This is a genomic window from Schaalia turicensis ACS-279-V-Col4, from assembly GCF_000296505.1.
Taxonomy (GTDB): Bacteria; Actinomycetota; Actinomycetes; order Actinomycetales; family Actinomycetaceae; genus Pauljensenia; species Pauljensenia turicensis_A.
The window spans coordinates 173014-288356 of record NZ_JH815210.1; the positions used below are offsets into that span (position 1 = coordinate 173014).

The 115343-nt window shown below is 56.6% G+C and carries 99 protein-coding genes and 4 tRNA genes (2 of these 103 only partly in view); 36 read left to right on the plus strand and 67 right to left on the minus strand.

What is annotated here, in order from left to right; translation table 11 throughout:
• The 3 genes from HMPREF9241_RS07540 to HMPREF9241_RS07550 form a co-directional block, all read left to right on the plus strand.
• A protein-coding gene (locus tag HMPREF9241_RS07540; RefSeq protein ID WP_006681695.1) for a HelD family protein crosses the window boundary here: on the plus strand, window positions 1-1379 show its 3' portion. It extends 877 nt beyond the left edge of the window; 1379 of the gene's 2256 nt are visible here — the last part of the coding sequence; its start codon lies off the left edge, out of view; the stop codon is at window positions 1377-1379.
• A 65-nt stretch (window positions 1380-1444) separates the two neighbouring features.
• Window positions 1445-2650 (plus strand): phosphoglycerate dehydrogenase, encoded by a 1206-nt coding sequence (serA, locus tag HMPREF9241_RS07545; protein WP_040318683.1) that lies wholly within the window; start codon window positions 1445-1447, stop codon window positions 2648-2650.
• A gap of 81 nt (window positions 2651-2731) precedes the next feature.
• Window positions 2732-4453: an AMP-binding protein gene (locus tag HMPREF9241_RS07550; protein ID WP_006681697.1), complete on the plus strand. Its 1722-nt coding sequence runs from the start codon at window positions 2732-2734 to the stop codon at window positions 4451-4453.
• A 27-nt stretch (window positions 4454-4480) separates the two neighbouring features.
• Here HMPREF9241_RS07550 and nrdR read toward each other — a convergent pair whose 3' ends face one another.
• Together nrdR and HMPREF9241_RS09670 are read right to left on the minus strand one after the other, a co-directional pair.
• On the minus strand, window positions 4481-5026 hold the full coding sequence (nrdR, locus tag HMPREF9241_RS07555) for a transcriptional regulator NrdR (RefSeq protein ID WP_006681698.1): 546 nt from the start codon (window positions 5024-5026) through the stop codon (window positions 4481-4483).
• Between the two features lie 69 nt (window positions 5027-5095).
• Window positions 5096-5566 carry a LysM peptidoglycan-binding domain-containing protein gene (locus tag HMPREF9241_RS09670; protein ID WP_006681699.1) on the minus strand — a complete coding sequence of 157 codons (471 nt, stop codon included), beginning with the start codon at window positions 5564-5566 and terminating at the stop codon, window positions 5096-5098.
• Between the two features lie 189 nt (window positions 5567-5755).
• Between HMPREF9241_RS09670 and lexA the strand changes: the two genes are divergently transcribed.
• Entirely contained in the window at window positions 5756-6454 is a 699-nt protein-coding gene (lexA, locus tag HMPREF9241_RS07565) for a transcriptional repressor LexA (RefSeq protein WP_006681700.1), read from the plus strand.
• Between the two features lie 101 nt (window positions 6455-6555).
• On the opposite strand, the gene HMPREF9241_RS07570 is transcribed toward lexA, so the two are convergent.
• The 3 genes from HMPREF9241_RS07570 to hflX form a co-directional block, all read right to left on the minus strand.
• Entirely contained in the window at window positions 6556-7545 is a 990-nt protein-coding gene (locus HMPREF9241_RS07570) for an L-lactate dehydrogenase (RefSeq protein WP_006681701.1), read from the minus strand.
• A gap of 107 nt (window positions 7546-7652) precedes the next feature.
• Window positions 7653-9614 carry an ATP-dependent DNA helicase gene (locus HMPREF9241_RS07575; RefSeq protein ID WP_006681702.1) on the minus strand — a complete coding sequence of 654 codons (1962 nt, stop codon included), beginning with the start codon at window positions 9612-9614 and terminating at the stop codon, window positions 7653-7655.
• Complete coding sequence (hflX, locus tag HMPREF9241_RS07580) at window positions 9611-11149, minus strand: GTPase HflX (protein ID WP_006681703.1); 1539 nt, start codon at window positions 11147-11149, stop codon at window positions 9611-9613. Before hflX ends, HMPREF9241_RS07575 begins: the two co-directional genes overlap by 4 nt.
• Before the next feature lie 116 nt (window positions 11150-11265).
• Here hflX and HMPREF9241_RS07585 point away from each other — a divergent pair, with 116 nt between their 5' ends.
• Window positions 11266-11883, plus strand: coding sequence for a class I SAM-dependent methyltransferase (locus tag HMPREF9241_RS07585; RefSeq protein WP_006681704.1), 618 nt, complete (start codon window positions 11266-11268; stop codon window positions 11881-11883).
• A 55-nt stretch (window positions 11884-11938) separates the two neighbouring features.
• Here the strand turns inward: HMPREF9241_RS07585 and dapF are convergent, their stop codons facing one another.
• The gene (gene dapF / locus HMPREF9241_RS07590) at window positions 11939-12847 is read right to left on the minus strand and encodes a diaminopimelate epimerase (RefSeq protein ID WP_006681705.1); all 909 of its coding nucleotides are present in this window, start codon (window positions 12845-12847) and stop codon (window positions 11939-11941) included.
• 10 nt (window positions 12848-12857) lie between these two features.
• A complete protein-coding gene (gene miaA / locus HMPREF9241_RS07595) occupies window positions 12858-13844 on the minus strand; it encodes a tRNA (adenosine(37)-N6)-dimethylallyltransferase MiaA (protein WP_040318723.1) in 987 nt (328 codons plus the stop codon).
• 149 nt (window positions 13845-13993) lie between these two features.
• Between miaA and HMPREF9241_RS07600 the strand changes: the two genes are divergently transcribed.
• Both HMPREF9241_RS07600 and HMPREF9241_RS07605 read left to right on the plus strand, forming a co-directional pair.
• Entirely contained in the window at window positions 13994-14440 is a 447-nt protein-coding gene (locus HMPREF9241_RS07600; protein ID WP_006681707.1) for a YbjN domain-containing protein, read from the plus strand.
• The gene (locus tag HMPREF9241_RS07605) at window positions 14433-14987 is read left to right on the plus strand and encodes a type III secretion system chaperone family protein (RefSeq protein ID WP_006681708.1); all 555 of its coding nucleotides are present in this window, start codon (window positions 14433-14435) and stop codon (window positions 14985-14987) included. The genes HMPREF9241_RS07600 and HMPREF9241_RS07605 overlap by 8 nt, the downstream gene beginning before the upstream one ends.
• A gap of 113 nt (window positions 14988-15100) precedes the next feature.
• Here HMPREF9241_RS07605 and miaB read toward each other — a convergent pair whose 3' ends face one another.
• From miaB to HMPREF9241_RS07715, 23 genes are all read right to left on the minus strand, one after another.
• Entirely contained in the window at window positions 15101-16645 is a 1545-nt protein-coding gene (gene miaB, locus HMPREF9241_RS07610; protein ID WP_040318684.1) for a tRNA (N6-isopentenyl adenosine(37)-C2)-methylthiotransferase MiaB, read from the minus strand.
• Between the two features lie 10 nt (window positions 16646-16655).
• The gene (locus HMPREF9241_RS07615; protein ID WP_006681710.1) at window positions 16656-17150 is read right to left on the minus strand and encodes a CinA family protein; all 495 of its coding nucleotides are present in this window, start codon (window positions 17148-17150) and stop codon (window positions 16656-16658) included.
• A 41-nt stretch (window positions 17151-17191) separates the two neighbouring features.
• The gene (locus tag HMPREF9241_RS07620) at window positions 17192-17794 is read right to left on the minus strand and encodes a regulatory protein RecX (protein ID WP_006681711.1); all 603 of its coding nucleotides are present in this window, start codon (window positions 17792-17794) and stop codon (window positions 17192-17194) included.
• Between the two features lie 5 nt (window positions 17795-17799).
• Window positions 17800-18894 (minus strand): recombinase RecA, encoded by a 1095-nt coding sequence (recA, locus tag HMPREF9241_RS07625; RefSeq protein WP_006681712.1) that lies wholly within the window; start codon window positions 18892-18894, stop codon window positions 17800-17802.
• Window positions 18895-19111: 217 nt separating this feature from the next.
• Window positions 19112-19348, minus strand: coding sequence for a DUF3046 domain-containing protein (locus HMPREF9241_RS07630; protein ID WP_006681713.1), 237 nt, complete (start codon window positions 19346-19348; stop codon window positions 19112-19114).
• A gap of 3 nt (window positions 19349-19351) precedes the next feature.
• Window positions 19352-19666 carry a helix-turn-helix domain-containing protein gene (locus HMPREF9241_RS07635; RefSeq protein WP_006681714.1) on the minus strand — a complete coding sequence of 105 codons (315 nt, stop codon included), beginning with the start codon at window positions 19664-19666 and terminating at the stop codon, window positions 19352-19354.
• A gap of 158 nt (window positions 19667-19824) precedes the next feature.
• Window positions 19825-20463 (minus strand): CDP-diacylglycerol--glycerol-3-phosphate 3-phosphatidyltransferase, encoded by a 639-nt coding sequence (gene pgsA / locus HMPREF9241_RS07640; protein ID WP_006681715.1) that lies wholly within the window; start codon window positions 20461-20463, stop codon window positions 19825-19827.
• 18 nt (window positions 20464-20481) lie between these two features.
• Window positions 20482-23259 carry an FtsK/SpoIIIE family DNA translocase gene (locus HMPREF9241_RS07645; protein ID WP_006681716.1) on the minus strand — a complete coding sequence of 926 codons (2778 nt, stop codon included), beginning with the start codon at window positions 23257-23259 and terminating at the stop codon, window positions 20482-20484.
• 125 nt (window positions 23260-23384) lie between these two features.
• A complete protein-coding gene (locus tag HMPREF9241_RS07650; protein WP_006681717.1) occupies window positions 23385-24335 on the minus strand; it encodes a PfkB family carbohydrate kinase in 951 nt (316 codons plus the stop codon).
• A gap of 115 nt (window positions 24336-24450) precedes the next feature.
• Window positions 24451-26142, minus strand: coding sequence for a ribonuclease J (locus HMPREF9241_RS07655; RefSeq protein WP_006681718.1), 1692 nt, complete (start codon window positions 26140-26142; stop codon window positions 24451-24453).
• 53 nt (window positions 26143-26195) lie between these two features.
• On the minus strand, window positions 26196-27092 hold the full coding sequence (dapA, locus tag HMPREF9241_RS07660) for a 4-hydroxy-tetrahydrodipicolinate synthase (RefSeq protein ID WP_006681719.1): 897 nt from the start codon (window positions 27090-27092) through the stop codon (window positions 26196-26198).
• Window positions 27093-27152: 60 nt separating this feature from the next.
• On the minus strand, window positions 27153-27728 hold the full coding sequence (locus tag HMPREF9241_RS07665) for a GNAT family N-acetyltransferase (protein ID WP_006681720.1): 576 nt from the start codon (window positions 27726-27728) through the stop codon (window positions 27153-27155).
• A complete protein-coding gene (dapB, locus tag HMPREF9241_RS07670; protein ID WP_006681721.1) occupies window positions 27725-28477 on the minus strand; it encodes a 4-hydroxy-tetrahydrodipicolinate reductase in 753 nt (250 codons plus the stop codon). Before dapB ends, HMPREF9241_RS07665 begins: the two co-directional genes overlap by 4 nt.
• A 21-nt stretch (window positions 28478-28498) precedes the next feature.
• Window positions 28499-29818: a M16 family metallopeptidase gene (locus tag HMPREF9241_RS07675; protein WP_006681722.1), complete on the minus strand. Its 1320-nt coding sequence runs from the start codon at window positions 29816-29818 to the stop codon at window positions 28499-28501.
• Between the two features lie 200 nt (window positions 29819-30018).
• Window positions 30019-32391 (minus strand): polyribonucleotide nucleotidyltransferase, encoded by a 2373-nt coding sequence (locus tag HMPREF9241_RS07680; RefSeq protein WP_006681723.1) that lies wholly within the window; start codon window positions 32389-32391, stop codon window positions 30019-30021.
• A gap of 228 nt (window positions 32392-32619) precedes the next feature.
• Complete coding sequence (gene rpsO / locus HMPREF9241_RS07685) at window positions 32620-32889, minus strand: 30S ribosomal protein S15 (protein ID WP_006681724.1); 270 nt, start codon at window positions 32887-32889, stop codon at window positions 32620-32622.
• A 176-nt stretch (window positions 32890-33065) separates the two neighbouring features.
• The gene (locus HMPREF9241_RS07690) at window positions 33066-34055 is read right to left on the minus strand and encodes a bifunctional riboflavin kinase/FAD synthetase (RefSeq protein ID WP_006681725.1); all 990 of its coding nucleotides are present in this window, start codon (window positions 34053-34055) and stop codon (window positions 33066-33068) included.
• Window positions 34052-35080 carry a tRNA pseudouridine(55) synthase TruB gene (truB, locus tag HMPREF9241_RS07695; protein WP_006681726.1) on the minus strand — a complete coding sequence of 343 codons (1029 nt, stop codon included), beginning with the start codon at window positions 35078-35080 and terminating at the stop codon, window positions 34052-34054. Before truB ends, HMPREF9241_RS07690 begins: the two co-directional genes overlap by 4 nt.
• A gap of 1 nt (window position 35081) precedes the next feature.
• Entirely contained in the window at window positions 35082-35558 is a 477-nt protein-coding gene (gene rbfA / locus HMPREF9241_RS07700; RefSeq protein ID WP_006681727.1) for a 30S ribosome-binding factor RbfA, read from the minus strand.
• A gap of 238 nt (window positions 35559-35796) precedes the next feature.
• Window positions 35797-38610: a translation initiation factor IF-2 gene (gene infB / locus HMPREF9241_RS07705; RefSeq protein WP_006681728.1), complete on the minus strand. Its 2814-nt coding sequence runs from the start codon at window positions 38608-38610 to the stop codon at window positions 35797-35799.
• Between the two features lie 107 nt (window positions 38611-38717).
• On the minus strand, window positions 38718-38993 hold the full coding sequence (locus HMPREF9241_RS09125; RefSeq protein ID WP_083856965.1) for a YlxR family protein: 276 nt from the start codon (window positions 38991-38993) through the stop codon (window positions 38718-38720).
• Between the two features lie 72 nt (window positions 38994-39065).
• A complete protein-coding gene (gene nusA / locus HMPREF9241_RS07710; protein ID WP_006681729.1) occupies window positions 39066-40112 on the minus strand; it encodes a transcription termination factor NusA in 1047 nt (348 codons plus the stop codon).
• Window positions 40113-40117: 5 nt separating this feature from the next.
• Window positions 40118-40591 carry a ribosome maturation factor RimP gene (locus HMPREF9241_RS07715; protein ID WP_006681730.1) on the minus strand — a complete coding sequence of 158 codons (474 nt, stop codon included), beginning with the start codon at window positions 40589-40591 and terminating at the stop codon, window positions 40118-40120.
• Window positions 40592-40744: 153 nt separating this feature from the next.
• Between HMPREF9241_RS07715 and HMPREF9241_RS07720 the strand changes: the two genes are divergently transcribed.
• Window positions 40745-41833 (plus strand): hypothetical protein, encoded by a 1089-nt coding sequence (locus tag HMPREF9241_RS07720; RefSeq protein WP_207326484.1) that lies wholly within the window; start codon window positions 40745-40747, stop codon window positions 41831-41833.
• 79 nt (window positions 41834-41912) lie between these two features.
• The gene (locus HMPREF9241_RS07725) at window positions 41913-42398 is read left to right on the plus strand and encodes a hypothetical protein (protein ID WP_040318687.1); all 486 of its coding nucleotides are present in this window, start codon (window positions 41913-41915) and stop codon (window positions 42396-42398) included.
• Window positions 42399-42475: 77 nt separating this feature from the next.
• On the opposite strand, the gene HMPREF9241_RS07730 is transcribed toward HMPREF9241_RS07725, so the two are convergent.
• The 3 genes from HMPREF9241_RS07730 to HMPREF9241_RS07740 all read right to left on the minus strand — a co-directional run bounded on the left by HMPREF9241_RS07730 (window position 42476) and on the right by HMPREF9241_RS07740 (window position 46298).
• On the minus strand, window positions 42476-42955 hold the full coding sequence (locus tag HMPREF9241_RS07730; RefSeq protein ID WP_006681733.1) for an S-ribosylhomocysteine lyase: 480 nt from the start codon (window positions 42953-42955) through the stop codon (window positions 42476-42478).
• Between the two features lie 72 nt (window positions 42956-43027).
• Window positions 43028-44992 carry a DNA primase gene (gene dnaG / locus HMPREF9241_RS07735; protein ID WP_006681734.1) on the minus strand — a complete coding sequence of 655 codons (1965 nt, stop codon included), beginning with the start codon at window positions 44990-44992 and terminating at the stop codon, window positions 43028-43030.
• Between the two features lie 40 nt (window positions 44993-45032).
• Window positions 45033-46298 carry a deoxyguanosinetriphosphate triphosphohydrolase gene (locus HMPREF9241_RS07740; RefSeq protein WP_006681735.1) on the minus strand — a complete coding sequence of 422 codons (1266 nt, stop codon included), beginning with the start codon at window positions 46296-46298 and terminating at the stop codon, window positions 45033-45035.
• A gap of 96 nt (window positions 46299-46394) precedes the next feature.
• Here HMPREF9241_RS07740 and HMPREF9241_RS07745 point away from each other — a divergent pair, with 96 nt between their 5' ends.
• Window positions 46395-47522 carry a hypothetical protein gene (locus HMPREF9241_RS07745; protein WP_006681736.1) on the plus strand — a complete coding sequence of 376 codons (1128 nt, stop codon included), beginning with the start codon at window positions 46395-46397 and terminating at the stop codon, window positions 47520-47522.
• Between the two features lie 45 nt (window positions 47523-47567).
• Here the strand turns inward: HMPREF9241_RS07745 and aroD are convergent, their stop codons facing one another.
• From aroD to HMPREF9241_RS07760, 3 genes are all read right to left on the minus strand, one after another.
• Entirely contained in the window at window positions 47568-48368 is an 801-nt protein-coding gene (gene aroD / locus HMPREF9241_RS07750) for a type I 3-dehydroquinate dehydratase (protein WP_006681737.1), read from the minus strand.
• 1 nt (window position 48369) lies between these two features.
• Complete coding sequence (dusB, locus tag HMPREF9241_RS07755) at window positions 48370-49542, minus strand: tRNA dihydrouridine synthase DusB (RefSeq protein ID WP_040318728.1); 1173 nt, start codon at window positions 49540-49542, stop codon at window positions 48370-48372.
• An 88-nt stretch (window positions 49543-49630) separates the two neighbouring features.
• Complete coding sequence (locus tag HMPREF9241_RS07760) at window positions 49631-51022, minus strand: glycine--tRNA ligase (RefSeq protein ID WP_006681739.1); 1392 nt, start codon at window positions 51020-51022, stop codon at window positions 49631-49633.
• Window positions 51023-51179: 157 nt separating this feature from the next.
• On the opposite strand from HMPREF9241_RS07760, the gene HMPREF9241_RS07765 reads away from it, so the two are divergent.
• The 5 genes from HMPREF9241_RS07765 to HMPREF9241_RS07785 all read left to right on the plus strand — a co-directional run bounded on the left by HMPREF9241_RS07765 (window position 51180) and on the right by HMPREF9241_RS07785 (window position 55085).
• Window positions 51180-52244: a metal ABC transporter substrate-binding protein gene (locus HMPREF9241_RS07765; protein ID WP_006681740.1), complete on the plus strand. Its 1065-nt coding sequence runs from the start codon at window positions 51180-51182 to the stop codon at window positions 52242-52244.
• Entirely contained in the window at window positions 52241-53065 is an 825-nt protein-coding gene (locus tag HMPREF9241_RS07770; protein ID WP_006681741.1) for a metal ABC transporter ATP-binding protein, read from the plus strand. Before HMPREF9241_RS07765 ends, HMPREF9241_RS07770 begins: the two co-directional genes overlap by 4 nt.
• A complete protein-coding gene (locus tag HMPREF9241_RS07775) occupies window positions 53062-54024 on the plus strand; it encodes a metal ABC transporter permease (protein WP_006681742.1) in 963 nt (320 codons plus the stop codon). Before HMPREF9241_RS07770 ends, HMPREF9241_RS07775 begins: the two co-directional genes overlap by 4 nt.
• A gap of 117 nt (window positions 54025-54141) precedes the next feature.
• Window positions 54142-54579, plus strand: coding sequence for a Fur family transcriptional regulator (locus HMPREF9241_RS07780; RefSeq protein ID WP_006681743.1), 438 nt, complete (start codon window positions 54142-54144; stop codon window positions 54577-54579).
• On the plus strand, window positions 54576-55085 hold the full coding sequence (locus HMPREF9241_RS07785; protein ID WP_006681744.1) for an SNARE-associated domain-containing protein: 510 nt from the start codon (window positions 54576-54578) through the stop codon (window positions 55083-55085). Before HMPREF9241_RS07780 ends, HMPREF9241_RS07785 begins: the two co-directional genes overlap by 4 nt.
• A gap of 7 nt (window positions 55086-55092) precedes the next feature.
• On the opposite strand, the gene HMPREF9241_RS07790 is transcribed toward HMPREF9241_RS07785, so the two are convergent.
• The 8 genes from HMPREF9241_RS07790 to HMPREF9241_RS07825 form a co-directional block, all read right to left on the minus strand.
• Window positions 55093-55923, minus strand: a complete 831-nt coding sequence (locus HMPREF9241_RS07790) for an isoprenyl transferase (RefSeq protein ID WP_006681745.1) — start codon at window positions 55921-55923, stop codon at window positions 55093-55095.
• Complete coding sequence (gene recO / locus HMPREF9241_RS07795) at window positions 55923-56657, minus strand: DNA repair protein RecO (protein WP_040318689.1); 735 nt, start codon at window positions 56655-56657, stop codon at window positions 55923-55925. Before recO ends, HMPREF9241_RS07790 begins: the two co-directional genes overlap by 1 nt.
• A gap of 164 nt (window positions 56658-56821) precedes the next feature.
• The gene (gene leuA / locus HMPREF9241_RS07800) at window positions 56822-58576 is read right to left on the minus strand and encodes a 2-isopropylmalate synthase (RefSeq protein WP_006681747.1); all 1755 of its coding nucleotides are present in this window, start codon (window positions 58574-58576) and stop codon (window positions 56822-56824) included.
• A 473-nt stretch (window positions 58577-59049) separates the two neighbouring features.
• Window positions 59050-60015 (minus strand): amino acid kinase family protein, encoded by a 966-nt coding sequence (locus HMPREF9241_RS07805; RefSeq protein ID WP_006681748.1) that lies wholly within the window; start codon window positions 60013-60015, stop codon window positions 59050-59052.
• Entirely contained in the window at window positions 60016-61215 is a 1200-nt protein-coding gene (era, locus tag HMPREF9241_RS07810; RefSeq protein ID WP_006681749.1) for a GTPase Era, read from the minus strand.
• On the minus strand, window positions 61215-62534 hold the full coding sequence (locus HMPREF9241_RS07815; protein ID WP_006681750.1) for a hemolysin family protein: 1320 nt from the start codon (window positions 62532-62534) through the stop codon (window positions 61215-61217). Before HMPREF9241_RS07815 ends, era begins: the two co-directional genes overlap by 1 nt.
• Window positions 62531-62980: an rRNA maturation RNase YbeY gene (ybeY, locus tag HMPREF9241_RS07820; RefSeq protein WP_006681751.1), complete on the minus strand. Its 450-nt coding sequence runs from the start codon at window positions 62978-62980 to the stop codon at window positions 62531-62533. Before ybeY ends, HMPREF9241_RS07815 begins: the two co-directional genes overlap by 4 nt.
• The gene (locus HMPREF9241_RS07825; RefSeq protein WP_083856973.1) at window positions 62973-63998 is read right to left on the minus strand and encodes a PhoH family protein; all 1026 of its coding nucleotides are present in this window, start codon (window positions 63996-63998) and stop codon (window positions 62973-62975) included. The genes ybeY and HMPREF9241_RS07825 overlap by 8 nt, the downstream gene beginning before the upstream one ends.
• Window positions 63999-64133: 135 nt before the next feature.
• On the opposite strand from HMPREF9241_RS07825, the gene hrpB reads away from it, so the two are divergent.
• Window positions 64134-66680 carry an ATP-dependent helicase HrpB gene (hrpB, locus tag HMPREF9241_RS07830; RefSeq protein ID WP_006681753.1) on the plus strand — a complete coding sequence of 849 codons (2547 nt, stop codon included), beginning with the start codon at window positions 64134-64136 and terminating at the stop codon, window positions 66678-66680.
• A 203-nt stretch (window positions 66681-66883) separates the two neighbouring features.
• Here the strand turns inward: hrpB and lysA are convergent, their stop codons facing one another.
• Both lysA and argS read right to left on the minus strand, forming a co-directional pair.
• Complete coding sequence (lysA, locus tag HMPREF9241_RS07835) at window positions 66884-68257, minus strand: diaminopimelate decarboxylase (RefSeq protein WP_243440796.1); 1374 nt, start codon at window positions 68255-68257, stop codon at window positions 66884-66886.
• Between the two features lie 79 nt (window positions 68258-68336).
• Window positions 68337-70016 (minus strand): arginine--tRNA ligase, encoded by a 1680-nt coding sequence (gene argS, locus HMPREF9241_RS07840; RefSeq protein WP_006681755.1) that lies wholly within the window; start codon window positions 70014-70016, stop codon window positions 68337-68339.
• Between the two features lie 364 nt (window positions 70017-70380).
• Between argS and HMPREF9241_RS07845 the strand changes: the two genes are divergently transcribed.
• The 6 genes from HMPREF9241_RS07845 to HMPREF9241_RS07870 all read left to right on the plus strand — a co-directional run bounded on the left by HMPREF9241_RS07845 (window position 70381) and on the right by HMPREF9241_RS07870 (window position 76756).
• Window positions 70381-71715 (plus strand): ABC transporter substrate-binding protein, encoded by a 1335-nt coding sequence (locus tag HMPREF9241_RS07845; RefSeq protein WP_006681756.1) that lies wholly within the window; start codon window positions 70381-70383, stop codon window positions 71713-71715.
• Window positions 71716-71810: 95 nt separating this feature from the next.
• Window positions 71811-72656, plus strand: a complete 846-nt coding sequence (locus tag HMPREF9241_RS07850; RefSeq protein WP_006681757.1) for a carbohydrate ABC transporter permease — start codon at window positions 71811-71813, stop codon at window positions 72654-72656.
• The gene (locus HMPREF9241_RS07855) at window positions 72653-73528 is read left to right on the plus strand and encodes a carbohydrate ABC transporter permease (protein ID WP_006681758.1); all 876 of its coding nucleotides are present in this window, start codon (window positions 72653-72655) and stop codon (window positions 73526-73528) included. Before HMPREF9241_RS07850 ends, HMPREF9241_RS07855 begins: the two co-directional genes overlap by 4 nt.
• A gap of 126 nt (window positions 73529-73654) precedes the next feature.
• Window positions 73655-74719: a LacI family DNA-binding transcriptional regulator gene (locus HMPREF9241_RS07860; protein ID WP_006681759.1), complete on the plus strand. Its 1065-nt coding sequence runs from the start codon at window positions 73655-73657 to the stop codon at window positions 74717-74719.
• Entirely contained in the window at window positions 74716-75387 is a 672-nt protein-coding gene (locus tag HMPREF9241_RS07865) for a hypothetical protein (RefSeq protein WP_006681760.1), read from the plus strand. The genes HMPREF9241_RS07860 and HMPREF9241_RS07865 overlap by 4 nt, the downstream gene beginning before the upstream one ends.
• A 91-nt stretch (window positions 75388-75478) precedes the next feature.
• Complete coding sequence (locus tag HMPREF9241_RS07870) at window positions 75479-76756, plus strand: Nramp family divalent metal transporter (protein ID WP_006681761.1); 1278 nt, start codon at window positions 75479-75481, stop codon at window positions 76754-76756.
• 103 nt (window positions 76757-76859) lie between these two features.
• Here HMPREF9241_RS07870 and HMPREF9241_RS07875 read toward each other — a convergent pair whose 3' ends face one another.
• A complete protein-coding gene (locus HMPREF9241_RS07875) occupies window positions 76860-77315 on the minus strand; it encodes a ribose-5-phosphate isomerase (RefSeq protein WP_006681762.1) in 456 nt (151 codons plus the stop codon).
• Window positions 77316-77468: 153 nt separating this feature from the next.
• Here HMPREF9241_RS07875 and HMPREF9241_RS07880 point away from each other — a divergent pair.
• Window positions 77469-77541 (plus strand) — tRNA-Arg (locus tag HMPREF9241_RS07880).
• A gap of 157 nt (window positions 77542-77698) precedes the next feature.
• Window positions 77699-79138, plus strand: coding sequence for a sodium:proton antiporter (locus HMPREF9241_RS07885; RefSeq protein ID WP_006681763.1), 1440 nt, complete (start codon window positions 77699-77701; stop codon window positions 79136-79138).
• Between the two features lie 277 nt (window positions 79139-79415).
• On the opposite strand, the gene HMPREF9241_RS07890 is transcribed toward HMPREF9241_RS07885, so the two are convergent.
• The 4 genes from HMPREF9241_RS07890 to HMPREF9241_RS07905 form a co-directional block, all read right to left on the minus strand.
• Window positions 79416-80234 (minus strand): glycerophosphodiester phosphodiesterase family protein, encoded by an 819-nt coding sequence (locus HMPREF9241_RS07890; protein ID WP_006681764.1) that lies wholly within the window; start codon window positions 80232-80234, stop codon window positions 79416-79418.
• Window positions 80231-81079, minus strand: coding sequence for a M23 family metallopeptidase (locus HMPREF9241_RS07895; protein ID WP_006681765.1), 849 nt, complete (start codon window positions 81077-81079; stop codon window positions 80231-80233). The genes HMPREF9241_RS07890 and HMPREF9241_RS07895 overlap by 4 nt, the downstream gene beginning before the upstream one ends.
• A gap of 124 nt (window positions 81080-81203) precedes the next feature.
• Window positions 81204-82268: a hemolysin family protein gene (locus HMPREF9241_RS07900; protein ID WP_006681766.1), complete on the minus strand. Its 1065-nt coding sequence runs from the start codon at window positions 82266-82268 to the stop codon at window positions 81204-81206.
• Window positions 82265-83596, minus strand: a complete 1332-nt coding sequence (locus HMPREF9241_RS07905; protein WP_040318734.1) for a hemolysin family protein — start codon at window positions 83594-83596, stop codon at window positions 82265-82267. Before HMPREF9241_RS07905 ends, HMPREF9241_RS07900 begins: the two co-directional genes overlap by 4 nt.
• A gap of 236 nt (window positions 83597-83832) precedes the next feature.
• Here HMPREF9241_RS07905 and HMPREF9241_RS07910 point away from each other — a divergent pair, with 236 nt between their 5' ends.
• The gene (locus HMPREF9241_RS07910; RefSeq protein WP_006681768.1) at window positions 83833-87657 is read left to right on the plus strand and encodes a multifunctional oxoglutarate decarboxylase/oxoglutarate dehydrogenase thiamine pyrophosphate-binding subunit/dihydrolipoyllysine-residue succinyltransferase subunit; all 3825 of its coding nucleotides are present in this window, start codon (window positions 83833-83835) and stop codon (window positions 87655-87657) included.
• A gap of 14 nt (window positions 87658-87671) precedes the next feature.
• A complete protein-coding gene (locus HMPREF9241_RS07915; protein ID WP_006681769.1) occupies window positions 87672-88271 on the plus strand; it encodes a GDSL-type esterase/lipase family protein in 600 nt (199 codons plus the stop codon).
• A 67-nt stretch (window positions 88272-88338) separates the two neighbouring features.
• Here HMPREF9241_RS07915 and HMPREF9241_RS09810 read toward each other — a convergent pair whose 3' ends face one another.
• The 3 genes from HMPREF9241_RS09810 to HMPREF9241_RS07925 form a co-directional block, all read right to left on the minus strand.
• Window positions 88339-88413: a 50S ribosomal protein bL37 gene (locus HMPREF9241_RS09810; protein WP_373273797.1), complete on the minus strand. Its 75-nt coding sequence runs from the start codon at window positions 88411-88413 to the stop codon at window positions 88339-88341.
• A 90-nt stretch (window positions 88414-88503) separates the two neighbouring features.
• Window positions 88504-88830: an anti-sigma factor family protein gene (locus tag HMPREF9241_RS07920; protein ID WP_006681770.1), complete on the minus strand. Its 327-nt coding sequence runs from the start codon at window positions 88828-88830 to the stop codon at window positions 88504-88506.
• Entirely contained in the window at window positions 88823-89428 is a 606-nt protein-coding gene (locus tag HMPREF9241_RS07925) for a sigma-70 family RNA polymerase sigma factor (RefSeq protein ID WP_006681771.1), read from the minus strand. The genes HMPREF9241_RS07920 and HMPREF9241_RS07925 overlap by 8 nt, the downstream gene beginning before the upstream one ends.
• A 134-nt stretch (window positions 89429-89562) precedes the next feature.
• On the opposite strand from HMPREF9241_RS07925, the gene HMPREF9241_RS07930 reads away from it, so the two are divergent.
• From HMPREF9241_RS07930 to HMPREF9241_RS07955, 6 genes are read left to right on the plus strand one after another with little or no spacing between them, the layout of a single operon-like run.
• Window positions 89563-90057: a hypothetical protein gene (locus HMPREF9241_RS07930; protein WP_006681772.1), complete on the plus strand. Its 495-nt coding sequence runs from the start codon at window positions 89563-89565 to the stop codon at window positions 90055-90057.
• Window positions 90054-91388, plus strand: a complete 1335-nt coding sequence (gene aroA / locus HMPREF9241_RS07935) for a 3-phosphoshikimate 1-carboxyvinyltransferase (RefSeq protein ID WP_006681773.1) — start codon at window positions 90054-90056, stop codon at window positions 91386-91388. The genes HMPREF9241_RS07930 and aroA overlap by 4 nt, the downstream gene beginning before the upstream one ends.
• Window positions 91378-92448 (plus strand): ribosome small subunit-dependent GTPase A, encoded by a 1071-nt coding sequence (gene rsgA, locus HMPREF9241_RS07940; RefSeq protein WP_006681774.1) that lies wholly within the window; start codon window positions 91378-91380, stop codon window positions 92446-92448. Before aroA ends, rsgA begins: the two co-directional genes overlap by 11 nt.
• A gap of 9 nt (window positions 92449-92457) precedes the next feature.
• Window positions 92458-93255: a histidinol-phosphatase gene (gene hisN / locus HMPREF9241_RS07945; protein ID WP_006681775.1), complete on the plus strand. Its 798-nt coding sequence runs from the start codon at window positions 92458-92460 to the stop codon at window positions 93253-93255.
• Between the two features lie 51 nt (window positions 93256-93306).
• Window positions 93307-94527 (plus strand): metallophosphoesterase family protein, encoded by a 1221-nt coding sequence (locus HMPREF9241_RS07950; RefSeq protein ID WP_006681776.1) that lies wholly within the window; start codon window positions 93307-93309, stop codon window positions 94525-94527.
• A 1-nt stretch (window position 94528) separates the two neighbouring features.
• The gene (locus tag HMPREF9241_RS07955; RefSeq protein ID WP_006681777.1) at window positions 94529-97654 is read left to right on the plus strand and encodes an AAA family ATPase; all 3126 of its coding nucleotides are present in this window, start codon (window positions 94529-94531) and stop codon (window positions 97652-97654) included.
• A gap of 143 nt (window positions 97655-97797) precedes the next feature.
• Here HMPREF9241_RS07955 and HMPREF9241_RS07960 read toward each other — a convergent pair whose 3' ends face one another.
• Window positions 97798-98268, minus strand: a complete 471-nt coding sequence (locus HMPREF9241_RS07960; protein WP_165544438.1) for a DUF6912 family protein — start codon at window positions 98266-98268, stop codon at window positions 97798-97800.
• A 20-nt stretch (window positions 98269-98288) separates the two neighbouring features.
• Complete coding sequence (locus HMPREF9241_RS09310; RefSeq protein WP_131367666.1) at window positions 98289-98480, minus strand: hypothetical protein; 192 nt, start codon at window positions 98478-98480, stop codon at window positions 98289-98291.
• 260 nt (window positions 98481-98740) lie between these two features.
• Between HMPREF9241_RS09310 and HMPREF9241_RS07965 the strand changes: the two genes are divergently transcribed.
• Entirely contained in the window at window positions 98741-99211 is a 471-nt protein-coding gene (locus HMPREF9241_RS07965; protein WP_006681779.1) for an Rv3235 family protein, read from the plus strand.
• 126 nt (window positions 99212-99337) lie between these two features.
• Here HMPREF9241_RS07965 and secA read toward each other — a convergent pair whose 3' ends face one another.
• The 5 genes from secA to gltX form a co-directional block, all read right to left on the minus strand.
• On the minus strand, window positions 99338-102166 hold the full coding sequence (gene secA / locus HMPREF9241_RS07970) for a preprotein translocase subunit SecA (protein WP_006681780.1): 2829 nt from the start codon (window positions 102164-102166) through the stop codon (window positions 99338-99340).
• Window positions 102167-102410: 244 nt separating this feature from the next.
• A tRNA-Glu gene (locus tag HMPREF9241_RS07975) sits at window positions 102411-102486 on the minus strand.
• Window positions 102487-102535: 49 nt separating this feature from the next.
• Window positions 102536-102611: transfer RNA gene (locus HMPREF9241_RS07980), tRNA-Glu, on the minus strand.
• A 23-nt stretch (window positions 102612-102634) separates the two neighbouring features.
• Window positions 102635-102709 (minus strand) — tRNA-Gln (locus HMPREF9241_RS07985).
• A 304-nt stretch (window positions 102710-103013) separates the two neighbouring features.
• Window positions 103014-104519, minus strand: a complete 1506-nt coding sequence (gene gltX / locus HMPREF9241_RS07990; RefSeq protein WP_006681781.1) for a glutamate--tRNA ligase — start codon at window positions 104517-104519, stop codon at window positions 103014-103016.
• Window positions 104520-104651: 132 nt separating this feature from the next.
• Between gltX and HMPREF9241_RS07995 the strand changes: the two genes are divergently transcribed.
• The gene (locus HMPREF9241_RS07995; protein ID WP_006681782.1) at window positions 104652-105836 is read left to right on the plus strand and encodes a MalY/PatB family protein; all 1185 of its coding nucleotides are present in this window, start codon (window positions 104652-104654) and stop codon (window positions 105834-105836) included.
• A 114-nt stretch (window positions 105837-105950) separates the two neighbouring features.
• Here HMPREF9241_RS07995 and HMPREF9241_RS08000 read toward each other — a convergent pair whose 3' ends face one another.
• Window positions 105951-106730 (minus strand): fumarylacetoacetate hydrolase family protein, encoded by a 780-nt coding sequence (locus HMPREF9241_RS08000; RefSeq protein ID WP_006681783.1) that lies wholly within the window; start codon window positions 106728-106730, stop codon window positions 105951-105953.
• A gap of 382 nt (window positions 106731-107112) precedes the next feature.
• Complete coding sequence (locus HMPREF9241_RS08005) at window positions 107113-108582, minus strand: alanine/glycine:cation symporter family protein (RefSeq protein WP_006681784.1); 1470 nt, start codon at window positions 108580-108582, stop codon at window positions 107113-107115.
• A 266-nt stretch (window positions 108583-108848) separates the two neighbouring features.
• Between HMPREF9241_RS08005 and HMPREF9241_RS08010 the strand changes: the two genes are divergently transcribed.
• Window positions 108849-111509, plus strand: coding sequence for a DEAD/DEAH box helicase (locus HMPREF9241_RS08010; protein WP_040318690.1), 2661 nt, complete (start codon window positions 108849-108851; stop codon window positions 111507-111509).
• A gap of 202 nt (window positions 111510-111711) precedes the next feature.
• Here the strand turns inward: HMPREF9241_RS08010 and ybaK are convergent, their stop codons facing one another.
• The gene (ybaK, locus tag HMPREF9241_RS08015; protein ID WP_006681786.1) at window positions 111712-112224 is read right to left on the minus strand and encodes a Cys-tRNA(Pro) deacylase; all 513 of its coding nucleotides are present in this window, start codon (window positions 112222-112224) and stop codon (window positions 111712-111714) included.
• A 14-nt stretch (window positions 112225-112238) separates the two neighbouring features.
• Window positions 112239-112628, minus strand: a complete 390-nt coding sequence (locus tag HMPREF9241_RS08020) for a YccF domain-containing protein (RefSeq protein ID WP_006681787.1) — start codon at window positions 112626-112628, stop codon at window positions 112239-112241.
• 139 nt (window positions 112629-112767) lie between these two features.
• Between HMPREF9241_RS08020 and HMPREF9241_RS08025 the strand changes: the two genes are divergently transcribed.
• Window positions 112768-113463, plus strand: coding sequence for a YggS family pyridoxal phosphate-dependent enzyme (locus HMPREF9241_RS08025; protein ID WP_040318692.1), 696 nt, complete (start codon window positions 112768-112770; stop codon window positions 113461-113463).
• A gap of 179 nt (window positions 113464-113642) precedes the next feature.
• On the opposite strand, the gene lplAB is transcribed toward HMPREF9241_RS08025, so the two are convergent.
• Entirely contained in the window at window positions 113643-114692 is a 1050-nt protein-coding gene (lplAB, locus tag HMPREF9241_RS08030) for a lipoate-protein ligase LplAB (RefSeq protein ID WP_006681789.1), read from the minus strand.
• A 61-nt stretch (window positions 114693-114753) separates the two neighbouring features.
• Window positions 114754-115343 carry the end of a citramalate synthase gene (gene cimA / locus HMPREF9241_RS08035; RefSeq protein ID WP_006681790.1) on the minus strand. It continues 1027 nt past the right edge of the window, so only the last 590 of its 1617 coding nucleotides appear in the window; its start codon lies beyond the right edge, outside the window; it ends in the stop codon at window positions 114754-114756.

Genomic DNA, 115343 nt, shown 5'->3' on the forward strand with positions numbered 1-115343 from the left:
TGAAGCAAGCGGTCAAAATGTTGCCACGCGAATTATCGGCACCGACCACGTTGCAGGTGTGGAGTCGCACGGTGACACTGACGCCGGATGACGTGTCGAAAGCGATCCGCCATGCACGGCATACGCGTCGCACTCACAATCAGGCGCGCGAAGGTTTTGCTCTGGAGCTGATGGAGGTTCTGGCAGAGCGCCTAGCCTCCGATGCCTCGTCGGCCGGTGGAGTACTTGCTTCCAACGAGGATAAAGCGGAGTGGATCAGCGAAATCCGCGACTCCATTGATGCGCGTCGCGCGATCAATCTTGCGTGGATGCCAACGTCCGCCAAGACTCTTCTTCGTCGTCTCTATGCGCGTCCCCAACTGTTGGCGCATATTAACGATCGAGCAGGCCGCCCCGTTTCACCCCGCCTGTTGCCACTCGTTGAGCGTCATAGTGCTGAGTGGACCGATGCCGATATTCCCCTGTTAGACGAGCTCGAAGAATTGCTTGGACCGATGCCCACATCACGCATCGAATCCTCAGAATCAGAAAGTGCTGCAATTGAACGCGCACGAGCTGCGATCGAAGGCCAGGGGCTTGGCGGAGGCATCGTGAATGCTGAGCAGCTTGCCGAGTCCACATTGTCTCAGCGAATGTGGACTCCCCTTGCTGAGCAGGCAGCCAACGATCGCAAGTGGGCATACGGCCATATTGTCGTTGACGAAGCTCAGGATCTCTCCCCGATGGCGTGGCGTAGTTTGTTGCGTCGTTGTCCGTCGCGGTCGTTCACGATTGTTGGTGATTTGGATCAGCGACGCGGATCGAAGCGTCCGAAGACGTGGGTTGAAGCCTTGGGGCCGGCAAGCAGAGCCTACAGCGATGAATTTGTTCTGACGGTGTCCTACCGTACTCCGGCGACATTGACCGCCATCGCTGAGGCCGTGATGGCACGCGCAGGTAAGCCTGTCATTCACCCGATGAGCGCGGTCCGCGACGTTGAGGACTGCTACCGCGTCGTGACTGTTGAAGCAGATACGGATATGGTCGCACGCGAGGATTCGCCGGCGTGGGCGGCAGCAATTCAGGCGGCATCGCAGGCGTGTGAGCGACTTGATGCCACTTCGGGTGAAGGAAGCGGCAGGGTCGCGATTCTGGTTTCAGATTCACGAGGCCACGCATGGCATGCCGATTCCACAGGTGAGAGCGCACTTGATTCGCGGATTGCTTTGCTCAGTGCCTCGAGTTCCAAGGGGCTTGAGTTCGACACCGTTATCGTGGTTGAGCCCGGCGAGATCTTTGCTGAAGGTGTTGGTGACCTGTTCGTCGCCTTGACTCGTGCGACGCATGATTTGGTTGCTATCACTTCGAGCGATCTTCCCAGGGGAATGGATCAGTGGTAAGACGGTTCTATCCGTAGCACGAACACTTTTGCAATCGCTTGGTGTTTTTCTGGCACTATGGTGGCATGACACGCGCACTGTTGCTTGAGAATCCCCATAAGGTTGCTGACGAGGTTTTCGCAAAGAACGAGATTGATGTGTCTCGCCACGCGGGTGCCTTGGACGAAGATGAGCTGATTAAAGCCCTCGAGGGCGTGGAGTACTTGGGTCTTCGCTCGAAGACCCAAGTGACGCGACGCGTTCTCGAAGCCAACCCGCAGATCAAAGCGATTGGCGCTTTCTGCATTGGGACGAACCAGATCGACCTGGAAGCAGCCACCGAGCTGGGCATCTCGGTCTTTAATGCTCCGTATTCGAATACGCGTTCCGTTGTGGAACTGGCAATCGGCGAAATCATTGACCTGTCGCGTCGCGTCACCGTGAAGAATTCTCGCCTCCACCGTGGCATTTGGGACAAGAGCGCTGATGGTGCACACGAGGTTCGCGGTCACACGCTTGGCATTATTGGCTACGGCAATATCGGCACTCAGCTGTCCGTGCTTGCTGAAGCAATGGGCTTGAACGTTATCTTCTACGATATGGCCGAGCGCCTGTCTCTGGGCAACGCCACCCAGATGCCGACGATGGAATCCGTATTGCGCGAAGCGGATATCGTGTCGATCCACGTTGATGGTCAGGAAACAAATTCCAATCTGTTTGGCGCTCGTGAGTTCGCGATGATGAAGCCCGGTGCACTGTTCATCAATTTGTCGCGAGGTTTTATCGTCGACATTGATGCCCTGCATGATGCGCTGGTGTCGGGTCACTTGGCCGGCGCTGCCGTTGACGTGTTTCCCCAAGAACCGAAGAAGAATGGCGATCCTTTTGATTCACCTTTGATCAAGCTGGATAACGTTATTCTTACTCCACACATCGGTGGTTCAACGGAAGAGGCTCAGTACGATATTGGTCGTTTCGTCGCGGGGAAAATCAGTGACTACCAGGACACCGGCTCAACCGACATGTCGATCAACCTGCCGAACCTCAGCTTGAATGCTTCGCAAGAGTCTCGCTACAGGATTCGTCTGATCCACAAGAACACTCCCGGTGTTCTGGCGAATATCAACCACACCTTTGCCGAGATGGGCGCGAATGTTGGTGGTCAGATTCTGGGAACTGCAGGATCAACCGGCTATGTGCTGACCGACATTTCTTCCGAACTTCCGATCGATGCGATCGAGAAGATTCGCTCGATGAAGGACACTATTCGTCTGATTACGACGACCCTGTAGGAAAAACGCTTATGTGGTCTTTTCTCGGCCTGGTCCCAACTAACCTACGGTATCGTAGGTAGTAAAGAATCGGAGGACAACGTGACTCTTACTGACCAGCTTCGAGCCCAATACGCCCCCGGCGTCCCTGAAACTATTGAGGTGCCGGATCAGACCATTCCTGCGATGGTTGAAGAGGTAGCGAAACGTTATCCGCATCAGATTGCTCTGGACTTCTTCTCGCGCCCAACCACGTACGCGCAACTGATGACGCGCGTACGCAGGGCAGCAACTGTGCTGGCCAATGCAGGAGTTCGCCAGGGGGATCGAGTTGCCCTAGCGATGCCAAACTGTCCTCAGCACGTTGTTGCAATTCTTGCGACGATGCACCTTGGCGCAATCGTGGTTGAGCACAATCCTTTGGCTCCTGACCACGAAATTCACGAGGAGTTTAACCGCCACGGCGCACGCGTTGTCATTGCATGGGAAAAGACCCTGTCGAAGCTGACGTTCCTTGATCGTGCGACCACGGTTTTTGCTGTCAACCTGACGAAGGCTCTTCCCGGTCCGAGCCAGTTGCTTTTGAAGCTTCCGATCAAGTCTGCTCGCACGAAGCGTGACGCTTTGTCGACGCGTCCCCCATCATGGGCTCGTTCGTGGGACCAGGCTGTAGATCAAGCTCCACGCTGGACCACTTCTTGCCCTGCGAGTCCTGACGATCCGGCGCTACTGATTCATACGGGCGGTACGACAGGTGTTCCGAAGGCTGCCTGCATTACACACCGTAATTTGATGGCGAACATTGCCCAGTCGATCGCATGGGTGCCGATCCTGCACGAGAACGCTGAAGTGTTCTACTGCGTTCTTCCCCTGTTCCATGCGTTTGGCTTCACCATTGGCTTGTTGTCGGGCTTGCGTTTGGGTGCCACAATTGCGCTATTTCCGAAATTCGACACAACCATGATTCTGACCAGCCAGAAGCGTCTTCCCTGTACGTTCTTCCTTGGTGTTCCACCAATGTACGAACGTTTGCTGACTACGGCAGCCACCATGGATGTCGATCTGACGTCGATGACGTTCTCACTTTCGGGCGCTATGCCACTGTCTGCTGATTTGGCATCACGCTGGGAAGAAAAGACTGGCGGGTTGATGATTGAAGGCTATGGCATGACCGAAGCCTCACCGATCCTCCTAGGTTCCCCTCTAGCAAAGAACCGTCGCCCGGGCGCTCTTGGCGTTCCCTATCCGTCCACGCAAATCCGCATTGTCGACCAAGATAATCCGACGAAGGATGTCGAAGACGGTGAAATTGGCGAACTCATTGCACGAGGCCCCCAGGTGTTCTCCGGATACTGGGAGCAGCCGGAGGAAACAGCTGAGATCTTCACCGAAGAGGGCTGGCTTCGTACGGGCGACCTTGTCCAGGTGCGCGACGGCTTCATCTACATGGCCGATCGTCGTAAGGAAATGATTAACGCCTCTGGTTTTAACGTGTACCCCAGCCAGGTTGAGAACGCTGTTCGCTCTATGCCAGGAGTTCGCGACGTAGCGGTTATCGGTATTCCTGCCGGCTCGACCGGCGAAGATGTCGTCGCAGCAATTGTCCTTGAAGCCGGCGCTTCGATCACTCTTGCTGATGTTCGCCAGTGGGCCGAAAAGTCTATTGCTCACTATGCCCTACCACGCCAGCTCGTGGTGATGACGGAGCTTCCTCGCTCCCAGCTTGGAAAGGTCATGCGTAAGCGTGTTCGCGAACAGGTAATGGAGGTCGCCGACTCTGCGACAACTAAAATTCGCCAGTTTACGAATCGAAAGAACGACTAGCTGTCACGGTGACGCCGAAACGTTTAATCACGAGTCGAGTAGAGAATCCAGAATCTCTCGGTTCGATAGCGCCTTCTTCGTCTTGGATGAAGAGTGTGAGCCCGAAGTGGATGCGGAGGCATTGTCTTTATTACGCTCACGCAGGATGCGGATGGCTTCTTCGAAGTCTTCGAGGGTATTAAAGGCTCGATAGACGGAAGCAAAACGAAGGTAGGCGATTTCGTCGAGGTCACGGAGGAAGGGAAGAATCGCTTTTCCAACTTCATCGGAAGAGACGTTTGAAACTCCGGTTAAGCGGAGTTGTTCTTCAACCTGTTGCGCCAGGATTGCGAGATCGTCGTCAGAAACGGGGCGCCCTTGGCATGCTTTCTTCACACCGGAAACAACCTTGTTGCGCGAGAAAGGCTCGACGACACCGGCGCGCTTCACGACTTGGAACGAGGATGTTTCAAGCGTGGTGAAACGCCTCTTACATGATGTGCACGCGCGACGACGACGAATCGAGGCACCATCATCTGCGATGCGGGTATCGACGACTCGTGAATCTGGGTTATGACAGAAAGGGCAATGCACGCCTTTAACGCTACACGGCAAATAAGAAAGACGAAAAAGAAACGCGCATGAGGTGGGGGGACCTGAGTGTTAGTTCAGCGGAAGGATAACCTTCTGCCCCACCTGCAAGCCACCTTCGATGCCATTCAAACGCTGAATATCTGTCACAACATCTTCCAGGTTGCGATCGGTATCAACGCCTTGAGCCAGCGACCAGACCGATTCCCCACCGGTCACAGCATGTTCAATGGTCGGACCTGAATAGACATCGGGAGCCAGGGCGAATCCAGCCAGGCCCGCAACAACGCTGAGAGCGAGCGTCGCACACACGCCACGAACGACATGTCCGATCGACATGGTCGATTGAACCACGACCGATTGGTGGCGACAAGCCGGACGACGACGCGTTGCAGGATCATCTTGACGAAGAACGCCCTTGCGCCGACGAGCGGAAGGAGCAGACTCAATCGAGACCACATCGGCGCCATCAGCCATCCCCTGAACAAGGTGCAGGTGTGGATGAGCGTCGTGGGCAAGAGTAGCACCGGCACATGCATTCATGAGGATCTCCTTCACAACATATCGAACATATGTTCGTCGAACACTTGTACGATAACAGGTCTTCAAACAAAAGTCGAGACTTATTCGAACAAATGTTTCATTTTCGCGTCAGAATCAGATAATCTGACCTAACAAGTGCATCAGCAACCATGTAGAAACCGAATTGCACGCAACCTCACGGAGAACCTCATGACAGACAAAGCAACGCTGACTAGTCGCCAGCGAGAGATCCTTCTTGTCATTCACGAAGAGGTCAGCGCGCACGGTTTTCCTCCCTCTGTCAGAGAGATTGCCCAACGCGCACACCTTGCTTCCCCATCAACCGTGAAGTACCACTTGGACGCACTGGAACGCGCCGGCTACCTCCAACGAGTCCCCGGCTTACCGCGCGCCCTTGAACTCTCCGTAACAGCGAAACAGGAGCTCGGCGTGGACGCGCCAACTACTCCGGCACCTCAAACAGTCACGAACGTGGTCACCATTGACCTGCCAGCCGGACACGTTGACGAAGACAGTTCGTCAATCCCCCTGGTTGGCCGTATTGCCGCGGGCGCTCCGATCACAGCAGAGCAGTACGTGGAAGATGTTTTCGAGCTACCCACTCGACTTACCGGCCACGGGCAAATGTTCATGCTGGAGGTCAGCGGAGAGTCCATGGTGGACGCTGGCATTCTGGACGGCGACTTCGTCGTTGTTCGTTCCCAATCGAACGCATCCCAGGGAGAAATCGTTGCCGCCATGATCGACGGCGAAGCTACGGTCAAGGTGTTCTCAAAGACAGACGGCCATATTTGGCTCCTGCCATGCAACGAATCCTACGCCCCCATCCCAGGCGATGAAGCCACCATTTTGGGCAAGGTGGTCACCGTCCTGCGTTCCTTGGCATAGTCGCTTCCGGGGCGTAGCCCCGGCCTCGTACCCCTGCTCGCACAGCACACACGTGTGGGGAGCACCCAACGGGCACTCCCCACACTGGACAGATACAGAACTTAGAAGCCCAAGTCCCTTGCCACCTGACGCAGGCGCGTCGCAGAGGCAGTCAGACCATCGCGCTCATTCAGCGTCAACGGCGGATTCAGGACCCTGCCCGCACCCGAACGACCAACGATTGTCGGCGCAGCCATGCAGACATCCGAGATGCCTTCCCAGTCCTCCAGCAGGCTAGAGACGGTAAGAACACGATTTTCGTCTCTAAGGACGGCACTCGCAATATTCGATGCGGCAAGACCAATTGCGTAGTTTGTCGCACCCTTGCCTTCAATGATCTTGTAGGCAGACTCAACAACATCCTGAGCAATGCGTTTACGCAATCCAATATCGAACGGTTTACCCTCCAAGGTTGGCCCCCAGTGCTCAAGGGGAACATTACCAATCTCAGCGGAGGACCACAGTGCAACTTCTGAGTCACCATGTTCACCAGCAATGTAGGCGTGAATATTCTGGGTAGCCACGCCGGTTTCACGCGACACCAGGTAGCGCAGACGCGACGTATCAAGCACAGTGCCAGATCCAAATACCTGATTGCGTGGTAGACCGGTCAGCTTCAGCGCCACATAGGTAACAACATCCACGGGATTCGTGATGAACATGAAGATTGCGTCTGGCGCAACGTTTTGAAGGTTCGGAACAATCTTCTTCATCAGTTCAACAGTTGAACCAGCAAGTTCAAGGCGCGACTGCCCCGGCTTCTGCTTGGCACCAGCGGTCACAATCACAAGGTCAGACCCACGGACGATTTCAACATCATCTGAGCCTTCAACACTGCCACACGGAGTGAATTGAATACCGTGTGCCATGTCGAGAGCTTCGGCTTCAACCTTGGCCTTGTTAATGTCCTGAAGAACGATTGTTCGAGCATCACCGCGCATTGCGCACGCGTAGGCGACTGCCGTGCCAACGGCCCCAGCCCCCACGACAGCGATCTTTGACGGACGACCCGATGACTTCGGGGGATACAAGCTATTCACACGTCCAGGCACGATGCCTTCCTTCCTCGTTGAGTGGTCTCATAGTCTCAAATTTGAATCACATTATCTCGATTTCGCATTGCTTCAAGGTAACTACGTCACCCAATTTCAGGATATTGTTAACAATTAACCTTGGACAAGCGACTTAGGGCCCCTTTCACGACCTCCTGATCGCGTGTGACCCACATTCTCGGCAACGAATTCAGCAGGTATCCACCATAGGACTTCGTGTCCACACGACGATCAAGGATCGCCACCACTCCCCTGTCCGACGCCGATCGAATCAGACGCCCAGCCCCCTGCGCCATCAGAAGCGCGGCATGAGGAAGAGAAACACCCCAAAACCCTCCAATACCACGCGCATCGGCATCCTGGGACAGAGCCTTCGTCACCGGATTATCGGGGTGCGGGAATGGAATGCGGTCGATGACGACCAGTCGACACGAGTCGCCCACAACATCAACACCCTGCCACAACGACAAGGTGCCAACCAAACACGCATCGCGCTCCCTACGGAATCGGTCAACCAGCACGCTCAAGGTTTCATCTCCCTGGCGATACACGGTGAGTTCTGTCCGATCCTTCAGAGCCTCGTACCCCTGATTCGCTGCCTTCCACGAACTGAACAGCGCCAACATTCCCCCATCGGAGGCCTGGGCAAGGGCCACCAATTCATCCGTAGCAGCGTCAGACAACCCACCCGGCCCAGGATCTGGCAAGCCGGAAGCAATATAGAGAATCCCCTGGCGCGCCGGATCGAAAGGGGGGCCCACATCGCGCGACGTCCACGGCTGCTTCGACACCATGAATCCACAATCGCGTGCCATCTGGTCGAAAGAACCACCCAACGTCAGAGTCGCTGAGGTCAAGATTGCCGGCCTACCTGAGAACCCTTTGGACCCAACGGGAAGCGCAACGTCAAGGGGCGCTAGATTCAGCGACATATTCCCCGCGTCATCTTTCGTCACAAAAGTCGCCATCGATGCCGGGTCCTCACTCCATCCGGCGATAAAGTCCCGCAATTCGTCCAGGGACCCGCGCGCAAGTATCTTGTCTGCTTGATCAGCAGATGACGCCTGTAGCTGAGTTCCGAGTTCGCGTGAGACATTATCGAGCAGCGCTAATGCGCCGACAAGCGCCTGAGGACGAGAGCCCATCAGCCCCTCCCCGCACGGGGTCAGAGCGGCAACAAAATCGACTGTAGCCATATCAAGAGCATCAGTTTCAAGCTTCGCGTTGGTTCGAAGCCTGCGTGATACGCGATGAATCATGGCCTGCGATAGCGTCATCGTCGCCTGGCTTCGTACTCTCTCAGCAAGTTCGTGGGCTTCGTCGACAACGACTGGACCAATGTCTTCAAACAGATCGTTCGGCGACGTGCAATGGATGCCAAATAGAGAATGGTTCGTGACCACCAGGTCAGCCTCTCCGGCTGCCTCCCGCGCCTGCTGGGCGAAACAGTCATCAACGTAGGGGCAGGTCTTGCCTAAACACTCACGTTTGGCGACGCTGACATGCCTCCACGCTCGGTCATCAACACCGGGGACCAGATCATCACGATCACCAGTATCGGTTTCCTTCGCCCATTGACGAAGACGCAGAACCTCTTTGCCAAGCGCGGAAGTCGACGAGTGTGCCGACGGGGCATGTGCCGGGTCGAACAGTGTGCCCTCGTCCGGATACCCACCGTTGACACGGTTCAAACACAGATAGTTTGACCAGCCCTTTTGCACAGCGACAGTGGGACGAATACCCGTCACTTTCGCAACTGCGTCTTGGACCGCAGGCGCGTCTTTCGTCAGAATCTGCCTCTGGAGTGCCAAAGTCGCGGTGGTGACGAGGCCGCGCTCGCCAGTTGCAACGCAGTGACTGAGAAGTGGCGCGAGGTAGCCAATCGACTTACCCGTACCGGTGCCCGCCTGGATCAAAATATGACCGTCAGAATTCAGGGCCTCGCTGATATCGGTGACCATTCGTCGCTGGCCATCACGTTGCGTGCCACCCATTGATTCGATCACCGCATCAAGAACCTCGATGGCCTTGCTGGCTTCGGAGTTTCCCGGTCCTACTTCCTCACTCATTCGCCACTGTCCTGGCGAGTATAGGGGGCACCTTCGGTAGCGACCGGTAGCGCCACGTCACGGATGAGCGCTGCAAGGTGCTCATCAACTCGAGCTCGAATGCGCGTTCCTTCGGCAACATATTCTTCGTGATCGACTTCGCCATCCTCGTGGATCTGATGGACCAGGTCGCCACGCGAATATGGGATCACGCAGTCAATCTGAATACGAGGCCTGGGTAGAGCTTCTTCAATGCGATGGCGAAGTTCATCGACTCCAAAGCCCGTGTATCCGGATACTGCTACCGACGACGGGAAGTAGGTGCGAAGCAGTGCTAACTGCTCTGCAGATGCAAGATCGGCTTTGTTCAGCACGATAATTTCGGGGATACCGAGAGCCCCCTCAATTTCACCCAACACCTGGTGGACAGCCTCAACTTGTCCCACCGGATCGGGGTGCGCGGCATCCACAACGTGAACGAGCAGGTCGGCTTCGCCCGCTTCTTCCAAGGTAGAGCGGAATGCTTCAACCAGCTGGGTGGGAAGATTCCGAACAAAACCAACCGTGTCTGACAGCGTGTATTCGCGACCATCCGCTGTCTGAGTCCGACGCACCGTCGGATCAAGGGTGGCGAACAGAGCGTCTTCAACCAGGACCCCTGCGCCCGTCAGTTGGTTGAGCAGAGTGGACTTACCAGCATTCGTGTAGCCAACAATAGCGACGGAAGGGACAGCTCCGCGACGACGCGATAAACGCTGAGTGCGCCGGGCAGGCTCCATCTTTCGTATTTCTTCGCGGAGCTTCGCCATGCGCGTGCGAATGCGACGACGATCCAATTCGATCTTCGTTTCGCCCGGACCTCGTGAACCGATACCCGCACCACCCGCAACTCGACCACCCGCCTGGCGGGACATCGAATCGCCCCAGCCGCGAAGACGGGGAAGCAAGTATTCGAGCTGAGCCAACTCGACCTGCGCCTTACCTTCACGCGACTTCGCGTGCTGAGCGAAAATGTCGAGGATGAGAGCGGTGCGATCAACGACCTTTGCGTCGACAACATCTTCCAGTCCGCGTCGCTGGGAAGGGGCCAATTCCTCATCAACAATGACGGTATCGGCTTCAACGGCGCGCACAATCCCCGCGAGCTCTTTCGCTTTACCTGACCCCAGATAGGTGGCAGGATCCGGCTTCACCCGTTTTTGCACGACCGCATCGAGGACCTGAGATCCGGCGGTTTGCGCGAGCGCAGCAAGCTCACGTAGCGAAGTCTCGACTTCTTCTTCAGTCTGCGTCGTCCGCAGACCGACAAGGACAACCTTTTCGAGGCGAACCTGGCGGTATTCGACTTCGGAGATTTCCTCACGATCGTTGGCATAACCCTGGATACGACGGGTACCGGCACGCGCCTCTCGTTCAAGGTCGCCAGCATCTGCGGAGTGATCTTGACCGGCGGTGGATTCCAGCGCCGTGCCTCGACGCGCCAGAATGCGTGCAACAACGTCATTCGCGCGCTGTTGTGCCAATTCGTCGTCAGCCGAGAATCCGGGATTGTCCATTCAGTTCCTTCCGCGTATGTCTGCCCTCTAAGTGTGGCACCTATTCGGTCGGCGTGCGACCTACGCCCCTCTCAGTGCGTTCGTTGCCAGGCAGTCAACCCGCTAGGCTAAAGAGCGTGAATCAACAGTATTTTTCTCATTCCAACCCTGCTCGCGCCGACGAGATATCGAAGCTGACCTACAGCGTACGAGGCCATAGCTTCGACATGTCCGTCTCATCGAAGGTGTTTTCGACCAGCCGTCTGGATTTAGGAACTCGCCAGCTTCTTGCCGAAGCTCCTTGCCTTCCCGCCACCGGCACTTTCCTTGATGTGGGATGCGGTTGGGGTCCGATTGCTCTGGCAATGGCAAAGGAAGCGCCTGAAGCTACCGTCTGGGCTGTTGATGTGAACAATCGGGCGATTGATCTCACGCGCCGGAACGCCACGTCTCACGGTTGCACCAATGTGCGCGCGATGAGCGAAGACGAGGCCCTTGCAGCCGTGGCCACCGATGACGTTCGTTTTGACGTCATATGGTCAAACCCGCCGATCCGTATCGGCAAAGAGGCTCTGCATGCTCTGCTGGTGCGGTGGCTCGACCGCCTGAGCCCCACGGGTGTCGCCTATCTTGTTGTGCAGCGAAACCTTGGCGCCGATTCCCTCATTTCATGGCTGAACGGCCGCGGATACGACGCTGAAAAGTACGCGTCAAAGAAGGGCTACCGCATTATCAAGGTTCGTTCGGGCGCCTGAACTTCTGCCCCCACTTTTTACGGGTGACGCAGACCTTTGAGCGAGAGAAACAGGCTCAGACGAGTTCGAATGTAGCAACGCGAGTCGCAGGACCGGTCAGAATCACTGAAGCGTCGGTGACATGTGGCTGACCGTTCTCCCAGCTCAGGACATCGTCCAGATCAACCCACACGCGACCTCCCGGCACGTCAACGATCCACGAGGCCGGCGCTCCCTCACCTCGACGAATAGCCGTTGCAAGGGCCGCCGCACAACATCCCGTGCCACACGCAAGGGTCTCACCCACTCCGCGTTCAAGGACGCGCAGACGAATGTGGCCACTCTGATCCTCCGGGCCGGTCAGGTCAACGACGGCTTCAAGGTTTGTACCGCGCTCATTCGAGGGCGCATAGGTGGGGCGCATAACCTCGGGGGCTTCGGACGCATCAGTGGCCGGGAAGATAATGTTGTGGAGTTCCTCTTCGCTCGCAAGCGCGACAACCGTATGCGGGTTCGGCATATCCACATATACTCCGCGCAGGGTCTGCTCAATGCCCGGGATCGTCACGTCAATGTCGGCCGTTCCACTGGATCGAGCCGGACCCATGTCAACGCGGTACAGGACCTCGGCCTCGCCCCCCTGATCGATAACGCGGACAGTGCGAACTCCCCCTCTGGTGCCCACCTCAATTTCCTCATCGGTTATCAGGCCTTCGCGGCGCAGATGATCAACAAAGACGCGGATACCGTTGCCGCACATTTCCGCGATCGACCCGTCGGAATTGCGGTAGTCCATGAACCAGCGACCATCCTTCATGACGGCACGCATCAGCCCATCAGCGCCGATACCGAACGCAGGCGAGCAGAGACGACGCACCTCTACAGCATCGATATCGTTTGTGTCATCGGCATCTGTGTAGACAACGAAAGAATTCCCAGTGCCGTGGGCTTTCGCAATACGAGTGGAGGGACGTAGAGCAGTCATATCGTTAACGCTAGTGGGTCTGCGCGCCGGCGTAGTCATCCGCCGTTTTTTGGACAATCTTCAGTGCCCGGTCCAGCAGGTCGTTCTTCGAGGTTCCGTCTTCGGCATCGATCCAGATCACGCGATGGTCAGGGCGCAACCACTTGATCTGACGCCTGGCCAACTGCCTGGTCGCGATAGCGATCGATTCCTTCGCTTCATCGATGCTCATCTGCCCATCGATCACCGCAATTGCCTGGGCATACCCCGTCGCCTTCGACGCCGTCTTCGCATCGCGCAAACCCTGATCGATCAGGGCGCGAGTCTCTTCAATCAGACCGTCATCAAACATCATCTGGGTGCGAAGAACAATGCGTCGATCCAATTCATCGAGGTCACGGCGGATCGCGATCATCACAGACGGCTTCACGAACTCTTTGACCGGCATATGCGACGAGTAGGGTTTGCCAGTCAGTTCAATGACTTCGAGGGCACGAATAATACGACGAGCATTGTGCGGATCAATGCGAGAAGCAGACACCGGATCGAGGGCCTCGAGTTTGCCATGAAGCCCCCGACTGCCCAGCGGGCCTTCCGCTTCTTCTTCCAGTGCAGAGCGTACTTTCGGATCTGTTCCAGGGAACTCAATATGATCGAGCAACGCACGTTGATAAAGACCCGAACCGCCGGCAACGATCGCAACGCTTCCCTCGCCGTGGATCGCCTCTAGGTCCGCTCGCGCATGCCTCTGATAGTGGGCAACCGACGCTTCCTGACTGATGTCGAGAACATCGAGTTGATAGTGAGGAATCCCGCGACGTTCCTCCAGCGGCGTCTTCGCCGTGCCAACATCCATGCCCCGATACAGCTGAAGTGCATCAGCACTCACGATCTGACCGCCATTTGCTCCCCAGCGTCTGCCCAATTCTTCGGCAAGATCCAGAGCCAAATCAGACTTGCCCGACGCTGTCGGTCCAACAACAGCAACAATCAGTTGCGACGGATTCGCTAGAGTCATCGCCTGGCTCTCACGATCCCCCACCTGAGCATCAGACGTGGTGCAGCGCGCATCAGCGCTTGGGATTAAAGAATGAGTGTCAGCCATGGGTTCAGTCTAAATGGCACTTCCTATTTCCCGCCGTCTACCAAACCCCGTAAGGTAGCAGTATGAGTGTGACAACAACAGATCCGGTCACCATCGACCGCATTGCACGCGCACTTGAAGACATGGGCGTTTTCCCCTTCATTTCGTCCAAGGATCAAGTTGCTGCTCTGCTTCCAAACCGTACAATCCGATTCATCGTCCCGCCCACGTCTCCAGCACAGGGCGTTGTCGACTACCCCCGCTTCTTCCACCCGTCGCACCAGCAAGCTCTGCTTGAAACAATGCGCACGTTGAACGCTTCAACATACGTGCCGAAGGCGACAACCTACACCAGCGAGCAAGGGATGATCGGTATCCGCCTCTTCCACTGCTTCAACTGGGTAGCTGGGGCGACTCATGAGCAGCTGGCAGAAGAGGTCCAGCAGTTTGTGCTCGCATCCATCGCGGTCCAAAACCGTCTTGACCAGATGTACGTTGACCCATGGACAAAGGAGGCCTCCAATGCCTGAATGGAAGTCATTTTCGATGGGTGACGGCGCCTCTCCACTGACCGAGTCACCGATCCAGCACCTGTCCCAGACCGCTACGCCGGCACCGGGCATGGAAGCTGATGAAGCCGCTGAAAAGTGGGGTACCGAGGTTTCTGAGGTCAGCATTGAACGAATTGAAAACGTTGTTGCTGGAGATGGACTGTCCCACGGCTCAAACGAATTCGTTGTTATCACTGAAGTTGAGGGTGCTCGCATCCAGATTCACCGCGAACCAGCAGATTCGCCGTGGATTCAGGTCGAAGCACGCATGGAACTCGACGCTGAGAGAGCAGCTAAGCTCGACATGCCTCGCCTGAACGAACTCACCAATAAGTGGAACGTCGACCATCTTCAGCCGACCACGTTCGCTCTTGAAACTGAAGATAGCAAGGTCGTTATCTTGGCGACCCGTTTCTTCGCTGGCAAGGGAATGTCAGACCGTCAGATCCATGCGATGGTGCGTCGCGGACTGGGAGTGACACTGCAAGCATTGAACGAAATGCCGGCTTTGCTGGCACACGCGTAAGTCTTGATCAGTGCGCACACGATTGGTGCGCGATTCGCGAAACGAAATAGCAGGTGTGCATCGCTCATCGAGCGGAGCACACCTGCTATGCGTCTATAGGGAACCGAGCAGTTTCAGTGAGGTCGTCCCACGCGGATCGTCGGAATACCCAACGACACGCGTTCGTCTTCCTCATGAGCTTGGCGACGCTCCCATGCATCGCCTGCGCGCGTACGGCGCATAGTCCATAGACCACCACCTGTCAGAGCCGAATCTGCGATCAAGTGGTGCGGGGCGCCGTGAGTGACGGTAGCGGTCACCATGTCGCCAGGACGTGGCTTATCTGCTTCGCTGATGCCCTCCGGCAAAGCAACGTGCACCAAGCGATTATCGCGGGCTCGCCCGGTAACGCGCAGTGTTTCACCATCTTTACGACCATCACCCTCAGAGATCAGGACCTCGACCGTGGTGCCTTCCAATGCAGCATTATCTTCCGCGCAAATTCGCTCTTGAAGAGCAACGAGGCGCTTGTAGCGTTCCAGTGCGACATCATCGGGAACCTGGTCTTCACGATCGGCAGCTGGCGTACCCGGACGCGGGGAATAGAGGAACGTGAACGCTGACGAGAATCGAGCCTGTTCGACAACGTCCAGCGTCTGTTGGAAGTCTTCTTCGGTTTCACCGGGGAAGCCAACAATGATGTCTGTCGTAATCGCAGCATCGGGAATCGCGGCGCGGACTCTTTCGAGAATACCCATGAACTTTTCGCGCCTATAGGAGCGTCGCATCTGACGAAGCACCGCATCGGAGCCAGATTGAAGTGGCATATGAAGGCTGGGCATCACGGTAGGAGTTTCAGCCATCGCCGCAATCACATCGTCCGTGAAGGCAGCCGGGTGAGGTGATGTGAAACGTACGCGTTCGAGACCCTCGATCTGCCCCACTGAGCGAAGGAGAGAGGCGAATGCGCCTCGTTCACCGAAACCGACACCATATGAATTGACGTTCTGTCCCAGCAACGTCACTTCGATCGCACCTTCTAAGACGACCGCCTGAACTTCGGACAGAATCTCTCCTGGACGACGATCTCGTTCTTTACCGCGCAGATGAGGAACGATGCAGAAGGTGCACGTGTTGTTGCAACCCACGGAGATTGAAACCCACGCAGCGTACGCGGATTCGCGGTGAGTGGGCAGAGTCGACGGGAAGACCTTCAACGATTCTTCGATTTCGACAGCAGCTTTGCGGTTGTGTTCAGCACGCTTCAACAGGGCGGGGAGCACATCAATATTGTGTGTTCCAAACACTGCATCAACCCATGGAGCCTTATCGATAATGCCGTCACGCATCTGTTGCGCAAGACATCCACCGACGGCGATCTGCATGCCCGGACGTTCACGTTTTACCGACGCGAGCTGACCGAGGTTGCCATACAGCTTCGTCGCAGCGTTCTCGCGAACCGAGCAGGTGTTGATAACAACAACGTCGGCACCCATGTCACCGGCATCAGTTGCTCGTGCCTGAGCTGCAGGAACACGGTCAACCGGGATGAGTCCAGCTTCTTCCAGCAAGCCAGCCATACGCTCAGAGTCGTGAACGTTCATCTGGCATCCCAGCGTTTTAATCGCATAGGTGCGCGGAAGAGCTACCTGAGATGCTTCGTCTATATTCGTTTCCATCGCGGACAGTTTAATCATTCCCATCGGTTCGGGTGAAGTGAAGAACATCGTGGGCAAGGCTGAGAGCTGCACTAACACTCTGGTTGCGTACCGCTTCCCTGTCCCCCATGAAGTGGAAGAGGCGATGGCGCTCAACAGCGCCCATCACGCAGGCGACATGCACGGTTCCGGCAGGATGAAGTCCCTGCGGTCCGGGACCAGCAACCCCCGTCGTTGCAATGCCAAGGTCTGAACCAGTGAGCTCGCAGACTCCGCGCGCCATTTGAATTGCAACGCGCCGGTCAACGGGACCGAATGACTGTAACAGGCTGGGATCAACACCCAGGATCTGAGCTTTTAATTTGGTGTCATAGGTGCACACTCCGCCAAGAAGGACAGCTGATACTCCCGGCACATCAACCAATGTGGAGCACAGTTTTCCACCGGTCAGTGATTCAGCAACGCTGACGGTGACATGATTCAGTGAGCATTGTTGAATCAGTTCAACTGCTTCTTCTACAGGCATGAGGTTCTTCCACTCAACGCACAGCCACAAAGCATGGTGTGCTATTCGTTGTCTTCAGCTTCGATGTCATCAGCAAGCACCTGCAAGACGGCACTTGAGACAACCGAAGGCGAATACCCTTTTCTGCTCAACATACCAACCAGCCGACGATAGGCAACTTGGCGACTGACACTGCCCATTGACCTGCGCTTTCGCATGGCAAGATCGAATGCCTTGTTCGCTTCATCATCAGGTTTTATCAAAGCAAGTGCTTGCTCAATGTCAGCGCGCGACAGTCCTTTACGTCGTAGTTCTTCAACGAGTGCTCGCCCGGTCTTCCCACCAAGTTCAAAACGATCATGAACAAGCATGCGAGCAAAAGCAGCATCATCAACCAACCCAACCTGTTGGAGGCGATCGATCACTTCGTCGGCAGTCTCGGTTGAGAAACCTTTTGCGACGATAGCGCTACGCAATTCGCCAGTCGAACGACTCCGAGAATCAAGCTGTCGAAGAGCAACTTCACGCGCCGCTTCGATCGCTTCAGTGCCCGTCAGAGCAGCATTCTTCTCTTTTAAGCGTGCAAGACGCTCTCCGACTGAGGAGCGCGCCTTGCACGTTCGTTCGAGCTCCGGATGATCTTCAGGATCCAGATAACGAACCATTGGTGTTAGAAACCTGCATCTTCCATCGGATCGATGTCAGGAAGATCTTGGTTTTCATCTTCGGGCTCAAGTGGTTCACCGATTCCGAGGGCTGCCAGAATCTTGTTTTCGATCTCTGTGGCAAGTTCAGGGTTATCGATCAGGAACTGACGGACGTTTTCTTTGCCCTGTCCAAGCTGATCGTCCCCGTAAGTAAACCAGGATCCCGACTTACGCACGACGCCAGCCTCAACACCCATGTCGATAATCGAACCTTCACGCGAGATGCCCTTGCCGTAGACGATGTCGAATTCGGCCTGCTTGAAGGGTGGCGCCATCTTGTTCTTCACGACCTTGGCACGCGTGCGGTTACCGACCGGGGCTCCCGCTTCCTTCAAGGTTTCAATGCGACGAACATCAATGCGAACCGATGCGTAGAACTTCAGAGCCTTGCCACCCGTTGTCGTTTCGGGAGAACCAAAGAATACGCCGATCTTTTCACGTAGCTGGTTAATGAAAATGGCCGTGGTCCCAGTGGCAGAAAGCGCACCCGTGATCTTACGAAGTGCTTGGCTCATCAGGCGAGCCTGAAGACCAACATGGGAATCGCCCATTTCGCCTTCGATTTCAGCCTTAGGAACGAGGGCTGCAACCGAGTCAATAACAATAATGTCGATACCACCGGAGCGGATCAACATATCTGCAATTTCAAGGGCCTGTTCACCGGTATCGGGCTGAGAAACCAGCAGAGCGTCCGTATCCACACCCAGCGCCTTTGCATATACCGGGTCAAGAGCATGTTCAGCGTCAATGAACGCTGCGTTACCGCCAGCCTTTTGAGCGCTGGCGACAGCATGGAGAGCAACGGTGGTCTTACCGGAGGATTCGGGTCCGTAGATTTCGATGACACGACCACGTGGCAAGCCACCGATGCCGAGAGCAACATCCAGAGCAAGCGAACCGGTGGGAATCACCTGTACCGGCGGACGCGAGTCGTCGCCCAAGCGCATGACAGAGCCCTTACCGAATTGCTTATCAATCTGAGAAAGCGCTACTTCGAGCGCCTTGTTGCGGTCATTTCCCTTGGGAGCAGACACGGGTGCATTCTTGCGACCTGCCATGATGTCCTTCTTAAGATCCGAGCCTCACCGGCTGACGATTATTCTGGCCTTTGAAGTGTGATCCCCTCTCCGAGGACACACAATGACGATATGCCTGACCATGGGCAAACCACATTGCACACCTGCTTACCTGTGGATAAGTGGGGGCAAAATGCGCCATCTATAAGAAATGATATATGGAACAGGTGTTCTACACCTTCGGGCGACGCGCCGAAAGCTACGAACGAGACCTACGTCGCTCTTTTTGATCCAGTCGATGAATCCACTTCATAGACGGATCAACACCCGCTTCATCGACCAACGCATCCCACACTTCCTGAGGAGCAACCCCGCGATCAAGAGCCTCTTCGCACGTTCCACGTAGCGAAGTGAGATAGAGGTCAGACGTGTATGAACGACCGAGCGTCGCCCCAAAGACAGCGTCAACGCCCTCCCAGAATTCAGATACCTTCACGCGTCAGCTAATCAAGGTAACAGGGACAAGATCATCCGGAACAGTATCCGGAACGACAACGCCATCTACAACGGCAAGGCGGTCAGAGACTTCACGCAGAACAAACCACAGCGGGACATCGAGGGCCTCGCAAATAGCTTCAAGCAACTCTGACGACGCTTCCTTCTGACCGCGCTCTACCTCTGACAGATATCCCAGCGAAACTTGAGCGCCGGCAGAGACCTCTCTGAGCGTGCGCTTTTGACGCTGACGGATACCACGCAGGACGTCGCCAAGCTCAGTCCTCAATAAAGGTGCGGTAGTCAGTGAAGCATTCATAAGAAAAGAGTATCCCCCATCATATAGAAATGCGCGTGCAGACCACGTGATAAGACCAACCCACCGACTGGATAGCACAAGAAATGCGGACATTATCCGCGAAATTTCAACGATAAGACGCGAAAGGGGAAGTGTGTCTCACCATTAAATAAGTTGAGTCACTTTGACTCAACTTGAGGTGAGCTTGCCTTCCAGAGCTTCGCGCCCTCGACAACATAAACCAGACCAGACCAGACAGTCATCACCAATGCCAGGCCTGCGACAACCCAACCGAAGATCAGCATTCCGTGGGTCAGCGAAGCATATGCGGGCCACGAAGCACCCAGAGACTGCCACGGAATCAGAAGCAACCAGATCGCGAAAATCTGCAGAACCGTCTTCAGCTTGCCACCCTTATTTGCCGACACAACAATGTCACGTCGCAACAAAACTGCACGCAAAGCCGTAATACCAAGCTCGCGAACAGCAATCAGAATCGTCACCCACCACGGCAACAATCCAGCAATCGAGAGCACGATGAATGCACCCAGCGTAAGCGCCTTATCCGCAATCGGATCCATCAAACGACCGAAGTCTGTGATGAGATTTCGCGAACGCGCAATATGCCCATCAAGCTGATCTGTTGCGGCAGCAACCATGAAGACTACAACAGCCCACCAGCGCGCAGCAGAAGCCTCAAGGAACATCAGCCAAATGAATACCGGGACCAGAACCAGACGGAAAACGGTCAAAACATTGGGCACGTTCCATAAAGAAACATGGTGTTCATGATCAACACGAGAAACATTACTTCCCATAGCACCCCTTTTTTTGGCTTAGCGACCGGTCAGCTGCCAAGCGTCCTCATCATCGTCGGGCTCTTCATCTACCCATTGTGGTGCATTCCCACCATAATCATGTCCTGAATATGGGTCCGGTGCCGACATAGCACCATCGACCGCACCAGTGCGCACATCGGTGCCGGGAACGCCATCACCAGTTGACGCGGTCTCGTCACCCATGGAAGGCACGACCTCTGTTGCTTCGTCTAGCGTCTCTACTTCGCCTCGTAGCATGGCAAGCACCTGAGGCAACTGCTCGGGCGCAACCAACACCTGGCGCGCCTTCGACCCTTCGGATGGGCCGACGATTTCACGCGACTCGAGCAGGTCCATCAGGCGACCTGCTCTGGCAAAACCGACACGCAACTTGCGCTGAAGCATCGACGTCGAACCCAGCTGCGAGGAAACAACCAGCTCAGCTGCCTGCAACAGATCATCGAGGTCATCGCCAATATCCTCGGCGACCTTGACCTTCTTCGCCGGCGCAACCACATCCTCGCGGTACGTGGGTTGCATCTGCGACTTCACGTGCGCGACAACCTTGTGAATCTCCGACTCGCTGACCCACGCGCCCTGGACGCGCAACGGCTTCGAAGCGCCGGCAGGAAGGTAGAGAGCATCGCCCTGACCGATCAGCTTCTCAGCACCCGGCTGGTCGAGAATCGTGCGAGAGTCAGTCAGGGACGAGGTAGCAAACGCCAAACGCGAGGGGATATTCGCCTTAATCAAGCCGGTCACAACGTCAACAGACGGACGCTGCGTCGCCAGCACCAAGTGGATGCCAGCGGCACGCGCCAGCTGAGTGATGCGCTGAATCGAGGCTTCAACATCGCGCGGAGCGACCATCATCATGTCGGCGAGCTCATCAACCACCACCAGCAAATACGGGTACGGGTGAAGCGTGCGTTGCAGACCGGGCTTTGCCTGAACCTGACCGGACGCCACAGCCTTATTGAAATCGTCAATGTGCTTGAAGCCATACTCAGCCAGATCATCGTAACGCGCATCCATTTCGCGCACGACCCATTCGAGAGCCTCAGCAGCCTTCTTCGGATCAGTGATAATCGGCGAAATCAGGTGCGGAATTCCTTCGTAAATCGTCAGTTCCACGCGCTTGGGATCAACCAGGATCATGCGCACCTGCTGGGGCGTCGCACGCATCATGATCGACGTAATCATCGAATTCACGAAGCTCGACTTACCGGAACCCGTCTGGCCAGCGACCAGCATGTGAGGAGTCTTTGCGAGGTTCGTGACAACGTACCCGCCTTCGACGTCCTTACCCACGCCGACGACCAGCGGATGCTGGTTACGCATAGCAGCGCCGGAACGCAATACGTCACCCAGCGCCACGTTTTCGCGGTCAGCGTTCGGAATTTCAATGCCGATCGCTGACTTTCCAGGAATCGGAGCAAGGATACGCACGTCAGCTGAAGCCACCGCATACGCGATGTTCTTCGTCAGGTTCATCAGTTTGTCGACCTTGACGCCGGCACCAAGAACAACTTCGTAGCGCGTCACTGTCGGACCTCGTGAAAAACCGGTGACCCTCGCATCAACGTTGAAGTCAGCGAACACCTGCATCAGCGCATTGACAACCTGATCATTGACCTCGGAGCGCGTCTTATGTGGCGGGCCGGCAACAAGAAGACTGGCCTGGGGAAGCGTGTACGTGATTGCATCGTCCAGGTTCGGCTGAAAACCGGGCTGAGCAGGAGGATCGGTGATCGGCGGAGCAGGAATACTTGTCGCTCCCCCACGCACATCGACTTCGGAGGTCGCTATATTAGCGGTCAGCCCATCGATGCCAGCAGTCGCATCAGGCAGGGAAATCACCTGAGTTGGCATGTCCTGCGGATCGGGGGAAGGCTCAGCCTTCTTCGCAAACCGAGACTTGCGCGCCGGCTTATCAACAAACTTTTCCGCATTCGCATCTTGCTCAAGGACAACCGTCGGGTCATCGCTGATCTGTGGGGAACGGAACGACTCATCACCATCATATTGTTCAAGGAAAGGATCATCGCCCGCAGCAAGATCCTCGCGCGCACGACGCCTGCGTTCGCGTGCACGTTCTTCATCGCTCATTTCTTCATCTCCACCGCGGTGGGTCAGCGAACGGAAGAAGGAGGCGAGAGCAGCCGGAGCATCGGCAACACGCGTACGAGTTGCCAGCAAGATCGAGTAAATGCCCAAAAGAATGAGGATTCCGCCAGCCCCCCACCCTGACAGCAGAAGCGTCAGTGGGCGCGCGATAAACCAGCCGATAATGCCACCGGCCGATTCAATAGCTGCTAGGTCATCGAATGCCGGATTTCCTTGACTGATATGCACCAAACCGGTCAGGGCAACCGTCAACCCAATGCCACCCGCAGTGTGGTGTGGCAAGGCGTGGTTTCCGGAGCGCGCGCGGAAGAGTTCTACGGCTTGTGCGACAAGTGCCAGTGGAACAACGACAGAGAATAGACCAACGAGGCCGGCTGCCCCGTGGTGCAATACATCCCCAGCCTGGCCGGAAATGTGGAACCACTCGCGCAGGGCGACAACGATCGCTAGCGCAAGAAGCACAAACGCAAGGCCGTCGCGCTTTACTTGCACATCAGCTGCATTGAACGCGCGAACCATCGAGGCAATACCACGCCCGATTGCTGAGAAGAACGAGGCAAGGAGCCCCGGCTTCTCCGTTATCTCGGGTTGAGCCTGCTTCTGATTCGACGTGCGCTGGCGCGACTTGGCGTTCGAGCCATTTCGGGCAGATGGGTTGCTTTTAGCCATGATGATCAAAACGCTACCCGTAGACCTGACGAATCGTGATCGGCGCGCCGTTAAAGCGCAGTCTCACGCGGATCTCACACTCGTGACGCGTCTGCGAATAGAAGAAAGAGGCGCACGTGCAGTCTCTACAGTGCCGCGAGGCTCTCGACTGTTCCCGTTTCCATGACGATATCAATCTGTTCGCGTGAGGGAACAGGAAGAGCAGATTCATGAGAGAGCGCAATTGCGGCAGCCGCGTTCGCGATACGACATGCTTCCGCAACGTCTTTGCCGGTGATCAGAGTGGCGCACATTGTCGCGATGTGTGTATCACCGACACCAGCGGTGTCGACGACGTGCGTCTTGTAGGCGGGGATCATAACGGGTTCATCAGTCTGTGTGCGTTGCAATTCGCACCCCGACGCGCCCGTGCGACGGACCAGCGCAGCTTCGGGTCGCATGAGGTGACGCACTCCCGTGCCGGGCTCAAAAGAGTCGAGGATCGACGCCAAGGTGTTCGATTCACGGACATTCATTGTCACGACGTCAGCACGATGCAACAGCTGGCGCCATAGTTCTACGGGAACTTGCTCAACTGCCGGGGAAACGGCCACAACAAGAGTGACAGATGACGGCAGGGCTGCAGCCCATCCCGCAAGGACCTTCGCAGAATGAGGATTCGTCAAGTCAGAGGCAGCAATATGGATCAAGTCGCCAGGGGTAAGAACAAGAGAGTCCAACGCTGTACGCGACGGCTCTGACTCAACACCGGACGTCACAATCGAGGTCATCGACCCATCGGGTTCGATCAACTGCATTGCGACGCCGATGTCACCCACCAGTTCTGGAATAAGAACCTCAACTCCAGCTTCAACAAGCTGACGACGAACAGTGAACGAGTTCGGTCCAGTGCCTAACGGGGAAGCCAGCGCAGCCGGGATACCGAGAGCTGCCACCGCAGATAGGGTTGTAAAACCACCCCCGGGACGCGAGCTAGAAGCATCGGCATGGATGGAAGCGCCACGAACCGGTGAATGTGAAATGTGCATCGGAAGAACAAGCACCACCGAGTGGGTTGAGATAAAACGACCTGTCATTTCTTCCACGCTTCTTTGAGTTTGAGGCTCTTCGTTGAGGTTGCTGACACCAGAGTACGCGATAGGGACCCCCTCAAACGCTCGTGCGGTGAAGAGATCCCCACGTGTGCCTCTTCTACTGTTCTACAACGACTGGGACGATCATCGGACGACGGCGGAGCTTGCGCGCCACCCAACGACCGATCACACGACGCATTGCCTGCTGGAGAACGTAGGGGTCGACTCCACCGGGAGCCGCCGCTTCCGCGAGCGCTACTTCGACGTCCGGCTGAATCTCTTCAAAGACCGAATCATCTTCTGCCATACCGATTGCGCGGATGATCGGCGCAGAAAGCACCATACCTGAATCGTGTTCAACGACGGCATAGACGGAGATAAAGCCTTCGGAGCCGAGCGTGCGCCTAGTTTCAAGCTCGTGTTCAGAGATTTCGCCGATGGAGCGACCGTCGACGTACACGTATTCGCAGGGAACGGCTCCACTGACGCGTGCCATGCCGTCCTTCAAGTCGACGCAGACGCCGTCTTCTGCCAGCACCACGTTGTCGGGTGAGATACCGGTCTTCACGGCAAGTTGTCCGTTAGCGACCAGGTGGCGGACCTCGCCGTGAATCGGCATGACGTTGGTGGGTTGCACGATGTTGTAGCAGTAAATCAGCTCGCCTGCAGCGGCGTGGCCGGATACGTGAACCTTCGCGTTCGCCTTGTGCACGACGCGTGCGCCCAGGCGCATGAGGTCGTTGATGACGCGGTAGACGGAGTTTTCGTTTCCAGGAATCAGAGAGGACGCTAGGACCACCATGTCGCCGGGCTCAATGGAGACGCTACGGTGAGTTCCAAGGCTCATACGGGACAGCGCGGCCATTGGTTCACCCTGCGAGCCGGTTGCCATGTAGACACGCTTGGAGGGTTCAAGCATTTCAATGGTGCGCGCATCGACAATAACGCCCTCGGGAATAGTCAGGTAGCCCTTTTCCTGAGCGATGCGCATATTGCGTTCCATTGAGCGCCCCACCAGGCAAACGTGCCGCCCGTGGTGCGCCGCAGCCTGAATAACCTGCTGGACGCGGTGGACGTGCGAGGCGAAGGATGCAACGACGATCTGTCCCGGAGCTTCACCGAATACTCGATCGAGGACAGGGCCGATTTCACGTTCGGGAGTGATGAAGCCGGGAACCTCAGCGTTCGTGGAGTCAACCATGAACAGGTCCACGCCCTCTTCACCGAAGCGAGCAAAGGCACGAAGGTCGGTCAGGCGAGAGTCAAGGGGAAGCTGATCCATCTTGAAATCACCGGTGATCAGTAGTTTTCCTGCCGGGGTGCGGACAAAGACAGCCAGAGCGTCGGGGATCGAGTGGGTCACGGAGACGAATTCAAGATCGAAGTCATCAATAGTGATTCGGTCACCTTCTGCTACGACATGCAGGTTGTCGGTGGTCAGCTTGTGCTCACGAAGCTTCGGTTCGACGAATGCCAGCGTCAGTTCCGAACCGTAGATTGGGATGTCTTCGCGGAGTTTCAACAGGTACGGAACACCGCCGATATGGTCTTCGTGACCGTGGGTGAGGACCATGCCGACAACGTCGTCCATGCGGTCTTCAATCCAAGAGAAGTCCGGGAGAATCAGGTCAACACCCGGCTGGGTTTCTTCAGGGAAAAGAACGCCACAGTCGACAACGAGGAGTTTGGAGTCGAACTCCAGCACGTTCATGTTGCGGCCCACTTCACCCAAGCCACCAAGTGGGATGATGCGAATGGCGCCCTCTTCTAGGGGTGCGGGTTCGGAAAGGTTCTCATACAGGGACTTCATAGGTCTAAGTGTGCCACGACCTCAGGGGAAATCCGTGAACACTCAGACCCAAGTCAGAGCAGTTCGGCCACTTTCAGCGCAGACTTCAAGGATTCCATTTCGTCATTCGAGGCTCCCACCAACGGCAGACGCAGAACCGGCGTTTCAATGACGCCCTGCAGGTACAGGGCTGCTTTTGCCATGACAGCCCCCTGTCCCCCGCCCATGATGGCAGCCACCAGCGGGCGAAGCGAGTAGGCAAGTTCGCGGGCTTCCCAGACCTTATCGGCATCCAGCAGGTCGATCATCTTCCGATAGTGCGACGAGGCAACATGTGACACGACCGACACGAAACCGGAGGCTCCGCCGGTCATCCAAGCGAAGTTCAAGCCGTCATCACCCGAGTAGTACTCGAGCTTAGTTCGGTGCATTCGTTCGACGCCCTGTTCAACGTTGCCTGTGGCATCTTTAACAGCTTTGATACGCGGGTGGGTGGCAAGGTCGTCCAGTGTCTCATCACTGAACGCCAAGCCGGTACGTCCCGGAATGTCGTAGAGCATGACGGGAAGATCAGTTGCGTCCGCAATAGCGCGAACGTGGGCACGCAGACCCATCTGAGAGGGACGGTTGTAATACGGGGAGACAACCAGCAGACCATCAGCCCCCGACGCCTGCGCCCCTTCACCAATACGCACAGCGTGCGCGGTGTCGTTCGAGCACGCACCGCAGAGAATAAACGCGCGGTCACCCACAGCTTCCTTCACAGCAACCGTCAGTTCATCCTTCTCCGGCTGATGGGTCGTCGGAGATTCGCCAGTCGTTCCAGACAGCAAAACTGTGTCAGACCCGTCGTCAACGAGTTTCTTCGCCAAACGGACCGCGGAGTCGAGATCGATTGACCCGTCAGCGTGAAACGGGGTCACCATTGCGGTTGCGAGGGAGCCGAAAAGACGGCGCGGGGTGTAGTTCATGGGTTGAGCATATGACGCGGAGGCATCGAAACAGCCCAAAGTTCACTAGGTGAACGCCTATCACTCGTCAGGTGTCTGCGTCGAAGTCCACCACAGGTGTTGGACAACATCAGGCATGTCGGGGAATGTGCGCCTCACCCCTGCCGGCCCAAACCCGCACGAGGTGAAGAAACGGATCCGGGCCTCGTCCCTTGAATCAATCCACGTACTGAGGGCGGTCGCACGCGAAACATCGACGCACGCCTGCACCAAGCGAGAGGCGTGTCCGCTTCGACGGAAACTTTCGTCCACGTCCATTTCGGCAATTAACGAGGGGCCCGTAATGGCGCTACCATCACCGGCGGTGAAATCATCGCCGGGAACAACCAGAGCATAACCGGCGACCACGTTGGCGTGGAGGGCAACAAGAGTGAAGCACCCAGCGGGAGCAGGAGCAGTCAATGTTGTTGCCCACTGTTGCACAAGAACCTGTTCGCCCACCTGTGCGCTCGCGCCGAAGAGCCTCTTGAGCGAGGCTGCCTGAATACGCGCAATCTGTGGCGCATCCTGAGCCAATGCGGGGCGAACCGATCGGTCGGGCAACTTCGAAACAGACTGAGGTGCACCTGCTCCCGGCATACCAAGGTCGATGCTCATAGAAGCCCCGGCAGGTCAAGGACAGTATCCAAGCCGATCGACAGACCCGGATGCTTGCTCACTTCACGCACGCCTAACAAAACGCCGGGCATGAAAGAGAAACGGTCGAAGGAATCCGTGCGAATCACCAGCTGTTCACCAGGGTTGCCCAGCAGGATCTCTTCCGAGGCTGTCAGGCCACGCAGGCGGACAGCATGGACAGGCACGCCGTCTACGACTCCCCCTCGGGCCCCCAGTGGATCCGACTGGGTGGCATCAGGCATGGGACCACATCCGGCCTTTCCGCGCGACGCTGCGATCCCCTTCGCAGTGGCAACCGCAGTACCGGAAGGCGCATCCACCTTGTTCGGATGGTGCATTTCAATAACCTCAGCGGACTCGAAATACGGGGCGGCCAGCGCAGCGAACTTCATCGCCAGCACGGCAGACATCGCGAAGTTCGGTGCGATCAGGACGCAACGGCCAGATTCTTCAGCGTGGACGCGCACACGCTCATAGGATTCATCACTCCACCCCGTTGTGCCCACAACGACGTTCACCCCAGCGTCCAGCAGTGCGTGGACATTTGCTTCGGTAACAGACGGCGTTGAGAAATCGACGGCAACCTCGGCGCCACCAAGGTTACTGGCTGTGATCTGATCCGAAGCATCAAGACCAGCGACGAACTCCATGTCGTCTGCACCGTTCACTGCTTCAACGACGGTCGCGCCCATACGGCCTTGAGCGCCAATGACTGCTACGTGAATCATGATGAGTTCCTCTTCTTGTCTTTAGGCGTTGTTCGGAAGGACGAGAGCACGAGAGAAATTACGGCGTGCAAGGTCGGTGGCCATGGCCTTCACGTCTTCAGCGCTCACCTGGTTGATCGCGTCAATTGCTTGTTCGATGGACTTGTATCGGCCAGACACTTCAGCGCGACCAATAAGCATCATGCGCGACCAGTTATCTTCTTGGCTCAGCACGACGGAGCCTCGCACTTGGCCTCGTACGCGCTCCATCTCTGAGGCGGTCGGGCCTTCGCTTGCGAGCAACTCCAATTGGCTCCGCATGAGTTTTTCGACCTCGTCTACCTTCGCCGGCGATGTGCCCGCGTACATGCCGAAGCTACCGGTTTCCGCGTAGGACGAACCGAAAGCGTAGGTCGTGTAGGCCAAGCCTCGTTTCTCGCGAACTTCCTGGAACAAGCGCGACGACATCGACCCGCCCAGCACATTGAGCAAAACGTTAAAGGTCGGGAGTTCATCAGCGAGTGCGCGAAACCCCCTGGTGCCGATCACAACGTGAGCTTGTTCAACATCGCGACGCCTCACTATTTCCGCCGACTGAACGCCTTCGTTGGTTGCGAGCTTCGAGCGGCGCTGACGAGGCCGGCTGGATGATTTCAGCTGTGACGCCCAATTGGACGCCGACAGAGCATCGGTCACCATGTTCACGACTGCTTCATGCTCAATATCGCCGGCAACCGCAACGATCAAGTTGTTCGGCGCATAGTGGCGGTGATAGTGCTCAAACACCTTGTCACGACTGACAGCGCTAATAATGTCAGGGGTGCCACCCACCGGGCGACCAAGCGGAGTATCACCGTGAATTGCCTGCTGGAATGCTTCGTGGACGTTCTCGGTCGGAGAGTCTTTTGACATCGCGAGCTCATCGAGGATGACCCCTCGTTCCATTTCAAACTCTGCCGGATCCAAGAGCGAGTTGGTCAACATGTCAGCGATCGTCCCCACCGCCATTGTGAGATCGGTCGAAACGACGCGAGCCCAGTATGCAGTGTGTTCCTTCGCGGTTTCCGCATTCGTTTCTCCGCCCACACGGTCGAAACTTTCGGCGATGTCAAAAGCGGAGCGAGTATCCGTCCCTTTAAACAACAGATGTTCAAGGAAGTGGGTCGAACCTGCGACTTCGGGGGTTTCATCGCGAGATCCCACAGGAACCCACATGCTGACTCCAGCAGAATGCGTGGCAGGAATGTGCTGGGTGATGATACGCGTACCAAACGAAGTCACTGTCCGTCGCAGATCGCCATCAGTGTCATCCAGTAACTGATTGTCGATCGCATCGAGTGTCAGTTCGATCGGTTCGCTCACGAGTCTTCCATTTCCTTTTCTTCTGGCCGTTAACGCGATGTTCCCCCGATTGTTCAGGCGGAGGTTCAAAACGTCCACGTGTGTGAGTCTACTTGCTCAATGCTCAACCGGTTGGAGACGTTCAGGCAGAGCAGTATTGACTGAAAAATACTGTTGGGCCGGTGGCTCTGCCACCGGCCCAACGAGGTGATGAAGAACTATCAGTCTTCAGACGGAGCCTGGGTTGCTTCACCCTCGTCCTCACGCTTGCGACGCGTGCGGGTGCGCGGACGACGCTCACGACGCTCGGAGCGGTCACGGCGTTCGCGACGCTCGGGGCGACCTTCGGACTCGGAGTTGGAAGCATTGGCAGCTTCAGCGGCTGTAGCTTCGTCATCAAGGACAGCGTGCAGGGAGAGCTTGCCACGATCGCCGATTTCAGCGATCTCGACCTCAAGCTGCTGGCCAACCTGCAGAACGTCATCGACAGACTCGATGCGCTTGCCACCGACCAGGCGACGAACCTGGGAAATGTGGAGCAGGCCATCCTTACCCGGGGTCAGGGAAATGAATGCACCGAACGACGTGGTCTTGACGACCGTGCCGATGAAGCGTTCGCCGACCTCAGGCATCTGCGGGTTAGCAATCTGGTTGACCATCTGGCGTGCAGCTTCAGCGGCTTCGCCGGCAGCGGCAGCAATGTAGACGGTGCCGTCATCTTCGATCGTCAGATCTGCGCCGGTATCTTCCTGGATCTGGTTGATCATCTTGCCCTTCGGGCCAATGACCTCACCGATCTTATCCACGGGAACCTGGACGGTGATGATGCGAGGAGCGTTCGGGCTCATTTCATCAGGGCCGTCAATAGCCTGGTTGATCAGATCAAGGATGGTCAGGCGAGCGTCGCGGGCCTGAGCAAGGGCGCCACGCAGGACCTGGGAATCAATACCGTCGAGTTTGGTGTCGAGCTGGAGGGCGGTGATGAAGTCCTTGGTGCCGGCTACCTTGAAGTCCATGTCGCCGAAGCCGTCTTCGGCACCGAGAATGTCGGTCAGGGTGACAGCCTTCTGAACGCCATCAACTTCACCGGTCATGAGGCCCATGGCGATACCGGCGACGGGTGCGCGCAACGGGACGCCAGCCTGGAGTAGCGACAGAGTCGATGCGCAGACGGAGCCCATCGAGGACGAGCCGTTGGAGCCCATGGTCTCGGAGACCTGGCGGATTGCGTAGGGGAACTCTTCGCGCGACGGCAGAACCGGGATCAGAGCGCGCTCTGCAAGGTCACCGTGGCCGATTTCGCGGCGCTTCGGGGCACCCACTCGGCCGGTTTCACCGGTCGAGAAGGGAGCGAAGTTGTACTGGTGCATGTAGCGCTTCGCGGTGACGGGGCTCAGGTTGTCGAGCTGCTGTTCCATGCGAAGCATTGCCAGTGTGGTGACGCCCAGGATCTGGGTTTCGCCACGCTGGAAGATGGCGGAACCGTGGACGCGAGGCAGAACCTCGACCTCTGCGGAGAGGGAGCGGATCTGGCGCGGGGTACGACCATCCATGCGGATTTCTTCACGCAGCGTGCGCTGACGGATCGTGTACTTTTCGAGCGAACGGAAGGCTGCCTTCAGTTCCTTCTCAGCGTCTTCATGTTCGAAGCGCGCAAGCAGTGCCTCGAGCATCTCGGCCTTAACAGCATCAACGGCTTCGTCGCGTGCCAGCTTGCCTTCGGTCAGGAGCGCCTTGGCAAGCTTGTCGCCAACCCATTCCTCGACTACTGCGTATTCTTCATCGGTGTAGTCGATGAAGAGCGGGAACTCTGCAGTTTCCTTCGAAGCGGTCTTGGCGACCTCAATCTGGGCCTCGCAGAGGACCTTGATGAAGGGCTTTGCTGCTTCAAGACCATCGGCAACAACATCTTCGGTCGGAGCAATGGCACCGGCCTGGATGAGTTCCCACTGGTTCTTTCCGCCACCGGCCTCAACCATCATGATTGCGACGTCTTCGGTGCCGTCTTCAGCGGTCACGATACGACCGGCAACAACGATGTTGAAGACGGAGCGCTCGAGCTCAGACCAACGCGGGAATGCCACCCACTGGCCGTCGATCAGAGCAAGACGGGTGCCACCGATCGGGCCGGTGAAGGGCAGACCCGCGATCTGGGTAGACATGGATGCTGCGTTGATTGCCAGAACGTCGTAAGCGTCATCCGGGTGAACGGTCAGGACAGTCTCGACAACCTGGACCTCGTTGCGCAGGCCCTTGACGAAGCCGGGGCGCAGCGGGCGGTCAATCAGGCGGGCTGCGAGGATTGCCTCGGTGCCCGCGCGACCTTCGCGACGGAAGAACGATCCGGGGATACGACCCGCAGCGTACGAACGTTCTTCAACGTCGACAGTCAGCGGGAAGAAGTCGAACTGATCGCGAGGCGACTTGCCGACAGTGGTGGCCGACAGGACGGTGGTCTCGTCGTCCAGGTATGCCAGAGCGGAGCCGGCGGCCTGCTTGGCAAGGCGACCCGTTTCGAAGCGCACGGTGCGCTTGCCGAAACGGCCGTTATCAATAATCGCCTCTGCGGCGGTGATGTCTGAACCTTCCATCATGATGGGGATTCTCCTTTGTGATTCTCAACTGAAGAACTCACGTCACGCTTCGGCCTTCGATCGAAGTCCACGGCGTCGCACCCGACAAACAAGCGGGGGTCCGTGAACCACTGTCGAAAACCGGCGACGCGTTCGTGGTTCTTTCCTATTGGGTGTGTGGGTGTGTGGGTGAAAACGCCACACGTAGTGAACCGGCCCGGTCCCATACGGGATCGGGCCGGCACAAGTTCAGCGACGCAGGCCGAGACGCTCGATGAGCGAACGGTAGCGTTCGATGTCGACCGAAGCCAAGTAGCCAAGGAGGCGACGACGACGACCAACGAGCAGCAAAAGGCCACGACGTGAGTGGTGATCGTGCGTGTGGTACTTGAAGTGCTCGGTCAGATCCTTGATGCGCTGGGTCAGCAGTGCAATCTGAACCTCGGGGGAACCGGTGTCGCCCTCGTGGGTCGCGTACTCGGCGATGATCTGGTCTTTAACGTCCTTGCTCAGCGGCACAGGCGTCTCCTTTGCTTCATTCGTTGCGCGGAGCTGTAAAGCTTTCCTTTACAGCATCGGATCCGCGGCCGTTTGACGGCTTTTCAAGGTTAGCATGATGCGGGCTTTTCCCCGTATCTACGTGGGCAGACTCACCTTGTGAAAGGACAATCACACCCGAGGGAAACCCGTTGCTTTCAGACGGCGGTCACCGAATCGGGATCCACGCGATTCGCCACGGCGATTCCGAGCACGGACGCGGTCTTCAGCAGGTCATTATCCATCTGGAAAAGTAGTTCATCGAGAGAATCGAAGGTCATCATTTCGCGAATGCGTGACACGAAGGTGACCGCGATTTTCTCGCCGTAGAGGTTCAGGTCGGATCGCCCCAGCACGTGAGCTTCAACAGTGCGCTCTACCCCATCGAACTGTGGGTTCGTTCCCACCGAGATCGCTGCGGGCAAGAATTCTGCGGACTGCGTTCCCGGAACGGTACGCACAACCCAGCCGGCATACACGCCATCAGCAGGCACAACGCCTTCAATTCCGCCCCGCAAATTGGCGGTCGGAAATCCCAGAGAACGGCCTCGTTTAAAACCGTGTTCGACCGTGCCACGGATTCGGTGCAAATGCCCCAAAACCCGGGCAGCGCCAGCGACATCGCCTTCAGTGAGCAGTTCACGCACCCACGATGAGGACCAGCGACGCCCTTCGGGAGCCTGAATATCGGTGACCATCACAACATCAAAACCGTAGGTGCGTCCCAGCGCCCGAAGCGTATCGATTGTGCCTAAGTTGTGGGCACCAAAACGGAAGTCTTCACCGACAACAACTTCAACCGCACCCAAGCGGTCAACGAGGAACTCGGTGACGAAATCTTCGGGTTCCAGCGTGTACACGCTTTGGTCATAGTGCTCCACAAGTGTCGCATCCAGTCCGCACGAGGCCATGGCATCAAGTCGATCCCGCAACGGCGAAATCAGCTGGAGGTTTACTTCCGGGCGATGCACCTGGGTCGGATGCGGGTCGAAAGTAATCGCCACGGCATCCACACCGCGTTTGCGTGCGCGCTCAACGCACGAGGCAACGACTCGGCGGTGCCCATTGTGCATACCGTCAAAGTTACCGATGGTGACCACCGACTTTTCGTCGCCGGGAATCTCAGACAGGTCGGTCCAGACCTTCATTGTGTTTCTCCAGAAAATACGTTGAGAGTCTTCAAAGAATGATTCTTAATGGCCAGCACCCCACAGAGCACTCCAGATGTATTGCATGCTGCAATGACATCGCCGGGGTTCCCTAATGCCATGACTTCCTGCGCGTCACGCGTCGGTGCCTGACCATGGGAGAAACGCTGTTCTTCTTCCGCGCTCAGAACAATGGAGGGGAACAACGAGGTCGCGGCCTCGGCAATCGGAATCAGGCCGGGAGACGGCAACGAGGGCGCGCCTGGCGAAAACTCCCCTCGCGCTTCAGTTTCCGCTTGCAGATCAGCCAGCTGGTGGGCGCCCGAAAGGGTGAACGAGGCAACACGCGTACGACGCAACGCCGTCAGGTGTGCGCCGCACCCCAGCATCTGCCCGAGGTCGCGGGCGAGGGAACGAATATACGTGCCAGACGAGCAATCGACGTGAACGTCAACATCAACGACACTGACTGGAATAGCCGTCATTTCAGCCGAATCATCATCTGTAGCAATCGCATACTCCGCCATTTGAATGCGCGGATCGCCCAGTCGTTCGAAGGCGTGGATTGTAATCGGACGCGCTTTCAGTTCAACAGAGCGGCCTTCACGTGCTAACGCGTAGGCTCGCTTACCATCGACCTTGATCGCCGAGACCGTTGCAGGAACCTGCATGATCTCACCGCGCAGGCTTGCCATTGCAGATTCGAGCGCTTCTCGGTCCAGCTGTTCGCATCCGGCAATCGAAATCGGCTGGCCTTGCGCATCATCCGTGGTCATTGCAACGCCGAAACGAATCGTCGCATCATAAGCCTTCGATCCGGCGGTAATGTAGGTCAGCAGTCGCGTTGCTTGACCGATGCCGATGACCAAAACGCCGGTCGCCATCGGATCAAGGGTTCCTCCGTGGCCGACCTTACGAGTATGCGCCACGCGTCGCATCTTCGACACGACATCGTGGCTGGTCATCCCAGCTGGCTTATCGATAATAACGATGCCTGGGATGGAAGTGTCAGGCTTTTTCGCCATCTCAGGCGAGGTCCTGCTCATTTTCGTCGAAGCCGTCGGCTTCCTCGCTACCTTCATCGTCATCGTCGCGACGGTAGGGATCTGCATCTCCAGCGTAGGTAGCCCCGATCGACGAGGCCGCGATCTCTTCATCGCGCTTCTTCGCTGCTGCCAGCGCGTCTTCGAGAGCTGCCGCAGACTCGGGCAGGCCATCCAGGATGAATTCAAGGGTCGGGGTCAGGCGAATGCCTAGAGCCTTACCCACTTCGGAGCGAATAATGCCCTTTGCAGATTCGAATGCGCGACCGGCGCCTGCGCGGTCAGCATTATCGCCGAGGACTGTGTAGAAGATCGAAGCATGCTGAAGGTCGCCGGTCACTCGCACGTCGGTGATCGTGACGAAGCTGAGACGTGGATCCTTGATTCGACGGCCGAGCATACGCGCGACGGTCTGGTGAATACGGTCTTGAACTTTGCGCTGGCGTGCTTCGTCTGCCATGGCACTCCCCTTTTTTCTTCTGTCACCCGTTCAGTGGCTCATGATTTCAGTCGAACTGGCGTACTTGCTGGTATCCCATCGTAGAGGCTCTACCCCTCATCGGCTGAATGCTGGTGGATACCTCACGTTCAACGCACCTCTCCAAACGCGTTAGCTGCTTGGAACACACAGGTCGGGTGGAAACGAAACTCGCTTCCACCCGACACTACGTATGTCCTACAAGCGGACCATCACGGCCTCAGTCACGCGGCTTTTCGCGCATTTCCCAGGTTTCGATGATGTCGCCTTCGGCGATGTCCTTGTAGCCCAGCGTGATACCACATTCGTAGCCTTCGCGGACCTCGGTGACATCGTCCTTCTCGCGACGTAGCGACGCGATTTCGAGGTTGTCCGCGACAACCACGCCGTCGCGAACCAAACGAGCCTTGGTTCCACGCTTGATCGTGCCAGAGCGGATGATCGAACCTGCGATGTTGCCGAACTTGCCGGAGCGGAAGACCTGACGGATCTCTGCGCTACCGAGTGCGACCTCTTCGTAGATCGGCTTGAGCATGCCCTTAAGAGCGGCCTCAATGTCGTCGATCGCCGAGTAGATGACGTTGTAGTACTTGATCTCGACGCCTTCGGAGTCGGCCAGTTCTGCCACGCGTTCTGCGGGGCGAACGTTGAAGCCGATGATGACGGCGTTGTCGACCGTTGCCAGGTTGACGTCGTTCTGCGTGATTGCACCAACACCGCGGTGGATGATGCGCAGTGCGACCTCTTCGCCCACATCGATGCTGAGGAGTGAATCTTCCAGGGCCTCGACGGCACCGGAAACGTCGCCCTTGATGATGAGGTTGAGAGTATCGACCTCGCCTTCCTTGAGGACCTTATCGAAGTCTTCAAGGGAGACACGCTTACGGCGCTTGGCAAGCATTGCCTGACGTTCTGCTGCCTCACGCTTGCCAGCAATCTGGCGAGCAGTACGGTCATCGGAGGCAACCAAGAAGGAGTCGCCTGCACGCGGAACGGAGGTCAGACCAAGGACAGCAACCGGACGCGACGGACCGGCTTCAGAAACGTCATCCCCCGTGTCATCAAACATGGCGCGGACGCGACCGTAGGAGGAACCGACGACCAGTGCGTCACCGATGCGCAGGGTGCCACGCTGAACCAGCATGGTTGCAACGGCGCCACGACCCTTATCGAGGTTCGCTTCAATGGCAACGCCACGTGCTGCGGTATTGGGGTTAGCTTCCAGGGTCAGAGCAGCGTCTGCGGTCAACAGAACCGCTTCGAGCAGTTCGCGGATACCGGTACGCTGCTTTGCCGAGATGTCGACGAACATGATGTCGCCACCGTATTCCTCGGCAACCAGACCGTATTCGGTCAGCTGGCCACGGATCTTGTCCGGGCTTGCGCCTTCCTTATCGACCTTGTTGACCGCGACAACGATCGGAACGTTTGCTGCCTGAGCGTGGTTGATTGCTTCAACCGTCTGTGGCATGACTCCGTCGTCGGCTGCGACAACCAGGATCGCGATGTCAGTGACCTGAGCACCGCGGGCACGCATAGCGGTGAATGCTTCGTGACCGGGGGTATCAATGAACGTGATCGGACGCTTGCGACCTTCATGTTCAACGTTGACCTGGTAGGCGCCGATGTGCTGCGTGATGCCACCGTGCTCGGTATCGACCACATCGGTGTGACGGATCGCGTCAAGCAGCTTGGTCTTGCCGTGGTCGACGTGACCCATGACGGTGACGACCGGCGGACGAGGCATGAGGTTTTCGACGTCGTCGAGTTCTTCGGCCTCGAGGTCGATATCGAAGGACTCCAGTAGTTCGCGGTCTTCTTCTTCGGGAGAAACGACCTTAACGTCGTAACCGAGTTCTGCACCGAGTGTTTCAAAGGTGTCCTGGTCGAGCGACTGGGTTGCGGTTGCCATTTCACCAAGGTGGAACAGAACGGTGACCAGTGCTGCGGGATTGACCTCGATCTTCTCGGCGAAGTCTGCGAGGGATGCACCCTGGCGGATACGGATAACCTTGCCGTTTCCGCGAGGAATCTGAACGCCACCAATGACGGGTGCATTCTGCTGTTCGAACTCTTGACGTTTTGCGCGCTTCGACTTGCGTCCGCGCTGATTGCGACCGCCTCCGCGACCGAATGCGCCCGGAGTTGAGCCGCGTCCACCACGTCCACCACCGCGGGGAGCACCTCCGAAACCGCCACCGGCGTTTGCGCCGGGACCGCCCGCAGAGCGACCACCAGCGGGACGTGCGCCACCACGACCACGGCCACCACCGTTACGTGCGGGGCGATCATTTGCGGGGGCGGCGCCGGAAGCGTTGCGAGCAAAGTTTGCTTGTCCTGGCATCATGCCGGGGTTCGGGCGATTGGCACCACCGGAACGGTTACCACTCGGACGAGGGCTACCGGAACGGTTGGAATTGCCACGTGTCGGGCGATCATTGCCACCCTGCGGACGGCTGCCACCGGGGCGCGGGCCCGGACGAGGACCGGGTCGCGGGCCACCGGTACCACCCGGCCGAGGCATGCCCTGGCTGGACGCATACGGGTTGTTACCCGGACGTGGGCCACCCGAACGAGGGCCGGGACGAGGTGCAGAAGGACGTGGCGCGCTAGCGTCGTCCTTGCTTTCAGCTTTTTGCTTGCCTGCCGGTTTGGGGCCTGCCGGCTTGGGGGCTGCAGGCTTGGGAGCACCCGGCTTGGGGGCCGAGGTCTTCTCAGCGCTCTTTGTTGCCTTCGGTGAGGCAGGCTTCGGAGCGGAAGATTGCGAAGAAGAAGCCTTCGATGCCACAGTCTTCTTTTCGGCAGTCTTCTTTTCGGCGGGCTTCTTTTCGCTCTTGGTAGCGGTCTTCTTCGTTGAAGGGGCTTCAGCCGGGCCCTTCGATCCGTAGTGCTCGCGCACGGAACGCACAACTGGCGATTCCAATGCTGAGCTTGAGGCTTTGACGAACTCACCGTGGTCGTTGAGGTACGTCAAAAGTTCCTTGCTGGTGATTCCGAGCTCTTTGGCGAGCTCGTGGACACGCAACTTTGCCACTTTTCTCCTGTCCGGAAGCGCCTCCGGACGGAGACGCGTTACTTGTATTGCTGGCAGCTCATCGCTGGGTACTCATCGGGTGCCCATCGGCTTCCAACCCGCTTTCATTACTCGACGAGAGCACTGTGTGCTCGTGATGAGGCAACCTGGCCAAGCTGGTCCCACATGTGGGCGTCAATGTCGCCCTCGCATGAGAGTGCGCGTTGAAATGCCCGACGCTTGCGGGCGGTTTCGATACACGTTGGATCCGGGTGAATCCACGCACCTCGACCGGGTTGCGCGCTTGTGGGGTCTACGGTGCACACCCCATTTTTCGAAACAACAACGCGAATTAGATCCGCGCGTAACGCTCGACGTGAACATCCCACACACGTACGCACCATTACCGCGCCTTGTGGCACGGTAATCTGGTTCAGCGCAGGATGCGACACATGATCAGTTTAATCGAGCTGGGCTTATTCCTCGTCGTCCACGCATGAGCGACTGGTCACGTCATCAGGCATTGAGGTGCGCGAAACGTCTGCTTCTTCACCGTTTTCCGTATCAGAATGAATGTCGATATGGAATTCGGTCAGACGCGCGGCTAGGCGAGCATTCTGGCCTTCCTTACCGATCGCCAGCGATAGCTGGAAGTCCGGGACGATCGCGGTTGCGGTGCGATTGTCGATCGAGTGAACGACAACGCGGGCAACGCGTGCAGGCGACAGAGCGTTTGCGACGTAGCGTGCCGGATCTGCCGACCAGTCGACAATATCGATCTTTTCGCCACCGAGTTCGTTCATGACCGCGCGCACACGTGCACCCATCGGACCGATGCATGCGCCCTTGGCGTTAATGCCGTCACGAGTCGGTGCAACGGCGATCTTCGTACGGTGTCCGGCTTCGCGTGCGATCGACTTGATCTTGACCAAGCCCTGCTGAATTTCGGGGACCTCGCGCTCGAAGAGACCGGAAACGAGGCCCGGGTGAGTGCGCGAAAGCGTGATGCGTGCGCCTTTTTCGGTGCGTTCAACGTTGACGACGAACGCGCGAATGCGGTCTCCGTGACGGTAGGTTTCGCCGGGAGCCTTTTCCGAGTCGGGAAGAACTGCTTCGAAGTCATCGCCGACCTTGACGATGGTGATGCGCCCGTCGCGCGACTGGTCAACGACGCCGGTGACGACCTGTCCCTTCTGGGAAGCAAAGTCGCCGAGAACCTTCTGATCGTCTGCATCACGCAGGCGCGCAATGATGATCGAACGAGCGGTCGTCTGGGCGATACGACCGAAGTTCTTCGGGGTGTCGTCGAATTCGCCGATCGGGTTGCCCTCTTCGTCTTCTTCGGTGGCGATCACTGCGACGCTACCGGTCTTCTTATCGATTTCGATTCGAGCCTGAGAGATGGCGCCGGGAAGATTGTGGTAGGCCTTGAGAAGGGCTTCTTCAATGGCATCGACGAGCCGGTCTAGGGACACGCCCTTTTCCTGCTCGACCATGCGCAGTGCTGTCATATCGATTTCCATGCGTCTCATTCCTCCGAACCGAATTCGACGCGCGGACGCGCCTTCTTAACCTGGGTGTATTCAATGGTAGTAGGCGTTCCATCGACGTTCAGCACAGCATGGAAATCAGTGGCGGATTCGACACGTCCGACCAGCTTCGTAGCGTCTTTGAGTTTGACGGCAACAAGGCGCCCAATTTGGCGCCCCCAATGACGAGGGGTGACCAGTTCACGCTCAGCTCCCGGTGTTGACACCTCAAGGAAGTATTCGCCATCGACGGGATCGACTTCATCCATAATCGGGCTGACTGCACGTGACATATCGGCAAGAGCTTCCGAATCGACGCTGGCGCCGGGCTCGATTGCTTCGACGATCACTCTAACAATCTGCATTCCGGATTCTTTGACTCCAATAACGGAATCGAGTTCGAGTCCGAACCCTGAAGCGATAGGCGCTAAGCGTTCTTCAAGCGCCTCAAAGTGATGTTGTGGCTTCGCCACCATTCCTCCTACGTGTCCAACACGGCATTAGCTCCCCATCGTACCCGCCTTGAAACATGACATGATTTGAAGGTGCATCTTGTTGATCATCACACTCAGACTGACCGAGCCACTTCGTCGCGACCAGTTCGGCGTCGCCGAATCGCCACCTCGGTGAGCATCAGTATCGCTTCTGCCCTGATCCTCAGCGCCTGCACGTCAACGAATATCCCATTTTTGACGCGAACACTTCAGATCCCGTCAATGTCTGACACCGACATCATTCGCGATCGCGCTGCGCGCGCTGATCAGGCAGCAGTGATTCGCGCTCAGGGTTTCGCTTCCCTTGCTTCATCGTGTGAGTCATGTGCCACTGCGCTTTCAACTTTTTCTACGCAGGCTCAGGGACGCGCAAATTCCTTGGGTGGGGTCTGGCAGCCGTGGGGAACTCAGGTGCCAGACAATGCCAAGAACGTTCCGGATATTGCCGACGCGCCACTTTCGATTGACGAATTCATCGCGTGGAACGAAACAACTGCTCTTCGAGATCTTGCAACCGCATCAAATCCCGATGCTCTTGACGGCGGACAAGCCGTTGCCCTCACTCAAGTGGCTTTGAGCCGCTACGCCGATACTCAGGGGCTTGCTCTGACGTACGGGATTGGTACACGCATGCAGAGTCAGAGCCTCCAGACTCTCAACTCTCGCTTCAGCATGAAAACAGACGATAGGGAGCTCGCGGCGCTGGCAACATGGGGGATTGACCAGGAACACCTTGAGAATGGCACCATGTTGCCCACGCTCGAAATAAGCGACGAAACAGGTGAAAAGCTTGCAGCTTCCACGGAGCTCTCCGATTCTGTCGCACGCTGGGATTGTGTTGCTCAGTCACTGCCGACTGCTCAGTTAAAGAACCAAGTCATTTCTGATGCCAGCATCAAAGCCGATGAACTATTCAGCCGCGTCGATGAAACATTAAAGAATGGTGCAACGGACACGCGCGCCATGAGGTGTTCAATCGATACGTCCAGCGCTGACGCTATTTTCTTGACTCTGATTGAAGCCGACCTTCACTTGGTGAATACGTCTGACGAAAGCCTGCGGACAATCGGCATTCAGGCAGCCCTCGATGATATTCGCTCATGGATGGGTGTTGCCACGATGAGCTCTCTTCCATTGCCGACCCCCGTTCCCGCCGAGGGCACTGACGACTCCCCGTCATCTCAATCCGTTGCTCGCACCGAATCCGGACAGAGCAACTAACTGTCCGTCTTGGAAGCCCGCTTTTCGCAGGACGCCACCTCGCCCAGCCGGGCAGATGGCGTTTGCTTACAATGAGCCCATGACTACCGTTCTGCCCGCGTCCGCTCTTGGCCTACTCCCCGATAGTGATCGCAACCCCGTCGCTGAGCAAGTAGGCGATGACCTTTGGGTTGTCGCCGGCGCTCATGCGCTGATCCTGACTTCCGCCACCGCGATCATCGACTCCGCAATGTGGTACGAGGCCGCGACCGCTCAATGGGAGGCTGAAACTCGTCAGTTGTCGGTCACCTGGGTTGATCCTCAACGCCCGGATTGGACGCTGACGACAGTGTCTGAAGATCCGCACGTTCTGATGCGGACCATCAGTGACCGCGTCAATCATTCGATCGTGATTCACAAGGCCTTGAAGGTGTCGAATGGAACGCAAGTAGCGGCATGGATTCGGCGCGCGGAAGACGGAAAGCTGTTTTCTGTTCTGATTGCGCTTGGCCCGCTTGACGAGGCTTCCCAGAAGGAAGCAGATGCCTTCGAACGCGATTTGCGTGAGAGCGTGGGCCTCGATTAGGTCTATTCCCCAGTAATACACGTGTCGGCGAAGTCTGTGACCTCGCCGACACGTTTTTCAGTCGCTACAACGCGCCTCTAGTCGTCCAGCAGAGTGCGCACAAAAGGATCAATGGAGAACTTCTTATCCAGGATGGCTCGCGCCCATTCTTTGGCGGAGAACAGTGAGTGATCACGGTAGTTACCGCAGGACACGATGTCGGTGCCGGGAACCTCATCCCAAGTGATCTGGTCAGCGATTGCTTCAAGGCTGGAGACAACGGCTCGTGTGACTTCTTCAATGCTTGGGGTGCCCCACGTAATCAGGTGGAAACCGGTTCGGCAACCGAACGGCGAGCAGTCAATCACTCCATCCATGCGGTCGCGCAGAAGGGATGCCATCAGGTGTTCGATCGTGTGCAGACCACCGGTTGGGATCGCGTTTTCATTCGGCTGGACGAAACGCAGATCAAAGTTAGAAATCGCATCCCCCCTCGGGCCGTGTTCAACGGCAATCAGGCGAACATAGGGTGCTTTCACTGCAGTGTGATCCAGCGCGAAGCTCTCAACTTCAGCCATGGTGGCCTCCTTGGGGTCAAACATGTCGGTAGCACGGCACCGGGGAAGCCAGTGCGAGAAACGATCAACAATCTAGTCGCGTTCACGCAAAGAACGTCGTCGCTGTTCAAGAGTGACCAGGTATTCGAATGTTTCTTGATACTTCGGGTCGTCTTCATTCATACGCTGAAGCTGAGAGCGAATGTCGGCTGTTTTGCGATTCAGGTCCAGTCGAACCAGTGCGTTCACAACTCCCTTGCAGTAGGAACGCATTTCGTCTTCGCGATCCTGAGGAAGTTCGACGACTGCAAGTTTGGTGATAATCGGTTCAATCAATTCGCCTGCTTCTTGGCGAATATCATCCACGAAACGACGTGTCGCCACCTCTTGCGCATAGACACTATCGCCTGTTTCGTCCTGTGCTTTCTTCAGCTGACGAGCAAACGCATCGACGCCACCAACCGCTTTAACCGCATCGAATACGGCTCTGCGCGTTGGATGAGTAAACGTCGCACCATCGATGGAATCGAACTGCGTGCCAATGAAATAAATCGGCTGTTGCAAAACTGCTTCCAACGCCTGGCGTTCCACGCGCGAGACGAGATCTTCGGGTTCGGGGCGCGCTTGAGGTTGCGGGCGACCAGCTCCAGCCATGTGGTTATTCTGCGCACTGTCGAAACGCTGGTATCTCCCGCGTGATAGTGAACGAATCTGGTTTTGCACGAAACGAGGATCCATGCCAAGCCAGCCGGCTAGCAGGCGTTCGTACTCCATCCGTAATGCGCGATCTTTAATGTCAGCAACGATGGGAGCAGAAGCTTCCAAAGCCCGAACGCGTCCTTCGGGGAAATTGAGGTTCGATTGGCGAAGGATCGAACGCAAGACGAATTCAAACAGTGGAATACGCGAGCGAATCAATTCAACAACCGCGTTCTTCCCACGATTAATCATGATGTCGCACGGATCCATCCCCTGAGGATCAACTGCAACAAACGTTTGAGACGCAAAGTTCTGGTCTTCTTTAAACGCGCGAAGAGCAGCCTTTTGGCCCGCCTCGTCACCGTCAAAGGTAAAGATCACTTCGGAACCTCGTGCCTGCCCACTGGATAGGACAACCCCGGCAGCAGAATCCGCTGAGTCGCCCAGCAGTCGGCGGACAACGCGAACGTGCTCGGATCCGAAAGCCGTACCGCAGGTAGCAACCGCGCAGGTCACACCGGCCATATGAGCAGCCATCACGTCCGTGTATCCCTCGACAATGACGACCTTACGGTTCTTGGAAATCTCTTTCTTCGCCAAATCCAGCCCATACAGCAACGTGGACTTCTTATACAGCGGAGTTTCGGGGGTATTCAAGTACTTCGGGCTCTGCTTGTCTTCGTCGTTCAAACGCCTGGCGCCAAAACCAACGGTTGTTCCCGTGATATCCCGGATCGGCCACATGACGCGACCGCGGAAACGATCAATCAGACCTCGCTGCCCACGCGACGCCAAACCGGACTTTTCAATCTCTTCATCGGTAAAACCACGTGAGCGAAGCATGCGCGTCAGAGTGTCCCAGGAATCGGCTGAGTAACCGACGCCAAAATGCCGGCACTCTGCAGGTCCGAACCCGCGGTTGCCTAAGAACTTACGGGCAGGCAAGGCCTCTGGAGTTTCAAGCTGTTGTTGATAGAACTCTTCAGCAATTCGATGCATGTCGATCAGACGCTGGCGCCTGCCGGGCTGTTCACGCACCGTCTGAGAGCTTCCCTCTTCGTACCGAAGAGGGACACCCGTCATTTGAGACAGGTATTCAAGAGTCTCTGGGAAGGAAAAATTATTGATCTTCTGAACAAAAGCGAAGATGTCCCCGCCTTCTCCACACCCGAAGCAATGCCAGAGACCCGTCGTCGGATTAACGGTGAAACTCGGAGTGCGCTCATCGTGAAAAGGGCACAACCCCTTCAAAGAGTTCATTCCGCCGCTACGCAAAGTGACGTGTTCACCTACGACACGAGCAACATCAATTGCCTGTCGTAAGCGTTCCTTGTCTTCTTCAAGAATGCGTCCGGCCATAGACGCTAGTCTACCGATCCGTTCACCGTTTAGCGCACGCTCACAATTGGGTTGAAAGCATGCCACACCACTGGGCGTGCCAGCGTGATGCGGACGCATCCGTCAGCGACGCGACCTGGTCAATCACCACGCGCAAACGCTCATTATCATCGTTCGTTTGACGCCAGTTTTCAGCAAAAAGAGGCTCCAAAGCCGACGGTCCAGCTTCGAAAAGAGCATCCACCAAGTCCGCCAAAAGCGTGCGCTGCTGGTAATACACCGGCTCGTTCTCACGCGGGCTCATCACGAAGTGAACAGCCAGCCCCTTCAGGATCTGGATCTCTGCACGAGCCTCGGGAGGAACAACCAGATCCGCACGGTATCGTCCCAACGGACCGGCACCAAACTCAACACGAGTCGCGCTGACCGTAGAGGCACAGAAACGTCCGATCAGTTCGGATGTGAAATCTTTCAATTCCGCGAGCGCACGATAGGAACCATCAAAGGATCGTGGCCATTCGGGCATACGAAGCAGACGTTCAATCGCCAGTTCCAAATCGGTGCGGGCAACACCTGTCCCGTACCAGTTGATCGTCGAGTCAATAATCTCATTCAGTGTCGATTCATCGCTGAGGGATGCAACGTCGCATTTACCCGTTGCGATGGCATCTTCAACGTCATGCACGGAGTAGGCAATGTCGTCTGAGAGATCCATGATCTGTGCTTCCAAGCAACGTCGACCAACGGGTGCTCCCTGACGCATCCACTCGAAAACGTGAGCATCATCTGAATAGACGGAGAACTTCTTTGCTGACTTCATCGGATCCGGCCCCTGGCCTTTCGCCCACGGGTATTTACAGATCGCATCCAGTGTCGCCTTCGTCAGATTCAACCCCGCCGGATGCCCATCATCGGTCAGCACTTTCGGCTCAAGTCGGCTCACTAGACGCAGAGTCTGCGCGTTTCCTTCAAAACCACCGCAATCGCCGGCAAGCTCATCCAAAACCCTCTCGCCATTGTGCCCAAACGGCGGGTGTCCAAGATCGTGGCTCAGGCACGCTGCATCCACCACGTCAGGATTCGCGCCCAATTCTTTACCCAGTTCACGACCAACCTGCGCAACCTCAAGAGAGTGCGTCAGACGCGTACGAACAAAGTCGTCAGTGGCCGGGCCTAACACCTGAGTCTTCTCACCCAGACGACGCAAACCCGACGAGTGCACAATTCGAGCCCTGTCGCGTTCGAACGCTGTCCGCATCGCTGACTTCGAAGGTTCAGGCCACATACGTGACTGATCCTGGGACGAATACACGGGCACGAGCACCATGGCACTCCGAGTCATTTCAGGGCTTTCATTCACCATATAAGCCTATCCCTTGGGAATGGGCAGACGAGTTATCCACATCTGTGACACGATGAAAGGGTGAAACACCACGAGCCTCGCCCACACGCCGTCCGCACCCTGCTCGTTCACCGATCCAGGCGCGGTCCTAGTCCCTGGTGGCATTCCTGTGCGCTCGCGACGATCCCTACTTCTCTGTCTGCGGATAACGCTGCTCAGATTTCCACTGATGCACTGACCTTACACAATGCCGGTTTTGATACCGTTCTTGTCACTCTTGATGACCCGATTCTGCTGGTTCATCCGAAGTCGCCGTTGCCAGAGTTTATTCATCAGTTGAAAGCGCGCCGCCAGCGTGTGATTGTGCGTATCCCGAATGAAACATTCGTGTCTTTGGGGGCGCGCGGAGCGGATATGGAAAACCGCGTCACGACGCTCCTTCTGAGGACGCGCGGTGCCCTCAACGCTGGCGCGGATGGTGTTGATTTGGGCGTGTGCGCCGAAGAGTATGAAGACTCCCCGATCCGCAGGGCGCTTGCGCGAGAGCGTTTCACTGCTCTTGTCCGCCAGGTTGAAGCAGAGTGTGCAACATTTGATTCTCAGCCGATTGTGACGGCACGCCTGTCTGGCTTTGACACTCCCGCCATTATGTCTCACCTTGAAGACGAGTGGTTCCATCATCTGTACGATGATGCGCTACGAACTGCTTCTTTTGACGCTCCAAGCCTTGAGTTGGTTGTTTCAGATTCGCTGTCTATCCGCGATCGTATTGGTGCGGTTGCTCCATGGAACGTTGATTGTCTGCCCGCCGATCGCCAGTCGGATGCGGATCGTGCGTTAACGCTACTTGCGCTTGGTCTGCCGGGTGTGTTCCACGGTCGCCTTCGTGAAGAAAACGTGGTCGAGCAGGTCAGTGCGACCTCGTACATTCGAACGGCGCTTGCCCTGCGATCCGAACGCAAGCTGGGAACGCACGCGCTGGGCGTACTGCACGGGTTGGAGTGGGCGCGCCCCGACACTCTTGTCTATCTGAACTCCGACGTGATGATCGTTGTGAACACCGCCGATCAGCCTCTCGCTCTTCCGTCCGGTTCCCAGATCCTTGTGGCGAGTTCCCAGAGTAGCCATGGTGTGGTCGCTCCCAGGTCGTGCGCGTGGGTAAGTGTCGCCCGCATCCAGCCGGCACCGACCGCCGAGTTCTCTGGCTGACGGATCCACGACCACCGTTTCGATTTCCGCTTTCGTGCGCGCCTTTCAGCGTTGAAGGGTGACGAGGCCACGCCGGGTTTCTTCAACGCTGAGCTGACCTGGGGCGCTAGAGGACGACGCTGAAGCGAATGTTGCCGCGCTGGCGAATGTGTGACCGCAGATCCTGGTGATCGCACCGAATTCACCCATTCCAATGCCGATAACAGGAAGGGCATAGGTTCGTGACGCTCTTAGTTGCGCGTCCATGATCCTCAGTGCGTCCTCGGGCCGATGAGTCATATAGGCAATTTTGAGCACGTCGGCGCCAGCTTTTGCCATCGATGCGAATACTCGATCAATGTCAACGGTGAGGGGCGTTCGGGTGAAATCATGGTGCGACGCCACGGCGATGCTACCGGCCTCGTGAATCTCTTCAACTATGTCGATTGCACCCGGGTGACAAATTTCAAGGTCGATCGCGTCGGCGAAGGTGGCCAGGATGGCAAGAAAGTCCGTGTATTGACCGTCAGAAAGATCAACGAGGCCCCCTTCGGCGACTGTGCGAATTGTTGCCAACAGAGGAAGCGGGCTCTGATCCGTCACGAGCTTGAGTCCAGTGCGTAATAGGCCTTCACGCTCGCTCGCTTGCACCGAGGCAAGGAGTGGGTCAACGCGCCATTCAATCAGGTCGGGCTGAGCGCCGGCGACATCCGTGATCTCGCTTGTTAGCGATTCCAGTGAGGCGCTCATCAGCGAAGAGATGACGGCCGTTGGAGCGCCCCCTCCGATGTTGAGCATTCCTCGCGGAGTCGACGCATGACCAATCGTCACTTCAGTTGGGATGCAATCATCGCAGGGATTCGACATATCAGCCTCCACTGACATCGGATTCAGCAAGATGAAGGGTCTGGCGTTCAGCATCGCTCAGATAGGGAGAGTCCAACCACCCATCGGGTAGGCGTGGCGTCTTTTCACCGCCGGCGCGACCGCGAGCTCCCAGCGCCGCCTGCGGATACTCCTGATCGAGGTCCAGCATGTGGAGAAGATCGTGGAGTTCTTCGAGGGTCGACACCATTGAGAGCGCGTGACGAGTCGGCCCGCCGATCGCGAAGCCTCGCAGATACCAGCCGACGTGCTTGCGCATTTCGCGGAGGGCCCGCAGTTCATCGCCCTGGTCTTCAATGACCCATGCGGCGTGCTTTTCGATGATGTCCGCGATATCGGAAAGACTCGGGTCGCTAAAGGCAGGACCACCCATCAGTGTCGAAGTCAGGTCGGTAAACAGCCAGGGGCGCCCCTGGCATCCTCGACCAACGACAACTGCATCGCAACCGGTTTCATCCATCATTCGCTGCGCATCTGCGCCGGAGAAAATATCGCCGTTGCCGAAGACAGGAATACGCATCGCGTCTTTCAAACGCTTGATCTGCGTCCAGTCAGCGTGACCCGCGTAGTGCTGGGTTTGCGTGCGCGCGTGGAGGGCAACCGCTGCGACACCGCGATTTTCAGCCACTTTCGCAGCGTCGAGGAACGTAATGTGATCGTCGTCGATACCAACGCGCATTTTCACTGTGACGGGAATATCGCGACCAGCTGCTGCTCCGGCCCTGTCCGCAGCACCAACAACCGCGTGTACAAGATCGTCGAACAGGTCGCGCTTCCACGGAAGGGCAGCTCCCCCACCCTTCTTCGTCACTTTCGGAACCGGGCACCCAAAGTTCAGGTCAATGTGATCCACCAGGTCGCGGTCAATAAGGATCGATGTAGCCTGAGCCATCGTTGCTGGATCGACGCCGTAGAGCTGGATGGAGCGCACGCGTTCGGCGGGGTCTGGGCGCACCATTTCCAATGTGCGCACATTACCTTCAACGAGGGCGCGCGACGTTACCATTTCGCAGACGTATAGGCCGGCGAGTGCGTCCACGCCTTTTTCTGGAGTGACCTGAGCGTTCGAGCTGGAAGGATTCAACCAATCCGGCAGTCCTTCTTCGCCCATCTGTCGACATAAACGCCGAAATGGCACATCGGTTACTCCCGCCATCGGGGCAAGAACGATGGGCGACCATACGCGCAGTGGCCCGACCTCAAGAGCTAAGGTCGGGCCAAGCGTTGATTCGGATGGAATCAAATCAGCAAGCTCCGAGCTTTTCGATGAGGAGCTTCTTGACGTTCTCAAGCGGAATACGTTCCTGAACCATCGAGTCGCGGTCGCGGACGGTCACTGCCTTGTCTTCAATCGAGTCGAAGTCGTAGGTGATGCAGTACGGGGTGCCGATTTCGTCCTGGCGACGGTAGCGACGGCCAACGGCGCCCGCATCGTCGTATTCGACATTCCAGATGGAGCGGAGGTCTGCTGCAAGTTCACGTGCCGGGCCGGTGAGCTCGGGCTTACGCGATAGTGGCAGGACAGCTGCCTTCACGGGGGCAAGACGCGAGTCGAGGCGCAGAACGGTGCGCTTGTCGACGCCGCCCTTGGTGTTGGGGGCTTCGTCCTCGTGGTAGGCCTCGATGAGGAATGCCATGAGCGAGCGGGTCAGACCAGCGGACGGCTCGATGACGTAGGGAGTCCAACGTTCGCCGGTGGTCTGGTCGAAGTAGTCGAGCTTCGAGCCGGAGGCTTCGGAGTGGACACCCAGGTCGTAGTCGGTACGGTTTGCGATGCCTTCGAGTTCACCCCATTCGGAGCCCTGGAATCCGAAGCGGTATTCGATGTCGACGGTGCGCTTGGAGTAGTGCGAGAGCTTTTCCTTTGGGTGCTCGTAGAAGCGCAGGTTGTCGGGGTTGATGCCAAGGTCGGTATACCAGTCGCGACGGTAGTCGATCCAGTACTGGTGCCATTCTTCGTCGGTGCCCGGTGCGCAGAAGAACTCGAGTTCCATCTGCTCAAATTCGCGGGTACGGAAGATGAAGTTACCGGGGGTGATTTCGTTACGGAAGGACTTGCCGATCTGGCCGATGCCGAACGGCGGCTTCTTGCGCGAGGCTGCCGCAACGTTTCCGTAGTTGATGAAGATACCCTGAGCGGTTTCGGGGCGCAGGTAGTGCAGACCGGACTCGTCGTCGACCGGGCCGAGATAGGTCTTGAGCAGGCCAGAGAATGCGCGAGGCTCGGTGAACTGACCGCGGGTGCCACAGTTGGGGCATGCGACGTCTCCGAGAGGGACGTCATCCGGGTTGTCGATGCCGTGCTTAGCAGCGTGAGCTTCCTGCAGATTATCTGCACGGAGGCGCTTGTGGCAGGAGGTGCACTCAACGAGCGGATCGGTGAATGCCTTGACGTGACCGGAAGCAACCCAAGTCTGACGAGGAAGGATGACGGAGGAGTCCAGACCCACGACGTCTTCGCGGGAGCGAACCATGTACTGCCACCACTGCTTCTTGATGTTTTCCTTCAGTTCAACGCCGAGCGGACCATAATCCCACGCTGAGCGAGTACCACCGTAAATATCGCCACATGGGAAGACGAATCCGCGACGCTTGGCTAGGGAGATAACGGAATCAAGACGAGAAGGCGCTGCCACTTTGTGCTCCTTGTTTTGGCGGCCACACCTGGCTGGCGCAGCCTGCGATAGTGGGAGTCTATCGAACTTAGCGACGGCTTCGTTGACAGGCTCAGTGTGACGCACACCCCCCTTCCCACTATTGGCAATGATTACCATTAAGGGTGAAACTTGAAACATGAAGCTGTCTCGTTCTGTTGTTATCGCTAGCGCGCTCGCTGGCTCTTTCGCTTTGGCCGCATGCTCGGGCACGACGACCACCCAGTCGGCGTCAGATACCTCCGCATCTGGTTCATCATCACCTCTGAATGTGATGGCGTCCTTCTACCCACTGAAGTATCTGACCGAAGAAATCGGTGGCGACCTTATTAAGGTCACCTCGTTAACCCCCGACGGTGCCGAACCGCACGATCTTGAGCTTTCTCCCGCCACCGTCGACCAGCTTGGCAAGGCCGATGCTGTCGTTTATCTAGGGGGCTTCCAGTCCGCAGTGGACGAAGCTGTTGAGCACAACGGCCCGGAAACGGTTATCGACGTCGCTAAGGCTGTTCAGCTTGTTGATGTTGCAGAAGACGGCAATCACCCGGCTGAAGCGGAAGAAGAAGGCGACGCTACCGAGTCTGATTCGCACGATCATGAAGCAGATCATGACGACGGCCATCACATGGCCTCGAGCGAAACCGCTGAGTCCGGTGAAGAAGCTGAGCACCATCACCACCACGACATGACGACTGACCCTCACTTCTGGCTGGATCCGGAACGCATGGGCCAGGCAGCAACGGCTATCGGTCAGGCTCTGGCCAAGGCTGATCCTCAGAATGCTCAGACCTACACATCCAATGCTGCGACACTCACCAAGAACATGAAAGATCTGTCGACCGAACTCGTTGACGCAACAGCAACCTGCAAGCACCAGACCTTCGTCACTGCTCACACCGCATTCGGCTACCTTGCAGACCGCACTGGCCTGACCCAGGTGGGCATCTCGGGTCTGGATCCCGAATCCTCGCCCTCGCCGGCGCGCCTGGAAGAAATCTCCAAGCTCGTGAAGTCGGAAGGTATCACGACGATCTTCACTGAAGCTCTCATCGACCCAAAGGTTGAGCAGACTCTTGCTGACGATCTTGGAATCCAGACCGCGGTTCTCGATCCGATCGAAAGCCAGGTTGATTCATCCAAGGACTACGCAGCGGTCATGCGTGACAACATCACAGCTCTTCAGACGGCTCTGTCCTGCAAGTGAGCAACACCAAAAACTCGGAAGCGGATGTCCCTGAGGTGGGGATATCCGCTCCCGTCATTTCACTGGATAATGTCCACGTTGCGTGGGATTCTCACCTCGTTCTCCACGGGATCGAGTTCGATGTTCACCCTGGGCAAACTGTTGCCCTGACGGGTGCGAATGGATCAGGAAAGTCCACGACTCTCCACGCCATTCTTGGTACCGCTCCGATTACCCGCGGATCGATTCACATCTTCGGTGTTGATAACACTCAGCGTCGCGCGGTCAACTGGGATCGAATCGGCTATGTCCCTCAGCGCATCAGCGTTGGTGGTGCAGTCACGTCCAGTGCTCTGGAAGTTGTGAAGTCAGGTCTTCTTGGCTCAAAGAAGTGGTGGAGCCTTCCCGGAAATACAAAGAAGGCAATGGCTGCGCTGAAGAGAGTCGGGTTGGCACACCGCGCCAAAGACTCGATGTCGATTCTTTCGGGTGGACAGCAACAGCGAGTCCTCATCGCTCGAGCACTCGTCCGCAATCCCGATTTGCTGATCATGGACGAACCCATGGCCGGCATCGACCGGACATCTCGAGAGCGCCTCGCGCGAATCGTTAGCGAAGCAAAAGCTGAGGGAACAACGATTCTTGTCGTACTCCACGAGCTCGGCGAACTCGGTCCGCTTCTCGATAGGGAACTCCACATCGGTGGGGGACACGTCACCTACGACGGGCCACCTCACATCAGTGACGACCATGAACAGCATTCCGATGGTGGCGGCCATCATCACGGGCATCCACATCCGCAGGCCGGGCCAGGCCTCGTCGACGATATTTGGCAGGCATGATGATCGCGACAATTATCGACGGACTCACCTCACTGCTGACCTCGTCCCTCATGCAACGCTCACTTCTTGCCGCTCTCATCGTCGGCTTGTCAGCACCCGTTGTCGGCACCTACTTAGTGCATCGCCGACTGGCAATGCTCGGTGACGGAATCGGGCATATTTCGCTGACCGGCGTAGCGCTCGGCTGGCTTGCCGGCACAATGGCGAACGCGAACCCACAAGATTCGTGGGCGATCCCAGGGGCGATGATTATTTCGCTTGTGGGAGCTATCACGATCGAATTAGTCCGCCAGTCTGGGCGCACGTCTGCTGACGTGGCGCTCGCGATGCTGTTCTATGGTGGCATTGCCGGCGGTGTCCTTCTTATCGGTCTTGCCGGTGGCACTTCAGCCCAGCTGAATTCTTACCTCTTCGGCTCGATTGCAACCGTGACATGGACTGATATCACGCTGATTTCAGTCCTCGGAATCCTCATCTTGGCAGTGGGAGTCGGTATTGCACCAGCTCTTTTCTCAGTGACGAACGATGAAGATTTCGCGCGTTCAACCGGACTACCCACGAAGACACTGTCGATGATTATTGCCATCCTGTCTGCCCTGACCGTAGCTGTTGCGATGCGCGTTGTGGGATCGCTACTGGTGTCCGCACTCATGATCATTCCCGTTGCCATCTCACAACTGATGGCACAGTCATTTCGATCAACGATGGCATGGGCCATGGTTTTCGGCGCAATCATCTGCATCACGGGACTGTCTTTCACATACTTCATCGATCTGTCCCCGGGCGCATCCATCGTCGTATTCGCGATTGCCCTGTACGCGATCGGATTCATCATCAAGGGACTGGTCGACAGGCACCAGCGTGCGTCAAAAATGGCGAATGTGCGCGCCCACGTCGCTCACCCCGAACACCAAGACACCCACTCAACACAACAGAATCGCTCCCGTACCCGGCTGTGATCAGACACAGTGCCACTATCACGGTCGGACAGAAACGAACCGAACCGATATGCTCAGGCTGTGCCCCTGAGCCACCCATCCACCCGATTGACTCGACGCAAAACTGGAGGTCCGAAAATGCAACGCATGACCAAGCAACGTCAGGCGGTTTTTGCCGAGCTGACTCGGGTACCTGATTTCCGTAGCGCCCAGCAGATTTTCGAAGACCTGCACAAGCAGGGACTCAAGGTCGGTCTTGCGACCGTCTACAGGAACCTGCAGGCTCTTGCCGACGGCCGCGATGTGGACGTGTTGCGTAGCGCCGATGGAGAATCCTTGTTCCGCGTATGCCATTCATCAACGCACCACCATCATTTGGTCTGTCGCACCTGCGGGCATACTGAAGAGATCGAACTGGATATGACCGAGAAGTGGATTCGCGATAATGCGTCCGCGCACGGTTTTACGGCTGTCGAGCATTCCGTTGAGTTGTTTGGCCTATGCCAGACGTGTTCGGCTGGCGTGGCAGATGATGAGGGCCCTGCGGGCGCTCAGTCGTCTAAGGATGCTCAGTGATTCCCTCGTGGGCCGATCACGGCTCGACGCTTTTTATTGCCCTCTTCGTGATCGTTTTTTGCCGAGCCCAGGGAACCTATTGGTTGGGTCGAGGTGCCGCGCGTGGCGCGTTGGCTGGCGCCGGGAAAGATGGTGTGCGGGGTTCGATTGCCCGCTGGTTTAACGGCCCTACGCCGAAGCGCGGTGCGAAGCTGTTGGACACATGGGGGTTGATCATCATTCCCCTGTGTTTCCTGACCGTTGGTATCCAAACTGCGGTAAACGCCGGTGCCGGCTTAGTCTCCATGAAGTGGCGCACATACACGCTAGCGATGATTCCTGGTTGCATCGCATGGGCAATCCTGTACGGCATGGGGCTGCTGGCTATTTGGATGGCATTGCTTGGCACAGTTGCTGGCTCCTGGTGGGGTCGCACGGGAGGCCTTGCCGTCGCCGCTGTTGCCATTGGAGTCATTGCATGGCGCAAGCGCACCTCCAGCGAGCCTGCTACCGTCCGCGTCGACTGACTCGTTTTTACGAGGCCGACCCCACCTGATCAATCGCTCCCCCGAATCGGCGGTCACGCCCTGCGTATTCGAGCAGACAGTCCCACAGCACTTCACGATCGAACGCAGGCCACGGCGTATCAATGAACATCATTTCCGAGTACGCCATCTGCCAGAGCAGGTAGTTGGAGATGCGCTTCTCCCCCGACGTGCGAATCATCAGGTCAACGTCAGGAACATCGGGCAGATACAGGTGATGGGCAAATGACTTTTCTGTCACGCCATCTGGGCGGAGCTTTCCCGCTGCGACCTGCCTAGCGATATCTCGCGCAGCATCAGCGATCTCTGCACGCCCGCCATAGTTCACGCACATGATGAGGTCCAGTGTGGAGTTATCTTTCGTGGCTTCGTCTGCCTTCAACAGGGCCTTCACGACGGACTTCCATAGGCGGGGTTCACGCCCACTCCAGCGCACGTGGACTCCCCAGTCATTCAGTTGATCGGTACGGCGAGCAAGAACGTCGGTCGCGTAATTCATGATGAAACGGACCTCTGCTGGGCTCCGCTTCCAGTTTTCCGTGGAGAACGTGTACACCGACAGGTAGCGGACTCCCGCATCAATGGCACCCGCGATCGTATCCATCAGCGCATATTCACCGGCGCGGTGTCCTTCGGTGCGCGCGAGGCCTCGTGAATTCGCCCAACGGCCGTTACCATCCATGATCAGCGCAACGTGCGCGGGCACTTCCCCAGTAGTAAATTCGGGAACAGGCTGATGCCACTGACCCGGCCCGGTCAGAGGCGCGCTGGGATCCCCACCGGCTCGATCCATCGGTGTCAGATTCGCTTCAGGTGCCATCAACTGTTCCTTTCAAGGACCCGCAATGAACGAATGCGATGTTCAACGTGCCATTGAGCATAGGCGTTGACAAGCCCGTATGCCTCAATGCGAGCGAAATCCGGCGAGTTATCGGCTCGGCCCCACTCTCCGGACAGCAGGTCCCCCATCAATTCCATTGCTTCGAAAGAGGGAGCTGACGCTCCGACGGGTCGGCAGTTTTCGCAGACGGCACCGCCTTCCTGAATGGAGAAAGCAGCGTGTGGCCCCTGGGCTCCGCACACGGCACAATCGAAGAACGAAGGTGCCCAGCCGGCTATCGCAAGCGCGCGGAGAATATACGATGCGAGCACCAGATTGGGGTCGTGACGCACGTGTGCAAGAGCGTAGAGAGCACCGATCAGCAGAAGATGTTGGGAGCGCACTCCATCATCAGAATCAGCAGTCAGTTTCTCTGCGATCTCGATCATGACACATGCGCGGGCATACAGCTCAAAATCTTTCGATAACGCGTCACCGTACTGGGTAATGACTTCAGCTTGGGTAATGATGTCGAGGTTCCTCCCGCGATGAAGTTGCACGTCAATCACGCCGAATGGTTCAAGACGCGCGCCCATCTTCGACGTTGTTCTGCGTATGCCCTTACCGACTGCGCGAACCAGACCGTTATTCGCGGTGAGCAGTGTGATGATCCTGTCGGCCTCCCCCAGTTTGTGGGTGCGAAGCACGATCGCTTCGTCTCGATACGTTCTCATCACGGTGAAATTGTCCCACTTCGGTGCATTAATGGCGCGTTATGTAATGCGGGGACGAGGCGACTGTCGAGTCCCTGGCTGAAATTGCAGAGAGAAAACGGCGACTGGAAAATGGCCGGGGCGGGAACGAAGTGGTCGTACCCGCCCCGTTTCTCCCCTGTATGTCAGCGCAAAGCCCTGTTCACCGCAGAAATAACTGCTTTATAGGTTGCGCGCGTAATCGACGAATCGATACCGACACCCCAGAGGATTTGGTCGTTGACGGCGGCTTCAACATAGGACGCTGCCTTCGCGTCACCGCCCTGGCTCATCGCATGTTCGGAATAGTCGAGGACGCGGACATCCACGTCAAACTGGCCGAGTGCCTTGACGAATGCTTCGATCGGACCGCCGGCGTGTGCCTTGACCTCGACGGGCTCACCCTGATCCGTCAGTGTCACCTTCAGATCAACCTGCTCGTCGGCGTTAGTCGTCACGTGAGAAGCTCCGAGTTCGAAGCGACCCCAGGCGGTGAGGTTCTTCGCTGCCGAGTTCGGCAGGTATTCATCGGCGAAGATCTGCCAGAGGGTATCGCCGTCGATCTCGCCACCGTAGGAGTCCGTGTGTCGCTGAACGATGCGAGAGAACTCGATCTGCAGACGACGTGGCAGTTCCAGATTGTGAGTGGTCGACATGAGGTAGGCGACGCCACCCTTGCCGGACTGCGAGTTCACGCGGACAACGGCCTCGTAGGAACGACCCACATCGTGCGGGTCGATCGGCAAGTAGGGCAACTCCCACACCACTGCATTTTCGTCACCGCCAGCTTCTCCAACTTTCTTCTTGCGGGCGACGAAGCCCTTCTTAATCGCATCCTGGTGCGATCCGGAGAAAGAAGTGTAGACGAGGTCACCCACGTAAGGTGCACGCGGTGACGTTTCCATCGACGTGCAGTATTCGACGGTCTGACGGATCTCATCGATATTCGTCAGGTCAACACCCGGGTCAATGCCTTGGCTGAACAGGTTGAGCCCCAGGGTCAACAGGTCAACGTTACCGGTGCGTTCACCCTGGCCGAGCAAGCAACCTTCCACGCGGTCTGCACCGGCGAGCAATGCCAATTCAGCCGCAGCAACGCCGGTTCCACGGTCATTGTGCGGGTGCACGCTGATCGCAATGTTGTCGCGACGGCTGAGGTTGCGTGCCATGTATTCGATCTGGTCGGCATAAACGTTCGGCGTTGCACGTTCAACGGTTGCTGGCAGGTTCAAGATGATTTCGCGGTCGTCTTCGGGCTGCCAAATATCCATAACGGATTCGCAGATTTCGAGAGCAAAGTCGAGTTCGGTATCCACGAAGATTTCGGGCGAGTATTCGAAGCCGAAGATCGTTTCATCGCCCAGACGCTTTTCTGCCTGCGCCACCACTTCGCGTGCACCAAAGACAGCCAAGTCGATCGTTTGTGCCTTGTCATTGCCGAAGACGAGCTCGCGGAACAGTGGCGACGTCGCGTTGTACAGGTGGACGGTCGCGCGCGGGAAACCGACGAGGGCATCAAGGGTGCGCTCGATGATTTCAGGGCGAGACTGGGTCAGAACCGAAATCGTCACATCGTCCGGCACGGCATCTTCGTCAATCAGGGATCGCACGAAATCAAAGTCAGTCTGCGATGCTGCGGGGAAACCGATTTCGATCTCCTTGTATCCGCGACTGACCAACAGGTCGAACATCTTGCGCTTACGAACCGGGTCCATCGGCTCAATCAGTGCCTGGTTACCGTCGCGCAGGTCCGTCGACATCCAGCGAGGTGCGTGAGTAATCCGATTCGAGGGCCACCTGCGGTCGTCCAGAACAACGGGGTTCGTGTCGAGGAACGGCTTGTACTTCGCAATCGGCATGTGCGAGCCAGCAGGAGTGGGGACGTTTCCAGTCGTCTTCATTGTGTTTCTTTCTTCGCTATCCTGATTCGCCCGGTTATCGGTGGGCGTCGGGTCGAAACACGTTGAGCCGTGGCGAGGTTTCGACCCTTTCAGGCCTCGTCACGGCAAAGAAGCAGGAGCATCCATTCTCGGCTCATGCCTCGTAGCGTATGACAGACGGGGGTAAGCGTACGCGTCCGCTTCGTTATGTGGACATTTTCGCCTTTCAGATCGCCAACCCAATCACGAGGCCGGCCACGCAATCAAGGGGAACGTGCCCTGGTTGTAGGCGTAGAACGCGTACTTTCGCGTTTCTTCAGCGCTATCGCCGAAGAATGAACGCGCGGGGGCGACCCTTCCCAGGCAAAGGCTTCCACATAGAAGATGAAACAGTGCAGAAGAGTGTAAAGATCGTCGCAGCAAGACCAATAATCGTCAAAGATGTTATGGCTCTATTGTCCCGAGCATCGTAGCAACGCGCGTTTAACCATTGGTCACACCGAGGTGATGGTTGTTCCCACTTCACCGCTCAGAGCTCTATCAGCATCCGCCAACGCGCAAATGACACCACGGCGAACCGTACCAGCCGGGGCCTTCGATACGAAGTCAACGATTGCTTCAACTTTGGGGCGCATGGAACCTTCAGCAAGTTCCCCCGACTCAATCAGAGCACGCCCTTCATCCAAAGAAATGTGGTGAAGCCAGTGTTGCATTGGTGTTCCCCACCCCGCAGCAACCGCCGGAACTGCAGTCAGAATAACCAGAGCAGAGGCTCCCAACTCATCAGCCATGAGAGCTGCGCTTCGATCCTTGTCGATAACCGCGTCCACGGCTTTCATTCCATAGTCGGTGCGAATAATTGGGATACCGCCACCGCCTGAAGCGATGACGATGAAGCCGGCGTTTGTCAGAGCTTGAACCGCCTCAATTTCAACGATCCGATGTGGCAATGGAGAGGCAACATACTTCCTAAATCCACGCCCAGCATCCTCGCGGTACACGGATCCGGGCTCTTCCTTCATCCGCTGTTCTGCCATTTCCCGAGTCAGAAACTGACCGATCGGTTTAGTCGGGTCAGCAAATGCTGGATCATTGGGATCGACTTCCACACGAGTCAGAAGAGCGACTACTTTGCCGGAATATCCGCGCCTCGCCCCAGCCTCGTCGATTGAACGCACCAGGTGCTCGCCGATGTAGCCTTGGCTCATCGCAACCATCTCTGGAAGATCAACGTCGGGCACACCGGGGTCAGCTGCAACGCCCAGTGAAAACGCACGCGTGATCTGACCAACCTGGGGTCCATTCCCGTGAGCGATCACAAGAGGGCCCGCATCAGCCAAACTCACCAAGACTGGCGCAGCCTGACGCAACAGGTGCAACTGATCGTCGGGTGTCTGCCCTAGAGCATTACCTCCTAGAGCAACAACCGTCGCGGAGCTAGAAGAGTAATCGCTCTTCATCTAGAACCCGAGACGTCCCAACATTTTCGGATCTGACTGCCAGTCTTTCGCCGTTCGCACATGCAGATCCAAATACACACGCGCTTTCAGCAAGTCCTCGATCAAAGGACGCGACTTTGAGCCAATCTCTTTCAGGCGTGATCCCTTCTTACCAATGATGATGGCCTTCTGAGAATCGCGTTCAACATAAACGTTGACGTGCACGTTCATGAGCGGTGGACGAGTATCACCCTGCCGTCGAGGCCTGGCAACGATCTCTTCAACCTGAACTGCAAGCGAGTGCGGAAGCTCATCACGGACCCCTTCAAGTGCAGCTTCGCGAATGAACTCCGCAATCAGAGTGTCACGCGATTCATCGGTCACATCCCCATCTGGGTAGAGCGGTGGGGAGAGCGGAACCGTCTTCGTCAGCACATCAAGCAACTGGTCAACGCCATTTCCGTCAAAAGCACTGACGGGAACGATCGCCGCGAAATCACCCATCTTGTCAATCGACAGCAGGTGTTTCATCAGGCGCTCTCGACTCACCAGATCGCACTTCGTCGCAACAGCAATAATCGGACGACGAACGTCCTTCAATTCGCGGGCAATGAACTTGTCGCCAGGACCAATACGCTGGTCAGCAGGCAAACAGAAGACGACGACATCAACTTCCGCGAGCGCCTCGCGAACCATGTCATTCAGGCGCTTACCCAAAAGCGTTCGCGGACGGTGATATCCGGGGGTATCAACTAAAACCAGCTGGCTCTTTTCACCGTGGACGATGCCACGAATATTGTGACGCGTCGTTTCAGGACGACCCGATGTGATCGCAATCTTCTGGCCGACAAGCGCGTTTGTCAGCGTTGATTTACCTACGTTCGGACGACCCACGATAGAGACAAATCCCGCGCGGAAGTCCTCCGGAAAGTCTGGGATCATCAGGCCGGTGCCCACGTTCGTTTCGTCGCGCAGAGCTTTCATTCCCTCAACGACAGCAAACACGTCTTCGGGGTCAATGTCACTTGCGTCGTCGAGATCGACGTCATCGAAGGCCTGGCTATCCGCGTCATCAACGTCATCGAACTCAGTGGTGTGCGCGACCTCGTCCCCCGATGCGCGTAGTTCGCCAGCATCAATATCACTGTCATCGACACACACTTCGTCGCTTTCGAACGCGTTCGGGCCTGCCATCAGCTCGTCGTCGCTGGGGAAATGCATTATGCGTCCTCACTGGTTTCTTCGGTCGATTCATCGCTCGCCACGAGTAGCGAACACACAATCGTACCAACTTGGCGACGGCGTCCTCGTGCTTCTTCGGCGAGCATGTGGATGCCTAATGCGTCACCCTGCGCCCCGGGAAGAGGGACGCGCCCCAATGCCTTTGCAAGCAAACCACCGACAGAGTCCACGTCGTCATCTTCAAGTTCAAGGTCGAAAAGCTCGCCAAGCTCGGTAATTGGATAGCGTGCAGGTACACGCCACGATCCGTCGTCACGTTGTTCGGGCTCAATAATTCCCTTGTCATGTTCGTCGGTGAGGTCACCGACGACTTCTTCAATGAGGTCCTCAAGGGCCACCAGCCCCGCTACTCCACCGTATTCATCGATGACGATCGCCATATGGAAGTGGTCTGCTTGCATCAGACGAAGCAGATCGTCTGCGGGCTTCATTTCGACGGTGAACTCGACCGGGCGCATCATCTGCTCTGCCACCTGGTCCATGTCCGCCCCGTAGGTCTGCAAGCGGGCAACAACATCCTTGAAGTAGAGGATGCCACGAATGTCATCGACATCGTCACCTTCAACAGGAATACGTGAAAAGCCCGAGCGGACAAACAGGCGCAAGGCCTTATGAGCGGGAAGATCCGCCGGGGCGGTCACCATTTCAGTTCTGGGAACCATCACTTCGCGGACAAGCGTATGCCCCAGGTCCAGAACGGACCGCAACATTGCGCGATCTTCGTCTTCAAGTCCTTCGGTTTCACCCACCTGGTCGACCATTTCACGCAGGTCATTTGCCATTTCGGCGCGCGCTTCGGCTTCCGTCAGGCCAGATGCGGGAAGACGCCCACGGATGGCTTCAACAAGAGGGTCGAGGAATCTTGTCAAAGTAACAAGGGAGGAGACCAACGGTGCTCCCGACAGAGCAATCTTCTCTGGACTGCGCTGTCCCCAACGGGAGGGAGCAAGCGAAATGAAGACGAAATGGACGAAGGTGATCGCTAGTAAAGCAACGAGAGCTGTCGCCCACCACGCCAACGACATCGCAGAAAACGCAAGCGTCAATGAGACGGCAACAATCACTTGGAAAAACGTGCGAAAACCACGCAAAACAAGCGTCGCCCGCCTGCGATGGTTCAGCAGAGCCAACAGTGCGGAAGCATTCTGGCGTTCTTCTTCAACCAGATCCGTTGCACGCGCAATCGACATACGAGAAAACGCAACCTCGATCGACTGAAGCATCGCAGCTAAGAAAAGCCCGACAACCGCGATGATGATCAGAGCAGGAAGAGGAAGTGAGGTGGTGGAAGAGGTCATCGAGTTGCCAGGAAAGTCAGCAGTAGCTTGCGTTGCAGGTCAAACATGACTTTCTTTTCATCTTCTTCTGCATGATCGTAGCCGAGCAGATGCAACATGCCGTGGGTGGCCAGCATCAGCATTTCTTCAACCATCGCGTGACCGGCTTCAAGTGCCTGTTTCTGGGCGACCTGCGGGCAAATGCAGATATCACCAAGCGTTCCCGACGGAGTCGGGTTGTCGGCACTTCCCGGGCGGAGCTCGTCCATCGGGAAGCTCATCACGTCGGTCGGTCCAGGAAGATCAAGCCAGCGCAAATGCAGGTCTTCCATCGGCTCTGGATTGATGAACAGAATGTTCAGTTCAACGTCGGTGGCAACGTGCATCTGCGTCAGCACGTGGTCAGCAAGAGCTGCGAATTCGCTCCCGTCAATGACGAAATCAGTTTCGTTGATGACTTCAGTCATCGGTTCCTCCTCGGTAGTGACCAGTGCGTGATCGATCAGATGACAGCCTGCCCGTCCGAACTGCGCGTGAGCGCGAAACATTCGTACGTGTTCGCCCAGATATGGAGCGTTGAGCGCTCAGGCGGTCTTCCCAACGCTCGTAGGCGTCTATGATTACTCCGACCAGCTGATGACGCACTACGTCTGCGCTGGTCAGGTAGCAGAATTCAATTCCGTCGATGTCACTCAGGATCTTCGAGATGACCGCAAGACCGGATTGACCAGCACCCGGTAAATCCACCTGAGACGCGTCGCCAGTGACAACAATCTGAGAGTTGAATCCGAGCCTCGTCAAAAACATTTTCATCTGGTTCGGCGTCGTATTCTGCGCCTCATCCAAGATGATGAAGGAGTCGTTCAGCGTGCGACCGCGCATGTACGCCAGAGGGGCGACTTCGATTGTGCCCGCAGCCATGAGTTTCGGCAGGACCTCGGGATCGAGCATGTCTTTCAGCGCATCGTAGAGCGGACGCAGATACGGGTCGATCTTGTCGGTCAGGGAACCGGGCAGGAAACCGAGGTTCTCCCCCGCTTCCACCGCAGGACGGGTCAGCACAATGCGCTTGACCTGCCCGGAAAGCAGACGTTGCACGCCGGCTGCCATCGCAAGATAGGTTTTACCCGTACCCGCCGGGCCGAGTCCGAAGACTATCGTCGACCGATCAATCGCATCAACATAGGCCTTCTGACCAGCAGACTTCGGGCGGATAGACCGACCACGGACGGAAAGAATTTCGTCGGAAACAGCGGGCGTTGCGAATGTTCGGGTCAGCAGTGAGATGGCGTGCTCGACTGCCTGCGCATCCAGTGGCTGCCCCTTCTTCGCCAAAGAAATCAGTTCTTCGATCAAGTCGCCGGCAACACCAAGATCCGCAGAAAAGCCGGTGAGCGAAATATCGCGGCCGATGACGTGGAAGTTCACGCGCGGGAAACCGTGTTCCAGAGCGCGCAACACCTGATCTGATGTACCAAGTAGCATCAGAGGATCAAGGTCAGCAGGGATTGAAATGTGACGGGTTGATGCGACAATTCGCGCAACGTCAGGGTCTGTCACTGATGCTCCCTTTCTTTCTTCGTATTCCACAGTCTAGCGACTTCACGTCATACTTATCCCATGAGTGCGTGCGATCCCCTCCTGGCTAACCTGCCACGCCTGCCTATCGCCAACGCTTTGGATCGCATTGCACCTTCAATCAAGCCAGGTCATGCCCTAGTTCTTTCTTCTCCGCCTGGCTCCGGTAAGACGACTTTGCTTCCTCCTCTTCTTGAAGCGATCCTCGATACTCGTGTGATCGTGTGTGCGCCACGCCAGATCGCGGTGCGTAGTGCTGCTCGCCGTCTTGCTTGGCTCCTCGGCGAAAAGGTGGGTGACACGTCCGGATATCGAGTACGAGGCGACGTCAAGGTCTCCGACCGTACTCGGGTCGAATTTGTCACGCCCGGTATTATGCTTCGTCGCCTACAGGGCGATCCGGAGCTTGAAGACGTTGGCGCCGTGGTCATCGATGAGTTCCACGAGCGCCATCTTGAAACGGATCTGTCGCTTGCGTTCATCGTGGACACGATGAGCGTCCTACGCCCAGATCTTCACCTGACTCTCACATCAGCAACTTTGAATGCTGATCGTTTGGCTTCGTTCCTTGGCGGCGTCCTCAATGAGGTCAACGTTGTTGATGTTCCCGGAGCACTGCATCCGATCACGACGCATTGGATGGCGCCGTCTACCCAACCTCTTGCAACGACAAGTAGCGGGAATGTGGTGGTCGCGCGTGAGTTCATCTCGCACATCGCGTCAGTCACGCGCCAAGCGGTCAGCCAGACCAATTCCGACATCCTCGTTTTCGTGCCCGGCACCAAAGAAATCGACGAGGCCGCCCAGGCTTTAGGAGGGTTCGGCCTCCACGAAGTTGGCGGGGTCATGATGGATGTGCGGGGCCTGCACGGGCACCTCGCTCCCGGACAGCAAGACGCGATTCTGAGCGTCGACGATAGTCAGAAAGTCCGACGGATCATTATTACAACGTCGATCGCAGAGTCGTCTTTGACCGTGCCGAGCATTGGATGTGTTGTGGATTCTGGTCTTGCACGCGTTCCGTCGTATGACGTTCAACGCGATGCAGGTTCATTGATAACAGTTCCAGCGCCTCGCGCGAGTTGTGATCAGCGTGCTGGGCGCTCTGCCAGACTCGGGCCGGGCACGGTGTATCGCTGCTTTGATCAGGTGAGTTTCGCGCGCAGACCCGACCAGATCACCCCGGAAATCCTGTCGACGGATCTTGCAGACGCTGAGCTTCAAGCGCGTTGCTGGACCAGTGGTGGTTTGGATGCGTTGGCGCTTATTGACCCAGCCCCGCCTGGAGCATTAAAGCGTGCCCACGAGCGCCTCCACGCCGCAGACCTTGTGGACGACAATTATTCTCCGACGACACTTGGTCGTCGCGTTGCTCGAATGCCTGTTTCCCCTTTCCTCGGGAAGGCTTTGATTGCCGCTTCACCACTGATCGGGAGTAAACGCGCCGCATACTTTGTCGCTCTTCTCGGTGAGAATCCTCGAGTTGGCAACGGTGACCTGGCACATTTTGCTCGACGATTGAAGGCGGGGCACGCCGATATTGCCCGTCGGGTACGTCAGTCTTCAAAGCGCCTCGAACACTGGGCGGATCCCCATTCCGACCCCGGTAGGCTCTCTGACGAAGAGGCGATTGGCCTCGTTGCTGGGCTTGCTCACCCAACGTGGATTGCTCGCGCGCGAGGTGGACAAAGCGGAACCTATCTTTTTGCTGACGGGCAGGGAGCTTCCCTCCCACCTTCGTCTCCACTGGCGGGAAGCGATTGGCTGGCAATCACGGATGTGACGCGCAGTGTCGGCCGAGCCGATGGTCTCATTCGAGCGGCTGTTCCGATTAGCGCCGAAGACGCACTATCCCTAGGACACTCACTCATCACGGAGCGCACGGACTGCACGCTCAGCGGTGGAAGAATCCGCGCAACCGCAACCACAATGCTTGGCGTCATTGCACTTGGGCAACCACGCAATGTGAAGCCCAGCCCTGAGGATGTCATGCGCCTACTCACCAATGAGTTCACCACCCACGGTCTTTCAATGCTGAAGTGGACTGAGTCTGCGACACATATGCGCGCTCGTCTCTCAGCGTTGCACGCGGTAGCGCCCGATATGTGGCCCGACGTGAGCGATGATGCGCTGATTGCCGACGCTGACTCGTGGTGTGCTCCCTTCATTTCCGCGTTGGCAGAGGGCGAATCGATCGCCAGGATTGACACTGCGTCGCTCATCAGGAGCTTGATCCCTTGGCGGCATGCGGGTTCTTTCGACGAGTGGGCTCCCGCCGACATTAAGATTCCCACCGGAGAGCGAAGGAAAATCGACTGGTCAACTGGCACTCCAACGGTGACACTGCGGGTACAGGAAGCCTTCGGTTGGACTGTAACGCCCACCTTCGCCAACGGGCGTCTTCCCCTTCTTATTCACTTGACGGACCCCGCGGGCAGACCCACTGCCGTCACATCAGACCTCGCAAGTTTTTGGGCAGGGCCTTACCAGCAGGTGCGATCCCAGCTACGGGGTCGTTATCCCAAGCATCTATGGCCTGAAGACCCGATGAGCGCGAAGCCGACATCGCGCGCGAAACCTCGTCGATAATTCCCACTCAAGGTGCTCAACGAGGCGCAGGCATGACTCGCACCACCACATGGTGAAATCAGGATTGAAAACCGTCGTAGCAGTCGTTGAATAGGCCGATCATGAACGCACTGCGCATCCTTTCCTTTTCACGTGCGTGACTCAACAGTAAGCTGATCTTCTTTAAGGAAAAACATGAACGACATACGCTGAAGAATTCGCCCCTACGTGTCGTTGGCGGTGGCAAGGCTGGCAAGTCCAGTATCGAGTTCCAGCAGGTCATCAATGGTTTGAGGACGCATGATCCAACGCGCCTGACCGCTTTCAACAGCAATGACACCCGGTTTGGTCAACATATTGTAGTTCGATGCCATCGAATAACCGTAGGCACCGGTCACCGGGATAACGAGAAGGTCCCCGGCGTGCACATCACTCGGAAGATCAACATCCCAGACGATAACGTCGCCGCTCTCGCAGTGCTTGCCCACGATTCGCGAGCGCACTGGTTCGACATCGGAAACACGATTCGCGAGCGTCGCCGTGTAGCGTGCCCCGTATAAAGCCGGTCGAATATTGTCAGCCATCCCCCCATCGACCGCGATGTAGCGACGCTTCAGGCCATCTCCTAGGGTCGCGTCTTTTACGGCCCCAACGCGATAGAGGCTCACCATCGCGGGTCCAACAACCGAACGCCCAGGCTCAACTGAAACGTGCGGAACGGGGAAGTCCAGCTCAGCGCACGCGTCACGCACTGCACCCGCAATTGCGCGCGCTATCTCAATAGGCGAAGTCGGTGTTTCGTCATCACCCGTGTAGGCAACGCCAGCCCCACCGCCAAGATCAATATCGGGAATTGTCAGGCCGGTACGCTCCTGGATCTGCTTCGCCAGCCGGCAGATAATCGTAGCCGCTTCAACGAATGCGTCAATGCCGATGATCTGCGAGCCGATATGCGAGTGCAGGCCTCGCAACTCAAGATGATCCGAGGAGGCAATCGAGTCAACGACCTCGTCAAGCTGACCATCGAAGGCACCAACGCCGAACTTCTGATCCTCGTGCCCGGTGGAAATGTATTCGTTTCCGCCCGCACGCACACCCGTCTTCACGCGCACCATGACACGTGCGACGACGCCCAGCTTCTGAGCGATGCGTTCGAGCTGGCCGACTTCGTAGAGGGAATCGATGAAGATTCGCTCGATACCTTCTTTGTTGCCTGCCAACAGCGCACGTTCGATTTCGCTATCAAGCTTGTTGTTCCCGTGCAACCCCACTTTGGCGGGGTTTACGCCGGAGCGCAACACCATTGTCAGCTCGCCGAGGGAAGCCGTATCGACTCCCATCCCTGCGTCCGTGACGACACGGACTACGTCGGATGAAAGGAATGCCTTGCCGGCGTAGAAGGCGTCACCGCCATTCATTCCGTAGCCGTCCCAGAATTCTTCGGCCATCGCGGTCGCCCAGACATTCGCGCGTCCAGCAAGATCAGCGCGATCGAGGACAAACGCGGGCGTGGCAAAGCCATCGGCAAGGTCCGTCAAAGAAACTCCACCGATTTCTAGAACACCATTGTCAAGGCGCTTGGCCGACCAAGGCCACATGTCGGGCCGTTGATCGGGCTCTGGGCAAATCAGGTCCCCGATGGGGCGGGCGTCAAACGATGCTGGCGCTTCCCCCACGTCACATCCGTTCCGGAGCAGCGACGCCCAACAGGCCAAGGCCGGTACGCAGAACCTGCGCCACGGCATCATTCAGCCAGAGGCGGGCAACGTGACCCGCATCGACTGGATCATCTCCACGAGGAGTGACGCGGCACTGGCCGTACCACGTGTGGTATGTAGCAGCGAGAGCCTCGAGGTAGCGGGCGACACGGTGCGGTTCACGTAGCTCAGCAGCCTGGGCGACCTGGGCAGGGAACTGGGCAAGCACACCCAGAAGATCCGAATCCGCCTGCGTATCGAGAGCTGAGGGCTCGAATCCAGCTTCGCGCGTCACGCCGTGTTCGGCGGCATTGCGCGCAACGTTACGAGTACGAGCATGTGCGTATTGGACGTAGTAGACGGGGTTTTCATTCGTGTGCGATGACAGCAGGTCAAGGTCGATGTCGAGGTTGGAGTCCATCGAAACGCGGACCAGCGAGTAGCGGGCCGCATCGACACCCACAGCATCAACAAGGTCATCAAGAGTCACGATCGTGCCCGCACGCTTCGACATACGAACCGGCTTGCCATCCTTCACCAAGTTCACCATCTGACCGATGAGGATCTGCATGTTCTCACCCGGCTTATCACCGAAGGCTTCACACATTGCCATCATGCGACCGATGTAACCGTGGTGGTCAGCACCGAGCAGGTAGATTGCGACGTCTGCGCCACGCTGACGCTTATCCAAGTAGTAGGCAACGTCTCCAGCGAAGTAGGCGGCCTGACCATCCGATTTAATGAGGACACGATCCTTGTCGTCACCGTACTTGGTAGTGCGCAACCACACGGCGCCATCTTGGTCGAAGACCTCTCCGCGTTCGCGCAGGGTTTCAATCGCACGAGCGACTGCCCCTGATTCGTGGAGAGAGTCTTCGTGGAAGAAGACATCGAACTCAGAACGGAAGTCAGATAAGCGCTGTTTGATCTCGCCGAACATCAGCTCTACGCCACGAGCGCGGAAGACTTCAACAGCCTCTTCAGTTTCGAGGGTGACAGGATCAGGCTGAGCGGCCGTAGCCGCATCGGCACGCACCTGGGCAGCAATATCGGCGATGTACTGGCCACCGTAGCCGTCTTCAGGCGCTTCTTGACCCATTGCACGGGCATAGAGGGAACGCGCGAAGCGATCAATCTGCGAACCGTGATCGTTGAAGTAGTACTCGCGGGTTACCTGTGCACCCGCTGCAACCATCAGACGAGCAAGCGAGTCACCGACAGCTGCCCAGCGAGCACCGCCAAGGTGAACCGGACCGGTCGGGTTTGCGGACACGTATTCGAGGTTCACGTGCTTGCCAGCAAGCTTGTCTCCGGTGCCATAGGCATCGCCAGCTTCGAGGATCGTTCGAGCAAGTTCACCAGCAGATGCGGCACCGAGCCGAATGTTAATAAAGCCCGGTCCTGCGATCTCGGCCTCGTCGATTCCCTCAACTGAGACAAGTGCGGAAGTGAGAAGCTGCGCGAAGTCACGAGGCGCCATGCCGGCCTTCTTGCCCAGTTGCATCGCGATATTGGTTGCCCAATCGCCATGGTCGCGGTTGCGCGGACGCTCAACCTTCACAGGGTCGGGAACGTCTTCAGCATTCAGGGTAAGCGAACCATTATCGATAGCAGCGATGATGGCCTGACGAATAACAAGTGCAAGTTCTTCTGGAGTCACGCCTTCTAGGGTAGTTGTTTTCGTCCCCGATTAGCTACGCGCACCGAGGTGAAATAGGACGAGTTGAAAGCAAATCTGCAGGTCAGGAACGGAATCGTTACCGGTAACGTATCCGTAAATGATTTAAAAACAACCCGACAGCCATTAAATGACTCAACCAAGCCATTTTTTCGTCACCAAATTGTGACCTGACAATCTTTTAAAAATGTGGACGCAAACGCCTTCATCGTCCTATGCTCACTATCACCGGAAACGTTACCGACGGAGATAACAATTCTTCAGACGTAGCCCCCCGCTATCACATCAACTTGACGCACTTCAGGTAGCGTCACGAACTCGAAGCGTCCAAAGGAGGACACCTGCGATGTCGAAGTTCATGAAGGTCGCCGCAGCATCCGTTGCAGCAGCCGCCGCCCTTTCTACTCTGGCAGCTTGCTCGTCAGGTTCAGATTCAGCCGATGACACCACCGGCTCCGTCTACTACCTGAACTTCAAGCCTGAATCCGATGCCACCTGGCAGGAAATCGCCAAGGCGTACACCGAGGAAACCGGCGTCGAGGTCAAGGTCGTCACGGCAGCTTCCGGCACCTACGAACAGACCCTCAAGTCTGAAATCGCCAAGTCAGACGCTCCGACCCTGTTCCAGATCAACGGCCCCATCGGCCTGAAGAACTGGCAGGACTATACCGCCGACCTGACCGACACCGACTTCAACAAGGCTCTCCTTGACCCATCAATGGCAGTCAAGGGTGAAGATGGCAAGGTCTACGGCGTTCCTTACGTCGTCGAAGGCTATGGCATCATCTACAACCAGTCCATCATGGACAAGTACTTCGCCCTCTCCGGCGCGAAGGCTTCCTCGATGGAAGAAATCAACAACTTCGCCACGCTGAAGACTGTTGTTGAGGACATGCAGGCCCGCAAGGACGAGCTCGGCATCGACGGCGTCTTTGCTTCAACCTCACTCAAGCCCGGTGAAGACTGGCGCTGGCAGACGCACCTCGCCGACCTTCCCGTCTACTTCGAGTACCAGGACGACGGCGTGGACGACAAGGCAGAAATGACCTTCTCGCACGGCAATGAGTTCAAGAACATCTTCGATCTCTACCTGCAGAATTCCACCATTGATCCGAAGCTCGCTTCCTCCAAGGCAGTCAACGACTCCATGGCTGAGTTCGCCCTCGGCAAGGCCGCTATGGTTCAGAATGGCAACTGGGCATACGGCCAGATTTCTGACATCGAAGGCAACACTGTCAAGCCTGAAGATGTCAAGATGCTCCCGATCTACACCGGACACAAGGGCGAAGAAACCCAGGGCTTGAACATCGGCACTGAGAACTTCTTCTCGATCAACTCTCAGGTTTCCGAGGCCAAGCAGAAGGCTTCGATCGACTTCGTCAACTGGTTGATCAACTCCGAAAAGGGCAAGAAGTACATGGTCGAAGACCTCGGCTTCATCCCGCCGTTCAACACCTTCACCGATGCTGAGCAGCCGGCCGATCCGTTAGCAAAGGAAGTTGTTTCCTACCTGTCCAACACCGAGCTGACCACGATTCCGTGGGTCTTCACCACCTTCCCGAGCCAGACCTTCAAGGATGACTTCGGTGCCGCCCTGTCGCAGTACGCAGCAGGCCAGATGGATTGGGACAAGGTCGTCGAAACCTTCACCACCGGATGGGCAGCTGAAAAGGGCGCCTGAGCTTAACGCTCCGCACTAATCTGCCGAATACGGGTGTGCGGGAACCAACCGGGTCCCGCACACCCGCCTTCGCATAGTTCAAGGAAGAACTTTTCATGATTAAAGCTCTTAAGAAATTTGGGTTGCTCTTCGTCGGACCCACATTCCTTGCGTACACGCTGGCGTTCCTTGCCCCGTTCGCAATCGGTTTGTACCTGTCCTTCGCGAAGTTCACGACCGTCACCAACGCGACGTTTGTCGGCGTTCAGAACTACATTGATGCATTCAGCGACAAGCAGGGCTTCGTTACCGCTCTGATCTTCACCGCCGCCATCACAATTGTTTCCATCATTACGGTCAACGTGTTTGCATTCGCAATCGCCTACGCACTGACCCGCAAGCTCAAGGGTACGAACTTCTTCCGTACCGTCTTCTTCATGCCGAACCTGATCGGCGGCATCGTCTTGGGCTACACCTGGCAGACAATTCTGAACGCACTCTTGCTGCACTGGCAAACCACGCTGGTCACCAATGCCACCTACGGCTTCGTCGGTTTGATCATCCTGATCAACTGGCAGATGGTCGGCTACATGATGATCATCTACATCGCCGGTCTTCAGGGTGTTCCGAAGGAACTCATTGAAGCAGCTGAAATCGATGGCGCAGGAAAGTGGACGATTCTTCGTAACGTGACCATCCCGATGGTCATGCCGTCGATCACCATCTGCTTGTTCCTGACGCTTTCCAACTCGTTCAAGCTCTACGACCAGAACCTCGCATTGACGAACGGCCAACCGCTCGACATGACCGAGATGGTTGCTCTGAACATCGTTAACACATTCTACTCGCGCGTCGGTTTCGAGGGCGTTGGTCAAGCCAAGGCCGTGATCTTCTTCCTCATCGTTTCCGTGATCGCATTCATTCAGTTGCGCGCAACCCGTAGCAAGGAGGTCGAAGCGTGAGCACAAAGGCTGCCCCCATCGTTGCCACGGAAGAACGCTCTAACCCCGTCGGCAAGGCGATTCTCTACATCGTTTTGATCGCACTGACTCTGGTGTTCCTTGGCCCCCTGTTCTTCATCTTGATGAACTCGTTCAAGGGCCGTCTGTTCATCTCTGATAACCCGTTTGCTCTGCCACTGGGCGATTACTTCGCCGGTATTCAGAACTACGTGACGGGCCTCGAGCAGACCGGGTTCTTGGCCGCCGCAGGCTGGTCATTCTTCATCACGATCGGTTCTTTGATTCTGATCGTCTTCTTCTGCGCGATGACCGCGTACTACATTACGCGTGTGAAGACGTGGTGGACGAACCTGCTTTACCTCTTCTTCGTCTTCTCGATGATCGTTCCTTTCCAGATGGTCATGTTCCCGACCGTCAAGATCGCTGACATATTGCACCTCGACAACCCAATCGGCATGATCCTGCTGTACCTGGGCTTTGGTGCTCCCCTGTCGGTCTTCATCATCTCCGGCTTCGTGAAGTCAATTCCTCTGGAGATTGAAGAAGCCTCCATGATTGATGGGTGCGGTCCGGTTCAGAACTACTTCCGCATCGTTATGCCGATGCTGAAGCCCGTAATGATCACCGTCGCGATCCTCAACGCGATGTGGGTCTGGAACGACTACCTTCTGCCCTACTTGGTTATTGGCCTGTCGACCCCGTACAAGACGATCCCTGTTGTTGTTCAGCAGCTGGTCGGCTCGCGCGGTTCAAACGACATGGGCGCGTTGATGGCAATGCTCGTTCTTGCGATCATTCCGATCATCATCTTCTACCTGTCCAGCCAGAAGCACATCATTGAAGGCGTCGTCGCCGGCGCAGTCAAGGGCTGAACATACTCATGACGGACTCGCCCCTTATCTGAAGATGCGTCGCACCACACTTGATGTGACACGGCCCACGATAAGGGGCGAGCACCGTTTAACCCCCGTTTTCTAGAGAGCGAAACGAAGGCGATCATGCGAGCCTCGAATTCCCGCCCCACGATTAAAGACATCGCCAAAGTCGCCGGTGTTGGTGTGGTGACAGTGTCTCGTGCACTCAATAACAAGCCCGATATCTCCGACTCCACTCGCGAACGCATTGTGGCGCTCGCCGATCAGATGGGATATCGCCCCAACCGTCACGCTCGCTTCCTCAAGCTCTCTCACAATCCTGCGATTGCCCTGATCATCAAGGGTATCGATAATCCGTTCTTCCAACAGGTTCTCGATCCATTGGAAGCTATCGTCCGTGAAAAGAACTATCTTCTGACCGTCGTGAAGGTCCCCCACTGGGCTGACGAAGTCGAAGAGGCCACGAAGATCGTTGATGAAGAACTGATGGCGGGAGCTATTTTCCTTGGCGGCTCTTTCCGCCACGAAGCATCCGTCTTCAAGAAGTTCAACGTGCCTTTCGTGCTTTCCACGGTGTCACGTCTGCCCAAGGTTGATGATTCGGCGTATTCGTCTGTAGCCGTTGATGACCAAGAAGAAGCTACCCGCGCTGTCCAACACCTGATTGACTTGGGGCATACAACGATTGCCGCCCTTGGCGTTCCCGAAGGGGATGCTTCTGTTGGCGCCCAGCGCATCACCGGCTATCGACAGGCTCTTTCAAATGCCGGTATTCCGCTTGATGACGATCTGATTCGCTTCGAAACACGCGAGCAGATGAACCCCTACACCTACGAACACGGATATCACTTGGCGAAGCGCCTGCTTCAAGAGCGTCCCGATGTGACCGCGATTTTTGCCATCGCGGATGTTCTCGCGATTGGTGCAATGCGCGCAATTCGCGAAGCGGGTTTGTCGATTCCTGATGACATGTCCATCATTGGTTTTGACGGTATTACGATCGGCCAGTTTGTCGAACCTGAACTGACGACTGTCGTTCAGCCTCCCCTTGAGATCGCTCGCCTGACCTGCGATGTCTTATTCGAGCAGATCAATGATTCCGCACCGGTCCGCCACGTCTTTGTTCCCGCCACGATTCATGCTGGTGGCACGACTGCTCCCCTGGTTCAGAGCGGAGAAGCCAAGTGAGCTCACGTTTTGGGCCTGATTCGTCAATCGCTCAGGTGCTGTCGTGGATTGCGGCGCTTGTGATGGCGAACGTTGTCGGTTTGCTCATTTCGCTACCCGTCGTCACTTTCGGTGTGGGTCTTGGTGTGATGACGCTGGTTTCGTTGCGTTTGATTGCTTCCGAGTCCACGGCGATTGCCCCGGCCGTCGCTCAGGTTGTCCGCAAGGCAGCGTTGCCCGCGATTCTCCTTGCACTTATTGAAGGTCTTCTTTTCTCCCTACTGTTGTGGGAGTGGTCTGTGACGACGCATCTTGCTTCCCACTCAATGGCATTGATCGTTCGTGCGCTGATTGTGTTTGTGGTGCTGATTGCAGCGTTTACGCACGTGTGGGTCTGGCCGATGTTTGCTCACCGTTTGGCATACAGGGGACGCGTAAGCGTCAAAGATCTTCCGCGTTTGGCCAGCGCTGCGCTTTTGGCATCCGCGGCGAAGCTTCATCGGACTCTGTTGGCGTTGCTCGTTGTGGCTGGACCGCTTGTGCTGGCATCAATTTCACTGCCGTGGGCTATCCGTTTGCTTTTCTGGTTCGTCGTCTTCGGGATTGCCTTCGCCCAGTACGTCTGCGTGCTCGCTACCTACCCCGTGCTCTCCACCGATCAGGTTGACGAGGCTTCGAGCGAATCTTGATCCCTGGTCACGCTGGTCTAGCGTTGCTTTGGCGTGTTCATGCTCTTCATTCTTGAGTGACATCTCAATAAAAACGCGTTAGGGTTCCGGTATGCCGAAACTTGATTCTACGGAGATGCAGTCGCATACTCCAGGCACATCAAAGACCCATCACCCGTCGCTTGCGACACTGCTGGGTCCTGCATTCGTTGCGGCAATCGCCTACGTGGACCCTGGGAATGTTGCAGCAAACATTACCGCCGGCGCACGCTACAGCTACCTGCTGGTATGGGTTCTTCTAGCATCCAACCTTGCAGCAATGCTCATTCAATACTTGAGCGCAAAGCTGGGCCTAGTCACGCGGCAATCACTGCCCGCTCTTCTCGGCACACGTTTGAAAAAACGCGCACGCATTGGCTACTGGCTTCAAGCAGAAGTCGTTGCAGCCGCAACTGACTTAGCGGAAGTCATCGGCGGAGCTCTAGCACTTCACCTCCTTTTCGGGCTCCCGCTTCTTACCGGCGGAATCATTGTCGGTGTCGTTTCAACATTGTTGTTAACCCTGCAAGGTAGCGGGACACAAAAGATCTTTGAACGCGTCATCATCGGCCTTTTGGTCATCATCACAATCGGATTCCTTGCAGGACTGGCCATTGCTCCGCCAGACGGCCCGTCAGTTGTGGCCGGCCTCGTCCCCCGATTTGCTGGCACGGACTCGGTTCTCGTCGCAGCGTCCATGCTTGGCGCAACCGTGATGCCACACGCGATTTACCTGCATTCCTCGCTGGTGAACGACCACGACGAAAAAGCTCCTCGCGCGAACCTGAAACATTACTTGCGAGCAACCCGGATTGATATCGTGTGGGCACTCGGATTGGCGGGAATCGTCAACATCGGTCTGCTTCTTCTCGCAGCATCCGCACTATCAGGGGTCAGCGGAACAGACACCATTGAAGGTGCTCACACTGCAATCGCCAGTGCACTTGGACCGGTCGTTGCCATGATCTTCGCCGTTGGTCTCCTCGCGTCAGGCCTAGCATCGACATCCGTTGGCGCATACGCCGGTTCAGAAATCATGGCCGGATTGCTTCACATTCGGATCCCGCTGATTGTGCGACGACTGATCACGCTAATCCCCGCCCTCATCATCCTCGGCATAGGGGCAGAACCGACGTGGGCATTGGTCGTCTCCCAAGTCATCCTGTCCTTCGGCATTCCCTTCGCGATTCTTCCTTTGATCCGCTACACGCGCCAGCCTTCGATTATGGGCGAGCACTCGAATGCGACGATCACGCAGGTTTGTGGAACTCTGATTGCCGTCGCAATCGTGGCACTCAACATTTTCCTTGTGGCGCTGACCTTAGCTCCCTACTTCGGATTCGACATCTAGGGGCAGGCCCAACTGAGCTACTTGCCCTGTGACAACGCGAATGGGGTCCCTCGGAAAACCGAGGGACCCCATTCTATTGAGTTTCAGCGTCTAACGACACCACTCACTTTCGATGCGCTTCGTCGTAATCATCCATTTCGGAAATACGACGCTGGTGACGTTCATCTTCAGAGAACGGGGTTTCGAGGAAGGCATCGATGAATGCCAGGCACTCTTCGACGGTGTGCTGACGCGCACCAACAGAGACGACGTTCGCATTGTTGTGCTCGCGGGCAAGACGTGCGGTCGAATCATTCCACACCAGCGCAGCGCGCACACCCTTCACACGGTTCGCGGCCATCTGCTCACCATTTCCGGAGCCACCGATAACGACACCCAGAGAACCGGCATCTGCAACCACTGCTTCTGCTGCTTCAATGCAGAACGGCGGGTAGTCGTCCAGTGAGTCGTACTCATGGGCACCGTGGTCAACAACGTCGTAACCTTTTTCCTTGAGGTGCTCGACGACCTTTTCCTTCAGCTCGTAGCCAGCGTGGTCTGTTCCAATATGAACGCGCATTGTGTCCCTTCCTTGGGTATCAGCGAATCAACTCCCCTAGTATGACACTCCTCACCCCTCAGCGTCACCAGGGCGTTCGCCTATGCACGAAAGTGAAGCAGTCAAGCACCATTCTTCACCCACCATCAACCTTTGCTAGACTCAATGCGTTAAGCCCCGATAGCTCAGTGGATAGAGCGTTCGCCTCCGGAGCGAAAGGTCGCAGGTTCGAATCCTGTTCGGGGCACTTTTTGTGCCCAATCACATCTGGACGAACATTCAGGGCAAAGTGTTCACAATCATCAAAAACGGACATCTTCGGCAAGATACTGCGGTTTCACGTTAGGCTGAAACGGTACGCACGAATATGTGCCTGTCCCTAGTAATCGACGACAAGGATCCCGATGACCTTCCAATGGTGGTCTCTTCTGCCGTTCGTAGCAATGCTTGCATCCATTGCACTCTTCCCGATCATCCCCGCCACACACAAGTGGTGGGAACGTAACTCCAGCCAGCTTCTGGTTGCCCTCGTTCTAGGCCTACCCACGCTGGCATTCATGGTGTACATGATCGGAAATGAAGCGCTGATTGACGTCGGTGTTGAATACGTTCAGTTCATTGCTCTGCTTCTTTCGCTCTTCATCATCTCCGGCGGTATCCACCTTGAAGGTGATATTCGCGCAACCCCGAAGAACAACACAGTTTTCTTGGCTATCGGTGGCGCGCTTGCCTCTTTCATCGGAACGACAGGCGCCGCAATGCTCCTGATTCGCCCTCTTCTTGCGACGAATAAAGAACGTACCCACCGCGTACATACCGTGCTGTTTACAATCTTCATCGTTGCTAACTGCGGTGGCATACTGACACCTCTCGGCGACCCGCCACTATTCCTAGGCTTCTTGAACGGTGTCCCCTTCACCTGGACATTCCAGCTGTGGAAGGAATGGTTGTTCGTACTTGTGCTGATGCTCGGTATGTACTACTCGCTCGACCGTCTGCTTTACTCGTCGGAGCCTCAAGCGCAAATCGTCAGGGACGATACCCAGATCACCCCACTGCGCCTGCGCGGTGCTTTCAACCTGGTTCTTTTCGCCATTGTCATCGTCGCCGTTGCCAAGATCCCCTCGTGGAACGCTCACGAGATCATTGAAGGCCACGCGCATGGAGCAGACCTGGTGCCGTGGCGCGAGATCGTCATGCTCAGCGCCGCAACAATCTCTTACTTTGCGGGCTCTAAGAAGATCCGCTACGAGGACAATGCCTTTACGTGGGCCCCAATCCTTGAGGTTGCAGCCCTGTTCATCGGCATCTTCTCGACGATGGCTCCGGCATTGCGCTTCTTGGAGCAGGTTGCACCGCACCTCCCCCTGAACCGCGTTACCTTCTTTATCTTCACGGGCGGCCTGTCCTCGATCTTGGATAACGCCCCGACCTACATGACTTTCTTCGAAATGGCGAAGTCGCTGGGTGGCGATGGAACCCTGATCGCGGGTGTCCCCGAGTACTACTTGGTCCCGATTTCGTTGGGTGCAGTCTTCTGCGGGGCATTGACGTACATCGGCAATGGTCCGAACTTCATGGTCAAGTCAGTTGCTGACGCCGATGGCGTCGATATGCCGTCCTTCGGCGGATACGTTGTGAAAGCGTTCCAAGACTTGCTTCCGACATTGGTTGCCATGGCTTTAATCTTCGTTGCCGAATCCATGATCGCTCATCTCGCAGGTTGGGTACTGGCAGCGCTCCTCGTCGCTCAGATGGTGTGGCGAGTAAAGCTCGCCAACGACGTGGAAGCTGGAAAGCGTGAACCCGTAATCACTCACCACCACGTTGTGGCTGACCGATAACCTTTCAGCTTGAAAGACAATTCGGGGTGTGCGCCGCGCGGCGCACACCCCGAATGCGTATGTAAGTATGGGGTCAGCATCGACGTCAACAGCGGATCAAACATACAGAACCTCGCTGGCGCTCTCTGAGGTCATTCGAGGCAAAAAACCGGATCCACTCCACACGCAAACCCCACATCGTCGCCTCACACGCCCAAACCTGCCAGCTCGCGCGTAACGCAAAAGAAAACGCACCTGCATGCACATAAACGCATGAGGCGCATTCTGCTCACGACGCTCAGTCGCGCGGGTGCTGACCTCGCATCGCGCCTGGAGGAGGAAGCTCTTCCCAAAGTCCGCGATCGATCAGATAGTCGCGCAGACACTTCGGCTTATTGGTCACAAAGCCGTCGACTCCAAGAGCGATCAGCTGATTAAGATCGTCAATCTCATCGACCGTCCAGACGTGGACAGCTAAACCATGCGAATGGGCCGCCGCAACAAAACGACGATCCACAACGGTCACAGGGCCGAAGGACAGCGGAACCTGAGCGGCAACAACGCCCTGATGAGAACCTGGAATCCGCCATGTGCGCGTCTTCGTTGCGCTCTTTGCAGCCACAACCAAACGCACCACTGATTGACTACCCAACGACGTTGCAATCTGGCCCTGAGATTGCTCTCTGAGCCACTTCAGCCGACGCTCGTTAAACGATGCCAGGACAACGCGATCCTCAGCATGAGCCTGACGGACAACATCCAACAGAGGCCCCTCAACACCGGGAACCTTCGCATCGATGTTGAAGTAGAGATCCGGGAAGGTCTCAAGAGCTTCGGACAGCAACGGAATACGATCACCGTGATCGTTCGTGTACGTCTTCAACTCATCCCACGTCATCTGAGCAATCAGACCAGAACCGTTGTATACGCGATCGATCATCGGATCATGGTGGACAACAACCTTGCCATCAGCGGTCAGATGAACATCGGTTTCAATGTGGCGGATACCGAGCTGACGTGCATCAGCGAATGCCTCAAGCGAGTTTTCAGGCGCGACCTCGTTGCCTCCCCTGTGGGCAAGAATGATCGGCCCGACGCGAGAAGAAACCGGGATCATGAACAAGCCTGCTCTCCGAAATAAACTGCGCCAACTTCTTTAAGCCATGCTTCGGGATCGATGGGCTCGTCGTTGGAGTTATGGATTTCAAAGTGAAGGTGCGGGCCAGTTGACCAACCGTTGTTTCCAACGGCACCGATTACCTGTCCCGCTTCTACGGTGTCGCCCACACGGACCTTGATCTGATCCATGTACTGGTGCAGGTACGCGCTATAGAAAATGCTTCCGTCTTCACGGACGTGCTTGATCTTCACCAACGCACCGGAACGGCTGTTTTCAGAGACCTCGACGACCTCGCCGCCATACACGGCGTGTAGCGGAGTCCCCAGTGGGCCAGCCATGTCGATGCCTTCGTGCATCTGTAGCTGACCAGAAATCGGGGAAACGCGCATCAAGAACGGCGACGTGATCTCGAACGTTCCTGCTGGCATTGGCCAGTAGATCTCCGAGGATCGAACCTGGACATCTCGATTGCCCGCGGCTGTCTGGGCAGAGGGCAAGCACCTATTGAGAGTCAAAGGTGCGCGAACTCGTGTGCGAGATGCTGCGGTGACGGACCCTTCAAGGGCCTGCGATTGCGCGACGACCGTTGTCGTTGTCCAGGACTCGTCACCGGCACTAACACCAAGTGCACGCGCAGGAAGTTCAACAGAAGACTGAGCACCAACAAACCCCGACAGCGGGATCGCGACAGTCGTTGCCGTTAGCACAGCAAGAACACCGACACGAGCTACACGACGAGTAACGTGGGATTGTCTTTTGCGAGGCGTAGACGCGTCCAGATCGCTATGTCCATGAATCTGCCGACGTGACGGCAACGGACATTCAATCTTGGCTTCAGACACGCTGAACGTTCCTTTTCATCTGCTGATTTCAGGGAGTTGCCCTCGAAGTGAGTGCCCGAGTTCAACGGTTACTAACCTACATCGTATTGCCTGGCGGTTAAAGAGGTTTGGTTGAAAGTGGGAGTCATAACTCATCGCGGTCGCGAGTGATCACATCGCGTTGCAATGAGTCACGAACCTCGCCGACCAATTCTTCTAGAACATCTTCAAGGAAGAGCACGCCGATTCGTTCTCCTGCTTGGTTTTTCACCAGTGCACAGTGCGTTCCCGAACGTTGCATTGCGCGGAGCGCGTCTTCGACTTCATCGGTTGATGCAACGGTTTCCATCTTGCGGATACGCCAGGCGGGAATCGGTTGAGTGCGATTCGTAGCATCGGCATAGAGTACGTCCTTCAGGTGAATGTACCCAGCGATTTCACCGGATTGAGCAACGATCGGGAAGCGCGAGAAACCTGTTCGAGCAACTTCTTTTTCAACCTCGTCGGGGGTGACATCGGGCTCCAAAGTAACCAGGTCACCCAAAGGAACCATCGCTGACCCAGCGGTTTCGGTCGAGAATTCCAAGGTTCCCGAGAGCAAACCAAAGTCGTCACTCAAAGCTCCTTCAGCGGTCGAATATTCGACGATGGAGGCCACTTCTTCGGCTGTAAACGTTGCCGCAATTTCAGATTTAGGTTCAATTCCACGAAGTGACAGGAACCAGTTCGCCAATGAATCCATTGCATGGATAATCGGGCTGACAACGTGTCCAATTGCCACCAGAGGTGGCGCAAGAAGCAGAAGGAGTCGTGCCGGGTTTGCGATCGACACGTTCTTCGGCACCATTTCACCGAATACTACGTGCAGGAACAACACGATAATCAGTGCGACAATAAAACCAACGACGTGCGCCGACGAGGCAGGTAAGCCCAGTGAAACCAGCGGATGCTCCACGAGGTGCGCGATCGCCGGTTCTGCGACGACGCCGAGGGTTGTTGATGCGACCGTGACACCCAGCTGACAGATAGCGAGCATCAATGATACGTGTTCAAGTGCGAACATCGCCTGAGCGCTTCCGCGACGCTTTTCTTCGCAGAGAGGCTCGATCTGCGAACGGCGCGACGATGTCGTCGCAAATTCTCCGGCGACGAAGAAAGCATTCATTGCCAGCAACACAACGGTGATTCCAAGACCCCAACCGGCGCTCATAGCTGAACCTCCGGTTCTTCATCTTCCTGATCAGGCACATAGAGCGCTATCTGCATAATGCGTCGACCCTGCATGTGTTCAACTTCGAGGATCACTGAGTGCACGTCAACGCGGTCGCCAACCATTGGGATGCGTCCAAGTTGGGCCATCACGAGGCCGCCTATCGTGTCGTAGGCGTTGTCTTCAGGAAGGGCGATCCGAGTTCGTTCGAAGAGCTCATCGGGGCGCAGGGTTCCGGGGATCAGCAGAGCGCCGTCGGCACGGGTACGGATCCCGAGGCGACGCCCATCATGCTCGTCGGACACTTCACCAACGATTTCTTCGATGACGTCCTCCAAAGTGACAACACCTGCCACCCCACCGTATTCATCGACGACGATTGCCATTTGCAGGCCTTCGTCACGCAATTGCACCATCAGAGGACCAATGGGGGCTGTTTCGGGAACCGATGGAACCTCTGCCATCAGGGATGCAGACACAACGGGGACCTCGTCGCGACGCTCGAAAGGAACTCCGATGGCACGGCGCAACGAAACCAAGCCGATGATGTCATCTAAATCCTCACCGACGATCGGAAAACGTGAGTGCCCGGTTTCTCGTGAGAAGGCGACAACGTCAGATGCGACGGCGGTGTCCGGCAGGAAGTGAAGCAGCCCGCGGTCTGTCATGACGTCGGCAGCGGTGAACTCGGACAGGCGGATTGAGTTCGTCAACAACGAGGCGGTCGACGTGTCTATCGTGCCTTCTTCGGCTGAGTGTCGAACCATTGCTTCGAGTTCAGACGCTGACCGAGCAGATGAGATCTCTTCCTGAGGCTCGATGTTCACCAGTTTGAGCACCGCGTTCGCCGACCCGTTCAAAACGAAAATAATCGGCTTCATCAGCGCAGTGAAGAACATATGAAAGGGAACGACAAGACCCGCGGTTTTTAAGGGGTGAGCGAGCGCAAGGTTCTTTGGAACCAGCTCGCCAAAGAGCATTGATACGGCGTTAATGAAAACTGCCGCCACAATCGCGGCGATACCCGTGGCAAGCCCAGCCGCTAAACCAGCACTTCCGAGTGCCGTTTCAAGAAGGTCAGCGATTGTTACCTGCGTGGTGTAGCCGAGAAGAATCGTGGTCAGCGTAATACCAACTTGGGCTCCAGAGAGCTGGGTCGACAGTGTTTTCGTTGCCTTCAGGACTTCTCCGGCGGATTTGTCGCCGGCTTGGAATCGCTTTTCAACGACCGCTTGATCGAGCGCGACCAGCGAAAACTCCGCGGACACGAAAATAAATGTGCCGATTGTCAGAACGATGCCAAGCACGAGCATCGCAATAGTTGCGATCACTGCGTGACCTTACTGTTGGATGGTAAATCAGAATCCATAACCCGTTCAGTTTACCGATTCGTGCTCTGTGTAGCACAAGAATCCACTCTGTTGCCAGTTTCACCAAAAATTCTTCTTCTTTTCCCCAAAGACGCGTTCAAGCTATATCCAATCTCTATAAAATCGGGCCTAAAGACCCAGACTGTCCGTATGCTTTGCCGTAGGGTTCACGGCTGAACAGAACGGAGATTCTCGTGGCAACTGACAACGGAGCACAGCCGCAGGCAAATAATTGGTACGTCGACACCATGCGTCGCGCGTATCAGGCGGATCCAACTTCGGTTGATCCCTCGTGGCGCGCATTTTTTGCGACCGAGTCCGCTCCTCCTCAGTTGCGTGTTCCTCAGCCAACTGCCGAGGCCGCTCCGGCCGCATCGCACCCCGCCCCCGTTCAGACCGCGGTTTTCCCGCCGGCGGCCTCGTCGATCCACGATCACCCCACGACACACTTCGCACAGCCGAAAGCACGTATCTTAGCTGAATCTGTGTTCGAGGAACCCGAAGCGGACGCACCGGAAACGAACGTGGAGTCCGTGACGCGTTCTGACCTGCCCCCGGCTCCTCCGGCGCGCATCATGGAAGCAACGTCTCCCTATACACGTCAGATGCACGGCCACACCGCCGCATCACTCAACACTGATCTTGCCGAGGAAGACGAGCTCCGCATCCTCAAGGGCGTGGCACGCGCAACTGCGAAGAACATGGATGAATCCCTCTCTGTTCCCACTGCAACGTCACAGCGTCAGATACCTGCGAAGCTCCTGATTGAAAACCGCGCTCTGATCAACGCTCACTTGGCGCGCACCGTTGGTGGCAAGGTTTCCTTCACCCACCTGATTGGCTACGCCTTGGTCGAGGCTCTGTGCGAAATGCCGGATATGAACGTCCGCTATCAGATGGAAGGCACCAAGGCCGCGATCCACCGTCTAGCCCACGTCGGATTCGGCTTAGCAATTGACGTCACCAACGCCTCCGGCGGGCGTTCTCTGATGGTCCCGGTCGTCCACAAGGCAGACACCATGACCTTCATGGAATTCGTTGACGCATATCAGGATCTGGTCAAGCGTGCGCGCACCGGCGATCTTGGTACCGCTGACTTCCAAGGGGCAACCGTTACTCTGACAAACCCTGGAACAATCGGTACAACAACATCTGTTCCTCGCCTAATGAAGGGGCAGGGCCTCATTATCGGTGTTGGCGCAACCGACTACCCCGCCGAATACCGCGGAGTTTCCCCGCGCAAGCTGGCAGCAATGGGCATCGGCAAAACCATGTTTATGTCGTCGACCTACGACCACCGCATTATTCAAGGTGCGGCCTCCGGCCAGTTCCTCGCGCTCATCGATAAAAAGCTGTCGGGTCTGGATGGATTCTACGAACGCGTTTTCTCTTCACTTCACATCCCCCAGTACCCCTACGCCTGGGAAGCGGACCACGAGTATGACGTCGAGCGTGAGAAGGGGAAGCCCGCGCGCATCGTAGAGCTGATCCACGCATTCCGCTCACGCGGTCACCTTGCCGCAGACACGGACCCGTTGGCATACCGCGTGCGCCGCCACCCCGACCTGGATATCACCCAGTACGGCCTGTCCGTATGGGACCTCGATCGTCCCTTCCCGACCGGCGGATTCGGTGGCCAACAGCAAATGTTGCTACGCGATATCCTGACTCGCCTGTCCGACACGTACACGCGTAGCGTCGGCATTGAATACATGCATATTCAGGATCCCGAGCAACGACAGTGGGTCCAGCACCGCATCGAACTCCCCTACGAAGTTCCCACTCCAGTTGAACAGCGTCGAATTCTGTCGACGCTGATCCGCGCCGAAGCGTTCGAAGAGTTCCTTCAGACCAAGTTCATGGGACAGAAGCGTTTCTCCCTTGAAGGTGGCGAGTCACTGATCCCGCTTCTTGATGAGATCCTTGCACGATCGGCACGAGAAGGTATCCACGAAGTTGCGATCGGAATGGCGCACCGTGGCCGACTGAATGTTCTGGCGAATATTGCTGGCAAGTCCTACGCGCAGATCTTCTCCGAGTTTGAAGGAAACCAAGATACTTCATCGGTTCAGGGCTCCGGCGACGTGAAGTATCACCTAGGAACCTGGGGCGTCTACACTTTGGAAGACGGTGTGGCAACGAAGGTGTACATGGGCGCTAACCCATCGCACCTCGAGGCCGCCGACGCCGTCCTAGAAGGCATTGTCCGCGCCAAGCAGGAAGTGCTTGGCGATGAAAGCCTGCCAATTATCCCTGTTCTGGTTCACGGCGACGCCGCGTTCATTGGCCAAGGTGTTGTCCAGGAAACCTTCAATATGAGCCAGCTGACCGGTTACAAGACCGGTGGCACGATCCACGTGATCGTGAACAACCAGATTGGCTTCACAACCGGACCAACGTCTGGCCGTTCGACCCGCTATCCCACCGACCTTGCCAAGGGCCTCCAGGTACCGATCCTCCATGTGAACGGCGACGATCCGGAAGCTGTTGTCCGCATGGCAGCACTCGCCTTCGAGTACCGCAATACGTTCCATAAGGACGTCATCATCGACATGGTCTGCTATCGCCGTCGCGGTCACAACGAAGGTGATGACCCGTCGATGACCCAGCCCGTCATGTACGGATTGATTAATAAGATCCCGTCGACACGCACCGTTTACACGCGGAACCTCGTTGGTCGTCACCAACTGACAGAAGACGAGGCCCTCGCTTCGGCGACCGCGTACGAGAACGAGCTCTCGCGCATCCTGTCCGAAACTCGCGAAAACGGGTGGGCACCGCAAGATGATGCTGAGAAGGAAAGCGCCGGCTGGTTGATGCCCGACTCTCAGTTGCCCGGTTCCGGCATGATGATTGGCTGGCACTCAGCAACAACGACGGAAGAAATCCGCCGCATCGGTGACGCTCACGTTTCCTTCCCGCCCGGCTTTACCCCGCATCCGAAGATGGCTCAGCTCTGCGAGCGACGCCAAGAAATGGCCTACGGGAAGCGTCCCATTGACTGGGGATTCGGCGAACTCTTGGCTCTTGGCACACTGCTGATGGAGGGAACGCCCGTTCGTTTCTCGGGTGAAGACGCACGTCGCGCGACCTTCGTCCAGCGCCACGCTGTTCTTCACGACAACACGAACGGCCGTGAATTCACACCGCTTCAGTTCCTGACCCCAACGCAGGCGAAGTTCGATATCTTCGACTCTCCCCTGTCGGAGTATGCGGTGCTCGCATACGACTACGGTTATTCGGTGGAACGTCCCGATGCTCTGACCGTCTGGGAAGCACAGTTCGGTGACTTCGCGAACGGCGCGCAGCCCGTCATCGATGAGTTCGTGTGCTCCGCCGAGCAGAAGTGGGGCCAGCGTTCTTCCTTGGTGATGATGCTTCCCCACGGTTTCGAAGGTCAGGGTCCCGACCACTCGTCGGCGCGTATCGAGCGTTACCTGCAGTTGGCTGCCCAGGACAATATGTGGATCGTTCAGCCGTCTACTCCGGCTAACCACTTCCATATGTTGCGTCAGCAAGCCTATCGACGCCCGCGTAAGCCTCTGATTGCCTTCACGCCCAAGCAACTGCTCCGTCTTGCCGCCGCAACTTCTAAGATTGAAGACTTCACATCTGGGACCTTTAGACCAATCATCGGTGAAGTTGATCCGTCGATTGATGCAACGCAGGTCACCAGGGTCTTGATCTGTTCCGGACGCATTTACTATGACCTTGTTAAGGAACGCAAAGCGCGTGGCGATCGTTCAACGGCGATCATTCGTCTTGAACAGTTCTACCCGCTTCCCGCCCAGGAGCTTGCTTTAGAGCTTGCCCGCTACCCGCACGCAGAAATTATGTGGGTTCAGGATGAGCCGAAGAACCAAGGTCCCTGGCCGTTCCTGGCACTCAATATGTTCATGGAGTTTGAACGTCCTGTTCGCCTTGTCTCTCGCCCCGAATCGGCAACAACCGCAGCCGGTCGAGGATCGGATCACAAGCGGCAGAACGTCGAACTCATGGCAGCAGCATTTGCTCGCTGACTCGAGGGAACCCAATGAGACTTTGCGTTATCGGAGACGAACTGGTCACTGGAACTGGTGACCCGCGAGCGCTCGGCTGGATTGGTCGCGTGCTTGCTCGATCAGAGTTTGCAACGGCTCCAACGGTGATGACATTGGGCGTTCCCGGGGAATCCACGAATAGCCTGGCAGCGCGTTGGGAATCGGAAGTCGGGCTCCGCTTGGGTGCCGAAGGACCTCGCGGTTTGATTGTCGGTGTTGGTACCGCTGATATTTCAGCGGGTTTAAGCTCGGCTCGTTCGCGCTTGAATCTGGCGAATATCACCGATCGTGCTGCCTCGCTGGGGATTCCTTGCTTCGTGGTGGGACCTCCACCTCTTGCCGGGAGTGATTCTTCGTCGGTTGCTCAGCTTTCCCGTTCGATGAGTGAAGTATGCCAGCGCCGTGGCCTTCCTTACGTTGATACGTACACTCCCCTTGTTGCGCACGATCAGTGGTTTGAAGACATGGCAGCCTCGAGGGCGCGAACGGATTCAGGGCTGACGCTTCCCGGCCAGTCCGGATACGCCTTGATGGCGTGGCTCGTACTGCATTCAGGGTGGTACGAATGGACGGGTGCGACGCCTCGCGAGTAATGCGAAGGAAACTGATAAAACAAAATGCCCGGAGGCTTTAGCCTCCGGGCATTGCGTTAAAGACGGCTCATGCGTTTGGACGCTTGCCGTGGTTCGCACCGTGCTTCTTACGATCGCGACGCTTGCGGCCCCTCTTCGACATGTTGATCTCCTCAAGTTTTGAATTCAACCCTGACAGTTTCCCATAAAAACAGCGGTTAAGCCAACAGGCTGACCGTCCTAGCGACACACGTCACTGCCCTGACGTTTCGACATATACAGATGTTGTTTCAACCTGAACCGATGAGAGGCGAGCAAGCAGACGGGCTTCGAATCCTTCGGGAAGAGGCTCGTCATCGAAGAAGTGTCGCAACGCGGTTCGCACATGGCGTTCATGGTCTAATTCTTGGGCGCAGTGCTCGCATCCAGAAGCATGCGCGATCAAGGCAAGGCGTTCGCGTTCGCAGGGGCCTTCGACTGTTCCGGTATCAATGAGCGAGCGACGTTCTTCGCATTCTTCACAATCCACCAGGGCGAAGAGCGCTTCTCGGAACGCGTCGCATCCGATGGCTTCACTCATTGTTATCTCCTGTAATTCCATATTCTTTGGCAAGGTCTGCGAGTGTTCGGCGCAGGCTTGCTCGGCCTCTAGAGAGACGCGACATGACGGTTCCAATCGGAATGTCGAGTATGTCGGCAATCTCTTTGTAGCTGAGCGATTCAACATCGGCGAGTACAACAACTGCTCGCTGTTCGTCGCTCAGGCTGTGTAATGCTTCTTGAATTTGTGTTGACGGAATCCGAGCGAGAGCCTCGGTTTCCGCCGATTTCAAAGCAACTGAGTCGTGAGAAGCTGCTTGCATGAGCTGCCAGTCTTCAACGTCTTCGTTAGGCGAGTGTTTGGGTCGACGTTGCGCTTTGCGATATTCGGAGATGAAGGTGTTCGTCAGTATCCGGTAGAGCCAGGCTTTCAGATTGGTGCCTTGGGCGTATTGATGGAACTTCGCATATGCGCGAAGATAGGTCTCTTGTACGAGGTCTTCAGCGTCTGTTCTGTTACCTGTCAGTCGCAGTGCTGCGCGGAAGAGCATTTTTTCGTACGGGATGGCATCGCGGACGAATGTCTGATCTAGTTCCACTTCTACAAAGGGACGAGAAGCGTTGTCGAAAGTAGTCATCGCTCTTAAGGGTAAGCGTTGGAGACCCAAATCGTGTGGTTCATACGTCTGTAAACGCGTGCGGACGAGGTTTGTATTCCATAATCAAGCGCGTTGTGGCTCACGAAAACCGCTTTTCATCGGACAATAGAAGCATGAATCTTCTTCGTGCATGTGCAAGGCCAGCTTTGGCGCTTCCCGCCCTCCTCGATGGCATTTCAGCTCTGCGTGAGCCTGAAGTGCACGTCGAGCGCGCTCACGTTGTCCGTCCGCTGATGGATACGGTGGCGGGCGAGGCCGCTCCCACCGATGAGCAGCTGACTGTTGCGACGCGGGTTTTAGGTGGCGTGATGCTGGGTGCAGCCACATGTTTTGCTCTTGGTAAGGCTCCTCGGACAAGCGCTACGGTTCTTGCGACTATTTCGATTCCGATGGCTCTTGTGAATCATCCGCTGTGGACTGCTCGTAGTCGCGCTGAGCGCCGTGAAATGACCTCTGGAATGGCATCCCGTTTCGCACTTGCTGGAGCATATGCGCTGGCCAGCACGGATCGCGTGGGTGCCCCGTCAGTGTCATGGCGAGTCAATCAGTGGCAGGCACGCCGTGCCCTAGAACGTGAGAAAGCTCTGGCGACAAAGGTTTCCGCTTGACTTCCCGCCTATGGCAGGCGCCCGTAGCATCGGGCACGTTAGATGCAACTATTGAGATCCCCGGGTCGAAGTCGCTGTCGGCTCGTGAGCTTTATCTTGCAGCGACCGCTGATTCTCCTTCTTCACTGACCGGGGTTCTTGATTCGCGGGATACTCGATTGTTTATAGACGCCCTTCGACTGTTGGGCGCTGACATTGAGTTTTCCGGCACCTCGGCGCACGTTGTCCCTCTTGATCCTCAAGCGCCAGAGCACACCGATGAGATCTCCATCGATTGTGGGCTTTCCGGCACGGTGATGCGTTTTATTCCGCCCTTGGCTGCGCTCAACAGTCGGATCACTCATTTCGATGGTGATGAGGGCGCTCGTCTACGCCCCCTCAAGCCACTCCTGGACGCTCTTGCGCAGTGTGGTGCCACGATCACCTACCACGGCGAAGAAGGATTCCTGCCTTTCACTATTCAAGGACCACTCCGCCTTCCGGCGGGAGCAACAATCACGGTCGATGCTTGCGCATCATCACAATTCGTGTCATCCCTGCTGTTGGTTGCGCCTATGCTCAGCCATCCTGTAACGATCAGTGCACTCGGTAAAGTCGTTTCGCTCCCCCACATTGAAATGACCTGTCAGACCATGCGAGCGCGCGGATGCGATGTCGAGGAAATAGACGAAGGTGCCCCCGCGTTCCATTCCTGGCATGTCATCAACGAACGGCCGCGCGGCCTCGTCAATTCGATCGAACCCGACCTGTCGAATGCTGGCCCCTTCCTCGCAGCCGCACTGGTGTGTGGCGGAAAGGTGACGATCCCGCATTGGCCCGCCGAAACGACGCAGGCCGGTGACGCATGGCGCGACATTCTTCCACGGCTGGGAGCCGACGTTACTCTGCACGATGGCGCACTGACTGTGAGCGCGAAGGCCGGCCATATTCGCGGAATCGACGTGGATCTGGCAGACGTCGGGGAACTCACGCCGACGATTGCTGCGCTCACCGTTTTCGCTGATTCACCTTCGTTTCTACGAGGTATCGGTCATCTGCGAGGTCACGAAACTGACCGTCTAGCCGCTTTGGCAACAGAACTGCGGGCATGTGGTTGCCAGGTCGATGAGGGGACAGATTATCTGGCGATCACTCCCCCCACCACTCCAACGCCCGCGCTCCACCACGCCTATGCCGACCACCGAATGGCCACCTTCGCGGCAATCCTAGGATTGGGAATTCCGGGCACAACGCTGGACGATATTGCGTGCACATCAAAGACATTGCCCGATTTCCCTTTCATGTGGGCATCGCTTGTCGCTTCAAGCAAGGAGGCTTCCATTGAGGCGTGACACTGGAACCGACGATCCGCGCGTCAAAGTTCGCGCAGGAAAGTCAAAGCGTCCACGAACAAAAATTCGCCCAGATTGGTCTACTTCACCGCTCGGGCACGTCATTGCTATTGATCGTGGGCGATACCGCGTCAGGATGGAGGACGCGACAACTCTGAATGCTGTTCGCGCCAAAGAGCTGAAGCGCGGATCGGTGATCATGGGTGACCGCGTGCGCGTAACCGGGGACGTTTCGGGACGCGTCGATACGCTGGCTCGAATTGTCGCCGTCGAAGAACGCACTTCCATCCTTCGCCGGTCATTGGAAGATGCACCCGACCAACGCGGAGAAAAGGCGATTGTCGCGAACGCGGACACTATGTGTATCGTCGTCGCGCTGGCCGATCCGCCACCTCGAACCGGCATGATTGACCGATGTTTGGTGGCCGCATATGAAGCCGGAATGACCCCCATCCTCTGCCTCACGAAGTCCGATCTTGGCGTCCCAAGCGAGCTTCTTGCGACCTATACTCCATTTGGCTTCCGCATTATTGTTACGCAGGCGCTTGAGGGTGGTAAGGCCACTCCCACTGAGGGGCTCGGGGCATTAAAGGGCGAGCTTGCGGGTCATTTCTCCGTGCTTGTCGGGCATTCGGGTGTCGGAAAGTCAACGCTGATCAATGCGCTGGTTCCTGATGCTCACCGCAGTGTCGGGCACGTCAATGAAGTGACGGGACGGGGACGCCATACGTCCACTTCCTCCGAAGCATTCGAACTGCCCGAGGGCGGATGGATTATGGACACGCCCGGCGTCCGTTCTTTCGGCCTGGGGCACGTAGACGAAGAAGACGTTCTGGGAGTATTCCCGGAAGTTGCAGAAGCAACCTCGTGGTGCCTCCCCCTCTGTTCCCACGCGGAGGGCGAACCGAGTTGCGCAATCGACGCTTGGGTGCGTGGCGAGGCCCCGTTTGAGGCTGTCTGTCATGAAGACTCTGCGCGTCGCAACGCTATGGCACTGTCAGCGCGTCGCCTGCTTGATGCCGTTAACGCGGCAAAGCAAGCGTCACGCGATGCGCGCTAGAGTGAAGACATGCCTGAGTCTCGTTACGCTGATGATCTGAAAATAGCATTGGATCTTGCTGATCACGCTGATAAAATCACAATGGCGCGCTTTCAAGCATCTGATCTTGTTGTTGAGTCAAAGCCTGATCTCACGCCCGTGTCAGACGCGGATCGTGGTGTCGAAGACATGATCCGCACTGCGTTAGCGACTCGCCGCCCAGATGATGCGATCTACGGAGAAGAACGCGGTTCGTCTGGGGCGGGGACGCGACGTTGGATCATTGACCCGATCGATGGCACGAAGAACTTTGTGCGCAATGTCCCCGTGTGGGCGACATTGATTGCACTGGTTGATGGTTCCGATGTTGTTGTCGGTGTTGTGTCGGCGCCTGCGTTGGGACGACGCTGGTGGGCATCCCAAGGTGGCGGAGCATGGGAACAGTTTGGCTCGAATGCCCCTCATACTCTGCACGTTTCCACAATCAATGCCCTGTCGGAGGCGTCGCTATCGTATTCGTCGCTGACGGGTTGGCAGCAAGTTGGGCGGATCGACGAGTTCGTTGATTTGCACGCTCGCGTTTGGCGCACGCGCGCCTACGGTGATTTCTTCAGCTACATGCTGGTCGCCACCGGCGCTGTTGACGTCGCTTGTGAACCTGAGCTTGAGCTTTATGACATGGCCGCGCTGGTGCCAATTGTGACTGAAGCAGGTGGGCGCTTTACGTCTTTGTCCGGAGTAGCAGGCCCCTGGGGAGCGAATGCACTCGCATCAAACGGCTTGCTTCACGACCAGATTCTTGATCATTTCCACTGGCCAAAGGACTAATCCGTCGAGAGTGCAATTCGGTTTGTACACGGTATGCCTCACACTAGAAGCATGCAGATTCTTCACACATCGGATTGGCACGTTGGGCGCACGCTTCACGGCGAGTCCCTATCTGACTCCATTGATGCCTTCTTTACCTGGTTAAAGGAACTGGTTATCCAGCGCAAAGTCGATGTTGTTCTGATTAGTGGCGATGTTTTTGACCGTAGCGTCCCACCGGTTCATGCAGTACGCCAGTTGTCCCGCTACTTGACCGATTTGGCTGGTCATACGCGCATTATTCTGACGTCCGGGAATCACGATGGCCCCATTCGTTTGGGAATGTTCTCTGATCTTCTCAGCGATTCACTTGTCATAGAGACTGAACCGGAACGAATCGGCACTGCGATTGAGTGTGGCACTTTCGACGACGGTGCGTTGATCTATCCCGTGCCTTATCTTGAACCTGACCTTGTTCGTCAGATCCTGTCCGATCAAGAGATCGATGAAGAAACCTCACTGCCTGTTCCCCTGGCGCGCTCACACGAAGCCGTAATGGGGGCAGCGCTGCGTCGAATCCATAACGACCTGCGTAAACGCCGCGCTCAGGGTGATGTGCGTCCGGCGATTGCGATGCCTCATGCATTTATCACCGGCGGTAGCGCATCGGATTCAGAGCGCAATATCGAAGTCGGTGGCGTTGCTCATGTGCCGGCGGGAATCTTTGACACGCTTGGCGGGAAAAACGCACCGGTGGCACACCTTGCATACGTCGCAGCTGGGCACCTGCACCGTCCTCAACAGATTTCAGGAACCGTTGTTCCCGTGTTCTATTCGGGTTCACCAGTCGCATATTCTTTCTCGGAATATCGGGTAACCAAGCGCGTGTACTTGCTGGACACCGATGCAGTGGACGAAGCGGGATACCTTCACCCGCAGCCGATTGCTATTCCTGTTCATCGTTCGATTGCTGTTCTACGCGGAACGATGGATCAGCTGATCACCGACCCTGACCCGAATGATCAAGCATCCTATTGCTCCATCACGGTGACCGATGATCTTCGACCCGATCGTATGATCCCACGGTTGAAAACGATCTATCCGTACGCGTTGATCATCCAGCACGAGTCATCGCTTACTCCGCCGTCTCACACGGGAGTATCTGCGGTTTCGTCTCGTAGCGATACTGAAATCTCTCTCGAGTTTTTTGAGCTCTTAGGCGGAGCAAAACTCACCGACACCGAGAGAGGCATCATTCAAGACACGTGGGAACAAGTAAGGAAGCAGGCCTGATATGAAGCTGATTCGTATCGAGTTCGCAGGAATCGGCCCTTTCTCTGGAAAGGAAACGATCGATTTCACCCGATTCGACGACTCCGGTTTGTTCCTGCTTGAAGGACCCACCGGGGCCGGAAAATCAACAATTCTTGATGCGATTACATTTGCATTGTACGGAATTGTTGCGCGCGGAAGCGACTCAACGAAGGATCGCTTGCGTTCTGACCATGTTCCGGCCAAAGCGAAGTCCTATGTCGAACTAGTCTTTGAAGTCTCCGAAGGTTTCTTCAAGGTCTACCGAGAACCCACATATATCCCCGAGGGCAATAAGACTGCGCGTAACGGGCAGTTGACGTTGATTCAGGTACACCCCGTCGAATCAGCCGATGGTCATTTTACCTACGTTGATGGGGATCCCGTCGGCCGTAACGCCGCCGAGATGAATCAGTGGATCACGCAAGCGGTTGGTCTGACAAAAGACCAGTTCGTTCAAACCGTTGTTCTTCCTCAAGGAAAGTTCGCTGATTTCTTGATGGCAAAGTCAGAGCAACGTGAAGCGCTTCTGAAAGATATTTTCAACACTCATCTTTTTACGACCTTCCAAAAGAAGCTTGCTGAAGTATCAAAACAACATTCAGATGACGTAGTAGAGGCAGAACGCGAGGTCACCCGTCGTTTCAGCGATCTGGAGAGCCTGTACGGACACCTTCAGGACTTCATTCGCCCCGCAGATGCTGATTCTTCCCACGATTCTCCTTTCTTAGCTTCACAGGATTCCCCCTCATCATTTGCGGATGTCGATCCTCTTGACCCCGATTCACAGCAGGCATCGACGCTGGCGATCACTCTCGCCCAGAGTGCTCATCGCGTATGCGATGAAGAAGAAGCCAAGCTCCCTGGGTTGATCGATATAGCCGAAGCATGTCACCGCGAGCTCGAAGCTACCCGCGCCTTGAACTCCTTGGTTGAAGAACGCATGGAACTCCAATCTCACTTGGAGATGCTGATGGAGCGCGCTTTGATCATTGATCAGTACAAGAAGCGTCATTCCGATGCTCTTATTGCTTCCTCGCTCTCTGGGCCGGTTCGTCAATTCACCGACGCTCGCGACTATATGTCAGTCAAAAATACCGAGCTTCTCACTGCGCATCGTCAGCTTCGCTCACGGTTCACGACCCTTTCGCATATTGAGGAAGATTCTCTTTCCTCTCACATGGTTGACGAGCTTTTAGAAGAACTCAGCACCATTGTGGAAGCTCTCAGTGCCAAGAAAGCAACTCTTGAGAACCTCACGTCACTCGAGCAAGAACTCAGTAATGAACGCGAAGAACAAGAGGCATTAACAGCCTCAATTGCTGTACTCACCCAGAAACGCACCCAGCTTGAAGACCAGCTTTCCCAGCTTCCCAAAATGCGTGAAAGCGCCCTTCAGGGACGCGAAAACATGTTGAAAGACTTGGAGCTCTTCGCAACAGGCGAACGCGACATGGCGCTCTTACAACCGCGTTACCAGGCTGCATGTGAAGTCGCTGAGCATATCGAAATCCTCAAGATCAGGGCTAAGAACATTCAAAGTGCTCGTCGCCGGGCGCAAGAAGCTAACATCGCTTCCCTCCAAGCACATATGCGGTGGATGGATCACGCCAGTGGCAGTCTTGCCACCCAGCTTGAAGACGGCAAGCCCTGCCCTGTTTGTGGTTCGGTGGAGCATCCAGCTCCGGCACGTATCGACCAGACGGACGCTGTCACCCTCGAAGACCTTGATGCTGTCGATCAGGCGCGTTCGAAAGCAGAGCAGGAATTGAACGAAGCACATATGCTTCACGCTCAGACCAACCAAGCCATAGCGAGCGGAAACACAATTGCACGTGCGGATAAAGCTTCGTTGGAACTCGAAATCAAGAATGCTCAAGAAAGAATCGACAAGCATTCAGCGTTGTCTCAAACGATCAAGGAACTTGATCAGGCTCTGGCCGAACTTGAGCAGAACATTAGCCGTGTGAAAGACGAGCTCGCTGAAACCAAGGTTGAAATTGGCAAGGCGCAGACACAACACTCTTCGCTTGCCCAATCAATCGATACGAAGCAGGCTCGGTGTGAAGAAGGCCGTGGAACCTTTGAATCAATCGAAGCGCATCTGGCGAATGTCAGCGATTCTTTGACTGAAGCTCGCACGCATCACAAGCACCTCCAAGAGTGGAATCAAAGCTATGCGCGCCTTGAAACTACAACGAATGCGCTGACGCAGGCTCTCACTGATTCGCCGTGCGCTTCCATCGAGGAAGCCCTCGCTTTCGTTGATTCACATTTCATCGCTGGCGAAGAGCTCCGTGCATTAAAGGACCAGATTGACTCCCATCAGAGTGATCTTCAGATAACGCGAAACCAACTCCTGGACAAACGTCTTGCCAATGTTGCTGATCGAAGTGTGCAGTCTACGGCGGCCTTGGAAGAAGCGGATACCAATGCGACGGCTGCGCGCGATGCCATGCAACACCGCTGTGGTCAGCTCAGTGCTCTTGTGGGACAGATTGACGATGCTCACACGCACTTTAAGACCGCCGTGGCAGAGCTCGACCATGTCCGAGCAGAAGTTGCTCCGTACCAGCGTCTTGTGAATATCGTCAACGGTGGATCTCTCAATCTCAGTTCGACTCCCCTATCATCATGGGTGCTAGTGTCGCGTCTCAATGAGGTTTTGGATGCGACGAATCCTCGTCTCAACGCATTCTCCGGTGGTCGCTACCAACTGATCTGCAGGCCAGAAGATGGCACTCGTTCAAAGAAGTCTGGGTTGGGGTTGGCAATTCACGATCTGGAAACAGACCACATTCGCAAGACCCAAACGTTGTCCGGTGGCGAAACGTTCTATACCTCTCTCGCACTGGCGTTGGGGTTGGTTGACATTGTCACTGCTGAATCGGGGGGCACGGAAATCAAATCGATGTTCATCGATGAAGGATTCGGCTCATTGGACTCCGATACGCGTGATGTCGTCATGCACCACCTGCATGCGTTGCGCCAGAGTGGTCGAACCGTTGGTGTCATCAGCCACGTCGAAGAGATGTCAAAGCAGATCAGCGATCAGATCCATGTTCGCCCCAAAGCAAACGGTGGTTCAAGCTTGTCGATCGACTTCTGATTCCAGGCGATACATTATCCCCTTCCGTTTCAATAGACGGTTTGTCAGAGAGGAAAGGAAAGGCCTTGCTTCATCGAGTGGGGAGCTAGCGTTGATCACGCTCCCTCCCCCACGATGCATCAGGCATCAGTAAATACAGATTCCTACTTCAGAATCTTGCGCAGCGCATCTCGTTCCGACACATCAAACCACTGCAGAGGAAACTCCCAGAGATCACTAATCGCGTGGTCTGCCTGGTCTTGATCATCGGCTTCTATCACGCGCCGAACCTGCTCCGATGTTTCACCATCATCGGCAAGAATCGCAACGACATCGTTCCAATCACACCGAACATTGTTGACTTCAAGCACTCCGGTTCCAGAAGGCACTGCGTCCGTTTGAATGTCAGTTGCAAGCACAATACGCGCATATGCATGCGTTGGGGCATCGCGCAGAAGAATCAGCGAAGCCAACGCAGCCTCGACCTGCGCATCATCTTCAAGCACTTCAACGTCCTCACGCCCCATGTCTGGGGAAGGAACGGCTACGAAGGCCTGTCGCAAAGAAATCTGTTCTTCGCCAAGATCAGACGATAGAGCGGGGAAATATACGCGCATAGCTTCAGTGTTCCACACTTACCCTTGTGTCTTGCTTGTCATTGAGCGCGTTGAAGCAAATAGCTTCCTCTCTTCGCAACACATGCGAGCACTATAACGCTGATGAGGCGATGATGCGCCGCTTCAAACTCATCATTTTTCTTTGAAAAAACGCCATTTTTTAACTCTTCTAGGGCTTTTGTCGTTACGAAGAACAGTTGAAAAGCATTCAGGGGTAAAAAGTTATCCACAGGACTTGAAATCTATTGACAGCATCCACCCACAGACCGCACACTCATAACTCATAAACAACCTTTACACAAAAACCTATATCGGCGCGTCGCAATATCGCACCTCATTCGATGCCACTTTTTAACGCGCGCACCACATCCCCAGCGCAAGGAAGGGAGTAGCAAATACAGCGGTACACAATCAGCCCTTCATGTCTACATGACGGACGATGAACACAGTCAAACACACCGAGAATCTCAAGATAAGAGGAGCTATACCAATGGCAACGATGCCAGCCTCCTTCCCGTACATGCCCGAACGTCGCATGTTTCGCTGGGACCTCACAATCGACGTTCCTCCGAAGCAACAAGCTGACACTCGGACATGGCTCGAATCGCGGGCTACTCCCTACGGACACTATCCAGACACACTTCCTGACGTGGGACCGTGGGCTGCAGGTTTTGCCCGCGCAGCCATCGAGGCAGTCCTTGATCTCAGGGACAAACGTCAGCTGGAGCGCTGGATGCTTCCGCAACTTTTCAACGCTTTCAAACACCTGAGTTTCCGGGAAGAAGGCGACGAAGAAACCCGAACAGGGTGTATCCCCGTCACGTGGCGAGCAAGCGAGCCCAGCCCCGGAAAAGTTGAAGCGTCCGTCGTTATTCGCGGTGCTGCACGATGCTATGCGGTGGCACTGCGCCTACAAGAGTTCAAAGGTCGCTGGATGACGACCGCTCTTGAAATCGCTTAGAAGTTCACAGCGATTGAAGTAAACGAACTTCTCCCCAGAAAACATCAATGACGATGTTCTTCTGGGGAGAAGTTTTCGTTTTTTATCGTCGCCTTCTTAGATAATCACCAAGGCGAGAGCCAGCGCTTATTTTCGATGACGCGCTTTCTTTGCCGACGCGCGACGCTGAGCACGATTCGACGACGCGCCAGACGAGGTTGCCCTGCCCTGCGTTGCCGTCCCATCGGACGATGAGTAGCTGAGCTTCGCCAGGTTGAGGCGCTGAGCTTCGCCGATGACAACCTGCGCCTTAGCAGCGGCAACGGGGCTGGCCGGAGCAGGCGCATCAGCAGACTCGGCCTGGGCGGCCGGTTCTTCTGCCGATTCCTTCGCAGATTCATCATCTTTAAAGAGGCCTTGTTCCTTTGCCTGTTCAAAAGCACGCTCGAACTGGTGGGAAACAGAGAAGACCTGCTGGACCGATTCTTCCTTGATGCGCTCCATCATGGATTGGAACATCTGAGCGCCCTCGTCTTTGTATTCGACGAGCGGGTCGCGCTGACCCATGGCACGCAGGCCAATACCTTCCTTGAGGTAGTCCATTTCGTAGAGGTGCTCACGCCAGAGACGGTCAACGGTCGCGACAACAACACGACGTTCAAGGTCACGCATCGGTTCTTCACCGAGCTGACCGCGAGCAAGCGGATTGGCCTTCAGAGCTTCTTCCGCATCCTCGTAGACAGCGGTAATGTCACCGTAGATTTCTTCGACCAAGTCTTCACGAACCAGTGAACCTGCCCCACCGTGTTCTTCTTCGACTTCCTGATAGGTCACTGACGGTGGGTAGTAGCCACGCAACGTATCCCAGAGAACGTCAAGGTCCCATTCGGCGGGGCTGATACCACCGGTCTTTTCATCGATAATTCCAGTGACCAGTGAACGCATGAAGTTCTTCATCTGGGGCTCGAGGTCTTCGCCTTCGAGGACACGACGGCGCTCATCGTAGATCAGTTCACGCTGATTGGTCATCACGTCGTCGTACTTCAGAACGTTCTTTCGAATTTCGAAGTTGCGCGCTTCAACCTGGTGCTGCGCCGATGCGATCGAACGTGAAACAAGCTTGTTTTCCAGTGGTAGGTCTTCGGGGTATGCGCCCGAGGCCATGATGCGTTGCGCCATACCCGAGTTGAACAGGCGCATCAGGTCGTCTTCCATGGACAGGTAGAAGCGCGATTCGCCGGGGTCACCCTGACGTCCGGAACGACCGCGCAGCTGATTGTCGATGCGACGCGATTCGTGGCGTTCTGAACCCAAAACATACAGGCCACCAAGCTCACGGACCTCTTCGCGTTCTGCCTGGACGGCCGCATCTGCTTCTTCAAGGGCGATCGGCCACGCCGCACGGTATTCGTCAGCATTTTCCTTCGGGTCAAGTCCCTTGGCCGCGAGGTTTGCCTGAGCGATGAACTCGGAGTTACCACCGAGCATAATGTCGGTGCCTCGACCAGCCATGTTGGTTGCCACCGTGACCGCACCCTTGCGACCGGCCATTGCGACAACGGCAGCTTCGCGCGCGTGCTGCTTTGCGTTCAGGACCTGGTGCGGAATGTGTCGTTGCTTGAGCAACTGGGACAGCAGTTCGGACTTTTCAACCGAAGCGGTACCCACCAAAACCGGCTGTCCCTTTTCGTGGCGCTCAGCGATATCTTCAATGATTGCCTTGAGCTTGCCGGCTTCAGATGGGAAAACGAAGTCCGGCTGATCCTTGCGGATCATCGGCTTGTTTGTCGGGATCGGGATAACGCCGATCTTATAGGTGGAGGCGAATTCCGCTGCTTCGGTTTCTGCCGTACCGGTCATACCAGCGCGGGAGCCCTCCGGGTAGAGGCGGAAGTAGTTCTGCAAGGTGATCGTTGCCAGGGTCTGGTTTTCAGCCTGGATTTCGACGCCTTCCTTGGCTTCGATCGCCTGGTGCATACCGTCGTTGTAGCGACGCCCCGGAAGGACACGGCCGGTGTGCTCGTCGACGATCAGAACTTCACCGTCGGTGACAATGTAGTCCTTGTCTTTGTGGAAGAGTTCCTTGGCGCGGATCGAGTTGTTCAGGAAGCCGATCAGTGGAGTATTTGCTGCCTCGTACAGGTTTTCGACGCCGAGCTGGTCTTCGACGTGGTCAATACCTGCTTCGAGAACACCAATGGTCTTCTTCTTTTCATCAACTTCGTAGTCGACGTCGCGCTCAAGCATGCGTGCAATGCGAGCGAATTCCACGTACCAGTGGTTGACGTCGCCCGAGGCCGGACCCGAAATGATGAGTGGCGTACGGGCCTCATCAATGAGGATCGAGTCAACTTCGTCGACGATGACGTAGTTGTGGCCACGTTGAACCATGTCATCGAGGGTGGATGCCATGTTGTCGCGCAGGTAATCGAAGCCAAACTCGTTGTTGGTTCCGTAGGTGATGTCAGCTTCGTACTGCTTACGGCGTTCTGCAGGCTTCTGTCCGACCAGTACACAGCCGGTGGTCAGGCCGAGGAAATTGTAGACTCGAGCCATGATGTCCGACTGGTATTTTGCCAGGTAGTCGTTGACCGTAACGACGTGGACGCCCTTGCCGGTGAGTGCACGCAAGTATGCGGGCATCGTGGCGACGAGGGTCTTGCCTTCACCGGTCTTCATTTCGGCAATGTTGCCCTTGTGCAGTGCGATGCCCCCCATGACCTGGACGTGGAAGGGACGCATACGCAGGATGCGCCAGGATGCTTCGCGGACTGTTGCGAAAGCTTCAACGAGGAGGTCGTCGAGGGTTTCGCCCTCTTCAAGACGAGCCTTGAATTCGGCGGTTTTTGCCTGGAGTTCTTCGTCCGTGAGCGCTTCGAAGTCTTCTTGCAACGCATCAACCTGAGTGGCAAGCTGATCAAACTTCTTGAGCGTACGGCCTTCGCCGGCTCGCAGAATCTTGTCAATGAGGGACACAGATACTCCTGACGTTCATTTCGGACCGTCGTCCGATTGTGCGTGCGCACCGAACCAGTCTACGTAAAGATAGGCGCACACTCGAATTATGAGCGTCGAAAGTTAGTATTTTCCGCTCACATTTATCTCAGTGCGCTCCACGCTCGCCCAGGGTACGAGGCCGGGATCATCACCTAGTCGCGATCCTGTCAGTGCCCGGTGGCAGATAAACAAAAACACCCACGCCACAAAGCATGAGTGCAAATGGTACCCCCAGCCGGATTTGAACCGGCGTTAACGCCGTGAGAGGGCGTCGTCCTAGGCCGCTAGACGATGGGGGCGCTGAAATTCTCATGGTGAAAACTTCAAGTTAAACCGAGCAAATCGGTTTGGTACCCCCAGCCGGATTTGAACCGGCGTTAACGCCGTGAGAGGGCGTCGTCCTAGGCCGCTAGACGATGGGGGCCTATCGGAAAACATACGTTCCGATGGCTGGGGTACCAGGACTCGAACCTAGAATGGCTGAACCAGAATCAGCTGTGTTGCCAATTACACCATACCCCATTGGCAATCGCAGTCACCGCTGAGGTTTCTTGCGACGAAAAGAAAGATTAGTCGAGTGTGGCACTAATGCCAAATCGAGCGGGCATGTTTCGACTCACATTCTCCTGCCCCTCCCCGTTCATCAGGGAGATGGCGCATTGAAACAACGTCTTTCACGTTCAGCGATCCGCGATGCACCTCGCACATTCACGATGAAAACAAAGCGGAGAATCAGAGCGGAAGATGCCGAAAGCCACACTTGGCCTCCCCCAAACGCTTTCGTGCCAGCCGGTAGCAACCGATTGGCACGAAAGCGTTGAGGAAATCAGGCGAGCGTCGCGATGAAGCGATCAAGGCGAGCAAGGGTTTCTTCCTTGCCCAGGATTGCCATCGAGTCAACAACGGGCAGCGACACGTTCGAGCCGGTCATCGCCACGAAGAGCGGGCCGAATGCGAAGCGTGGCTTCACCCCCATCTCTTCGACCAGCTTGGCATCGAGCGCGGGCTTGATTGCCTGAGCACTGAAGTCATCGAGTCCGGCAAGAACCTCACGTGCGGCGGCGAGCACGCCCGGAGCGGAATCCTTGAGCTTGGAAACAGCCTTTTCGTTGTACTCGAGGGCGCTTGCGCCGACGAACAGGAAACGCATCAGTGGACCAGCCTCACCGAGCGTCTGAATGCGGGTCTGCGCCAGCGGAGCAGCAGCGTCGAGGGTTGCCTTCTCGGTATCGGTGAGCTCGGAGTAGATTACGGCGCTCATGTAGCCTTCGCGTGCCAGGAACGGCACTAGGCGACGGGTGAAATCACAGGTGTCGAGGCGACGAATGTGCTCGGCGTTGGTGGCGACGGCCTTCTTCTGATCGAAGCGCGCCGGGTTCGGATTCACCTGAGCAATATCGAACGCTTCAACCATTTCGTCCATCGTGAAGATGTCACGGTCGGGTGCGATCGACCAGCCGAGGAGGGCGAGGTAGTTGTTCAGGCCCTCGGGAATCATGCCGGCTTCCTTGTGGAGTAGCAGGTTCGATTCGGGGTCGCGCTTGGAGAGCTTCTTGTTGCCCTCACCCATGACGTAAGGCAGGTGACCGAAGCGAGGCATGAACTTGGCGATGCCGAGTTCTTCGAGTGCGCGATAGAGAACAATCTGGCGCGGGGTGGAGGACAGCAGGTCTTCGCCACGCAGAACGTGCGTGATCTCCATCAGTGCATCGTCGACCGGGTTCACCAGCGTGTAGAGCGGGTGGCCATTGGCACGAACAATGACGTAGTCCGGAACCGAGCCTGCTTTGAAGGTGATTTCACCGCGGATAAGGTCGTTGAACGTGATGTCTTCGTCGGGCATGCGCATGCGCAGAACCGGCTTGCGGCCTTCAGCCTTGAATGCAGCGACCTGTTCTTCGGTGAGGTCACGGTCGAAGCCGTCGTAGCCAAGCTTCGGGTCTTCACCCTTTGCGCGGTGGCGTTCTTCGATTTCTTCGGGGGTGGAGTAGGACTCGTAGGCGAAACCATTTTCGAGGAGCTTTGCTGCGACATCAGCGTAGATGTCCATGCGCTCGGACTGGCGGTACGGGCCGTGAGGGCCACCCTTGTTGACCCCTTCGTCCCAGTCAAGGCCAAGCCATGCCAGGGAGTCGAGGATCTGGTCGAACGATTCCTGGGAATCGCGAGCAGCGTCGGTGTCTTCGATACGGAAGACGAAGGTACCGCCGGTGTGGCGCGCGTATGCCCAGTTGAACAGGCAGGTTCGGACCATTCCCACGTGGGGTGTACCGGTCGGTGAGGGGCAGAATCGAACGCGCACGTCGGCGCCGGAAGCAGTCGTTTCACTCATGATGCTTTTATCTTACTCGCCCCGGCGGGCAGTATTTTTCGTCGGGGCTAGGCTTGTTCCCAATACGTCATTTTCTCGGCAGGCATCAGAGGGTATCGATGCCTGCTTCGGCGACCCGATAAAGGAGCAATCGTGCCAATTCGTACCTTTACTGATGCTGAGCTTCATCGCGTGGGCTCGTTGAAATGGACGGGGATAACCCGCAAGGATGGCTCCCCCACGATCGGCGCGTGGGTTGCCGAGATGGATTTCGGTACTGCTCCCAGCGTCGCGAAGGCGATGACGGATTGCATCAATGATGGACTATTGGGCTACCAGCCGTCGTGGTTGGCACCGAAGCTTGCTGAAGCAACCGCCTCTTTCCAAAAGCGTCGTTTCGGCTGGGATCTGCGCCCAGACCAGGTTCGTCTCGTGACGTCCGTTCTCCCCGCATTGGAACTGACGATGACCAAGTTGATGCGCCCGGGTACTCCGGTGATCGTTCCAACGCCGGCTTATATGCCTTTCCTTTCAATGCCCACCGAGGCTGGCCACCCCGTTATCGAGGTTCCCTCCCTTCACGGCGATACTGCCGGTGACAAGGGGTGGGCGCTCGATCTGGAAGGCATCAAAACAGGTCTTGAGGCTGGAGCGGGCCTCGTGATTCTCTGCAACCCGTGGAATCCGACCGGCCGTGTTTTTGACGAAGCTGAACTTCGCGCGCTCGGCGAGCTGGTCAGCCAGTATGACGCCCTCGTGTTCAGCGACGAGATCCATTCTCCCCTGGTCCTCGACGAGGTTCCTTTCCTCTCCTACGCTCGTCTTGATCCGCGTTTTGCCGCGCACACGGTGACGGCGACCGCCGCGTCGAAGGGGTGGAATATCGCGGGGCTTCCGTCCGCTCAAGTGATTCTTCCCGACGAGGCGCTTCGTGAACGCTGGGATGAGCAGGGTCAAAAACTGCATTTCCACGCTTCGACGATCGGTACTGTTGGCACGATCGAAGCCTACGAGAATGGTGTCGAGTGGCTCGACGAAGTCCGCGACTATATTCGCTTGAACGTCGATGCACTCGAGGCTGCGATCGCACACTCCCCCATTGATTTCGTTCGCCCGCAGGGCACGTACTTGTCGTGGTGGGGATTCGCGGGCTTAGGCCTGAATCCTTCACCTGCGATCGCTCTGCGCGAGCAAGCCGGAATCGCAGTCAATGACGGTAAGACTCTGGGCGCCGACTACGCCGATTGGGCGCGCATCAACCTGGCATGCTCGCACGAAACAATTGCGGAGATGATCGACCGCGTTCTCGCCTTGGTCGCGGGTGCACGTCTGGGCTGATTTTTAACCGGCTGACTTTCTGGCAATTGACAGGGCCAACCACCTAAAAACAGACCTGTGGGGAGCAGTTCAATGAACTGCTCCCCACAGGTTTAACAGGTAAAAGGGGCGATACTATTCGGCGTCTCGAACCGTGTTGCGAAGGGTGCCGATGCCTTCGATGGTGACCTCAACGGTTTGACCGGGTTTCATTTCGCTGACCCCCTTGGGGGTTCCGGTGATGATGACATCGCCGGGCAATAGCGTGAAGATCGACGACACGTAGGAGAGAAGTTCCGCAACATTGTGGATCATGTTGGCGGTCGTATCGTCTTGGCGAACTTCGCCATCGACCGTGGTCGTGATCCGCAGGTTGTTGATATCCAAGTTCGGGTCAACGGTGATCCAGGGCCCCAGCGGGCAGGACGTGTCGAAGCCCTTTGCACGAGTCCACTGCGAGTCGGCTCGCTGAATATCACGAGCGGTCACATCGTTTGCAATGGTGTATCCAAGGATGACCTTGTCGACGTCCTCAACCGGAACATCCTTTGCCAGGGACTTAATAATGACTGCGAGCTCGCCTTCATGATGCAGTTCATCGCACCAGGACGGGCGAACGATCGGATCATCGGGGCCGATGACAGAGGTGTTCGGCTTCAAGAAGACGACCGGCATATCCGGGGCTTCGCCTCCCATTTCGCGCGCATGATCGGCGTAGTTCTTACCGATCGCAACGACCTTGGAACGCGGAATGACCGGAGAAAGCAAGCGAACTTCATCAAGCTCAACGATTCGCCCATCGGGCTCAACCGGATTGAACAGCGGGTCGCCCTTCAGGACAACGATTCGGGTTGAGCCATCTTCAAGGGCTCCATAACGTGGTGAGTCACCGTCAGAAAAACGCACGATCTTCATAGTCAAAGCCTAAACCGCGAGCGCCTTTTTGTCGGAACAGGGCACACACGCTGGCAATGTTCAGGGCACCGTGTGGCCAGCAGAATATGCCACCGCGGAGGCAGGTTGTCCCCGAGGGCAAGTTTTGCGTGGCGCGTTGGCCCCGCCGACGTAGTCGGTGGAATCCACACAACACGCAATTGTCTGAACGTGAGGGGATTGCCTACAAAGCGGTGGCGATCTCGTCGATCTGAAGGTGAACAGTGTGGTAAAACGCCGGTGCCTCGGGCATGAGCCCGGAGCACCGGCGTTGAGCCAGGATGGCTTTCTGATGGGCTTCGTCAATACGAAGCCGTTTCAGCACACAACTTCGAAGGCGGACGGGAAGTCCAATCGCGCGGCATCAGGAGACTTTTTCCTCGGCCCAAGTGTCGGTCGGCAGATCGCCGGGAAGTAGCGGATTGTCCGTGCCGACGAAAACGGGGATCTCGACGCCGGCCTTGCGCTGAGCTTCGTAGTCGCGCAGGGCACCCAGGCCCCACTTCGAGAGCCAGAGCAGGGCGATCAGGTTGGTGACGGTCATAACGGCCATCGCAATATCGACGGCGTTCCAGACCAGGTCCAGCGAGACCAGCGCACCGAGGACAACGGACCCGACGGAGATAACGCGAACAGTCCAGGTTGCCCACTTCTTGCCGGTCACGAACGTCATGTTCGTTTCGGAGTAGACGTAGGCGGCGATGATCGACGAGTACGCGAGGACGAAGATGAGGACGGCCATCGGCATGATGGTCCATTGACCGAGCTCGTTCGCGACGGCCACGGAGGTCAGGTTTGCGGGACTGATACCCTCGGCTCCCCAGACATCCGGGCCTGCGATCAGGATGACGAACGCGGTGGCGGTACACACGATGACCGTATCGATGAAAACGCCGAGGGACTGAATGAGCCCCTGGGACACGGGGTGCGCAACAGTCGCGGTTGCAGCGGCGTTCGGAGCAGTGCCCTGGCCGGCTTCGTTCGAGAAGAGGCCTCGCTTCGTGCCGTTGATCAGGGCGGCGAGAATGCCACCACCGAGGCCACCAACGAGTGGCTGGGGCGCGAATGCGGAGGAGAAGATCTGGCCGAGGACGGCTCCGAACTGGCCGATGTTCACGATGACGATGACCGCGACCATGATGACGTAGATCGTGGCCATGATCGGGGCCATCCATTCGGTCACGCGGGCGACGGTGCGGATACCGCCGAAGATGACCATGGAGGAGAAGACGAACAGCAGGGCACCGATGATGATCTGTGCCCGGGTGAGTGAAGCGATGACGGGCTCAGAGCCGGCGTCACCAAGTGCAGAGAGCAGGGTTCCAGCGATGGCGTTCGACTGGACGGAGGTGATGACGAATGCGCAGGTGACAACGGTGATAACGGCGAAGACTGAGGCAAGTACCTTGTTCTTCATACCGAGCGAAATGTAGTACGCGGGACCGCCACGGAATGTGCCGTCAGCAACGCGGACTTTGAAGACCTGCGCGAGCGTTGCCTCGAAGAATGCGGTCGCCATCCCGACGAGGGCGACGATCCACATCCAGAAAATTGCGCCCGGACCACCCATCAGCAAAGCTGCTGCCACGCCGAACACGTTGCCGACGCCGACGCGGGCGGCGAGCGAAATCGTGAACGCCTGGAAGGACGAGATGCCGCCCTTCGCGCCTTGACGCGAGCCGGTGACAGCGCGAATCATCGACGGGAAATGCCTCAGTTGCACACCACGAGAAGCGATGGTCAGGAAAAGGCCGGTGCCAACGAGAACCCAGACTGTCACGTGTAACGTGAGCCAGTCTGCGACCGCCAGAATCTGATTTGCAAGGTCTTCCACGTCGCACTCCTTTCTTGTCCACCACTGTGGTGGGTTACGGCTAACGGGACGCGCTAAGCATGGCACACGATCTGCTTTCCCCGTTTTTCGATCCACAACGTGACCACTTGGGTGCACTTCCAGTTGGCGGTCGGGGTACGAGGCTCATCGTTGAACGCGTTTCCTTAAACAGGCAGTTATTCACAGGCTCACATCGCCTGTCCCTTCTATCCAAACATTTAATAACCAGCGTTTGGGGGCAGTCGTCTTTCTGGGACAATGGGACCATGACAGCGAGCTTGAATGAACTTCTGGACCAGTTGGAAGACGATGGCCTGTTGAAGGATCCTGATGCGCTCTACGAAGCGTTTACTTCGTGGGCGGCCTCAACGGGCAGGCCACTGTATCCGCATCAGGAAGAGTCGTTCCTTGAGCTCCTCGACGGGAAGCACATTATTGCTGCAACCCCAACTGGGTCGGGCAAGTCGATGATCGCGTTGGCCGCGCACTTCGTGTCGATGGCGAATGGTGGGCGCTCGTATTACACAGCACCTCTGAAGGCTCTTGTTTCAGAGAAGTTCTTCGATCTGGTCGCACTTTTTGGTGCGCAGAACGTTGGCATGGTGACGGGCGACGTGTCCCTCAATCCTCTGGCGCCGATTATCTGCTGCACGGCTGAAATCTTGGCGAATCAGTCTCTGCGTGAAGGCCCATCCTTGGATGCGGACATGATCGTGATGGATGAGTTCCACTATTACGGGGATCCGCAGCGAGGATCAGCATGGCAGATTCCCCTGCTGGAGCTCACGAAACCTCAGTTTGTCGCGATGTCTGCGACACTTGGTGACACCGCGTTCTTCCGTCGTACGTGGCAGGAACGCACCGGACGCGAGGTCGCGTTGATTGATAATGCGAAGCGCCCGGTTCCTCTTGAATTTGAATATGTTGTCGATCGTTTGGACGACACGGTCGAGCGCCTGTTCAACGAGGGCCGCTGGCCGGTCTACATCGTGCATTTTTCTCAGAAAGATGCCGTTTCAACTGCGCAATCATTTAATAAGCGCACGTTGATCAGCGATGACCAAAAGAAGAAGATCAACGCCGAGCTTGCAACCGTGAGCTTTGCGAAGGGATTCGGTCAGACTCTGCGGTCTCTACTCACCCAGGGAATTGGTATTCACCATGCCGGTATGCTCCCCCGCTATCGCCGACTGGTTGAACGCCTCACACAGCAGGGCTTGCTCCCCATCGTGTGCGGAACTGACACTCTTGGTGTTGGTATCAACGTGCCCATTCGCACGGTGTTGTTGACGTCATTGGTGAAGTTCGATGGCAACAAGATGCGTCACCTATCAGCACGTGAATTCCATCAAATTGCTGGTCGCGCAGGTCGCGCTGGCTTCGACACCGTCGGCTATGTGCGTGTTCTTGCTCCTGAGCATGAGATTGAGGCTGCCCGCGAGCGCGCGAAGCTCAGTGCGGCCCAGGAAGCGGCTCGCGACGTGCGTGAGTTGAAGCGCGCCCAGAAGAAGCATGCGAAGAAGAGTAAGGGCCCTGGCGACGGAACGATCTCGTGGACAAAGGCGACGTTCACGCGTTTGACTGAAGAGCAGCCCGAACAGTTGCGTTCACAGTTCTCAATGACCCACTCGATGGTCTTGAATGTTCTTGCCGGAGCGGAAGTTGCAGGGCGTGATCCTGGAGCCCATTTGGTGGAGCTGGCCGTGGGCAACGATGACCGTCCCCAGGACTCGAACCCACATCTTCGCCGCTTGGGCGACATCTACTCCTCGTTGTTGCAGGCGGGCGTAGTCGAGCACGTCTCTACCGCTCAAGCGTTGAAGGAACATCGTCCCAGGCTCCGTGCGGCAACTGATTTGCCCGATGATTTTGCATTGAATCAGCCCCTGTCGCCGTTTGCACTTGCTGCGATTGAACTCTTGGATCCTGACTCGCCGTCATATGCGCTTGATGTTCTGTCCGTTGTGGAATCGGTTCTCGATGATCCTCGTCCACTGCTCTTTGCCCAGCGTTCTGTAGCCAAGGGTGAGGCCGTCGCCGCAATGAAGGCCGAGGGCATGGAGTATGACGAACGTATGGAAGCATTGGAATCGGTAACGTGGCCGATGCCGTTGGCTCATCTGTTGGAGTCGGCGTTCGCAACCTATGTGAAGGCGAATCCTTGGATCGGGAATCTTGAGATTTCTCCAAAGTCAGTTGTCCGTGAGATGGTTGAGAACGCGATGACATTCACGGAGCTTATTTCTCGTTACGACGTGGGACGTTCCGAGGGCGTGCTGTTGCGTTATTTGACGGATGCATATCGTGGCATGAAGCAGATTATTCCCGATGATGCGATGACGGACGAGGTTGAGGCGATCATCGATTGGCTGGCTTGCCTGATTCGTGCGGTTGACTCCTCCTTGTTGGACGAGTGGGAGGCATTGGCTGAAGGCAAGGCCTCGAATTCTGCTACACAGACGGTTGGAAACGAGGTTGCGTTCGGCGCTGACGAGGACGGAACGATCGCGTTTACGACGAACAAGCATGCATTCCGTACGGCAGTACGTAAGGCGATGTTCCATCGTGTAGAACTGATGAGCCGCGACGCGGTTGAAGCTCTGGCGCGCGAGGACGCCGATTCCGGGTGGGATGAAGAACGTTGGGATCACGTGTTGGAGCGCTACTGGGCAGAGTATGACTGGATCGGGATCGATCAGGAAGCCCGGTCGGCCTCATTGTGCGAATTGAATGAGCACCCTTCCCCCGCAGATCTTGAGGTTGCTGGCGCCGAGGCGGACGGTGACCACACGTATTGGTTGGCGACTCAGACACTGCTTGATCCGAATGGCGATGGCGACTGGCACCTCGTCGCCCTGATCGACCTTGTTGAATCCGATCGCCAAGACGGAGTCGCGCTGACCCTACTGTCCGTAGGCCCGCACTAAGAAGTTCACCGGCAAGCTCAAGAGCCTCGATACGATTCACCTTGCAACAGCTTCGATCCTGACAAGTCCCAATACTCAGATCACTTTCTGCACGAATGATCTGAAGCTTGCTCGGGCAGCAGAAAAGAGAGAGTTTCCTATCGCAAGCCTGCTTCAAGGGTTTCATCTCTAACGGCTCAGCAGACGCCGGGCCTGTATTCACCTAGTCGATCGCAGTCAGCGGAACACATTCGGCGCCTGACACATCGATAAAGTCCAGCGGGCTCAACTCCACCGAATAGCCGCGCCTACCACCTGACACGATCATCGTGTCATGGTCCAAACAGGACTCATCAACAAATAAACGGTGCGAAGTCGTCTGTCCCAGCGGAGAAATCCCGCCCACCACGTATCCCGTACGACGCTGCGCGACAGCAGGATCCGCCATCTCAGCGTTCTTCGCACCCGCAGCCTTCGCGATCAGCTTCATCGACAGATGACGAAGAACCGGGATAATCCCGACAACGAACTCGCCGGTATTCAGTTTAACCATCAGCGTTTTAAACGCAGTCGCCGGATTAACACCGAGCTTCTCAACCGTTTCACCACCATACGTGCGAGCTTCGGGCGAATGCTCGTATTCGTGCAAGGTGAAGAAAATCCCGGCCTTATTCAATGCTTCAATCGCACGAGTCGGACCCGACGGCGAACTCACATTCGCTTTCTTTTTCCCCACTTGGATGCACCTGCTCAGATGATTACTGCGCGCGGATCAGAAACCACAGTCTTTCCGAACGGGAAGCACGTCACCGGAATCATCTTCAGATTCGCAAGCGCCACCGGAATACCGACGATCGTCACGGCTTGCGCAACAGCTGTTGCTACGTGCCCCATTGCGAGCCAGAGTCCAGCGATCAGGAACCAGACGACGTTCATCAGAGTCGACCCCGCGCCCGCATGTGGCAGAGGCACAACACTACGCCCGAACGGCCAGAGCACGTACTGTGCGATACGGAAGCACGCCAGGCCAGCCGGGATCGTCACAATGAAAACACACGCGATGATGCCGGCCAGCAGGTATCCCAGCCAAAGCCAGATGCCACCGAAGAGTAGCCAAATGATGTTGAGCAGCGTGCGCACGAAGTCTCCTTGAAGTCGTTGGTGAAGCTGCATCAATTATCTCGCATGCGCGGTGGGCGCGCTCTTCGAAAGCCAGTTGTTCAGAGCAAGTCAGGGATTATTCAGGGGGTACGAGGCCGGACTGCCGTACGATTCACCTATGAACATTCAGGCGGGAATTCAGCACGCGTTGGAACGGATTGAGGCTACGCGCACCCAGTATGGGGCATCGCAAAAAGTTGCGCTCGAGCTTGCCGTGAAGACGCGATCCGCCGAGGAATGCGCGCAAGCGGCACGGCTGTTGAAAGACCTTGGGCAGCCGATCTTGCTTGGCCACAATCGCGTTCAGGAAGCCCGAGATACCGTCGATGCTATCCGTAGCGTCGAAGGCTCTCACGTGCACTTGATCGGACCACTGCAATCGAACAAGATCAATCAAGCGTTGGCGTGCGTCGATCTGATTGAATCCCTCGATTCTGTAGCGCTCGCCGCGAAGATCGACCAGCGTCTTTCCACTTCCCTGCCGGTTTTCATCGAGGTCAACGTGTCCGGTGAAGACACGAAACACGGGTGCCAGCCGGCAGACGTTGATTCTGTCGTTGAGGCAGTCGTGAGGTCAGAACACTTGAAGCTCAGTGGCTTCATGACAGTTGGGCTGAATTCCCCTGTCGAGGCTGATGTTCGCTCCGCGTACGCACTGCTTCGCAAGATCCGAGATCGAATCAGGGTCTCGTACGCGATGAGCAAGCTGGAACTGTCGATGGGAATGTCGAATGATCTTCACTGGGCGATCGCCGAAGGCGCAACAATCGTCCGCGTCGGCACCGCCGTTTTCGGGGCGCGTCACCTGGGCTAGATGCAAAACTGGGACATGAGCATGACGCCTGTCTATCTCACCCTTGATCTGATTCGAGAAGTCGGCGGAGAACGGAGTTTCCTACGAGGAATTGAGTACGTCTCTCAGCTCTCAATAATCACTGGCTCTTGACAACATCCTCGCGACTGAGACAAGCCGCGGGGAACAGCTCTGACCAATCACGGAATGCGGTGCACCCACTCGTAGGTCGCGAACTTCGTTTCGCACCGTTCCTTCGCACGCTGGATGTCGGCTTCAGTGATTTCACCGTCAGTAGCGTTGTACTTCGTCTTGAAATGGTCGTAGAAGGTGTCGAGGATCTGCTCGCGTGGCAGACCGATCTGGGAGCGCATCGGGTCAACACGCTTGACAGCGCTACGGGTTCCTTTGTCGCGGATCTTTTCCATGCCGATGCGCAGAACCTCGTTCATCTTCACTGCGTCGATGTCGTAGGCCATTGTCACGTGGTGAACCATGTAGCCGTTTGACCAGCGCTTTTGTGCTGCACCGCCGATCTTGCCCGCTTCGGACGCAATGTCATTCAGCGGAATGTACTTCGCCTTCACGCCTAGCTTTGCCAGGACTTCCATGACCCACTGGTCCAGGAAAGGGTATGACTGTTCGAAACTCATTCCTTCAACCAGAGCGGTCGGAATGACCAGCGAGTACGTGACGCAGTTGCCGGGCTCCATGAACATAGCGCCGCCGCCGGTGACGCGACGGGACACGGTAATGCCGTAGCGTTCGACGCCATCCTGCTGGATCTCGTTCTGGTAGGACTGGAAGGAACCGATGACAACCTGCGGGCCGTTCCATTCCCAGAGTCGCATGAACGGCTTACGGCGACCAGCCGCAACATCTTCGACCAGTGTCTCGTCCATGGCAACGTTAATCATCGGGTCGACAACGGGACCGTGAATGACCTCGAAATCGATGTCATCCCAAGAGAGCGCATGTCCCAGAGCACGACGAACGGCCACGCCAACAGCGGCGGGCGTAACACCCATGAGAACATCATCGGGATCCAGGCCAACTTCAACGCGCGATGCGATCTCAACACCCGACAGTGATGCGGGGGCACCTTCAAGCGCGCCCGTCATACGCAGTAGCGCATCATCGGGGTCAAGGAAGAAGTCGCCAGAGAGGCGCACATTCACTATCGAGTCGTTTTCCACGTCGCAGTCAACAACGACGAGCTTGCCACCGGGAACTTTGTACTCTCCATGCATGGCTTAATTGTCCTCCGCCACGCCCCGCAATGCGAATCGTGCCAGCGTTTTCAGCTGAAGTTCACTCACGTAACAGTGGCGCCACGCCCGAATGCAACAGCCCCCACATGTAGGCGTCGAAGAGCGCTTCCCACGAGGCCTCGATAATATCCGTACCGATACCAACGGTCGACCAGGAGCGATGTCCGTCAGTGGTTTCAATCAGAACGCGAATCGTGGAGTCGGTGCCCGCACGATCCTCGTCCAAAATACGCACCTTGAAGTCAGAGAGCTTGAAGCTCGCGCACACCGGATAGTCGCGAGTCAACACGTGACGGAGTGCCCGGTCGAGAGCATTCACAGGACCGTTTCCTTCGGCCGTTCGAATGTGACGGCGTTCCGTGTGAATCTTGACGGTTGCTTCCGATTCGGCGAAGGGATCGCCCTTGACTTCAGCGATTTCCTGAGTCGTCACCTTCCAGGACTCGACGCGGACGAAGCGTGGCATCTGCCCAAGTTCGCCCAGCGCCAGCAGTTCGAAAGAAGCGTCGGCAGCATCGTAGGTGTAGCCGGCAGCTTCGCGTTCTTTCACCTTTGCCGCCAGCACGCCCGCGGCATTCGGAAGAGCAGTCAGGTCGATGCCGAGTTCCTCAGCCTTCAGCTCGATTGAGG

Bases quoted from the DNA above. Each gene is read 5' to 3' on its own strand.
- HMPREF9241_RS07805 (WP_006681748.1), bottom strand. From the start codon at position 60,015: ATGAAGAGCGATTACTCTTCTAGCTCCGCGACGGTTGTTGCTCTAGGA.
- lexA (WP_006681700.1), top strand. From the start codon at position 5,756: ATGACAGACAAAGCAACGCTGACTAGTCGCCAGCGAGAGATCCTTCTT.
- HMPREF9241_RS07870 (WP_006681761.1), top strand. From the start codon at position 75,479: ATGCCGAAACTTGATTCTACGGAGATGCAGTCGCATACTCCAGGCACA.
- HMPREF9241_RS07860 (WP_006681759.1), top strand. From the start codon at position 73,655: ATGCGAGCCTCGAATTCCCGCCCCACGATTAAAGACATCGCCAAAGTC.
- HMPREF9241_RS07955 (WP_006681777.1), top strand. From the start codon at position 94,529: ATGAAGCTGATTCGTATCGAGTTCGCAGGAATCGGCCCTTTCTCTGGA.
- lysA (WP_243440796.1), bottom strand. From the start codon at position 68,257: ATGTGGCCTTGGTCGGCCAAGCGCCTTGACAATGGTGTTCTAGAAATC.
- HMPREF9241_RS07730 (WP_006681733.1), bottom strand. From the start codon at position 42,955: ATGGCTGAAGTTGAGAGCTTCGCGCTGGATCACACTGCAGTGAAAGCA.
- HMPREF9241_RS07620 (WP_006681711.1), bottom strand. From the start codon at position 17,794: ATGGTTCGTTATCTGGATCCTGAAGATCATCCGGAGCTCGAACGAACG.
- HMPREF9241_RS09125 (WP_083856965.1), bottom strand. From the start codon at position 38,993: ATGGTGCGTACGTGTGTGGGATGTTCACGTCGAGCGTTACGCGCGGAT.
- HMPREF9241_RS07930 (WP_006681772.1), top strand. From the start codon at position 89,563: ATGAATCTTCTTCGTGCATGTGCAAGGCCAGCTTTGGCGCTTCCCGCC.
- gltX (WP_006681781.1), bottom strand. From the start codon at position 104,519: ATGAGTGAAACGACTGCTTCCGGCGCCGACGTGCGCGTTCGATTCTGC.
- dnaG (WP_006681734.1), bottom strand. From the start codon at position 44,992: ATGGCCGGACGCATTCTTGAAGAAGACAAGGAACGCTTACGACAGGCA.
- HMPREF9241_RS07650 (WP_006681717.1), bottom strand. From the start codon at position 24,335: ATGACAGGTCGTTTTATCTCAACCCACTCGGTGGTGCTTGTTCTTCCG.
- HMPREF9241_RS07885 (WP_006681763.1), top strand. From the start codon at position 77,699: ATGACCTTCCAATGGTGGTCTCTTCTGCCGTTCGTAGCAATGCTTGCA.
- dapF (WP_006681705.1), bottom strand. From the start codon at position 12,847: ATGACTGCTCTACGTCCCTCCACTCGTATTGCGAAAGCCCACGGCACT.
- leuA (WP_006681747.1), bottom strand. From the start codon at position 58,576: ATGAAGACGACTGGAAACGTCCCCACTCCTGCTGGCTCGCACATGCCG.
- HMPREF9241_RS07740 (WP_006681735.1), bottom strand. From the start codon at position 46,298: ATGGTGCTCGTGCCCGTGTATTCGTCCCAGGATCAGTCACGTATGTGG.
- HMPREF9241_RS07925 (WP_006681771.1), bottom strand. From the start codon at position 89,428: ATGACTACTTTCGACAACGCTTCTCGTCCCTTTGTAGAAGTGGAACTA.
- HMPREF9241_RS07765 (WP_006681740.1), top strand. From the start codon at position 51,180: ATGAAGCTGTCTCGTTCTGTTGTTATCGCTAGCGCGCTCGCTGGCTCT.
- HMPREF9241_RS07900 (WP_006681766.1), bottom strand. From the start codon at position 82,268: ATGAGCGCCGGTTGGGGTCTTGGAATCACCGTTGTGTTGCTGGCAATG.
- HMPREF9241_RS07790 (WP_006681745.1), bottom strand. From the start codon at position 55,923: ATGGCACCTGAAGCGAATCTGACACCGATGGATCGAGCCGGTGGGGAT.
- HMPREF9241_RS07600 (WP_006681707.1), top strand. From the start codon at position 13,994: ATGAGTGTGACAACAACAGATCCGGTCACCATCGACCGCATTGCACGC.
- HMPREF9241_RS07890 (WP_006681764.1), bottom strand. From the start codon at position 80,234: ATGATCCCGGTTTCTTCTCGCGTCGGGCCGATCATTCTTGCCCACAGG.
- era (WP_006681749.1), bottom strand. From the start codon at position 61,215: ATGCATTTCCCCAGCGACGACGAGCTGATGGCAGGCCCGAACGCGTTC.
- aroD (WP_006681737.1), bottom strand. From the start codon at position 48,368: ATGTCGAATCCCTGCGATGATTGCATCCCAACTGAAGTGACGATTGGT.
- HMPREF9241_RS09670 (WP_006681699.1), bottom strand. From the start codon at position 5,566: ATGAATGCATGTGCCGGTGCTACTCTTGCCCACGACGCTCATCCACAC.
- hisN (WP_006681775.1), top strand. From the start codon at position 92,458: ATGCCTGAGTCTCGTTACGCTGATGATCTGAAAATAGCATTGGATCTT.
- HMPREF9241_RS07665 (WP_006681720.1), bottom strand. From the start codon at position 27,728: ATGAGCATCGACCTTGGTATGCCGGGAGCAGGTGCACCTCAGTCTGTT.
- HMPREF9241_RS07690 (WP_006681725.1), bottom strand. From the start codon at position 34,055: ATGAAGGTCTGGACCGACCTGTCTGAGATTCCCGGCGACGAAAAGTCG.
- serA (WP_040318683.1), top strand. From the start codon at position 1,445: ATGACACGCGCACTGTTGCTTGAGAATCCCCATAAGGTTGCTGACGAG.
- HMPREF9241_RS07605 (WP_006681708.1), top strand. From the start codon at position 14,433: ATGCCTGAATGGAAGTCATTTTCGATGGGTGACGGCGCCTCTCCACTG.
- HMPREF9241_RS07725 (WP_040318687.1), top strand. From the start codon at position 41,913: ATGACTACCGTTCTGCCCGCGTCCGCTCTTGGCCTACTCCCCGATAGT.
- HMPREF9241_RS07965 (WP_006681779.1), top strand. From the start codon at position 98,741: ATGGCAACGATGCCAGCCTCCTTCCCGTACATGCCCGAACGTCGCATG.
- HMPREF9241_RS07780 (WP_006681743.1), top strand. From the start codon at position 54,142: ATGCAACGCATGACCAAGCAACGTCAGGCGGTTTTTGCCGAGCTGACT.
- HMPREF9241_RS08000 (WP_006681783.1), bottom strand. From the start codon at position 106,730: ATGAAGATCGTGCGTTTTTCTGACGGTGACTCACCACGTTATGGAGCC.
- HMPREF9241_RS07815 (WP_006681750.1), bottom strand. From the start codon at position 62,534: ATGACCTCTTCCACCACCTCACTTCCTCTTCCTGCTCTGATCATCATC.
- hflX (WP_006681703.1), bottom strand. From the start codon at position 11,149: ATGGACAATCCCGGATTCTCGGCTGACGACGAATTGGCACAACAGCGC.
- pgsA (WP_006681715.1), bottom strand. From the start codon at position 20,463: ATGGGAAGTAATGTTTCTCGTGTTGATCATGAACACCATGTTTCTTTA.
- dusB (WP_040318728.1), bottom strand. From the start codon at position 49,542: ATGGCGGGAGTAACCGATGTGCCATTTCGGCGTTTATGTCGACAGATG.
- truB (WP_006681726.1), bottom strand. From the start codon at position 35,080: ATGGCGAAAAAGCCTGACACTTCCATCCCAGGCATCGTTATTATCGAT.
- HMPREF9241_RS08010 (WP_040318690.1), top strand. From the start codon at position 108,849: ATGACAGCGAGCTTGAATGAACTTCTGGACCAGTTGGAAGACGATGGC.
- ybeY (WP_006681751.1), bottom strand. From the start codon at position 62,980: ATGACTGAAGTCATCAACGAAACTGATTTCGTCATTGACGGGAGCGAA.
- HMPREF9241_RS07825 (WP_083856973.1), bottom strand. From the start codon at position 63,998: ATGCTACTTGGTACATCAGATCAGGTGTTGCGCGCTCTGGAACACGGT.
- dapA (WP_006681719.1), bottom strand. From the start codon at position 27,092: ATGAACTACACCCCGCGCCGTCTTTTCGGCTCCCTCGCAACCGCAATG.
- HMPREF9241_RS07680 (WP_006681723.1), bottom strand. From the start codon at position 32,391: ATGATGGAAGGTTCAGACATCACCGCCGCAGAGGCGATTATTGATAAC.
- HMPREF9241_RS07850 (WP_006681757.1), top strand. From the start codon at position 71,811: ATGATTAAAGCTCTTAAGAAATTTGGGTTGCTCTTCGTCGGACCCACA.
- dapB (WP_006681721.1), bottom strand. From the start codon at position 28,477: ATGATTCACGTAGCAGTCATTGGCGCTCAAGGCCGTATGGGCGCGACC.
- HMPREF9241_RS07915 (WP_006681769.1), top strand. From the start codon at position 87,672: ATGAGACTTTGCGTTATCGGAGACGAACTGGTCACTGGAACTGGTGAC.
- HMPREF9241_RS07615 (WP_006681710.1), bottom strand. From the start codon at position 17,150: ATGCCTGTAGAAGAAGCAGTTGAACTGATTCAACAATGCTCACTGAAT.
- HMPREF9241_RS08025 (WP_040318692.1), top strand. From the start codon at position 112,768: ATGAACATTCAGGCGGGAATTCAGCACGCGTTGGAACGGATTGAGGCT.
- recO (WP_040318689.1), bottom strand. From the start codon at position 56,657: ATGAGAACGTATCGAGACGAAGCGATCGTGCTTCGCACCCACAAACTG.
- HMPREF9241_RS07575 (WP_006681702.1), bottom strand. From the start codon at position 9,614: ATGAGTGAGGAAGTAGGACCGGGAAACTCCGAAGCCAGCAAGGCCATC.
- HMPREF9241_RS07845 (WP_006681756.1), top strand. From the start codon at position 70,381: ATGTCGAAGTTCATGAAGGTCGCCGCAGCATCCGTTGCAGCAGCCGCC.
- HMPREF9241_RS07775 (WP_006681742.1), top strand. From the start codon at position 53,062: ATGATGATCGCGACAATTATCGACGGACTCACCTCACTGCTGACCTCG.
- rbfA (WP_006681727.1), bottom strand. From the start codon at position 35,558: ATGGCAGACGAAGCACGCCAGCGCAAAGTTCAAGACCGTATTCACCAG.
- HMPREF9241_RS07950 (WP_006681776.1), top strand. From the start codon at position 93,307: ATGCAGATTCTTCACACATCGGATTGGCACGTTGGGCGCACGCTTCAC.
- lplAB (WP_006681789.1), bottom strand. From the start codon at position 114,692: ATGCATGGAGAGTACAAAGTTCCCGGTGGCAAGCTCGTCGTTGTTGAC.
- miaA (WP_040318723.1), bottom strand. From the start codon at position 13,844: ATGACTCTAGCGAATCCGTCGCAACTGATTGTTGCTGTTGTTGGACCG.
- hrpB (WP_006681753.1), top strand. From the start codon at position 64,134: ATGAGTGCGTGCGATCCCCTCCTGGCTAACCTGCCACGCCTGCCTATC.
- nusA (WP_006681729.1), bottom strand. From the start codon at position 40,112: ATGGAAATCGATATGACAGCACTGCGCATGGTCGAGCAGGAAAAGGGC.
- HMPREF9241_RS07635 (WP_006681714.1), bottom strand. From the start codon at position 19,666: ATGAATGCTTCACTGACTACCGCACCTTTATTGAGGACTGAGCTTGGC.
- miaB (WP_040318684.1), bottom strand. From the start codon at position 16,645: ATGGAAACGAATATAGACGAAGCATCTCAGGTAGCTCTTCCGCGCACC.
- HMPREF9241_RS07655 (WP_006681718.1), bottom strand. From the start codon at position 26,142: ATGAAGTCCCTGTATGAGAACCTTTCCGAACCCGCACCCCTAGAAGAG.
- recA (WP_006681712.1), bottom strand. From the start codon at position 18,894: ATGGCAGGTCGCAAGAATGCACCCGTGTCTGCTCCCAAGGGAAATGAC.
- HMPREF9241_RS07645 (WP_006681716.1), bottom strand. From the start codon at position 23,259: ATGGCTAAAAGCAACCCATCTGCCCGAAATGGCTCGAACGCCAAGTCG.
- HMPREF9241_RS07875 (WP_006681762.1), bottom strand. From the start codon at position 77,315: ATGCGCGTTCATATTGGAACAGACCACGCTGGCTACGAGCTGAAGGAA.
- HMPREF9241_RS07920 (WP_006681770.1), bottom strand. From the start codon at position 88,830: ATGAGTGAAGCCATCGGATGCGACGCGTTCCGAGAAGCGCTCTTCGCC.